This window comes from Paraburkholderia sp. 22098 (assembly GCF_052045935.1).
Taxonomy (GTDB): Bacteria; Pseudomonadota; Gammaproteobacteria; order Burkholderiales; family Burkholderiaceae; genus Paraburkholderia; species Paraburkholderia caledonica.
Genome location: NZ_JBQEPV010000004.1, coordinates 57,325 through 172,667, shown reverse-complemented (window position 1 = coordinate 172,667; position 115,343 = coordinate 57,325). Strand labels below are relative to the sequence as shown.

General features: G+C 62.7%; 99 protein-coding genes and 1 tRNA gene (2 of these 100 only partly in view). 70 read left to right on the top strand and 30 right to left on the bottom strand.

Translation table 11 applies throughout. The features are described 5' to 3' along the window. The 3 genes from glnL to ACTJLB_RS10075 form a co-directional block, all read left to right on the top strand. Positions 1-680, top strand: the 3' portion of a protein-coding gene (gene glnL, locus ACTJLB_RS10085) for a nitrogen regulation protein NR(II) (protein ID WP_020065478.1). The gene continues 463 nt to the left of window position 1, outside the view; 680 of the gene's 1,143 nt are visible here — the last part of the coding sequence; its start codon lies off the left edge, out of view; the stop codon is at positions 678-680. Between the two features lie 48 nt (positions 681-728). Next, positions 729-2,246, top strand: coding sequence for a nitrogen regulation protein NR(I) (gene ntrC / locus ACTJLB_RS10080; RefSeq protein ID WP_288823540.1), 1,518 nt, complete (start codon positions 729-731; stop codon positions 2,244-2,246). Positions 2,247-2,427: 181 nt separating this feature from the next. Next, positions 2,428-4,626: a prolyl oligopeptidase family serine peptidase gene (locus tag ACTJLB_RS10075; RefSeq protein WP_440783159.1), complete on the top strand. Its 2,199-nt coding sequence runs from the start codon at positions 2,428-2,430 to the stop codon at positions 4,624-4,626. 86 nt (positions 4,627-4,712) lie between these two features. Here ACTJLB_RS10075 and xth read toward each other — a convergent pair whose 3' ends face one another. Next, positions 4,713-5,489: an exodeoxyribonuclease III gene (xth, locus tag ACTJLB_RS10070; RefSeq protein ID WP_020065481.1), complete on the bottom strand. Its 777-nt coding sequence runs from the start codon at positions 5,487-5,489 to the stop codon at positions 4,713-4,715. Between the two features lie 191 nt (positions 5,490-5,680). Here xth and ACTJLB_RS10065 point away from each other — a divergent pair, with 191 nt between their 5' ends. Both ACTJLB_RS10065 and ACTJLB_RS10060 read left to right on the top strand, forming a co-directional pair. Then, complete coding sequence (locus ACTJLB_RS10065; RefSeq protein ID WP_020065482.1) at positions 5,681-5,968, top strand: hypothetical protein; 288 nt, start codon at positions 5,681-5,683, stop codon at positions 5,966-5,968. Between the two features lie 113 nt (positions 5,969-6,081). Continuing rightward, a tRNA-Met gene (locus tag ACTJLB_RS10060) sits at positions 6,082-6,158 on the top strand. A gap of 106 nt (positions 6,159-6,264) precedes the next feature. Here the strand turns inward: ACTJLB_RS10060 and ACTJLB_RS10055 are convergent. Next, the gene (locus ACTJLB_RS10055) at positions 6,265-6,963 is read right to left on the bottom strand and encodes an aspartate/glutamate racemase family protein (protein WP_440783157.1); all 699 of its coding nucleotides are present in this window, start codon (positions 6,961-6,963) and stop codon (positions 6,265-6,267) included. Between the two features lie 232 nt (positions 6,964-7,195). Between ACTJLB_RS10055 and ACTJLB_RS10050 the strand changes: the two genes are divergently transcribed. Further along, positions 7,196-8,488, top strand: a complete 1,293-nt coding sequence (locus tag ACTJLB_RS10050; protein WP_087754042.1) for an amidohydrolase family protein — start codon at positions 7,196-7,198, stop codon at positions 8,486-8,488. A gap of 114 nt (positions 8,489-8,602) precedes the next feature. On the opposite strand, the gene ACTJLB_RS10045 is transcribed toward ACTJLB_RS10050, so the two are convergent. Continuing rightward, positions 8,603-10,711: a M3 family metallopeptidase gene (locus ACTJLB_RS10045; RefSeq protein WP_440783156.1), complete on the bottom strand. Its 2,109-nt coding sequence runs from the start codon at positions 10,709-10,711 to the stop codon at positions 8,603-8,605. A gap of 268 nt (positions 10,712-10,979) precedes the next feature. Here ACTJLB_RS10045 and ACTJLB_RS10040 point away from each other — a divergent pair, with 268 nt between their 5' ends. Continuing rightward, positions 10,980-12,122 carry an acyltransferase family protein gene (locus ACTJLB_RS10040; RefSeq protein WP_440783155.1) on the top strand — a complete coding sequence of 381 codons (1,143 nt, stop codon included), beginning with the start codon at positions 10,980-10,982 and terminating at the stop codon, positions 12,120-12,122. A gap of 324 nt (positions 12,123-12,446) precedes the next feature. Here the strand turns inward: ACTJLB_RS10040 and folD are convergent, their stop codons facing one another. The 3 genes from folD to fixL all read right to left on the bottom strand — a co-directional run bounded on the left by folD (position 12,447) and on the right by fixL (position 16,823). Then, positions 12,447-13,307, bottom strand: a complete 861-nt coding sequence (gene folD / locus ACTJLB_RS10035; RefSeq protein ID WP_440783154.1) for a bifunctional methylenetetrahydrofolate dehydrogenase/methenyltetrahydrofolate cyclohydrolase FolD — start codon at positions 13,305-13,307, stop codon at positions 12,447-12,449. A gap of 355 nt (positions 13,308-13,662) precedes the next feature. Next, positions 13,663-14,310, bottom strand: coding sequence for an oxygen response regulator transcription factor FixJ (fixJ, locus tag ACTJLB_RS10030; protein ID WP_020065489.1), 648 nt, complete (start codon positions 14,308-14,310; stop codon positions 13,663-13,665). After that, positions 14,307-16,823 carry an oxygen sensor histidine kinase FixL gene (gene fixL, locus ACTJLB_RS10025; protein WP_033379390.1) on the bottom strand — a complete coding sequence of 839 codons (2,517 nt, stop codon included), beginning with the start codon at positions 16,821-16,823 and terminating at the stop codon, positions 14,307-14,309. The genes fixJ and fixL overlap by 4 nt, the downstream gene beginning before the upstream one ends. A 275-nt stretch (positions 16,824-17,098) precedes the next feature. On the opposite strand from fixL, the gene aceE reads away from it, so the two are divergent. From aceE to lpdA, 3 genes are all read left to right on the top strand, one after another. Then, on the top strand, positions 17,099-19,807 hold the full coding sequence (gene aceE, locus ACTJLB_RS10020; RefSeq protein WP_408197190.1) for a pyruvate dehydrogenase (acetyl-transferring), homodimeric type: 2,709 nt from the start codon (positions 17,099-17,101) through the stop codon (positions 19,805-19,807). A gap of 85 nt (positions 19,808-19,892) precedes the next feature. After that, on the top strand, positions 19,893-21,563 hold the full coding sequence (aceF, locus tag ACTJLB_RS10015) for a dihydrolipoyllysine-residue acetyltransferase (protein ID WP_310065470.1): 1,671 nt from the start codon (positions 19,893-19,895) through the stop codon (positions 21,561-21,563). A gap of 208 nt (positions 21,564-21,771) precedes the next feature. Next, entirely contained in the window at positions 21,772-23,565 is a 1,794-nt protein-coding gene (gene lpdA / locus ACTJLB_RS10010; RefSeq protein ID WP_440783153.1) for a dihydrolipoyl dehydrogenase, read from the top strand. 339 nt (positions 23,566-23,904) lie between these two features. Here lpdA and ACTJLB_RS10005 read toward each other — a convergent pair whose 3' ends face one another. Continuing rightward, positions 23,905-24,477, bottom strand: a complete 573-nt coding sequence (locus ACTJLB_RS10005) for a phasin family protein (protein WP_020065495.1) — start codon at positions 24,475-24,477, stop codon at positions 23,905-23,907. Positions 24,478-25,247: 770 nt separating this feature from the next. On the opposite strand from ACTJLB_RS10005, the gene pbpG reads away from it, so the two are divergent. Further along, entirely contained in the window at positions 25,248-26,429 is a 1,182-nt protein-coding gene (gene pbpG, locus ACTJLB_RS10000; protein ID WP_020065497.1) for a D-alanyl-D-alanine endopeptidase, read from the top strand. Positions 26,430-26,525: 96 nt separating this feature from the next. Here the strand turns inward: pbpG and ACTJLB_RS09995 are convergent, their stop codons facing one another. After that, positions 26,526-27,338, bottom strand: coding sequence for an IclR family transcriptional regulator (locus ACTJLB_RS09995; protein ID WP_027775436.1), 813 nt, complete (start codon positions 27,336-27,338; stop codon positions 26,526-26,528). A 179-nt stretch (positions 27,339-27,517) separates the two neighbouring features. On the opposite strand from ACTJLB_RS09995, the gene ACTJLB_RS09990 reads away from it, so the two are divergent. Next, complete coding sequence (locus tag ACTJLB_RS09990; RefSeq protein WP_440783333.1) at positions 27,518-28,240, top strand: (Fe-S)-binding protein; 723 nt, start codon at positions 27,518-27,520, stop codon at positions 28,238-28,240. A gap of 10 nt (positions 28,241-28,250) precedes the next feature. Beyond that, the gene (locus ACTJLB_RS09985) at positions 28,251-29,666 is read left to right on the top strand and encodes a LutB/LldF family L-lactate oxidation iron-sulfur protein (protein ID WP_440783152.1); all 1,416 of its coding nucleotides are present in this window, start codon (positions 28,251-28,253) and stop codon (positions 29,664-29,666) included. Positions 29,667-29,888: 222 nt separating this feature from the next. On the opposite strand, the gene ACTJLB_RS09980 is transcribed toward ACTJLB_RS09985, so the two are convergent. Then, a complete protein-coding gene (locus tag ACTJLB_RS09980) occupies positions 29,889-30,428 on the bottom strand; it encodes a hypothetical protein (RefSeq protein ID WP_440783151.1) in 540 nt (179 codons plus the stop codon). A 267-nt stretch (positions 30,429-30,695) separates the two neighbouring features. Between ACTJLB_RS09980 and ACTJLB_RS09975 the strand changes: the two genes are divergently transcribed. The 10 genes from ACTJLB_RS09975 to iscX all read left to right on the top strand — a co-directional run bounded on the left by ACTJLB_RS09975 (position 30,696) and on the right by iscX (position 37,886). After that, positions 30,696-30,935 carry a hypothetical protein gene (locus ACTJLB_RS09975; RefSeq protein ID WP_087754032.1) on the top strand — a complete coding sequence of 80 codons (240 nt, stop codon included), beginning with the start codon at positions 30,696-30,698 and terminating at the stop codon, positions 30,933-30,935. A 192-nt stretch (positions 30,936-31,127) separates the two neighbouring features. Then, positions 31,128-31,625 (top strand): low molecular weight protein-tyrosine-phosphatase, encoded by a 498-nt coding sequence (locus tag ACTJLB_RS09970; protein WP_440783149.1) that lies wholly within the window; start codon positions 31,128-31,130, stop codon positions 31,623-31,625. Between the two features lie 131 nt (positions 31,626-31,756). Next, the gene (iscR, locus tag ACTJLB_RS09965; protein ID WP_006051269.1) at positions 31,757-32,287 is read left to right on the top strand and encodes a Fe-S cluster assembly transcriptional regulator IscR; all 531 of its coding nucleotides are present in this window, start codon (positions 31,757-31,759) and stop codon (positions 32,285-32,287) included. 72 nt (positions 32,288-32,359) lie between these two features. After that, positions 32,360-33,583 (top strand): IscS subfamily cysteine desulfurase, encoded by a 1,224-nt coding sequence (locus tag ACTJLB_RS09960; protein ID WP_020065504.1) that lies wholly within the window; start codon positions 32,360-32,362, stop codon positions 33,581-33,583. A gap of 71 nt (positions 33,584-33,654) precedes the next feature. Further along, positions 33,655-34,068, top strand: a complete 414-nt coding sequence (gene iscU / locus ACTJLB_RS09955) for a Fe-S cluster assembly scaffold IscU (RefSeq protein WP_020065505.1) — start codon at positions 33,655-33,657, stop codon at positions 34,066-34,068. Between the two features lie 130 nt (positions 34,069-34,198). Beyond that, positions 34,199-34,522, top strand: a complete 324-nt coding sequence (gene iscA, locus ACTJLB_RS09950) for an iron-sulfur cluster assembly protein IscA (RefSeq protein WP_020065506.1) — start codon at positions 34,199-34,201, stop codon at positions 34,520-34,522. A 149-nt stretch (positions 34,523-34,671) separates the two neighbouring features. Next, positions 34,672-35,211 carry a Fe-S protein assembly co-chaperone HscB gene (hscB, locus tag ACTJLB_RS09945; protein WP_440783148.1) on the top strand — a complete coding sequence of 180 codons (540 nt, stop codon included), beginning with the start codon at positions 34,672-34,674 and terminating at the stop codon, positions 35,209-35,211. Positions 35,212-35,310: 99 nt separating this feature from the next. Then, on the top strand, positions 35,311-37,182 hold the full coding sequence (gene hscA / locus ACTJLB_RS09940) for a Fe-S protein assembly chaperone HscA (RefSeq protein WP_440783147.1): 1,872 nt from the start codon (positions 35,311-35,313) through the stop codon (positions 37,180-37,182). Positions 37,183-37,331: 149 nt separating this feature from the next. Beyond that, positions 37,332-37,673, top strand: coding sequence for an ISC system 2Fe-2S type ferredoxin (fdx, locus tag ACTJLB_RS09935; RefSeq protein ID WP_006051275.1), 342 nt, complete (start codon positions 37,332-37,334; stop codon positions 37,671-37,673). A gap of 15 nt (positions 37,674-37,688) precedes the next feature. After that, complete coding sequence (iscX, locus tag ACTJLB_RS09930; protein WP_013588918.1) at positions 37,689-37,886, top strand: Fe-S cluster assembly protein IscX; 198 nt, start codon at positions 37,689-37,691, stop codon at positions 37,884-37,886. A 97-nt stretch (positions 37,887-37,983) separates the two neighbouring features. Here the strand turns inward: iscX and ACTJLB_RS09925 are convergent, their stop codons facing one another. The 5 genes from ACTJLB_RS09925 to ACTJLB_RS09905 all read right to left on the bottom strand — a co-directional run bounded on the left by ACTJLB_RS09925 (position 37,984) and on the right by ACTJLB_RS09905 (position 44,885). Continuing rightward, the gene (locus ACTJLB_RS09925; RefSeq protein WP_440783146.1) at positions 37,984-38,748 is read right to left on the bottom strand and encodes a glycine zipper 2TM domain-containing protein; all 765 of its coding nucleotides are present in this window, start codon (positions 38,746-38,748) and stop codon (positions 37,984-37,986) included. A 235-nt stretch (positions 38,749-38,983) separates the two neighbouring features. Further along, positions 38,984-40,540, bottom strand: a complete 1,557-nt coding sequence (gene lysS, locus ACTJLB_RS09920; RefSeq protein ID WP_440783144.1) for a lysine--tRNA ligase — start codon at positions 40,538-40,540, stop codon at positions 38,984-38,986. Between the two features lie 157 nt (positions 40,541-40,697). After that, positions 40,698-41,802 (bottom strand): peptide chain release factor 2 gene (gene prfB, locus ACTJLB_RS09915; protein WP_123282627.1). Its coding sequence is split into 2 segments (ribosomal slippage): positions 40,698-41,720 and positions 41,722-41,802, totalling 1,104 coding nucleotides; the frame shifts between segments, so codons are not numbered across the junction. A gap of 154 nt (positions 41,803-41,956) precedes the next feature. Further along, complete coding sequence (gene recJ / locus ACTJLB_RS09910; RefSeq protein WP_440783143.1) at positions 41,957-43,663, bottom strand: single-stranded-DNA-specific exonuclease RecJ; 1,707 nt, start codon at positions 43,661-43,663, stop codon at positions 41,957-41,959. A gap of 37 nt (positions 43,664-43,700) precedes the next feature. Continuing rightward, positions 43,701-44,885 (bottom strand): regulator, encoded by a 1,185-nt coding sequence (locus ACTJLB_RS09905; protein ID WP_440783142.1) that lies wholly within the window; start codon positions 44,883-44,885, stop codon positions 43,701-43,703. A gap of 454 nt (positions 44,886-45,339) precedes the next feature. Here ACTJLB_RS09905 and ACTJLB_RS09900 point away from each other — a divergent pair, with 454 nt between their 5' ends. The 10 genes from ACTJLB_RS09900 (at position 45,340) to ftsB (ending at position 56,908) form a co-directional block, all read left to right on the top strand. Continuing rightward, entirely contained in the window at positions 45,340-46,593 is a 1,254-nt protein-coding gene (locus ACTJLB_RS09900) for a lipoprotein-releasing ABC transporter permease subunit (RefSeq protein WP_020065514.1), read from the top strand. Then, a complete protein-coding gene (gene lolD, locus ACTJLB_RS09895; protein WP_027804231.1) occupies positions 46,586-47,329 on the top strand; it encodes a lipoprotein-releasing ABC transporter ATP-binding protein LolD in 744 nt (247 codons plus the stop codon). The genes ACTJLB_RS09900 and lolD overlap by 8 nt, the downstream gene beginning before the upstream one ends. A gap of 93 nt (positions 47,330-47,422) precedes the next feature. Continuing rightward, positions 47,423-48,211, top strand: a complete 789-nt coding sequence (locus ACTJLB_RS09890; protein WP_087754025.1) for a TatD family hydrolase — start codon at positions 47,423-47,425, stop codon at positions 48,209-48,211. 124 nt (positions 48,212-48,335) lie between these two features. Beyond that, positions 48,336-48,869: a DUF4131 domain-containing protein gene (locus ACTJLB_RS09885; RefSeq protein WP_440783141.1), complete on the top strand. Its 534-nt coding sequence runs from the start codon at positions 48,336-48,338 to the stop codon at positions 48,867-48,869. Continuing rightward, positions 48,866-51,121 carry a DNA internalization-related competence protein ComEC/Rec2 gene (locus ACTJLB_RS09880; protein ID WP_440783140.1) on the top strand — a complete coding sequence of 752 codons (2,256 nt, stop codon included), beginning with the start codon at positions 48,866-48,868 and terminating at the stop codon, positions 51,119-51,121. Before ACTJLB_RS09885 ends, ACTJLB_RS09880 begins: the two co-directional genes overlap by 4 nt. Positions 51,122-51,358: 237 nt before the next feature. Then, a complete protein-coding gene (locus ACTJLB_RS09875) occupies positions 51,359-52,162 on the top strand; it encodes an alpha/beta fold hydrolase (RefSeq protein WP_087754024.1) in 804 nt (267 codons plus the stop codon). A gap of 121 nt (positions 52,163-52,283) precedes the next feature. Then, positions 52,284-53,957: a CTP synthase gene (locus ACTJLB_RS09870; RefSeq protein WP_020065519.1), complete on the top strand. Its 1,674-nt coding sequence runs from the start codon at positions 52,284-52,286 to the stop codon at positions 53,955-53,957. Beyond that, positions 53,954-54,808: a 3-deoxy-8-phosphooctulonate synthase gene (kdsA, locus tag ACTJLB_RS09865; RefSeq protein ID WP_020065520.1), complete on the top strand. Its 855-nt coding sequence runs from the start codon at positions 53,954-53,956 to the stop codon at positions 54,806-54,808. Before ACTJLB_RS09870 ends, kdsA begins: the two co-directional genes overlap by 4 nt. A 267-nt stretch (positions 54,809-55,075) precedes the next feature. Beyond that, the gene (gene eno, locus ACTJLB_RS09860) at positions 55,076-56,359 is read left to right on the top strand and encodes a phosphopyruvate hydratase (protein ID WP_020065521.1); all 1,284 of its coding nucleotides are present in this window, start codon (positions 55,076-55,078) and stop codon (positions 56,357-56,359) included. Positions 56,360-56,476: 117 nt separating this feature from the next. Continuing rightward, positions 56,477-56,908, top strand: a complete 432-nt coding sequence (ftsB, locus tag ACTJLB_RS09855) for a cell division protein FtsB (RefSeq protein ID WP_027775415.1) — start codon at positions 56,477-56,479, stop codon at positions 56,906-56,908. Positions 56,909-57,061: 153 nt separating this feature from the next. Here the strand turns inward: ftsB and ACTJLB_RS09850 are convergent, their stop codons facing one another. The 3 genes from ACTJLB_RS09850 to ACTJLB_RS09840 all read right to left on the bottom strand — a co-directional run bounded on the left by ACTJLB_RS09850 (position 57,062) and on the right by ACTJLB_RS09840 (position 59,207). Next, positions 57,062-57,445: a hypothetical protein gene (locus ACTJLB_RS09850; protein ID WP_440783138.1), complete on the bottom strand. Its 384-nt coding sequence runs from the start codon at positions 57,443-57,445 to the stop codon at positions 57,062-57,064. Positions 57,446-57,660: 215 nt separating this feature from the next. Next, positions 57,661-58,608 carry an Hsp33 family molecular chaperone HslO gene (gene hslO / locus ACTJLB_RS09845; RefSeq protein ID WP_408418837.1) on the bottom strand — a complete coding sequence of 316 codons (948 nt, stop codon included), beginning with the start codon at positions 58,606-58,608 and terminating at the stop codon, positions 57,661-57,663. A 74-nt stretch (positions 58,609-58,682) separates the two neighbouring features. After that, positions 58,683-59,207, bottom strand: a complete 525-nt coding sequence (locus ACTJLB_RS09840) for a gamma carbonic anhydrase family protein (RefSeq protein WP_020065525.1) — start codon at positions 59,205-59,207, stop codon at positions 58,683-58,685. Between the two features lie 220 nt (positions 59,208-59,427). Between ACTJLB_RS09840 and ACTJLB_RS09835 the strand changes: the two genes are divergently transcribed. The 10 genes from ACTJLB_RS09835 to ACTJLB_RS09790 all read left to right on the top strand — a co-directional run bounded on the left by ACTJLB_RS09835 (position 59,428) and on the right by ACTJLB_RS09790 (position 68,556). Further along, positions 59,428-60,351 carry a ferritin-like domain-containing protein gene (locus tag ACTJLB_RS09835; RefSeq protein WP_440783137.1) on the top strand — a complete coding sequence of 308 codons (924 nt, stop codon included), beginning with the start codon at positions 59,428-59,430 and terminating at the stop codon, positions 60,349-60,351. Positions 60,352-60,433: 82 nt separating this feature from the next. Then, positions 60,434-61,318: an alpha/beta fold hydrolase gene (locus ACTJLB_RS09830; protein ID WP_204520544.1), complete on the top strand. Its 885-nt coding sequence runs from the start codon at positions 60,434-60,436 to the stop codon at positions 61,316-61,318. 115 nt (positions 61,319-61,433) lie between these two features. Beyond that, positions 61,434-62,264: a 3',5'-nucleoside bisphosphate phosphatase gene (locus ACTJLB_RS09825; RefSeq protein WP_408197159.1), complete on the top strand. Its 831-nt coding sequence runs from the start codon at positions 61,434-61,436 to the stop codon at positions 62,262-62,264. A gap of 109 nt (positions 62,265-62,373) precedes the next feature. Then, on the top strand, positions 62,374-63,009 hold the full coding sequence (locus tag ACTJLB_RS09820; protein WP_020065529.1) for an L-threonylcarbamoyladenylate synthase: 636 nt from the start codon (positions 62,374-62,376) through the stop codon (positions 63,007-63,009). Positions 63,010-63,056: 47 nt separating this feature from the next. Next, a complete protein-coding gene (locus ACTJLB_RS09815) occupies positions 63,057-63,719 on the top strand; it encodes a site-2 protease family protein (protein ID WP_020065530.1) in 663 nt (220 codons plus the stop codon). A gap of 6 nt (positions 63,720-63,725) precedes the next feature. Continuing rightward, complete coding sequence (locus ACTJLB_RS09810; protein WP_027775408.1) at positions 63,726-64,928, top strand: tryptophan--tRNA ligase; 1,203 nt, start codon at positions 63,726-63,728, stop codon at positions 64,926-64,928. 17 nt (positions 64,929-64,945) lie between these two features. Next, positions 64,946-65,542: a class I SAM-dependent methyltransferase gene (locus tag ACTJLB_RS09805; protein ID WP_440783136.1), complete on the top strand. Its 597-nt coding sequence runs from the start codon at positions 64,946-64,948 to the stop codon at positions 65,540-65,542. Positions 65,543-65,585: 43 nt separating this feature from the next. After that, entirely contained in the window at positions 65,586-66,512 is a 927-nt protein-coding gene (gene dapA, locus ACTJLB_RS09800; RefSeq protein WP_440783135.1) for a 4-hydroxy-tetrahydrodipicolinate synthase, read from the top strand. A 124-nt stretch (positions 66,513-66,636) separates the two neighbouring features. After that, positions 66,637-67,776, top strand: a complete 1,140-nt coding sequence (gene bamC / locus ACTJLB_RS09795) for an outer membrane protein assembly factor BamC (RefSeq protein ID WP_440783134.1) — start codon at positions 66,637-66,639, stop codon at positions 67,774-67,776. Between the two features lie 6 nt (positions 67,777-67,782). Next, the gene (locus ACTJLB_RS09790) at positions 67,783-68,556 is read left to right on the top strand and encodes an MBL fold metallo-hydrolase (RefSeq protein WP_020065535.1); all 774 of its coding nucleotides are present in this window, start codon (positions 67,783-67,785) and stop codon (positions 68,554-68,556) included. Positions 68,557-68,674: 118 nt separating this feature from the next. Here the strand turns inward: ACTJLB_RS09790 and ACTJLB_RS09785 are convergent, their stop codons facing one another. Then, a complete protein-coding gene (locus ACTJLB_RS09785; protein WP_440783132.1) occupies positions 68,675-69,373 on the bottom strand; it encodes a Bax inhibitor-1/YccA family protein in 699 nt (232 codons plus the stop codon). Positions 69,374-69,694: 321 nt separating this feature from the next. Between ACTJLB_RS09785 and ndk the strand changes: the two genes are divergently transcribed. The 7 genes from ndk (at position 69,695) to bamB (ending at position 77,427) form a co-directional block, all read left to right on the top strand. Beyond that, the gene (ndk, locus tag ACTJLB_RS09780) at positions 69,695-70,120 is read left to right on the top strand and encodes a nucleoside-diphosphate kinase (RefSeq protein WP_020065537.1); all 426 of its coding nucleotides are present in this window, start codon (positions 69,695-69,697) and stop codon (positions 70,118-70,120) included. Positions 70,121-70,280: 160 nt separating this feature from the next. Continuing rightward, complete coding sequence (rlmN, locus tag ACTJLB_RS09775; protein WP_088174746.1) at positions 70,281-71,432, top strand: 23S rRNA (adenine(2503)-C(2))-methyltransferase RlmN; 1,152 nt, start codon at positions 70,281-70,283, stop codon at positions 71,430-71,432. 216 nt (positions 71,433-71,648) lie between these two features. Beyond that, on the top strand, positions 71,649-72,734 hold the full coding sequence (locus tag ACTJLB_RS09770) for a helix-turn-helix domain-containing protein (RefSeq protein WP_440783131.1): 1,086 nt from the start codon (positions 71,649-71,651) through the stop codon (positions 72,732-72,734). An 85-nt stretch (positions 72,735-72,819) separates the two neighbouring features. Next, positions 72,820-74,136: a flavodoxin-dependent (E)-4-hydroxy-3-methylbut-2-enyl-diphosphate synthase gene (ispG, locus tag ACTJLB_RS09765; protein WP_027775402.1), complete on the top strand. Its 1,317-nt coding sequence runs from the start codon at positions 72,820-72,822 to the stop codon at positions 74,134-74,136. Positions 74,137-74,156: 20 nt separating this feature from the next. Next, positions 74,157-75,497 (top strand): histidine--tRNA ligase, encoded by a 1,341-nt coding sequence (gene hisS / locus ACTJLB_RS09760; RefSeq protein ID WP_087752281.1) that lies wholly within the window; start codon positions 74,157-74,159, stop codon positions 75,495-75,497. 78 nt (positions 75,498-75,575) lie between these two features. Continuing rightward, positions 75,576-76,205 (top strand): YfgM family protein, encoded by a 630-nt coding sequence (locus tag ACTJLB_RS09755; RefSeq protein WP_020065542.1) that lies wholly within the window; start codon positions 75,576-75,578, stop codon positions 76,203-76,205. Positions 76,206-76,281: 76 nt separating this feature from the next. Continuing rightward, positions 76,282-77,427, top strand: a complete 1,146-nt coding sequence (gene bamB, locus ACTJLB_RS09750) for an outer membrane protein assembly factor BamB (protein ID WP_027775399.1) — start codon at positions 76,282-76,284, stop codon at positions 77,425-77,427. Here bamB and ACTJLB_RS09745 read toward each other — a convergent pair. Further along, positions 77,412-77,885 (bottom strand): hypothetical protein, encoded by a 474-nt coding sequence (locus ACTJLB_RS09745; RefSeq protein WP_440783130.1) that lies wholly within the window; start codon positions 77,883-77,885, stop codon positions 77,412-77,414. The two genes, bamB and ACTJLB_RS09745, sit on opposite strands and share 16 nt — an antisense overlap. A gap of 262 nt (positions 77,886-78,147) precedes the next feature. Between ACTJLB_RS09745 and der the strand changes: the two genes are divergently transcribed. The 10 genes from der to ACTJLB_RS09695 all read left to right on the top strand — a co-directional run bounded on the left by der (position 78,148) and on the right by ACTJLB_RS09695 (position 89,339). Next, on the top strand, positions 78,148-79,485 hold the full coding sequence (gene der / locus ACTJLB_RS09740; RefSeq protein WP_027775398.1) for a ribosome biogenesis GTPase Der: 1,338 nt from the start codon (positions 78,148-78,150) through the stop codon (positions 79,483-79,485). 143 nt (positions 79,486-79,628) lie between these two features. After that, the gene (gene hfq / locus ACTJLB_RS09735) at positions 79,629-79,865 is read left to right on the top strand and encodes an RNA chaperone Hfq (protein ID WP_006051315.1); all 237 of its coding nucleotides are present in this window, start codon (positions 79,629-79,631) and stop codon (positions 79,863-79,865) included. A gap of 73 nt (positions 79,866-79,938) precedes the next feature. Then, complete coding sequence (gene hflX, locus ACTJLB_RS09730) at positions 79,939-81,111, top strand: GTPase HflX (protein WP_033379419.1); 1,173 nt, start codon at positions 79,939-79,941, stop codon at positions 81,109-81,111. 47 nt (positions 81,112-81,158) lie between these two features. After that, entirely contained in the window at positions 81,159-82,553 is a 1,395-nt protein-coding gene (gene hflK, locus ACTJLB_RS09725) for an FtsH protease activity modulator HflK (protein ID WP_288823502.1), read from the top strand. Between the two features lie 12 nt (positions 82,554-82,565). Beyond that, a complete protein-coding gene (gene hflC, locus ACTJLB_RS09720; protein WP_408410112.1) occupies positions 82,566-83,468 on the top strand; it encodes a protease modulator HflC in 903 nt (300 codons plus the stop codon). Positions 83,469-83,514: 46 nt separating this feature from the next. Next, on the top strand, positions 83,515-83,706 hold the full coding sequence (locus ACTJLB_RS09715) for a DUF2065 domain-containing protein (RefSeq protein WP_020065549.1): 192 nt from the start codon (positions 83,515-83,517) through the stop codon (positions 83,704-83,706). A gap of 225 nt (positions 83,707-83,931) precedes the next feature. Continuing rightward, on the top strand, positions 83,932-85,083 hold the full coding sequence (locus ACTJLB_RS09710) for an ATP phosphoribosyltransferase regulatory subunit (protein ID WP_020065550.1): 1,152 nt from the start codon (positions 83,932-83,934) through the stop codon (positions 85,081-85,083). Positions 85,084-85,216: 133 nt separating this feature from the next. Then, positions 85,217-86,563, top strand: coding sequence for an adenylosuccinate synthase (locus tag ACTJLB_RS09705; protein ID WP_020065551.1), 1,347 nt, complete (start codon positions 85,217-85,219; stop codon positions 86,561-86,563). Between the two features lie 3 nt (positions 86,564-86,566). Next, on the top strand, positions 86,567-87,157 hold the full coding sequence (locus ACTJLB_RS09700) for a phosphoribosyltransferase (protein ID WP_020065552.1): 591 nt from the start codon (positions 86,567-86,569) through the stop codon (positions 87,155-87,157). A 295-nt stretch (positions 87,158-87,452) separates the two neighbouring features. Beyond that, positions 87,453-89,339, top strand: coding sequence for a potassium transporter Kup (locus ACTJLB_RS09695; protein WP_027804236.1), 1,887 nt, complete (start codon positions 87,453-87,455; stop codon positions 89,337-89,339). Between the two features lie 154 nt (positions 89,340-89,493). Here the strand turns inward: ACTJLB_RS09695 and ACTJLB_RS09690 are convergent, their stop codons facing one another. Beyond that, a complete protein-coding gene (locus ACTJLB_RS09690) occupies positions 89,494-91,842 on the bottom strand; it encodes a Tex family protein (protein WP_204520551.1) in 2,349 nt (782 codons plus the stop codon). A 162-nt stretch (positions 91,843-92,004) separates the two neighbouring features. On the opposite strand from ACTJLB_RS09690, the gene ACTJLB_RS09685 reads away from it, so the two are divergent. The 3 genes from ACTJLB_RS09685 (at position 92,005) to ACTJLB_RS09675 (ending at position 95,845) form a co-directional block, all read left to right on the top strand. Then, entirely contained in the window at positions 92,005-93,126 is a 1,122-nt protein-coding gene (locus ACTJLB_RS09685; protein ID WP_440783129.1) for a hypothetical protein, read from the top strand. 171 nt (positions 93,127-93,297) lie between these two features. Next, positions 93,298-93,516 carry a DUF465 domain-containing protein gene (locus tag ACTJLB_RS09680; protein WP_020065556.1) on the top strand — a complete coding sequence of 73 codons (219 nt, stop codon included), beginning with the start codon at positions 93,298-93,300 and terminating at the stop codon, positions 93,514-93,516. Positions 93,517-93,580: 64 nt separating this feature from the next. Further along, entirely contained in the window at positions 93,581-95,845 is a 2,265-nt protein-coding gene (locus ACTJLB_RS09675; RefSeq protein WP_410799890.1) for a helicase C-terminal domain-containing protein, read from the top strand. Between the two features lie 198 nt (positions 95,846-96,043). Here ACTJLB_RS09675 and ACTJLB_RS09670 read toward each other — a convergent pair whose 3' ends face one another. Then, the gene (locus ACTJLB_RS09670; protein WP_084166713.1) at positions 96,044-96,307 is read right to left on the bottom strand and encodes a hypothetical protein; all 264 of its coding nucleotides are present in this window, start codon (positions 96,305-96,307) and stop codon (positions 96,044-96,046) included. A gap of 233 nt (positions 96,308-96,540) precedes the next feature. Further along, positions 96,541-97,791 carry a JmjC domain-containing protein gene (locus ACTJLB_RS09665; protein WP_440783128.1) on the bottom strand — a complete coding sequence of 417 codons (1,251 nt, stop codon included), beginning with the start codon at positions 97,789-97,791 and terminating at the stop codon, positions 96,541-96,543. A 32-nt stretch (positions 97,792-97,823) separates the two neighbouring features. Between ACTJLB_RS09665 and ACTJLB_RS09660 the strand changes: the two genes are divergently transcribed. Continuing rightward, complete coding sequence (locus ACTJLB_RS09660; RefSeq protein ID WP_020065559.1) at positions 97,824-98,369, top strand: FKBP-type peptidyl-prolyl cis-trans isomerase; 546 nt, start codon at positions 97,824-97,826, stop codon at positions 98,367-98,369. On the opposite strand, the gene ACTJLB_RS09655 is transcribed toward ACTJLB_RS09660, so the two are convergent. The 4 genes from ACTJLB_RS09655 to ACTJLB_RS09640 all read right to left on the bottom strand — a co-directional run bounded on the left by ACTJLB_RS09655 (position 98,349) and on the right by ACTJLB_RS09640 (position 105,091). After that, entirely contained in the window at positions 98,349-99,764 is a 1,416-nt protein-coding gene (locus ACTJLB_RS09655; RefSeq protein WP_440783127.1) for a hypothetical protein, read from the bottom strand. The two genes, ACTJLB_RS09660 and ACTJLB_RS09655, sit on opposite strands and share 21 nt — an antisense overlap. After that, positions 99,751-102,435 (bottom strand): DNA mismatch repair protein MutS, encoded by a 2,685-nt coding sequence (gene mutS, locus ACTJLB_RS09650; protein WP_440783126.1) that lies wholly within the window; start codon positions 102,433-102,435, stop codon positions 99,751-99,753. The genes ACTJLB_RS09655 and mutS overlap by 14 nt, the downstream gene beginning before the upstream one ends. 228 nt (positions 102,436-102,663) lie before the next feature. After that, positions 102,664-103,962, bottom strand: coding sequence for a lysophospholipid transporter LplT (lplT, locus tag ACTJLB_RS09645; RefSeq protein WP_027804239.1), 1,299 nt, complete (start codon positions 103,960-103,962; stop codon positions 102,664-102,666). A 325-nt stretch (positions 103,963-104,287) separates the two neighbouring features. Further along, complete coding sequence (locus ACTJLB_RS09640) at positions 104,288-105,091, bottom strand: inositol monophosphatase family protein (RefSeq protein ID WP_020065563.1); 804 nt, start codon at positions 105,089-105,091, stop codon at positions 104,288-104,290. Positions 105,092-105,529: 438 nt separating this feature from the next. Here ACTJLB_RS09640 and ACTJLB_RS09635 point away from each other — a divergent pair, with 438 nt between their 5' ends. Then, the gene (locus tag ACTJLB_RS09635; protein ID WP_027804240.1) at positions 105,530-106,369 is read left to right on the top strand and encodes an RNA methyltransferase; all 840 of its coding nucleotides are present in this window, start codon (positions 105,530-105,532) and stop codon (positions 106,367-106,369) included. A gap of 211 nt (positions 106,370-106,580) precedes the next feature. After that, positions 106,581-107,549 (top strand): serine O-acetyltransferase, encoded by a 969-nt coding sequence (gene cysE, locus ACTJLB_RS09630; RefSeq protein ID WP_440783124.1) that lies wholly within the window; start codon positions 106,581-106,583, stop codon positions 107,547-107,549. Positions 107,550-107,618: 69 nt separating this feature from the next. Here cysE and ACTJLB_RS09625 read toward each other — a convergent pair whose 3' ends face one another. From ACTJLB_RS09625 to ACTJLB_RS09610, 4 genes are all read right to left on the bottom strand, one after another. Continuing rightward, on the bottom strand, positions 107,619-108,416 hold the full coding sequence (locus tag ACTJLB_RS09625) for a UDP-2,3-diacylglucosamine diphosphatase (protein WP_087751088.1): 798 nt from the start codon (positions 108,414-108,416) through the stop codon (positions 107,619-107,621). Positions 108,417-108,468: 52 nt separating this feature from the next. Continuing rightward, positions 108,469-108,963, bottom strand: a complete 495-nt coding sequence (locus ACTJLB_RS09620) for a peptidylprolyl isomerase (protein ID WP_020065568.1) — start codon at positions 108,961-108,963, stop codon at positions 108,469-108,471. Positions 108,964-109,146: 183 nt separating this feature from the next. Next, entirely contained in the window at positions 109,147-109,731 is a 585-nt protein-coding gene (locus ACTJLB_RS09615; RefSeq protein ID WP_027775382.1) for a peptidylprolyl isomerase, read from the bottom strand. 48 nt (positions 109,732-109,779) lie between these two features. Next, complete coding sequence (locus ACTJLB_RS09610; protein ID WP_020065570.1) at positions 109,780-110,592, bottom strand: tetratricopeptide repeat protein; 813 nt, start codon at positions 110,590-110,592, stop codon at positions 109,780-109,782. Between the two features lie 342 nt (positions 110,593-110,934). On the opposite strand from ACTJLB_RS09610, the gene cysS reads away from it, so the two are divergent. The 4 genes from cysS to tilS form a co-directional block, all read left to right on the top strand. Further along, on the top strand, positions 110,935-112,332 hold the full coding sequence (gene cysS / locus ACTJLB_RS09605) for a cysteine--tRNA ligase (protein WP_204520561.1): 1,398 nt from the start codon (positions 110,935-110,937) through the stop codon (positions 112,330-112,332). 47 nt (positions 112,333-112,379) lie between these two features. Then, the gene (locus tag ACTJLB_RS09600) at positions 112,380-113,459 is read left to right on the top strand and encodes a DNA-3-methyladenine glycosylase family protein (RefSeq protein WP_408164117.1); all 1,080 of its coding nucleotides are present in this window, start codon (positions 112,380-112,382) and stop codon (positions 113,457-113,459) included. 123 nt (positions 113,460-113,582) lie between these two features. Next, positions 113,583-114,554, top strand: a complete 972-nt coding sequence (locus ACTJLB_RS09595) for an acetyl-CoA carboxylase carboxyltransferase subunit alpha (RefSeq protein ID WP_020065573.1) — start codon at positions 113,583-113,585, stop codon at positions 114,552-114,554. Between the two features lie 59 nt (positions 114,555-114,613). Next, a protein-coding gene (tilS, locus tag ACTJLB_RS09590; RefSeq protein ID WP_440783123.1) for a tRNA lysidine(34) synthetase TilS crosses the window boundary here: on the top strand, positions 114,614-115,343 show its 5' portion. It continues 719 nt past the right edge of the window; the window shows 730 of its 1,449 coding nt (coding positions 1-730); it begins with the start codon at positions 114,614-114,616; its stop codon lies beyond the right edge, outside the window.

Here is a 115,343-nt window from a genome sequence, read left to right as displayed (position 1 = left end):
AGCTGATCCGCAATCTCGCGCACGAAATCAAGAATCCGCTCGGCGGCATTCGCGGCGCGGCGCAATTGCTCGAATTCGAACTCGGCGAGCGTCAACGCGACGAGTTGCGCGAATACACGCAGGTCATCATCAAGGAATCGGACCGCTTGCAGACGCTCGTGGACCGGTTGCTCGAGCCGCACCGTCATCCGCATATCGTCGGCGACGTGAATATTCACGAAGTGTGCGAGCGCGTGCGTCAGGTGATTCTCGCGGAGTTTCCGCGCGGCCTTACGATCGAGCGCGACTACGACGTGAGCGTGCCGGACCTGCGCGGCGACAAGGAGCAATTGATCCAGGCGCTGCTGAACATCGTGCGTAACGCGGCCGAAGCTTTGCGCGAACGCATTTCGCAAGGCGACGCGCGCATCGAATTGCGCACGCGCATCGCACGCAAGATTACGGTGTCGAAACGCTTATGTAAGCTGGCACTGGACTTGCATATCATCGACAACGGCCCCGGCATTCCCGAGGAAATCCGTGACCGCATCTTCTATCCGCTCGTATCGGGGCGCGAGGATGGCAGCGGTCTCGGCCTGACGCTCGCGCAGACGTTCGTGCAACAACACGACGGTTTGATCGAAGTGGAAAGCCGGCCTGGCCACACCGAGTTTCAGATTCTGCTGCCGCTCGACTGCTAACACCGCATCTGCACACTGCAGGCATCTCAAGACTTCTGACAGACCTATATGAAGCCGATCTGGATAGTAGACGACGATCAATCGATTCGCTGGGTGCTCGAAAAAGCCCTCGCTCGCGAAAACTTCGCGACTCGCAGCTTCGCGAATGTGCGCGAGGCCTCGGCGGCGCTCGATCACGACAGCCCGCAGGTGCTGGTGTCGGACATCAGGATGCCCGGAGGCTCCGGCCTCGAATTGCTGCAAACCGTGCGTGACAAGGTGCCGGGCTTGCCCGTCATCATCATGACGGCGTTCTCGGACCTCGACAGCGCGGTGGCCGCATTCCAGGGCGGCGCGTTCGAATATCTCGCAAAGCCGTTCGACGTCGACAAGGCTGTCGAACTGATCCGCCGCGCCGTGGACGAGAGCATGCGCGGCGAACAGACGTGGGACGAGCGCGTTGCCGATGCACCGGAAATGCTCGGCCAGGCACCGGCAATGCAAGACATGTTTCGCGCGATCGGACGTTTGTCCCATTCCGCGGCAACCGTGCTCATTACCGGCGAATCGGGCACCGGAAAGGAACTGGTCGCGCGTGCGCTGCACCGACATAGCCCACGCGCGAACGGTCCCTTCATTGCGCTCAACACCGCCGCGATTCCGAAGGATCTGTTGGAATCCGAACTATTCGGCCATGAACGCGGCGCGTTCACCGGCGCGCAGGCAATGCGCCAGGGCCGCTTCGAACAGGCCGAGAACGGCACGCTCTTCCTGGACGAAATCGGCGATATGCCATTCGATTTGCAGACGCGTCTGTTGCGCGTGCTGTCGGATGGTCAGTTCTACCGTGTCGGCGGACACAACCCGCTGCGCGCCAATGTGCGCGTGATCGCGGCGACGCACCAGAATCTGGAATCGCGCGTGCGTCAGGGCTTGTTCCGCGAGGATCTGTATCACCGTCTCAACGTGATCCGCTTGCGTTTGCCGGCATTGCGCGAGCGCAGCGAAGACATTCCTTTGCTCACGCGGCACTTCCTGCAAAAAAGCGCGCGCGATCTTGGCGTCGAGTCCAAGCGGGTGTCGGAAGAGGCGCTCGCGTATCTGGCGTCGCTGCCGTTTCCCGGCAACGTGCGGCAGTTGGAAAACCTCGCCAACTGGTTGACGGTGATGGCGCCCGCGCAGACCATCGAGATCAAAGACTTGCCGCCCGATCTCGGTCCCGCGCAGGCCGGTGCAACCGACCTTGCCGGCGGTGGCGGCGCCGCGCTCGGCACGTCGGACGCGAGCCTGGCGGGTACTGCGCCGATCAACGGCATGAATCCGGTCACGCATTCCGCGGCGGCTGGCAGCATGCCGGTCGCCACGCCCGTCAGCGCTTGGGAAGGCGGCCTGCGCACGGAAGTCGCACGCCTCTTGCGCGAGAACTCCGCCGATGTGATGGACGAACTCGCGCGCCGCTTCGAAGCTGCAGTGATCCGCGAGGCGCTCGACTTCACGCGCGGACGCAAGGTCGAGGCGGCGGAGCGTCTGGGCATCGGGCGCAATACCATTACGCGCAAGATTCAGGAACTCAATCTCGAGCCTTGACGCGCGTTCATTCCCACTAACCGGAACGCGGCGGCTCAGGGTATGGCGCGCACGGCGCCCGCCCTGGCCGATCGCGCGATGTTGCGCCCGGCAACCCCGCATCGCGAGTCGCGGAAGCCTTTGAAGCGGGCTTCCGCGGTCGCAAGGCATAATCAACGCTGTTTTCCTTCGACAGCCGACGATGCCTTCTGCTTCTTCCGTTTCTCCCAATTTTCCCGGTTCCCCCGGTTCCCCTGGTTCCCCCGGGTCCTTATCCTGGCCGCTTTCTCCCGATCCGTTTCTCTGGCTCGAGGCGCTCGACGCCCCTGAAGCGCTCGCGTGGGTCGAGAGGCAAAATGCCCGCACGCGCGCCGCATGGTGCAGCGGCGTGCCATTCGAAACGCTCAGGCAACGTCTCGCCGACGCCTATTTGCCGCGCGAACGTCCGGTGATTCCCGATCGTTGGAAGGAGTGGGCGTACGACCTGTGGCAGGACGAGCGCAATCCCAAAGGCATCTGGCGGCGCGCGACCTGGGCCGCATGGCGCGGCGGCAAGCCCGAATGGGAGAATCTGATCGACTTCGATGCACTCGGCGAAGCAGAAGGAACCCCGTGGGTGTGCTCGGAGTTCGACATCCTCTATCCCGACGGCGATCGCGCGCTGATCACGATGTCGCCGGGCGGCTCGGACGCGCTGGTGGTTCGCGAATTCGACATCGACACGCGGCGTTTTGTCGACGACGGATTCGCGATCCCGAAGGCCGGCAAGCACACCGCATCCTGGATCGACCGCAACACGCTTTACGTGGGTTGGGACAATGGTCGCAAGAGCCTGACGCGCTCCGGCTATCCGCGCGAAGTGCGGCGCTGGACGCGCGGCACGGCGCTCGCCGATGCGCCCGTCGTGTTCAAGGGTGCGTTTAGCAATATCGGCGTGGAAGGGCATTACGATCCGGTGGAAAAGCGGCACACGGTGGTGAGCAGCGTCGATTTCTTCGACTCGCACACGTACTACCTGGACGACGCGGGCGGCGTAGATGGCGCTTCCGCTCCCGCTGACGCCTGGCGTCTTTATGATGTGCCGTCGCACGTGGCAGTGAGCGGCTGGCAGGGCTGGCTGTTGCTCGAACCGCGCCTCGACTGGCACTGCAATGGCGTCGTCTATCCGGGCGGCGCGTTGCTGGCGATTCGCGAAGCCGCGTTCCTGCGCGGCGAGCGTGACGTGACACCGCTCTTCATGACGACTGCGCAGACCTCCGCGTGCGAATGGACGCATACGCGCAACCAGCTCATCGTCTCGTATCTGGAAGACGTGCAGAACAAGACCTTGTTGTTCACCACGTCGCAAGCCGCCGATCAGACATGGCAGTGGCAGCGGCGCGTCTTTCCATCGCACCCGGACGCGCAAGCCGACGTCTCGCCGGTGGAGTCGACGCTGAACGACGAGGTGTTCGTCGATACCGACGACTATCTGCAGCCTCCCGCGTACTGGCTCGCCGATCTTGCCCGTGACGATCTCAACGAGTGGGAGCTGCTCGAGCGCTGGCCGACGCAATTCGACGCGACGCGCTTCATGGTGACGCGCGGGCATGCTGTCTCCGCGGACGGCACGCGGATACCGTACACAGTGGTCGGACCGCGGACCGCGCGGGATCAGCAATGCAACGACCCGGCAGGAGAGCAGGCGGCCTCGCAATCGTCGCGGCCCTGCCTGCTGACCGGCTACGGCGGCTTCGCGATTCCATTGCTGCCGAGTTATCTGACGGGGCAGGGCATCGGCTGGCTGGAGCGTGGCGGCGTGTACGTGGTCGCGCACATTCGCGGCGGCGGCGAGTTTGGTACTCGCTGGCACACGGCGGCGCAAGGCGAAGAACGGCAGCGTGCGTTCGACGACTTCATTGCGGTGGCGCAAGCGCTCGTCGCGAGCGGCGTGACGAGCGCCGCGCAACTCGGCATTCAGGGCGGCAGCAACGGAGGCCTGCTGGTGGCAGCGTGCATGGTCCAGCGCCCCGAACTCTTCGGCGCGGTGATCTGCGAAGTGCCGCTGCTCGACATGAGCCGCTATCACCTGCTGCATGCGGGCGCGTCATGGATCGACGAATACGGCGATCCCGACGACCCCGACGACGCGCGCGCACTCGCCGCGTACTCCCCTTATCACAACGTGTCGGCCGGCGTGAAGTACCCGCCGGTCCTGTTCACGACATCCACCGCCGACGATCGCGTGCATCCCGGCCACGCGCGAAAGATGGCCGCGCGCATGCAGGCGCTAGGCGTCGACACCGTGTGGTACCGCGAAAACACGGATGGAGGACACGGTGGCTCCGATGAACTGGAGCAGGCCGAGCACGATGCGATGGTTTTCGAATTTTTATGGCGAACGCTGAGCGCTTCCGCTTGAGGCTTTGGGAGAGGCTTCGTGAGAGCCTTTGCGTCTCCCAGCCGGGTTAGGCATCGCCAGATCCGGCCGGATCTTGCCGGTGTTCGTCAGCCGATCTGCGCGACGACCGGTGCATGGTCCGACGGCTGGTCCCACTTGCGCGGCACCTTGTCCACTTCGCATGACGTGCAGGCTTCAGAAAGCGGCTTTGAAAGCAGGATATGGTCGATGCGCAGGCCCGCGTTGCGGCGAAACGCCATCATCCGGTAGTCCCACCACGAATAGATTTTTTCGGGCTGTTCGAATTGACGGAATGCGTCGACGAGACCCAGTTCGATCAGCCGCACGAACTCGGCGCGCTCTTCCGGCGAAACGAGGTTCTGGCCTTCCCACGCCTTGGGATCGTGCACGTCGCGGTCGTCCGGTGCGATGTTGTAGTCGCCGAGCAGCGCGAGCTTCGGATACAGCGCCATTTCGCTTGCGATCCAGTTGTGCAGCGCGGCGAGCCAGCGGAGCTTGTACGCGAATTTGTCGGTGCCGGGCGCCTGGCCGTTCGGAAAGTACGCAGAAATAATGCGCACGCCCTCCACGGTCGCCGCGACCACGCGCTGCTGCAAGTCCTCAAAGCCGGGAATATTTCGCACGATGCTGCTTTCGTCCACATTCAGACCCTGGCGCACGAGAATGCCGACCCCGTTGTACGTCTTCTGGCCCGCGAACCAGCTGCGGTAGCCTTTCTCTTCGAGTTCGGCGCGCGGGAACTTCTCGTCGGGTAGCTTCAGTTCCTGAAGGCACAGCACGTCGGTGCCGCTGGTTTCCAGCCAGTCGATCACATGCTGTTGGCGGACTTTGAGGGAGTTGACGTTCCAGGTGGCGATTTTCACGGGAGATTCTCAAGCTGAATGGCGCAGGAGCCGTAGCTTACCAGCGCATACGGGGCAAAACGATTTTCGCGCGGCTCGAACCACGCGCAGCGAACCAAAATAAAAAGCCGATGCGCGACGCGCGCGGCGTATAGTGGGGATCACACTCACAGTTTGACTTACTCAGGCACTGGCGTGCAGCGGAGGGCATCATGGCTCAACTTTATCCTGATCTTTATAAGGACTTCGAAGTGCATCCGCTGGTTTTCTCGCGGGCGTTCGACAAGTTCGACGGTCACAAGCGGCACGCGGAAGGCTATGACGTCGCGGTGCGCGTGTGTCGTCCCGGCGCAATCAGCGGGTCGAAGGCGAGCCGCGTGTTTCGTCTCGTGCTGCCTGCAACGTTCTCCGATTTCGGCGTGGCCAAACGCAGCGCGAGCCAGTACGGCGCGGATATCATCGACGGCAAGATCGAGGGCGCGACTGTGCTGGATCTGTGAGCCACAGATGCTCCTTCTGCGCTTTCGTTCGTGCTTCGCTCTAATGAATCATGCGATTGTTGCGGGATCGTTTGACGTATAGCTAACATCTCTATACAATCCTTTTTCTCTGACGCGGGGTGGAGCAGTCTGGCAGCTCGTCGGGCTCATAACCCGAAGGTCACAGGTTCAAATCCTGTCCCCGCAACCAAGCATTGTTGAAAGCCCGCTGGCGCAAACCAGCGGGCTTTTTAACTTGTAGCGCCGCAATTGTGGCGCTGCGATTGCGATGAAATGCAATCGCGCGTCGTCCGTCACTACTGCGTTCCAATCGCCCACTCAACCGCCGCTTGCGCATGCAACGCCGTGGTATCGAAAACGGGCAGAACAGAATCTTCCGGCTTGATCAGCAACGTGATTTCGGTGCAACCGAGAATCACCGCTTGCGCACCGCGCGAAGCCAGCGATTCGATCACGTTTTGATACACCGCACGCGATTCGCTGTTCACGTTGCCGTGACATAACTCGTCGTAAATGATGCGGTGTATGTCCGCGCGTTCTGCTTCTTCGGGCACCAAAGTCTCGAGTCCATAGCGCTCGTGCAGTCGGCCTGTGTAAAACGTCTGCTCCATCGTATAGCGCGTGCCGAGCAAGCCGACGCACGCGACGCCCGCCGCGCGCAACGCGGCCCCGGTCGGATCGGCGATATGCAGAAACGGTACGTTGATCGCCTGCTCGATCGATTCATACACGCGATGCATCGTATTGGTGGCGAGCATCACCAGCTCGGCGCCGCCGCGTTCCAGTTGACGCGCCGCGTCGGCCATCCGCTCGCCGAGCGCGCCCCAGTCGCCCGCGCGCTGGTCTGCTTCGATCGGCGCGAAGTCCACGGTCAGCATCAGGCTGCGTGCGTTGTGATGACCGCCCAGGCGCGCCTTCGCGTGACGGTTGAGCAGCCTGTAATACTCGGCGGACGACTCCCAGCTCATTCCGCCAATCACACCTATCGTCTTCATCTGCATGCTCCCGATCATTGCGTCTTGATGACTGAGCTGAGTATAGGTGCGCCGCGGTGCACGCAGCCGGTACGGATTTCGCGGCACTCGCCGGTACGGCAAGCCGATTAAACGCCGAATAAACGCAGATGAGACGCTAGATAAGACGCCAGATACAACCTGCGCATACTTTCTGGCGCCGATAGAATCGTCATCAGCCACAGCGCACGGACATACAGACAAGGAGGGAGAGATGGATCTGATCATCCGCCACGCGATGCTGCCGAAAAGCATCGCGCCGCAAGCCGGGCAGCCGCTCGACATCGGCATTGAAGCGGGGCGCATCGTTGCCGTGGAACCGAATCTCGCCGCCGCCGCGCGCGAGGAAATCGACGCTGCCGGCTCGCTCGTCACGCCGCCGTTCGTCGATCCGCATTTCCATATGGACGCGACGCTCTCGTATGGTTTGCCGCGCGTGAACGCGTCGGGCACGCTTCTCGAAGGTATTGCGTTGTGGGGCGAACTCAAGCCGCAACTTACGCAGGACGCGTTGATCGAACGCGCGATGCAGTACTGCGACTGGGCGGTCGCGCGCGGGCTGCTCGCAATCCGCAGTCACGTCGATGTGTGCGATCCGCGTCTTCTCGCTGTCGAGGCGCTTGTCGAAGTGAAGCGCCGCGTCGCGCCTTATCTCGATCTGCAACTGGTGGCGTTTCCCCAGGACGGCGTGCTGCGCAGCCCAGGCGCTTTCGAGAACCTGAAGCGGTCGATCGCAATGGGCGTCGACGTGGTCGGCGGCATTCCGCATTTCGAACGCACCATGGCCGACGGCGCGCAGTCGGTGCGCATGCTGTGCGAGTATGCGGCGGAGCAGGGCCTGCGCGTGGACATGCATTGCGATGAATCGGACGACCCCATGTCGCGCCACATCGAAACGCTCGCGGCCGAGACGCAGCGTCTCGGCTTACATGGGCGCGTCACCGGCTCGCATCTGACGTCGATGCATTCAATGGACAACTACTACGTGAGCAAGCTCTTGCCGCTCATGCGCGAATCGGGCGTGGCGGCCATCGCGAATCCGCTCATCAACATCACGTTACAGGGACGCAGCGACACGTATCCCAAGCGGCGCGGCATGACGCGCGTGCCGGAGATGATGGCGGCGGGTATCAACGTCGCCTTCGGCCACGATTGCGTGATGGATCCGTGGTACAGCCTGGGCTCGGGCGACATGCTCGAAGTCGCGCACATGGGCTTGCACGTCGCGCAGATGACAGGCGTCGAAGGCATGCACGCGTGTTTCGACGCGGTCACGGTGAACGCAGCGCGCATTCTCGGTCTGGAAGGCTATGGCGTCGCGCCTGGCTGCGCGGCCAATCTCGTGCTGCTCGACGCGCGCGACCCCGTCGAAGCGATCCGTTTGCGCGCGGCGCGGCTGGCGGTAATAAGCCGCGGCAAGGTGGTGAGCCGTGCACCGGCTGCGCGCGCGGCGCTGTCGCTCGAAGGGCGTCCCGCAGAGGTGGATTTCAAGCTGCATCGCGGTTGAGCGCGGCAGGTTTTAGCTAAAGAAAAACCGGTGTCCGCTCGCGCGGAACACCGGCTTCTTTACATCGGCACTGATCGATGCGCCGAGGGTTTCCTCCGCGCATCGTGCGGCGTTTCAATGCGCCGCGGCGGGCGTCATGCCGTTGTGTCGCAACAAGGCGTCGATGTTCGGCTCACGTCCGCGGAACGCCTTGAACGATTCCATCGCCGGACGGCTGCCGCCGACTTCGAGAATCTCCTTGCGGTAACGCATGCCGGTTGTCTGGTCGAGCACGCTGCCGCTCGCTGCCTGCGCCGCTTCCTCGAATGCCGCGTAGGCGTCGGCGGAGAGCACTTCAGCCCACTTGTAGCTGTAGTAGCCGGCCGCATAACCGCCGGCAAAAATATGGCTGAACGTGTTCGGCCAGCGCGAGAACGGCGCCTGCGGCACGACATGGAAGCGCTCGTTGATCTCGCTTGCAAGTTCGGTCGCGTTCTTCATGCCTGCTGCGTCGAAGCCGGTATGCAACTGCATGTCGAACATGGAAAACACGATCTGGCGCAACGTGCCGAGACCGCTCTGGAAGTTCTTCGCGGCCAGCATCTTGTCGAACAGTTCGCGCGGCAGCGGCTGAGCGGTTTCGACGTGCGACGTCATGTCCGAGAGGACATCCCACTCCCAGCAGAAGTTCTCCATGAATTGCGACGGCAGTTCGACCGCGTCCCATTCCACGCCGTTGATGCCCGAAACGCCGAGCTCGTCCACACGCGTGAGCATGTGATGCAGGCCATGCCCAAATTCGTGGAAAAGCGTGATGACTTCGTCGTGCGTGAAGCAGGCCGGCTTGCCGCCGACCGGCGCAGAAAAGTTGCAGGTCAGATAAGCAACCGGCGTTTGCACGCCGCCATGCGTATGTTTGTGACGGCCGCGCGCGTCGTCCATCCAGGCGCCGCCGCGTTTGCCTTCGCGTGCATACAGGTCAAGATAGAACTGCGCGACGAGGCCGCCGTCCTGGTTTTCGACGCGGAAAAAGCGCACGTCCGGATGCCAGACGGCTGCTTCGTCGCGGCGGATGCGCACGCCGAAGAGCGTTTCCGTCACCTTGAACAGGCCTTTGAACACGGCGTCTTCAGGGAAATACTGTTTGACCTCGTTCTCTGAGAACGAGTAGCGCTTCTGACGCAGACGTTCCGCGGCGAACGTCATGTCCCACGGTTGCAGATCGCTCAAGCCGAGTTCGCTCGAAGCGAATTCGCGCAACTCCTTCCAGTCCTGTTCCGCATGCGGTCGCGCGCGCGTGGCGAGGTCTTCGAGAAAAGCCATGACCTGTTCCGGCGATTCGGCCATTTTGGGCGCGAGCGATACCTCGGCGAAATTCTTGTAGCCGAGCATATGCGCTTCTTCGGCACGCAGCTTCAACTGGTCGGCGAGCACCGACGTGTTGTCCCATTCGGGCTTGCCCTTGCCGTATTGCGGGCCCAGTTCGGATGCGCGCGTCACATATGCGCGGTACATCGCTTCGCGCATCGGACGGTTTTCCGAGTACTGCATGACCGGGAAGTACGACGGGAAATGCAGCGTGAACTTGTAGCCGGTCTTGCCTTCGCGCTCGGCTGCTTCCTTCGCGGCCTCGATCACGTCTTCCGGCAGGCCGGCCAGTTCCGCCTCGTTGCCGGCTTCGACGAAATACGCGTAGGCGTTGGTCGCATCGAGCACGTGGTCCGAAAACGCTTTCGACAACGCTGCCTGACGTTCCTGCAACTCGGCGAAATGCGGCTTCTGGTCTTCAGGCAATTCCGCGCCGGACAAACGGAAGTCGCGCAGCGCGTTGCCAAGAATTTTCTTGCGTTCGCTCGTCAGCGAGGCGAATTCATCGCTCGCGTTCAGCGTCTTGTACTTCTCGTAGAGCGCGAGATTCTGACCGACGCTCGACCAGAACTCGGTCACGCGCGGCAGATTTTCGCCATACACGGCGCGCAACTCGGGCGTGTCGGCGACGGCGTTCAGATGGCCCACGACGCTCCAGGCGCGCGACAGCGGTTCGGTCGCGCGCTCGACGGGCTCGACGACATCGGCCCACGAAGCGGGCGTGATCGGCTGGGCGGCGCGTTCGACGGCGGCGGCCGCATCGGCGAGCAGCACGTCGAGTGCGGGCGTGACATGTTCGGGGCGGATGTCGCCAAAGCGCGGCAGGTCGGAGAAATCGAGGAGCGGATTGTCGTGATTCGAGACGGTAGTGGACATGAGGCTTCCTGTCTGACGCGGGTGAACGGGTAATCGGTACTTTAATCGGTGCTTGAGCCGCGTGCGCGCTGCGGCGGCTCGTGGCGGTTATTACACCGCACATCAGCATTATTGGGGCGGGGCGCGCCGATTCCAATCGCCGGCACACAAATTAGCAGATGTGGCCGCCCGTAGCGCTTTTGTGCGAAAACGAACGGTGCCAAATGGTGCCGCGCCGCATTCTGACGTGTCTATCGCGTTGCGACGCTTTTCAGCAGGAGAGGTACCGATGACCCCGCTTTCGCACGCTTTATCGCGCAAAGGCAACAATTTCGACCTCGTGCGGCTGCTGGCCGCCGTGGCCGTGGTGTATGGCCATTCGTATCTGCTGCAGTCACCTGACGGCACGACCGATTGGGTCGAAAACGCGCTCGGTTTCGACGGTTTCGGCGCGCTCGGTGTGTACGCGTTTTTTTTGCTGAGCGGCATGCTGGTGACCGCCAGCTTCGACCGCCAACGCTCTGTGCCGCGCTTCGCCGTGCTGCGGATTGCCCGCCTGTGGCCGGCCGTGGCGCTTGGATCGCTCGTTACGGTTTTCATCGTCGGACCGCTTTTCACGACGCTGCCGCTGCGTGAGTACTTCAGTTCGGGCATGACGTGGGCGAATCTGGACAACTTCTCGACCATCGTGATGAAAACCGGCTGGGCGCTGCCGGGCGTGTTCGAACACAACCGCTTTCCCGTCGACGTGTGCGGACCGTTGTGGACGCTGCCGCTCGAAGTACGCTGCTACCTGATCGTGCTCGCAACCGGCTTGCTCGGGTTGCTGTCGAGCGCGCGCGGCGTCGCGCTCGCGGCGGCGCTCGGCATTGCCGCTTTCGTACTGCGCGTGCATTTACCGCCGCATCTGACGCCGCATTCGCTGCCGCTCGTACAGATTGGCCTGCGCGACTTCACCGAGACGCCCGGCGGCTATTCGTTCTGGCCGGAGCCGTTTTTCATGCTTGGCATGCTGCTCTATGGCTTGCGGGAGCGGATCAGTATCGACGGTCTGACCGCGCTCGCATTCACCATGGTGTTCCTCGTCTTCCGCGACACGGCCGGCGCGCAGCCGCTGTTCTATCTGGCTTTTGTGTACGGCGTACTGTGGATCGGGACGACGCCGCTGTTGCGGCGGTTCGTGCCACGCCATGACTACTCGTACGGAATTTATCTGTATGGCTTCATGGTGCAGCAATGCGTCGCGAATATGGCTCCGCAGTTGAGCCATGTGACGGCAGTGCTGATCGCCGCCCCGTTTATCCTGCTCTGCGCGGCTTTGTCGTGGCACTGCGTCGAGCGGCCGGTGCTGATGTGGTGCCGTGGGCGCCTCGCGCGCCGGCGGGCGCCGCGTCCCGACGGCGTGCCGGTGAGCGAGCAGGCCGTGCGCTAGAGCGTGTGGTGAACGTGTTGGGCGGTCGATCGAGGCTTGGAGTGACGGGTTGTGTCTTCTGCGACGGCAACGCCGTGAGACGCGATGCGTGTGAGACAGATATTCGAGATGAGCGGGGCGGGGAGCAGGGCGAGGAGATGACGAGACGTCGGCTGGAAGCGACGCGAGGGTGGTCTTGAAGTGTGGCAGTAAGTGAGTCTGAAAGCGAGGCAGGAAGCGAAGCGGGAGGTCGGCTCGAACTGATGCGAGAGCCGACCTCCGAGTAGGGTGCGAAGCGAGTTGAAAGCGCGGGGCAGGGCAACGCTCAGCGCTTTCTTTTTTATCTCAAGCGTGCCGCGCGGCCTCACGTTCCGCGGCTTCGATCGTGTTGACGAGCAACATCGTAATTGTCATCGGGCCGACGCCGCCCGGCACCGGCGTGATGTAGCCGGCCACTTCCTTGACGCCTGCAAAATCCACGTCACCGCACAGCTTGCCGGCTTCGTCGCGATTCATGCCGACGTCGATCACGGCCGCGCCCGGCTTCACCATGTCGGCGGTGAGAATGTTGCGCAGGCCGGTGGCGGCCACCACGATGTCGGCGTTGCGCGTATGCGCGGCCAGATCGCGCGTTTTGCTGTGACAGATCGTGACCGTGGCGCCCGCTTCGAGCAGCAACAGCGCCATGGGCTTGCCGACAATGTTCGAGCGTCCTATCACCACCGCGTTCGCGCCGTGAAGCGGAATGTCGTAAGCCGCAAACATCTTCATTACGCCGTACGGCGTGCACGGGCGAAACAGCGGCTGGCCGGTCAGCAATGCGCCGGCATTGGCGACGTGGAAACCGTCCACGTCTTTCTCGGGCGCGATCGCCTCGATCACCTTGTGGCTATCGATATGCGGCGGCAGCGGAAGCTGCACGAGAATGCCGTGAATGCGCGGATCGCGGTTCAGTTCGTCAATACGTTCGAGCAGTTCGGCTTCCGGCAGATCGGCCGGATAGCGGTCGAGCGATGAGCCGAGACCGTTGTCGTGGCACGCCTTGACCTTGTTGCGCACATAGACTTCGCTTGCCGGATTGTCGCCGACCAGCACGACGGCAAGCCCCGGCTGATGGCCGCGAGCGGTGAGTGCGGCGGCGCGCGCGGCCACGTCGGCGCGCAGGGTCTTGGAAAGGGCGAGGCCGTCGATCAGTTTGGCAGTCATGGTCGGTCGAGAGGGACAGTATGGAAAGCGGAGCAGCGCGCGTGCCGCGCACCGTGGCGTTTTTCAGCGGGAACGGGTCGGCGCAAGAAAAGCACGTGACGCCAATCGGAGCTAGGCGCCGCTGCAAAGTCCGTCATTATACCGGCGTGCGCGGTCATGCCGATGACGTCCGATCGACGCGAGCGCTTGCCTTGACGAAGAAGTAGCGAGGAAGAACCGGCGAAAGGCCGGACTGGGTAGTCCGGCCGCTTGGGGGCCGTGTGGACCGACCGCGCCGACCGGGCCGCCGGGGGCGACGGCCTTTCAGTTCGCGTTAAGCGCGGCAGCAGGCGCGCCTGAAGCAGGCCGCCCGCGCTTATTGTGCCGCTTGCTGCGGTTTGTTCGACAACGCGAGTCGCAACAGGTCGGCGACCGTGTTGACGTTCAGCTTTTCCATGATGTTCGCGCGGTGCGCTTCGACCGTCTTGATGCTGATGCCGAGGTCGTCGGCGATCTGCTTGTTCAGGCGGCCGGCAATGATCCGCTCCAGCACCTGATGTTCGCGGGCGGTGAGCTTGCCGAGACGCTCGGCGGCCGCGCGCTGCTGCTGCACGCTCGTGCTTTCGCTGCGCGCCTTGTCGAGCATGCGCTCGACGAGCTTGCGCAACTCGGCTTCGTCGAACGGCTTTTCGATGAAGTCCATCGCGCCTTTTTTCATCGTGGACACTGCCATCGGCACATCGCCATGACCTGTCACGAAGATGATCGGCAGCGACGCATTGTCGGCGATCAGACGCTCCTGCAGTTCCAGTCCGCTCATGCCGGACATCCGCACATCGAGAATCAGGCAGGCTATCTGGCCCGGATGCTGATGCGGCTGCCATGCGTCGATGAATTGCTCGGCGCTCGAAAAGCACTGCACGCGGTAGCCGTTTGCCTCCAGCAGCCAGCGCAGCGAATCTCGCACGGCCTCGTCGTCGTCGACGACAAAGACAGTTTCCTGTGTGGTGACTGGGCTGTTCATAGCTCTCCCGTAACGGTTTGTGGTGTCGGCGCCTCTGACCCGCCGTTGCTCGGGCCGTCGGGCTCTCCAATAGGCAGACTGCAATGGAACGTGGCGCCCGTGATGTGGCCGTCTGACTCGACGTTGTTGACCACCCACAGACGGCCGCGGTGCGATTCGATAATCGAACGGCAAATGTTCAGCCCCATGCCCATACCATCGGACTTGGTGCTGTAAAACGGTTCGAACAGCCGCTCGGCCGTTGCTTCGTCGACACCCGGACCCTGGTCGACGACGCTGATGCAGACAAAGCCGCTTTCCAGCCGCACGACCACGCGGATCACCGGATCGACCGCATTGGGCCGCGCTTCGGCCATCGCCTCGGCGCCGTTCTTGAGCAGGTTGACCAGCACCTGCTCGATCAGCACCGGGTCGACGTAAATGACGGGCAACCGCGAGCGCATGTCGGTGACGATGCGAATGCGCCGCTTGCGCACCTCGATCTCCGCGAGGCCCACCGCGTCTGCGACGATGTCCGCCACGCGCGTAGCTTGACGCTTGGGCTCGCTGCGTTTCACGAACTCGCGAATCCGCTTGATGATCATGCCGGCGCGCACCGCCTGCTGGGCGGTCTTTTCGAGCACGGGCAGGAGGTTGTCAGGCGTCGTCCGACCGGATTTAACCAGTGCAACGGTTCCCGAGCAATAGTTATTGATCGCGGCGAGCGGCTGATTCAGTTCGTGCGCGAGCGACGAGGCCATTTCGCCCATGGTCATCAGCCGGCTCGTGAACTGCAGCTTTTCGTCTTGCTGGCGCGACAGTTCCTGCGCCTGCTTGCGCGTGGTGATGTCGGTTGCGATCTGCATCTGCGCAAGGTGGCCGTCCACCCATTGAATGTACTGGCGGCGCACTTCAAACCATTTCTGGATGCTTTGCACATAGATTTCCTGCGCGTCGGCCGTGCTCTCCGTCAACGCGGCGGCAGGCAGTCCGGCGTAGGTATCCACCATATCGATCGAATCCGACGACGCCTGTGCGCTATCGAACCCGCCGCCCGCCAATTCCAGGTGGCCGTCCGGGCGGATTCCGAACAGGTGCCGGTAGTAGCGGTTGGCGAACAGCAGTTCGGCTTCATCGGCGGCGAGCACCGAGACGGCGGCGTCGAGGCTCTCCAGCACGGTCGTGAAGCGCTCATGTGCGGCGGCGAGTTCTTCACGCGCGCGCTTGGGTTCGGTGATGTCGGTCATCGACGACATCCAGCCGGTCTGACGGCCCGAACTGTCGATGAGCGGCGATACGTAGAGGCGCGCGTGGAACGTGGAGCCGTCTTTGCGGCGCACGCGCAATTCGAAGCCCGAAGAGGGCGCCTTGCCGCGCAGCGTCATGTCGAGCTGACGCTGCATCTCCGGATAAGCGTCGCGCGGCCAGTAGGCGAACGGTGCGGTCTTGCCCACCAGGTCGCTTTCGTCCCAGCCGGTCATCCGGCAAAACGCCGGATTCACGTGTGTGATGCGGCCGTGCATGTCGAGCACCCGCATGCCGATCAGCACGGAATTTTCCATCGCGCGACGGAAAAACGCTTCTGCGTAAAGCGCCTGTTGCGCCTCGAAACGCTGCCGCGTGTGTTTCCACAAACTCCACAGACTCCACAGCACGAAACACGATAGACCCGCCACCAGCCACACGAGTGTGTTGTTGGTGAAATTGGTCATTTGCGGGAACGCATAGACGCGCACCGAGACACCCTGGCCCGGCGGGTCGAGCGGCAGGTCGTAGAACATGTCGCGCGGCAGGCGCGGGCGCGTGGACGTGGTGGTCAGCTCGCGGTTGTTCGCGTCGATGATCGAAATCTTGTACTTGGCCGACAGCTCGGGCGGGATGTCGTGCTTCAGAATGCCTTCGACCGAAAACACGGCGGCAATCGAGCCGAGAAATTCGCGGTCGCGATAGACCGGTGTTTGCAACGTGATGTAGCCGTTGCCGAGGTCGTCGTAGATGAGCGGCGAGTAGACCTGGCGGCGCGTGCTGCGCGCCTCGGTAAAGGCGGCTTTCACTGCCTCGTCCATCTGGGTGTCGTTAGGCTTCGCGAGCCGCTGTCCGAATACCGGAAGCGCCGTGCTGGGCCAGCGCGGCTGCTGCTGGCTCGTGTACCAGTTCATGTAGAGGATCTCGGGATGCCCCTGCATGATGTCCGTGGTGGACACCTGGAACGACTGCGGATCGGCGTGGCCCGCCACGAGGTCGCGGGCGAGAGCCTGGATCTGTTCTTGCGCGCCCGTCATGGACAGGCGGATCTGCTGCTGGGCCCATGCGACGTTACGGTAGAGCGTGTCTTCCTGTTGCTGCTGCTCGCGCCGGTTCAGGCTCCACAGAATCAGGCTCATGACGACCAGGAAAACCAGGATCGACAGGAGCGGCGTCAGCAAATAGGAATTCGACCACCATGGTCCATGGTGCCAGCGGGAGGACGGCGTCGAATCCGTCGGCGAACCGGCGGTGCGCGCCGAGCGAGCGAAAAGCCGTTCGGTCAACATGCGTGGCATTGTAGCGCAGCGCGTACTTCCCAAATGGCGCAAAAAATCACGGAAAGTGCCGTTAATCGGCGCACACTAGCTCGCGTATCCGTCAAAAGGCAGTCAAATCAGGTTGCGCCGCAACAATTTTCCGCATTATGAGAACCGATCTCGTAATTCGAAAATTTTGTTGCGTGGACGTCGGGACCCTTATTACAATCGGCCGAAGCTGCCGCGGCCGTGCTTCGTCCGCGTCGTCTGTCCAAAGAGCGTTCCTCTATATCCAGGAGACGAGCATGTCCGCTGTACCCGACGAAGTCATGAAATATGTCGCCGCTGAGAAAGACGACGATCCCCAGGAAACCGGCGAATGGCTCGAAGCGCTGGATGGCGTGATTTCTGCTGTTGGCCCCGACCGTGCCCACTACCTGATCGAGAAGCAGATCGAGTTTGCCCGCGTGCATGGCGAACATCTGCCGTTCTCCGCCAACACCCCGTACATCAACACGATTCCGGTCACGCGTCAGGCGAAGATTCCCGGCGACCAGGACATCGAACACCGCATCCGTTCGTACACGCGCTGGAACGCCATTGCCATGGTGCTGCGCGCCGGCAAGGACACCAATGTCGGCGGCCACATCGCGTCGTTCGCGTCGGCGGCCACGCTGTATGACGTCGGCTTCAACCACTTCTGGCACGCGCCGTCGCCCGAACACGGCGGCGATCTCGTGTTCGTGCAGGGCCACTCGTCGCCGGGTGTGTACTCGCGCGCGTTCCTGCTCGGCCGTCTGACCGAACAGCAGCTCGACAACTTCCGCCAGGAGGTGGGCGGCGAGGGCATCTCGTCGTATCCGCACCCGTGGCTGATGCCCGACTTCTGGCAATTCCCGACCGTTTCGATGGGCCTTGGCCCGATCATGGCGATCTACCAGGCGCGCTTCATGAAGTACATGCAGGCGCGCGGCATCGCTAAGACCGAAGGCCGCAAGGTGTGGGCTTTCCTCGGCGACGGCGAAACGGACGAACCGGAATCGCTTGGCGCGATCGGCATGGCCGGCCGCGAACGGCTCGACAACCTCGTGTTCGTGATCAACTGCAACCTGCAGCGCCTCGACGGTCCGGTGCGCGGTAACGGCAAGATCATCCAGGAACTGGAAAGCGAATTCCGCGGCGCGGGCTGGAACGTCATCAAGGTCGTGTGGGGCAGCCGTTGGGACGCACTGTTCCAGCGCGACAAGTCGGGCGCGCTGATGCGCCGCATGATGGAAGTCGTGGACGGCGAATATCAGACGTACAAGTCGGAGTCGGGCGCGTTCGTTCGGGAGCACTTCTTCAATACGCCGGAACTGAAGGCGCTGGTCGCCGACTGGTCGGACGAAGACGTGTGGAATCTGAACCGCGGCGGCCATGACCCGCACAAGATTTACGCGGCGTTTTCCGAAGCCACCCAGACCAAGGGCCAGCCGACCGTCATTCTTGCGAAGACGATCAAGGGCTACGGCATGGGCGAAGCCGGCCAGGCCATGAACATCACCCACCAGCAGAAGAAAATGCAGGTGGAGCAACTGAAGAAATTCCGCGACCAGTTCCGTCTGCCGATCGCCGACGAAGACCTGGTGAACGTTCCGTACCTCAAGTTCGAAGAAGGTTCGAAGGAACTCGAGTACATGCGTGCCCGCCGTCAGGAACTCGGCGGTTATCTGCCGGCGCGCCGTCAGAAGGCCGAATCGCTGCCGGTGCCGGACCTGTCGGCGTTCGAACCGCTGCTGAAGGGCACGGGCGAAGGCCGCGAGATTTCCACGACGATGGCGTTCGTGCGCATTCTCAACATCCTGCTGAAGGACAAGGCGCTCGGCAAACGCATCGTGCCGATCGTGCCCGACGAGTCGCGTACGTTCGGTATGGAAGGCCTGTTCCGTCAGATCGGTATCTGGAATCAGGATGGCCAGAAGTACATTCCGGAAGATTCCGACCAGCTGATGTTCTACCGCGAGTCGGAAACCGGTCAGATTCTGCAGGAAGGTATCAACGAAGCCGGCGGCATGTCGGACTGGATCGCAGCCGCGACGTCGTACTCGACGCACGGCGAGATCATGATCCCGTTCTACATCTTCTATTCGATGTTCGGCTTCCAGCGCATCGGCGACCTCGCATGGGCCGCTGGCGACATGCGCTCGCGCGGCTTCCTGCTAGGCGGAACCGCGGGCCGCACGACGCTGAACGGCGAAGGTCTGCAACACGAAGACGGCCACTCGCTGCTGTGGGCCGCTTCGGTGCCGAACTGCATCAGCTACGACCCGACGTTCGGTTACGAACTGGCGGTCATCATGCAGGACGGCCTGCGCCGCATGGTCGCTGATCAGGAAGACGTGTACTACTACATCACGGTGATGAACGAGAACTACGAGCACCCGGCGATCCCGCAGGGCGAGAGCGTAGCGGCTGACATCATCAAGGGCATGTACGCGTTCCGCAAGGCCGATGCCGACAGCGGGTTCGACAAGAGCGCGCCGCGCGTGCAGCTGATGGGCGCGGGCACGATCTTCAACGAAGTGATCGCCGCCGCCGACCTGCTGAAGAACGACTGGGGCGTCGCCGCCGATCTGTGGAGCGTCCCGAGCTTCACCGAACTCGCGCGCGAAGGTCACGAAGTACAGCGCTGGAACCTGCTGCATCCGACCGAAGAGAAGAAAGTCTCGCACGTCGAGAAGCTCCTGAAGGACGCGCCTGGTCCGGTGATTGCCTCCACCGACTACGTGCGCGCGCTGACCGAGCAGATTCGCGCATTCGTGCCGCAACGTTTCGTCGTGCTGGGCACGGACGGTTACGGCCGTTCGGACACGCGCGAAAAGCTGCGCCACTTCTTCGAAGTCGACCGCTACTGGGTCACGGTGGCCGCGTTGAACGCACTGGCAGACGAGGGCACGATCGAACGTAAGGTCGTCGCCGAGGCGCTCAAGAAATACAACCTTGATCCCGCCAAACCCAACCCGATGACCGTCTAAGGCATCATTCCCCGTGTGCCACGGCGTGCGCGCCTGTTCCTGATCGTCAGGGGCAGGTGCGTGCGCGGCCCAGGAGACACTAACAATGAGTCAAGCGATCGAAGTCAAGGTGCCGGACATCGGCGATTACAAGGACATTCCTGTGATCGAGGTGCTGGTCAAGGCGGGTGATACCGTCGAAAAAGAGCAATCGCTCGTCACGCTGGAGTCCGACAAGGCGACCATGGATGTGCCGAGTTCGGCAGCCGGCGTCGTCAAGGAAGTGAAGGTCAAGGTCGGCGACAACGTGTCGGAAGGTTCGCTGATCGTCGTGCTGGACGGCGCCGAAGGCGGCGCGGCTGCTCCGGCGCCCGCTGCCGCTCCTGCCCCTGCTGCTGCCCCCGCTGCTGCTCCTGCGCCCGCACCTGCACCGGCCGCAGCGCCCGCTGCAACCGGCGGCGGCCTGCAGGATGTCAAGGTGCCGGATATCGGCGACTACAAAGACATTCCCGTGATCGAAGTCGCGGTGAAGGTCGGCGATCGCGTCGAGAAAGAGCAGTCGCTCGTCACGCTCGAATCCGACAAGGCGACGATGGACGTGCCCAGCTCGGCCGCCGGCGTCGTAAAGGAAGTGAAGGTCAAGGTCGGCGATACCGTCTCCGAAGGCTCGGTCATTGTCGTGGTGGAAGCCGAAGGCGCCGCCGCGGCACCCGCTCCGGCACCCGCAGCAGCACCGAAGCAGCAAACCGAAAAGCCGTCGGACGCGCCGGTTACGCCGTCGCCCGCTCCGGCTTCGCCGTCCGCACTTGCGCAAGCGCCGGTGATTCCGGCCGGCGAGGGCGGCGCACGGCATCCGAGCCACGCTTCGCCGTCGGTGCGCAAGTTCGCGCGCGAACTCGGTGTGGATGTGACGCAGGTGCAGGGCACGGGTCCGAAAGGCCGCATTACGCAAGCTGACGTGACCGCGTTCATCAAGGGCGTCATGACGGGCCAGCGCGCAGCGCCGGCCGGTGCAGCCGCGCCCGCGGCTGCCGGCGGCGGCGAGCTGAATCTGCTGCCGTGGCCGAAGGTCGACTTCACGAAGTTCGGTCCGGTCGACCCGAAGCCGCTCTCGCGCATCAAGAAGATTTCCGGTGCGAACCTGCATCGCAACTGGGTCATGATTCCGCACGTCACGAACAACGACGAAGCGGACATCACCGAACTGGAAGCGCTGCGCGTGCAGTTGAACAAGGAAAACGAAAAGGCCGGCGTGAAGATCACGATGCTGGCGTTCGTGATCAAGGCCGTTGTGTCGGCCCTGAAGAAATTCCCGACGTTCAACGCGAGCCTCGACGGCGACAACCTCGTGTTCAAGCAGTATTACCACGTGGGTTTTGCCGCCGACACGCCGAACGGTCTCGTGGTTCCGGTGATTCGCGACGCGGACAAGAAGGGTCTCGTCGAAATCGCAAAGGAAATGACCGACCTGTCGAAAGCGGCGCGCGAAGGCAAGCTGAAGCCGGACCAGATGCAAGGCGGATGCTTCTCGATCTCGTCGCTGGGCGGTATTGGCGGCACGAACTTCACGCCGATCATCAATGCGCCCGAAGTTGCGATTCTCGGCTTGTCGCGTGGCGCGATGAAGCCGGTGTGGGACGGCAAGCAGTTCGTACCTAAGCTGATGCTGCCGCTGTCGCTGTCTTACGACCACCGCGTGATCGATGGGGCCGAAGCTGCGCGCTTCAATGCGTATCTTGGGGCGCTTCTTGCCGATTTCCGGCGTGTGATTCTTTGATTGTGATGTTGCGCGAGGCGCTGGTCTTTTCTTTGATCCGCGTCTCCCTGTAGAACCTGCTTTCGCGTCGGTGCATTAGCGTCGCCCTTGTGCAGGGCGTCGCCTGCTTTCCTCCGTATTCCAGAGAAAAGCAGCCAGACGAATGGCGCGTTTTCGCCTGACGGCGCAGGTTCCTCGTTCATCACAGTCAATAAGAGAAGGGGACACTATGAGTCTCGTCGAAGTAAAAGTGCCGGATATCGGTGACTTCAAAGACGTCGATGTCATCGAAGTCAACATCAAACCGGGCGACGTCATCGAGAACGAACAGGCGCTGATGACGCTCGAGTCCGACAAGGCTTCCATTGAAGTGCCGAGCGACACAGCCGGTACCGTCAAGGAAGTCCGCGTCAAGGCTGGCGACAAAGTTTCGCAAGGCACGATCATCGCGCTCGTCGAAACGTCGGCGGACGCGGCGCCCGCGAAAGATGCGCCCAAGGCTCCGGCGAAGGAACCCGAAAAAGCGCCGGCTGAAGCGAAACCTCAGGCCGCCGCGGCGAAGCCTCAAGCCGCCGCGCCCGCGCCGCAAGCCGGTAGCTTCTCCGGCAGCGCGGACATCGAATGCGACATGCTCGTGCTCGGCTCGGGCCCTGGCGGCTATTCCGCCGCGTTCCGGTCGGCCGACCTCGGCATGAAGACAGTGCTGGTCGAGCGCTACGCTACGCTTGGCGGCGTTTGTCTGAACGTCGGCTGTATTCCGTCCAAAGCGCTGCTGCACACCGCGCTCGTGATCGACGAAGCGGAAGCGCTCGGCGCTCATGGCATCACGTTCGCAAAGCCGCAGATCGATCTGGACAAGCTGCGCGACTTCAAGTCGGGCGTCGTCAAAAAGTTGACGGGCGGCCTCGCTGGCATGGCCAAGATGCGCAAGGTCGAAGTCGTGACCGGGACCGGCTCTTTTGTCGATCCGAATCACATGGAAGTGCAGACCGAAGGCGGCAAGAAGGTTGTGAAGTTCAAGCAGGCGATCATCGCTGCGGGCTCGGAAGCGGTGAAGCTGCCGTTTATTCCGGAAGATCCGCGCGTGGTGGATTCGACCGGCGCGCTCGAACTGCGCCAGATTCCGCAGCGGATGCTGGTGATCGGCGGCGGCATTATCGGCCTGGAAATGGCGACCGTGTACGCCACGCTCGGCGCGAAGATCGACGTCGTCGAAATGCTCGACGGTCTGATGGCAGGCGCCGACCGCGATCTCGTCAAGGTCTGGGAGAAGTACAACAGCAAGCGTTTCGCGAACGTCATGCTGAAGACCAAGACCACCGCGGCAGAGGCCAAAGACGACGGCATCTACGTGTCGTTCGAAGGCGAGAAGGCTCCGGCCGAGGCCCAGCGCTACGACCTGGTGCTGGTGGCAGTCGGCCGCTCGCCGAATGGCAAGAAGATCGGCGCGGACAAGGCGGGCGTGACGGTAACGGACCGCGGTTTCATCGACGTGGACAAGCAGATGCGCACGAATGTGCCGCACATCTTCGCGATCGGCGATATCGTCGGCCAGCCGATGCTCGCGCATAAAGCCGTGCACGAAGGCCACGTTGCTGCCGAAGCGGCTCATGGCGAGAAGGCGTACTTCGACGCGCTGCAGATTCCTTCGGTGGCATACACCGACCCGGAAGTCGCTTGGGCCGGCAAGACGGAAGACCAGTTGAAGGCCGAAGGCGTCAAGTACGGCAAGGCAGTATTCCCGTGGGCCGCTTCGGGCCGCGCGATTGCCAACGGACGCGACGAGGGCTTCACGAAGCTGCTGTTCGACGAGGAAACGCATCGCGTGATCGGCGGCGGAATTGTCGGTCTGAATGCAGGCGACCTGATCAGCGAGGTGTGTCTCGCGATCGAAATGGGCGCGGATGCCACCGACATTGGCAAGACGATTCACCCGCATCCCACGCTCGGCGAATCGATCGGCATGGCCGCCGAACTCTACGAAGGCGTGTGTACGGACTTGCCGCCGCAGAAAAAGAAGTAGTGTGCACGGTACATCCGCATTCGTGCGGATCGTGCCAACGAAAAACGGCGCGCCCTTTGCGGGGCGCGCCGTTTTCATTTGGGACAGCGAGCGGGATAGGTTTGCTGCCGGATCGTCCCCCAGCGGGGTGGTGACGCCGCGCAAAAAAATCCCGGCGCTTCGCCGGGCAAACGATACGTCAGTCAACGTATCGGAGCGTTCGGCCAATTGAAACCGTGTGAGCGGCAACGGCACGACGCTGTTGCTTGCAGAAGCGCCGGCGCAGCGGTGAGCTGGGCCGGCGCAAATAACGCCTTCAAGTCACGCTCCCGGGCAAGCCCGAGGAGCGAGGCCCGAACGTTAGACCGGCTTCTTGGCCGAGCGCGATGCTTGCGCTGCGGCTTGCGAAGCTGCCTTCGACGCGGCCGTAGCGGCTGCGTTGAAGTTGCTTTCGGCGATTTCAACAGCCTGCTTCGTGGCCTTGTGAACCGTCTCGTACGTGGTGTTGGCGGCGGTGATGGCCGATTTGATCACGGCGACGGCGGTTTCCGAACCGGCCGGTGCATTGCGCGCGACGTTTTCGACGAGCGACTGAACCTTGCGGTTCTGCTCTTCGAATTGCGCTTCGGCTACGCGGGCGAACTCGCCTTGCGTTGCCGAGACGATTTCGTACACGTGACGGCCATACGACAGCGCCTTTTCAGCGACCGGCTGTGCGAGGCTTGCTTGCAGTGCCAGCAGTTCTTGCGCGTCTTTGACGGACAGCGCGCGTTGGGCATTTTCCTGGCTTTCCGCGAGCGTCGATTTCACGACTTGCAGGTTCAGTTCAACCAGCTTTTCGACGCCTTCGAATGCCTTGGTCGTCAGGCCGAACAGCGTTTCGAAATTAGCTTTCTGGGCTGCAGCGAATTGCTCGGGGGTCAGCAAAGTCATGGTTTACGCTCCTGGATCGCGGCCCATCTTTGCAGACCGCATTGGGTGGTGGCGAGACGCAGATTCGTCTGCCCGGACCGCGATGAATTGTGCATCGCAGCAATGGATCCTATTTTAAGATGCCGCCAGCGAATGTCAAGCGGTTTTTGTGCATTGCACAATTTTAAGAAACCACTTAGAAAACAATAGCTTATGCGCTAGGCATGACAAGCGCGTGACGCGGTCGAATTGACCGTTGCACTGAGCTGGTGCGGCGATTTTTCGGTAGTTAGTTCCGGAAAATGCCCGCTTTTACGTGATAGTTGTGCGTCGCAAAGCGGGTGGAGCGCAGGGTTGTCATTTAACAAAATATCGCCGCGCAAGCGAATCGATGTAAACCATAAAGTGTCACGGAACGTTAATCGCTGATGCTGGTCGAATGCGCGTCCTTCGATTTGCAGCGGACACTTAACATCGCGCAGGCGCCGCGCATTCAAAGCGTCGCGCGAGGCGTTGCGGTGCTGGTTGTGCGGCGCTCGTGTTTCCCCTCATCAAGGTTGTCTCGAAATTGCCGTTATGCTTGAAGGATCACGCCCTTTTTGAGCGGAACGGCGATGGCGGGGCTCGGCGTCCCGATCGTTTTTTTCGATCGAGGCGCGGCACTTATTTGTATTTTTGCGATCGGAGCTTATAAGCCGGTTTAAGGAGCGCCCATAAGTGCTTCAAATTGCTAAATTTTCGTTGTTTTACTACACTTGCGGAAATCTCTCGCCGCTCCTCATAGAACACCCATGAAAACCGACATGTTTTCGTCGCTAAAAGTGATCCACGGCGCGGCGCGCAGCACCGCGCTGTCGGTGGCTGCCTCCATGGTCCTCGCGGCCGCGCTTGGCGCCCCGGTGAGCACTTTTGCCGCTACGCCAGCTGCATCTGCAAAAACCTCGAAACACGCGAAAGCCGCGACCAAGCCGGCTGCCACCGCCAAGGTGTCCAGCAAGTCGGCTAAAGCGGGCAAAGCCGCGGTGGCGAAGACCGCAGCCGTCGACGACGACGCGCCCCGCGCGAGCGTCAAGCGCAAGCGTGTGACTTATACGTCGAACGGACGTCATCGCTCCGTAGTGCGGCGCGTCGCATATGAGCCGCGGCAGCCGACCGTTGGCCAGGCATTCGGGCTGCACGAAACGCCGGACGCGCTGATGCTGCGCTCGAGCGTCGCGTACGTGGTCGATCAGAACACGGGCGAGCCGCTCTTCGACAAGAATTCGCGCGCCGTGGTGCCGATTGCGTCCATCACCAAGCTGATGACGGCCATGGTCGTGCTCGATTCGAAAGAACCGATGACCGATCAGCTCGAAGTCACGGACGAAGACCGCGATTACGAGAAGAACACTGGCTCGCGCCTGTCCGTGGGCTCGGTGCTCTCGCGTGAAGACATGCTGCACATTGCGCTGATGGCGTCGGAAAACCGCGCGGCTGCAGCGCTTTCGCGCTACTTCCCCGGTGGCCGCCCGGCGTTTCTCGCGGCCATGAACGCAAAGGCGCGGCAACTCGGCATGACCGACACGCACTTCGAGAATCCAACGGGTTTGACGAGCCAGAACGTGTCGAGCGCGCGCGATCTCGTGAAGATGGTCAACGCGGCCTATCAATATCCGCTGATCCGCAGGTTCTCAACGGATCACAGTTATGAGGTCTACACCGGCAAGCGCACGCTGGCCTACAACAGCACTAACGCACTCGTGCGTAACCCGACCTGGGACATCGGTCTCCAGAAGACGGGTTTCATCAACGAAGCGGGCGAATGCCTCGTGATGCAAGCCAACATTCATGGCCGTCCGATGGTGCTGGTGCTGCTCGATTCGTCGGGCAAGTATTCGCGTTTCGCCGATGCGACGCGGCTGCGCACGTGGCTCGACAACGGCGGCGACCAGGCGCGTATCACGAGCGCCGACGCCGGCGGTCCCGGAACCTGAGCTGTTCGCGCACGGCCGGCTTGCCGGCCAGCCGCTTGAAGTTAAAAAGCCCCGCACTTCTGCGGGGCTTTTTTCATTCGACGGACGGTTTTCGCGTTACGCGTGCGAGCCCGGATGGTGGTTATGACCTTGTGAAGCTTGCGGCCGATACCCGAGCGCCTCGGAAATCACGAGCGCGGTCTGGCTGAGTTGGCCGAGCCAGGAGTCTTGCAGGCGATCGGCCGGCGCGGACAACGACAAGCCGGCGACCAGCTTGCCCGTATCGTCGTAGATACCCGCGGCGATGCAGCGCACGCCGAGTTCGAGTTCTTCGTTATCGCGCGCGCAAGCCTGCTGGCGTACGTGCGACAGTTCGCGCTCCAGCTTGGCGAGATCGGTGATGCTGTTCTGCGTGTGACCGGACAGGCCCGTGCGTGTCGCGTAGGCGCGCACGCGCGTCGATTCGTCGGCGGCGAGAAAAAGTTTGCCCACGGAGGTGAGATGCAGCGGCGCGCGTCCGCCAATGGCCCGCACCACCTGCATACCCGAACGCTCCGAATACGCGCGTTCGATGTAGACGATCTCGTCGCCCTGACGCACCGACAGGTTCACCGTCTGGCCGGTCTCGCGATGCAGTTCGCGCATCGGCGTGAGCGCCGCGTCGCGCACCGACAGGCGCGCTTTCACCAGGTTGCCGAGTTCGAGCAGGCGCATGCCGAGCCGGTAAGTGCCGGGATCGGACCGATCGACCAGCCGGCACATCACCATGTCGTTCAGGATGCGATGCGCGGTGGACGGATGCAGCTGCGTGCGGATGGCGAGTTCTTTCAGGCTGACCGGGTCGCTATGCGCGGCGAGTGCGTCGAGCAGGCGCATCATGCGTTCGATCACCTGGATCGAAGTTTTGGGATCCGGGTTCGTGTCGCTCATAAGAAGAATCAGTTGACGCGTCAAACAGCGGAAATTGATTGTATCTCGTATCGTGAAAAAAGCGAACGCACTTGGAAGAGCTCTTCGAATTCGGCGAGGCCTTCGTCCTACACCTTCCGAGCGTTGGTATTGTCCGCCAAACAGCGGATAATCAGGGACGTTTTCCCGGAGGAGGGCTCATGCGAGTCGGATTGTTCGTCACCTGCCTCATCGACCTGATGCGGCCCGAAATCGGTTTTTCGGTCATCAAGCTGATCGAGGACGCTGGTTTTGAAGTCGTAGTCCCACCGGCGCAGACATGCTGCGGGCAGCCCGCGTACAACTCGGGCGAGCGCCGTATCGCCCGCGATCTCGCCGAGAAGACCCTGCGGGAGTTTGAACAGTTCGATTACGTGGTGGTGCCCTCGGGCTCGTGTGGCGGCATGATCCGCACGCATTACGGCGACCTCTTCGCTGACGATCCCGAACTGATGAACCGCTTCGGCCGGCTGCGGGCCAAGGTCTTCGAACTCACCGATTTCCTCGTGAATGTCGCCCACGTGCAATTGCAGCCGGGCGAGTTCGGAGGGCCGGTTACTTATCACGACTCGTGCTCCGGGCTGCGCGAGCTTGGCGTCAAGGCGCAGCCGCGCGAGCTCCTCGCACAAGTGGGCGTGGCGGTGACGGAAATGAAGGGCTGCGAGCACTGCTGCGGCTTCGGCGGCACGTTTGCGGTCAAGTACGGCGACATTTCCACTGCGATCGTCGACGAAAAATGCGGGAATATCCGCGACAGCGGTGCAGGCACGGTCGTGCTAGGCGACCTGGGCTGCATGCTCAATATTGAAGGGCGTTTAAGGCGTACCGGCGATACCGCGACGCGCGTGCTGCACATCGCGCAAGTGCTGGCCGGGGACGTTTAAGGGGATCGCCATGCAAATCCAGTCCATGCAGTTCAAGGCGCGCGCCGGTCAGAAACTCGCGGACCAGCGGTTGCAGCAGAACCTGACTAAGCTGTCCACCAAGTTTGTTTCCGCTCGCGCCGTCGCGATGACGGCAATCGACTTCGCCGCCACGCGCGCGGCGCTCAAGGAACGTCGCAATCGCGCGCTCGAAAACCTCGACGTGTGGCTGGAAACCTTCGAGCGCGAGGCGACCCGGCGCGGCGTCACGGTGCTTTTCGCGGAGACCACTCAGGAGGCGGCGAGGCTCGTCGGTGACATTGCACGCCGGCACGATGTGAAGAAGGTGATCAAGACGAAGTCGATGGTCACCGAAGAAATGCGCCTGAACGAAGTGCTCGGGCAAATGGGCGTACAGTCCATTGAAACCGATCTCGGCGAATACATTCTGCAGATCAACGGCAACGAGCCACCGAGCCACATCATCGCGCCGGTTGTGCATAAGGATAAAGACGAGATCGCCGACCTCTTCGCCAAAACACATGGCCGGCCGCGCCTCACCGAAATTCCCGACATGACGCTCGAAGCGCGGCAGGTGCTGCGGCCGCACTTCTTGAGCGCGGACATGGGCGTGACGGGCGGCAATTTCGTGATCGCGGAAACCGGCTCGGTCGTGCTCGTCACGAACGAGGGCAACGAAGGCATGTGCACCGTCATGCCGCGCGTGCATGTGGCCGTAACCGGCATCGAAAAGGTATTGCCTACGCTCGAAGACCTCGCCACGGCCATGCGTCTGCTGCCGCGCTCGGCGACCGGCCAGACCACGTCGAATTACTTTTCGCTCCTGACTGGACCGCGAGGCGAGGGCGATCAGGACGGGCCGGAGCACATGTATGTAGTGCTCGTCGACGGAGGGCGCACGGGGCTGATCGGCGGCGATTTTCAGGAGATGCTTCGCTGCATTCGCTGCGGCGCGTGCATGAACCATTGTCCCGTGTATCAGAAGGTGGGCGGACATGCGTATGGCTGGGTGTATCCCGGACCTATGGGCTCGGTGCTGACGCCGAGCTACGTCGGCCTCGAAAAGGCGCTGGATCTGCCGCAGGCCGCCACGCTATGTGGCGAGTGCAATAGCGTGTGCCCGGTTGGGATTCCGTTGTCCGATCTGTTGCGAAAGCTGCGCGAGAAGCAGGTGGAGCGACGACTGCGTCCGTGGAAGGAACGCGCCGGCCTGGCTGTGTGGGGCTTTATGGCGCTGCATCCGGGGATGTATGCGCTTGTCACGAAGCTCGCCGTGCGCGTGCTGGAGCGCCTCGGCGGAAGCAATCGGTCGATCGCCAAGTTGCCGTTAGCCGGCGCTGGCTGGACCGACACCCGCGACATGCCCGCACCGGTGGGGCGCACATTCCGGGAGTTGTACGCCGCGCAGCGCAGTCATATCGGCTAGTTGTGGTGAGCGCGCTTCGCGTCCCGCTGTAACGCGGGTAACGGGGCGCAGCCATCGTGGCCGTAGTCACTGGGTCAGTGAGTCAGTGAGTCACTGACTCAGCGAGGCGCCCGTTCCCGCAGGCCTGCGTCAACTGCGCTACAGCGAATCAGCGTGCACCGAGGTCCCTGCCAGGTACGCTGTACGTGCTTCTTGCAGATCGCCGAGGCGCTCAAACGCCATTTAGTGCTCTGTCATCCCGCTCGACCGGTGACTCGGAACTCCTCCCTCGCCCGCTCGGCCGCCGTTGCCATGGCCGCCTCCACCTCCGCCTCCTCCCCCTGCCTGTTGCGCCGGTGCCGGCGGCGGAGGCGCGGCGGCCGGGCGCGGCGCATTCGACCCACTCGGTCCACGCGGACCGGCGGCCGCCCCTTGCGGCGGCGATGCGCCGCCGGGCTGGCCGTGCCATCCACCGTTGCCGCCGTGATTGCCATTGCCGCCGTGATTGCCGTTGTCGCCGTCGTGATATGGACGTCCCGGATAGCCGCGATATCCCGGTCCAGGTCCGTAGTAGCGCCCGGGGCCGTCGTAATAACCGGGGCCGTAGTAGTTGCTGTAACCCATGTAGACGTTGGTCTGTGGCGGGACAGGCGCGCCGTAGCCATCGTAACCGTCGTAGGTGCTGTAGCCGTTGCTGTACATCGGAGTGCCGTCCGGATACACGGCGCAGCCGCCCAGAACGGCGGCAACGGCGACAGCGCCGAGGGGTGCAAAGCGTTTCATTTCAAGCCCGAGCTAAGAGGTTTCATGTCTATGAGACCGCAATTATGACCGTCTGTCTCGCCAGCTTTGTATGCTTTTGTAAGGAGTTAAGTTCCGTGCCAGGCGCGACGGCGTATGGCGCTGCCAGTAGTCACGTCGTTGCACTGTTCCATTACACGCAACGCTGTATCGCGCGACGGCGGGTTTTTCTCGATTGCCTCTTTCTATAGGATTCGTGATGGGCATAGTGAGCATTGAACTCGCGAGCCACTTCGGAAGAACGACATCATGAAAAAGACAATAGCGGTGTATTGGCCTCTCGCACTCGTCCTCGCGCTGGCGGGGTTGGCATATATGCAAATCTGCGGTGACATGGCTTCGCGTGCCTCGCAGGCGCCTCTTGCCGCTGACCAGTTGACTGCGGAACTCGCGCGCGCCGTCTCGTACGGCATGATCGATGACACATCTTCGTTGCCGGCCAAGCCGTTGCGCGCCGTCACGGCGTCGCCGCTGCCGCAAGCCTCCTGAACTGGCGAGCAACCGGCCGGATCAGGCGTTAGGCTGCGGGCGAGATTCGGCGGGGCTTTGTATAATCGCGGCACCGTGCGGTAGCCGCTGCGTTTCATCTGCTGAGCCCGCGTGGACGACGTTTTGCGGGTCGGCGCCGTTGCCGCGGAGTTGTACTACTAGTGCGCTGTGAAGCGTCAGAAGAAGCCGCTGATGAAAACTGTGTCTATCTGCTTTGTCTGCCTCGGCAACATCTGTCGTTCTCCCACGGCGGAAGGCGTGATGCGCCGTCTCGTCGAAGAAGCGAAGCTTGGCGAGCGCATCCTGATCGACTCGGCAGGAACAGGCGATTGGCACATCGGCCAGCCACCGGACGAGCGCGCGCAGCACGCGGCGCGAGGTCGGGGCTACGATCTCGCGGCGTTGCGCGGCCGGCAGATCGCCGGAATCGACTTCGATCGCTTCGATCTTCTGATCGCAATGGACGACAAGAACGTGGCCGCGCTGCGCCAGGTGTGCCCGCCGGATCAGCGGGACAAGATTCGCCTGCTGATGGAGTTCGTGCCTGAAACCGACGCGCGCTGGGGCGGCGCACGTGAAGTCGTCGATCCGTACTTCGGCGGCGCAGAAGGCTTCGACCAGGTTCTCGATCAATGCGAGGCAGCGTGCCGAGGCCTTATCGCGGCGCTGCGTCCCCAATTGATCGGCTAGATCCGCCGGCGGTCGGCTGCGAGGCGCTGACAATTAAGCGAATGACCCAAATTGCGATAGGGATACTTGACTAAATCGCTCATGTATTTATACTTGACAAAACTTGTCGAGAATAGCGGTTCCCCATACATATGAGACTCACCACGAAAGGCCGTTTCGCCGTCACGGCGATGATTGACCTGGCGTTGCGCCAGGAGCAGGGCCCGGTGACGCTTGCGGGTATCAGCCAGCGCCAGCATATCTCCCTGTCATACCTCGAGCAGCTTTTTGGCAAGCTGCGTCGCCATGAAATCGTCGAGTCCGTGCGCGGACCGGGCGGCGGCTATAACCTTGCCCGCCGTGCTGAAGACGTGACCGTGGCCGACATCATCATCGCGGTGGACGAGCCGCTCGACGCCACCCAATGCGGCGGCAAGGGCTCGTGCGAGGGCACGAAACAGCACGACGGTCACTGCATGACCCACGAGCTGTGGTCCACGCTGAACCAGAAAATGGTCGAGTACCTGGATTCGGTCTCCCTGAAAGATCTGGTCGATCAGCAGCGTTCGCGCGAAGGCGCCCCGGCTGTCCTGCGCGACAGGCGCAGCGAGGCGCCGGCGGTCGAGCCGGTGCGCGTGGCGCCAAAAGGGCCCAATTCCGTTTTCAACATGGCCGGTTCCTGAGGCGCGGCACGACATCACCGCAGCCCATAGCGAATTCAGAAGCCAGAGCACACGACGTCCCCGGAGCGATAGATGAACAACGACATTCCCCACCTGCCCATTTACATGGACTACAGCGCCACGACCCCGGTCGACCCGCGCGTGGTGGACAAGATGATTCCGTATCTGCGCGAGCAGTTCGGTAACCCCGCATCGCGCAGCCACTCGTATGGCTGGACGGCGGAGCGTGCAGTCGAAGAAGCGCGCGAGAACGTCGCGGCGCTCGTCAACGCCGACCCGCGCGAAATCATCTGGACCTCGGGCGCAACCGAGTCGGACAACCTCGCGATCAAGGGTGCAGCGCACTTCTACAAGAGCAAAGGCAAGCACATCATCACGGTGAAGACCGAGCACAAGGCCGTGCTCGACACCTGCCGCGAACTCGAGCGCGAAGGCTTCGAAGTCACGTATCTGGATGTGAAGGACGACGGTCTGATCGACCTCGAAAAGTTCAAGGCGGCGATTCGCCCGGACACGATTCTCGTGTCGATCATGTCCGTGAACAACGAGATCGGCGTGATTCAGGACATCGAGGCGATCGGCGAGATCACCCGTGAAAAAGGCATCATTTTTCACGTGGACGCGGCGCAAGCCACCGGCAAGATCGAGATCGATCTGCAAAAGCTGAAGGTCGACCTCATGTCGTTCTCGGCGCACAAGACTTATGGCCCGAAGGGCATCGGCGCGTTGTACGTGCGCCGGAAACCGCGTGTGCGTATCGAGGCGCAAATGCACGGCGGCGGTCACGAGCGCGGCATGCGTTCGGGCACGCTGGCAACGCACCAGATCGTCGGCATGGGCGAAGCATTCCGGCTTGCGCGGGAAGAAATGGCAACGGAGAACGAGCGCATTCGCATGCTGCGCGACCGCTTGCTGCGCGGCCTGTCGGAAATCGAAGAAGTGTATGTGAACGGCGACATGGAAAAGCGTGTGCCGCACAACCTGAACATCAGCTTCAATTTCGTCGAAGGCGAATCGCTGATCATGGCGGTGAAGGACGTGGCGGTGTCGTCGGGCTCGGCGTGTACGTCGGCTTCGCTGGAACCGTCGTATGTGCTGCGCGCGCTCGGCCGTAACGACGAACTCGCGCACAGCTCGATCCGCTTCACGGTGGGCCGCTTCACGACCGAGCAGGACGTCGACTACGTGATCAATCTGCTGAAGACGAAGATTTCGAAGCTGCGCGATCTGTCGCCGCTGTGGGAAATGCATCAGGACGGCATCGACATTTCAACCATCCAGTGGGCGGCGCACTGACGCGCCGGCTGGTCGAAATTGATCGCGCTGTTATCCGATTGGCAGATTGAAACGAATTAAGGAGTGTAATCATGGCTTATAGCGACAAGGTTCTGGATCACTACGAAAACCCGCGCAACGTCGGCTCGTTTGCGAAAGACGACGACACGGTCGGCACCGGCATGGTCGGCGCGCCTGCTTGCGGCGACGTCATGAAGCTGCAGATCCGCGTGGGCGCAGACGGCATCATCGAAGACGCGAAGTTCAAGACGTACGGCTGCGGTTCGGCGATCGCATCGAGCTCGCTCGTCACCGAATGGGTGAAGGGCAAGACGCTGGATCAGGCTATGTCGATCAAGAACACGCAGATCGCGGAAGAACTCGCGTTGCCGCCGGTAAAGATCCACTGCTCGATTCTCGCGGAAGACGCGATCAAGGCTGCGGTCGCCGACTACAAGCAACGTCACGGCGCAGCGGTCGAAGAAAGCGACAAGCAGCACGCTTGAAGCTTCTGGTTCGGGAACGACCGGGTGAAAGGAAGCGGGCGGCGCGACAACACGCGCCGTCAGGCATGAGCGACATTTGATGCAGGCAGGGTAGCGGTGTGTCGGCACGCACCGCGCAATGAGAAACGCTATGGCAATTACGTTGACCCAGAAGGCAGCACAGCACGTCCAGAAGTATCTGACCCGTCGCGGTAAAGGCGTGGGCCTGCGTCTCGGCGTGCGCACCACCGGCTGCTCCGGCTTGGCTTACAAGCTCGAGTATGTGGACGAACTCGCGCCCGAAGACGAGGTGTTCGAGTGCAATGGCGTGAAGATCATTGTCGACCCGAAAAGCCTTGCCTATATCGACGGAACCGAACTCGATTTCGCGCGCGAAGGGCTGAACGAAGGCTTCAAGTTCAATAACCCGAATGTGAAAGACGAGTGCGGCTGCGGCGAGTCGTTCCGCGTGTAACTCGAAAACTTCCGCGTGCAGCGGACCAAAGGCGGCGCGGGCCGCCTTTTTAGTTTGCTCCGCGATTTCGCGTGAGGCAGCCCGGTTGAGCGGGCTATGCGCCCGACCTCCGCTCCAATGCACTTTTCTCGACGGAATTTTTTGATTCGATGGTCCCGCTGAACGTCTCGCTGAACGATAGCCACTTCGACCTGTTTGGTCTTCCTGCGCAATTCGCGCTCGATCCGGCTGCGCTCGATCACGCGTATCGCACGGTGCAGGCGCAAGTGCATCCGGACCGCTTCGCGGCGGCCGGCGACGCACAGAAGCGCATCGCGATGCAATGGGCCACGCGCACGAACGAGGCTTATCAAACGCTTCGCGATCCGTTAAAGCGCGCGACCTACCTGTTGCATCTGCGTGGCATCGACGTCGGCGCGCATGACAACACCGCCATGGAGCCGGCGTTTCTGATGCAGCAGATGGAGTGGCGCGAAGGCATTGAAGACGCCGCCGCGGCAAAGAACGTCGACGCGCTCGACGCGTTGCTCACGGAATTGCGCGACGAGGAACGCATCCGTTTCGAGAAGCTCGGCGCATTGCTCGACAGCGGCGCAAATCAGGCGGCGGGCGAGGCGGTGCGGCAGTTGATGTTCATCGAACGGGTGGCCGCGGAAATCGGCACGCAGATCGAGCGGCTCGAGGATTAGACGGCTCGTTTGCAGCATCGCAGCGATGCAAAGCGGCATTGGCATTACATCCAGCAACGCAATTTCAGGACGGAGCCTGACGGCTCCGAGAAGATCCAGATGGCCTTACTGCAAATCTCCGAACCCGGCATGGCGCCGGCGCCCCATCAGCGGCGTCTGGCGGTCGGTATCGACCTCGGCACGACCAATTCCCTCGTCGCCGCCGTGCGCAGCGGCGTGCCCGATGTGCTGCCCGACGAAGACGGCCACGTGCTGCTGCCCTCAGTCGTGCGCTACCTGGAAAAGGGCGGCCGCCGCATCGGCCGCGCGGCCAAGGCCGAGGCGGCGACCGATCCGCGCAACACGATCGTCTCCGTCAAGCGTTTCATGGGACGCGGCAAGGCGGAAGTGGAAGGTGCCGAAAACGCGCCCTACGATTTCATCGACGCGCCCGGCATGGTGCAGATCCGTACCGTCGACGGTGTGAAAAGCCCGGTCGAGGTATCGGCGGAGATTCTCGCGACGCTGCGCCAGCGCGCCGAAGACACGCTTGGCGACGAACTGGTCGGCGCAGTGATCACGGTGCCCGCTTACTTCGACGAAGCCCAACGCCAGGCGACCAAGGACGCCGCGCGTCTGGCGGGTCTGAACGTGCTGCGCCTGCTGAACGAGCCGACCGCGGCCGCGATTGCCTACGGCCTCGACAACGGCTCGGAAGGCTTGTATGCCGTCTACGATCTCGGCGGCGGCACCTTCGACCTGTCGATTCTCAAGCTCACGAAAGGCGTATTCGAAGTGCTCGCGGCGGGCGGCGACTCGGCGCTCGGCGGCGACGATTTCGACCACGCGCTGTACCGCCACGTACTGAAGCAGGCCGGCATCGAGCCGAAAGCGCTCGCGCCCGAAGACGTGCGGCTGCTGCTCGACAGCGTTCGCACGACCAAGGAGGCGTTGTCGGACGCGCCTGAGGCAACCCTCGCCGTGACGCTTTCCAACGGCACCAGGATCGATCTGACGATCGACGAGGCCACTTTCGAGGCCATCACTCAGGCGCTCGTGCAACGCACGCTCGGCCCGACCAAGAAAGCGTTGCGCGACGCCAAGGTTACGACCAAAGAGATCAAGGGCGTCGTCCTGGTGGGCGGTGCGACGCGCATGCCGGTGATTCGCCGCGCGGTTGAATCGTTCTTCGGCCAGCCGCCGCTCACCAATCTCGATCCCGACCAGGTCGTCGCGCTGGGCGCCGCAATCCAGGCTGACCTGCTCGCCGGCAACCGCGGCGCGGACGGCGACGAATGGCTGTTGCTCGACGTGATTCCGCTGTCGCTCGGCGTCGAGACAATGGGCGGTCTGACCGAGAAGATCATCCCGCGTAATTCGACGATTCCGGTCGCGCGCGCGCAGGATTTCACCACGTTCAAGGACGGCCAGACGGCAATGGCGATCCACGTCGTGCAAGGCGAGCGCGAGCTCGTCAGCGACTGCCGCTCGCTTGCCCGTTTTGAGCTGCGCGGCATTCCGCCGATGGCGGCCGGCGCGGCGCGTATCCGCGTGACGTATCAGGTGGACGCGGACGGCCTGTTGTCCGTGTTTGCACGCGAACTGGGCTCGGGCGTGGAGGCGTCGGTGGTCGTGAAGCCGTCCTACGGTCTCGCCGACAACGACATCGCGAGAATGCTCGAAGACAGCTTCTCCACCGCTGAAGTCGACATGCGCGCCCGCGCGCTGCGCGAGGCGCAGGTCGAAGCGCGGCGTCTCGTCGAAGCGACCGACGCGGCGCTCGCCGCCGACGCCGAATTGCTCGACGACGGCGAGCGCGCGGAACTCGATGCGCTGCTGACCGGCTTGCGCAATGTCGCCGGGAGCGACGACGTGGACGCGATCGAAGCAGCCACCAAAAAGCTTGCCGAGGGCACCGATGAATTCGCTGCCCGTCGCATGAACAAGGGCATTCGTCGCGCGCTGGCCGGCCGCAAGCTGGACGAGATCTGAAGCCAGCGTCGGCAAGCGGCGGTAAGCGCCGGCAAGCGGCGTCGCCGCAAGAACTGAAGCGCGTCGCGCGGACTTAAAAACTTCGCGTGTCGCCAGTAAAATGGCGCGGACCTGGTTGAGGCCGCGCCTCAGACCCAAACGGAAAATGTATGCCTCAAATCGTTGTGCTGCCTCACGTCGAACTGTGCCCGGAAGGCGCGGTGATCGAAGCCGTGCCCGGCAAGAGCATTTGCGACAACCTGCTCGATAACGGAATCGAAATCGAGCATGCCTGCGAGAAGTCGTGCGCGTGCACGACCTGTCACGTGATCGTGCGTGAGGGTTTCGCCGCCTTGACGCCGTCCGAGGAAGACGAGGACGATCTGTTGGACAAGGCGTGGGGGCTCGAGCCGGCTTCGCGTCTGTCGTGCCAGGCGATTGTGCCGGCCGAGCAGGACCTGGTCGTCGAAATCCCGCGTTACTCGATCAATCACGCGAAGGAAAATCACTAACAGGAGGACGCAGCCATGAAGTGGACCGATACGCAAGACATCGCGATGGCCCTGACCGACAAGCATCAGGACGTCGATCCGCAGCAAGTGCGCTTCACCGACCTGCACCGCTGGGTCACCGAACTGGAAGGATTCGACGACGATCCCAACCGGTCGAACGAAAAGATCCTCGAGGCGATCCAGGCTGCATGGATTGAAGACGCGGATTACTGAGTTTGCGAAGCGGCTTGCGCTGATGCGGCTGCGGTAAAGAAAAAGGCGATTCCATTGGAATCGCCTTTTTTATGCACGTTAGATCCGATGCGCGGCGTCAGTCCGCCACCAGCGTGCCGTTCTGCACGCGAACGCGTTGTCCCTGCTGGAACGGCGGCGCTTCGTGATACGTGAAGTAGCGCGTCTTGCCGTTTTCCATTCGCACCCGCACCGAATAGGACGTCGTGCTGCGAATATGTTTTTCGACTGAATTGCCCGCAAGGCCGCCGCCGAGCGCGCCGAGCAGTGTCATCGCGGTGCGCCCGTTGCCGCTGCCGAACTGATTGCCGACCACTCCGCCCGCCACCGCGCCGCCGACGGCGCCAATGCCGGTTCCATGACCTTCCTGACGCGCTTCGGAAATGGCCACGACCGTGCCGCAACTTGCGCAGTAGGCCGGTTGCGTCGGCTGCTGCTGAGCATATTGCGGCGCGGGCTGTGCCTGTTGCTGTTGTGCGTACTGTTGCTGCGAGGGAGCAGGTGCCGGCGCGCGTTGCGGCTGCGGTACGGGTTGCTGCTGCGCGGCTTGCTGGGCGATCTGACCGGAACTCTGCTGCGCCGACGGGCTAGCCGGTGCCGCAGAATCGACCACGGCTGGCTGGCCGTTTTGCGGCAAGACCTGCGCCGCTTGCGTCTGGCTGGTGGGCTCGCCGGTGCTGGACGCCTTGGGGAACATGCCCGTCATCGCCGCCGTCGCGACGAGGCTCGCGATAATCACAGCGCCCGCAGCGGTCGCGACGAGCGGATGGAGCCGCCGCTGGGATGTCGGCGGTGCCGAGTTCTGCGTGACTGGTGTAGCGGGTTGCGTGTTGGGTCTTTCCATTTTCGCCTCCGTCTTTGGCAGAGTGACTTGTAGTGAGACCAAGTCTCCGCGAAATCGATCCACCTGACGTTTCCAATTGTAACGATTTGACCAAAATCGCGCTTTCGCCCGCGTACGCAAGGGCGCTTTTACCAATGGTTACACGCCCGAATGGCCCACCTAGTGTTCGGCGCCCCGTACAAAACAAAACGCCCGGCATCGGAGCCGGGCGTTTTCAAGGCAAAGCGGGTAATGCTCAGTCTTCGCGCCGCAAGTGCGGGAACAGAATCACGTCGCGGATGCTTGGGCTGTCAGTGAGCATCATGACCAGACGGTCAATGCCGATACCGCAGCCACCAGCTGGCGGCATGCCGTATTCGAGCGCGCGGATATAGTCGGCGTCGTAGAACATGGCTTCTTCGTCGCCGGCGTCTTTCTGGTCGACCTGCTTCTTGAAGCGCGCCGCCTGGTCTTCCGGATCGTTCAATTCCGAAAAGCCATTGGCGATCTCGCGACCGGTAATGAACAGCTCGAAACGCTCGGTGATGCCTTCCACCTTGTCCGAAGCGCGCGCGAGCGGCGACACCTCGATCGGATAGTCGATGATGTACGTCGGCTCCCACAGTTGCGACTCGGCGGTCTCTTCGAACAGCGCGAGTTGCAGCGAGCCCACGCCCGCATTCAGGAACTGCGGCTGCGACGCGTCCACGCCGAACTTCTTCAGTTCCGTACGCAGGAACGCGCTGTCGGCTAGCTGCTCGTTCGTGTATTGCGGTGCGTACTTCTGGATAGCCTGAGTGATCGTCAAACGGTGGAACGGCTTCGCCAGATCGAGTTCGCGCCCTTGATACGTGATCGTCGCGGTGCCCAATGCGCCGATCGCGGCCTGGCGGATCAACTGCTCGGTGAAGTCCATCAGCCACTTGTAATCGGTGTACGCCGCGTAGAACTCGATCATCGTGAATTCCGGGTTGTGGCGCACGGAGACGCCCTCATTGCGGAAGTTACGGTTGATCTCGAACACGCGCTCGAAGCCGCCCACCACCAGCCGCTTCAGATACAGCTCAGGCGCGATGCGCAGGAACATCTGCATGTCGAGCGCGTTGTGGTGCGTGGTGAACGGCTTGGCCGCCGCGCCGCCGGGAATAGGGTGGAGCATGGGCGTTTCGACTTCCATGAAGTCGGCGTCGGCCATAAATTTGCGGATCGACGAGATTGCCTTCGTACGCGCGACGAACGTCTTGCGCGTTTCCGGCGTGACGATCAGATCGACGTAGCGCTGGCGATACTTCATCTCCTGGTCCGACAAGCCGTGGAACTTGTCCGGCAGCGGACGCAGCGACTTCGACAGCAGGCGCAGTTCCGTACAGCGCACGGAAAGCTCACCCTTGTTGGTGCGAAACAGCACGCCGCGCGCCGCGACGATGTCGCCCATGTCCCACTTCTTGAAGGCGTCGTACGTTTGCTGACCGACGTCGGCCGGTGTGATGAAGAACTGGATCTGCCCCGAGCCGTCGCGCACGGTCGCGAAGCTTGCCTTGCCCATCACGCGCTTGAGCATCATGCGGCCGGCAATTGCGACTTCGAGCGGGTTTGTCTCGAGCGCTTCCTTGTCGGTGTGCTCGAACTGCGATTGCAGATCTTCCGCATGATGCGTGGGACGGAAATCGTTCGGATAGGCGATACCTTGCTCACGCACCTCGCGCAGCTTTTCACGGCGTTCGGCGATGATCTTGTTGTCGTCCACCTCGGGCACGACGCTCGGCTGGGCCACATCGGGCTGGGCCGTATTAGGCTGGATCGGTTCGTTCATGATGGTTTGGTATTCGTGGTCCGCAATCGGTGGTCCGGATTCGGTGGTCCGCAATCGGTGGTCCGCATTCGGCGGCCGGCTTGCGGACAGCCAGTTGGTGACAGACCTCAGGCGGTAAAAAGATACGGCGCGGCGTTGCATGCCGCGCCGGTCGTACTCAGACGCCCTGTTTCAGGCTCGCGCTGATGAACGGATCGAGATCGCCGTCGAGCACGCTCTTCGTATTGCTGATTTCGACGTTGGTGCGCAGGTCCTTGATACGGCTGTTGTCCAGCACGTATGAGCGGATCTGGTGACCCCAACCCACGTCCGTCTTGCCCGCTTCGAGCTTGTCCTGCTCGGCCTGACGCTTGCGGATTTCCGCTTCGTACAGGCGCGATTTCAGCATGGCCATTGCTTCAGCACGGTTGCGGTGCTGCGAGCGGTCGTTCTGACACTGCACGACGATACCCGACGGAATGTGCGTGATACGCACCGCGGAGTCGGTCTTGTTGATGTGCTGACCGCCCGCACCGGACGCGCGGTACGTGTCGATCCGCAGATCGGCCGGGTTGATGTCGACTTCGATCGAATCGTCGACTTCCGGATACACGAACACCGAAGAAAACGACGTATGACGTCCGCCCGACGAGTCGAACGGCGACTTGCGCACGAGGCGGTGCACGCCGGTTTCGGTGCGCAGGAAGCCGTAAGCGTATTCGCCTTCGATCTTGATCGTGGCGTTCTTGATGCCTGCGACGTCGCCGTCCGTCTGCTCCAGCACTTCGGTCTTGAAGCCCTTGCGTTCGCAGTAGCGCAGGTACTGACGCAGCAGCATGGACGCCCAGTCGCACGCCTCGGTGCCGCCCGCGCCGGCCTGGATATCCAGGAACGCGTTGTTCGGGTCGGCCGGATTCGCGAACATGCGGCGAAATTCCATGTCGGCGACGCGCTGTTCGAGCGCTTGCGCGTCGGTTTCGCAGGCGATCAGCGTTTCGTCGTCGCCTTCTTCACGCGCCATGTCGAACAGGTCTTGCGCGTCGCGCAAGTCGTTGTCGAGCGACGTGAGTTTGCCGACGGTGTCGTCGAGCAGTTTCTTCTCCCGGCCGAGGGCCTGGGCGTGTTTCGAGTCGTTCCAGACGTCCGGGTCTTCGAGTTCCCGGTTGACTTCGATTAGACGCAGTGCTTTGTCGTCGTAGTCAAAGATACCCCCGTAGGTCGGCCGCGCGCTTGCGCAGGTCCGCCAGAGAGGCTTCGATCGCGTTGAGACGTTCCGCTTCCATGTCGATCTTTTATAGCTTCGTAAAAAGGGGAAATTATAGCCGATCGGCGCCGCGCGCCGGAGTCGATCGAGCGATCCGGCGCGGGTTTGGGATTGATTTTGCGGAGATTTTCGGCGCCGCGGCAGCTTCGCGCGGCGGCGCCGGTGAAGGCGCTCTAGCCCGCCGCGTGCTCGACGATCAACTGCACGCGCGAGACGCCGTTCCACGTGTCGCTCGCCAGCCGGTACGCGACCGTGGTGCGTGCGGGCAGCGTGTCGGTGTGATTGAACCAGATTGCGTTGAAGCGCTGGCGGCCGCGCATCAGTTGCAGCTTCAGGTGCTTGTCCTTCACGAGCGCCTGCGACGCGACGTCGAATTCGCCCGAAAACACCGGCGCCGGGAAACCTTGGCCCCAGACAGCGGCGTCGAGCATTTCGACGAACTGCGGCGTGAAATACGCATCTTCCAGTTCGCCGTCGGTTTCGACGGTGCGCGAAAGCGCTTCTTCGGTGAGCCACTCGCGGCCGACCGCTTCGAACGCGGCGGTGAAGCGCGGCACGTCGGCGGCGGCGAGCGTCAGGCCTGCCGCCATCGCGTGGCCGCCGAATTTGACGATCATGCCAGGCTCGCGCTTTGAAATCAGGTCGAGCGCGTCGCGCAGATGGAAGCCCGCGATCGAGCGGCCCGAGCCTTTGACGAGCTGGCCGCTGTCGTCGGCGAGTGCGAACGTGAACGAAGGCCGGTGAAACTTCTCCTTTAGCCGTCCGGCCACGATGCCGATCACGCCCTGGTGCCAGGCTGGATTGAACAGCGTGATGGTGGCCGCGCCGTCGGGATCGATCGACGAGAGGTCGTCGAGCGCCTGTTGCTGCATGCCCGCTTCGATTTCGCGGCGCTCGCGGTTCATCGCATCGAGTTGTTGCGCGAGTTCCCACGCGCGGCCGACGTCGTCGGTCGTCAGGCATTCGATACCGAGCGACATATCCGACAGCCGTCCCGCCGCATTCAGCCGCGGACCGAGCGCGAAGCCGAGGTCGAAGCCCGACGCACTGCGGGCGTCGCGCGCGGCGGCGCGAAAGAGGGCGGCAATGCCCGGCTGCATCTTGCCCTTGCGGATGCGTTGCAAACCTTGCGCGACCAGCACGCGGTTGTTGCCGTCGAGTTTCACGACGTCCGCGACGGTGCCGAGCGCGACCAGATCCAGCAGGCCGTCCAGGCGCGGCTCCGGGAAATCGTCGCCGAACGCGCCGCGGCGGCGCAATTCGGCGCGTAACGCGAGCAGCACGTAAAACATCACGCCGACGCCCGCGATGCACTTGCTGGGAAACTCGCAGCCCGGCTGGTTCGGATTGACGATCGCGCGGGCGGCGGGCAACTGGTCGCCGGGCAGGTGGTGATCGGTGACGAGCACGTCGATGCCAAGAGCGTTGGCCGCCTCGACGCCGTCCACGCTCGCGATGCCGTTGTCGACCGTAAGCAGAAGGTCCGGTTTGCCCGAAGCGTTGCGCGCGGCCAGCGCGACGATTTCGGGCGTGAGGCCATAGCCGTATTCGAAGCGGTTCGGCACGAGATAATCGATCTGGGCGCCGAACATGCGCAGCCCGCGCACCGCGACCGCGCAGGCGGTGGCGCCGTCGCAATCGTAGTCGGCCACGACCAGCATGCGGCGCTTTTGCCCGATCGCGTCGGCGAGCAGCACAGCGGCGTCTTCGCAACCTTTCAGCGCGGCGGGCGGCACGAGGCGCGCGAGTCCGGTTTCGATTTCATCGGGCAGGCACACGCCGCGCGCCGCATACAGACGCGCGAGTACCGGATGCAGGCCGTGGCGCACGAGAATTTCAGCGTCAACGGGGGAACAGGCGCGCGTAACGATTCGGGTCATTCTGAAAGGCCGTCTGTAGGGTCGGTCATGCAATCGATCATTCGATGAAAAGCGAGGCGAGCAGGCGCCGTCGCCAGAACTTGCGCAGATCGCCGCGCGTGATGCTGAGCGTGACGGACCCCGTGTCGCCGCACAAGGTCAGGCCGAGTTCGGCAAGTGCACCCGATTGCAACGCTTCGAGCGCCGGTTCGAACCAGTCGCCCTGGAGCGCCGCGAAGGCCGCGTTCCAGCGTGCCCAGTCCTGTTCGATGTACGGCGCCGAGAACGGGTCCAGCTCCACAAGAGTGGTGTTTCGCGCGTGTGCTGCGGTGTGCACATCGTTCGCCGCGCTCGAACGGGTTGCCTGGTCGCCTGCATTGGTGCCGCCGCGTTCCTCCAGCGAAGACAGCGCCGCGAACGAAGCGGGCGGAGCGCCAACGGGCACGCCGGCTGTGAGTGCGAGACCGCGCGTCGCCGCGGCGTCTGAAAAGACGCGTGAGAACGGGCTGCGCACAGGCCGCACCGCACCTTGCGCGTGAAACCAGATCGAATTGACGGCGGGCAGGCCGCGCGCCTCGCGGGCTTCGTTCACGGGGTGCTCGAACCAGGCCATCTGCACTTCGTTCTGCAGCTTCATCCACGCACGCGAACGCTCGCCGGAATGCGCTTCGTGCGGCAACCAGATTTCGATGTTACGGCCGCTCGCGCGCAACGGCGATGCACCGGCCAGCGTGCCGAAGCCGTCGCCCGACAGGTACCAGCGCGCGGGCTTCGGCGCCTCGATGCGCACGCCAAGTTCCTCGATCAGAGGCCGGGCCACCTCGAGCAGCGCGCTCGCTTCGTCATCGGAAAGATCGAGCGACGCCGGGTCGATCAGCACCAGATGGTCATGCGCGATGCGCACGTGCACCGGCTGCACGCAGGCCCACGTCGCGTCGCCCGGCTCGCCGCCGTCAGCGCGCAGCATGTAGGGCGCGAGCGGGGCTTCGTCGGCGGCCGCCGCGCCCGTCGAGGCGGTGGAGGCGTTGGATAGCGCGCCGAACTGACGCGCGATCCACCGTTCATGCGGCAGCGTGCGCTGGAAATCCTCGCCGATCACACGCTCGACGAGCGTCGCGCGCGCGACCAGCCGGTCGAGTGCAGGGCTGCTGATGTCGTGTAGGGCGGTGGAGGCGTCGGCTGCGGCGGGCAGCGCGAAAGGAAGCAGAAGATGGAGGCGGTCGGCGTGCATGATGCTGCGCATTGTAGGGCAAAGCGCGCTGCGGTTTCGATAGGCTCGGCGGGTTTGCGCGGGCCGACGCGGGCCGGCGCCGGTCGGCCATGGGTCGCCGTCGCGTCGGCGGTTGCGTCGGCAGTTGCGTCGAGCTATCTACGCAGCGCTCCCGCAGCGGGCTGTCCGGCAGTCCCACCAGCCGCTCTACCGGCAGTCCCTTTATGCGGCGGCGCGGCATTGTATGGCAAACTTCGCGCTTGGTTGACGGTGGCGGCATCGGCAATGCGGGGCGGGTTTGCGCCGCGACGTCGGCAGGAACCATCCGGATTGCCGCGACACCAATGATCAGGACACTCGGGCCGGACTCGCGACGCGAAGGCAGATGCAACAGCGGGCTTATCCGCGGACGCATCGCCAGACGTATCGCCAGCCGCAAGACGCCGCACGCAGCCCGGGTAGCCGAAGAACGCAGAAAAGGACTCGCTTGAAATTTCCCTACGAATGGCAGATCGGCTGGCGCTATACCCGCGCCGGCAAACGCACGACCGGCAACGGCTTTATCTCCTTCATCGCACTGGTTTCGATGTCGGGCATCGCGCTTGGCGTCGCCGCGCTGATCGTGGTCTTGTCGGTCATGAACGGCTTCCAGAAGGAAGTGCGCGACCGCATGCTGTCGGTGCTTGCGCACGTCGAAATCTTTTCGCCGACCGGCTCGATGCCTAACTGGCAACTCACGGCCGACGAAGCGCGCCGGAACAAGGAAGTGATCGGCGCCGCGCCTTATGTGGAAGCGCAGGCGCTGCTCACGCGCCAGGATGCGGTCAGCGGCGTCGCGTTGCGCGGCGTCGAGCCGACGCTCGAGCCGCAGGTATCCGACATCGGCAAAGAGATGAAAGGCGGCAAGCTCACCGATCTCGTGCCTGGCGACTTCGGCATCGTGCTGGGTGCGGACCTCGCGACCAATCTCGGCGTGACCGTCAACGACAAGATCACGCTGGTCGCGCCCGAAGGCACCATTACGCCGGCCGGCATGCTGCCGCGTCTGAAGCAGTTCACGGTGGTGGGCATCTTCGAGTCGGGGCATTACGAGTACGACAGCACGCTCGCGCTGATCAATATCAAGGACGCTCAGGCGCTGTTCCGGCTACCCGCGCCGACCGGCGTGCGGTTGCGACTCACCGACATGCAGCGCGCGCCGGAAGTCGCACATCAGCTTGCGCGCAGCCTCTCCGGCGACCTGTATATCCGCGACTGGACGCAGCAGAACAAGACCTGGTTCTCGGCGGTGCAGATCGAAAAACGCATGATGTTCATCATCCTAACGCTGATCATTGCGGTTGCGGCGTTCAATCTCGTGTCGTCGCTCGTGATGACGGTGACCAACAAGCAGGCCGATATCGCGATTCTGCGCACGCTCGGCGCGCAGCCCGGTTCGATCATGAAGATTTTCGTCGTGCAGGGCGTGACGATTGGCTTTATCGGCACGGCAACCGGCGTTGCGCTGGGCTGCCTGATCGCGTGGAGTATTCCATGGCTCGTGCCGATGATCGAACATATGATCGGCGTGCAGTTCCTGCCGCCGTCGGTGTATTTCATCAGCGAACTGCCGTCTGAGCTGATTCCTGCGGACGTCGCGCGAATCGGCATCATTGCGTTCCTGATGTCGGCGGTGGCGACGCTTTACCCGAGCTGGCGCGGTGCCAAAGTCCGTCCCGCGGAGGCGCTGCGCTATGAATGACCGTTCCGCAACTCTACCCATGGCCGCTCAGGAACTGACGCCGCATCCGTACGTGCTGGAAGCAACCGGCATTTCGAAGTCGTTCGTGCAGGGCGGCCTGAATGTGCAGGTGCTCAACAACGCCGAACTGAACGTGCGGCGCGGCGAGAAGCTCGCGATTGTCGGCGCGTCCGGTTCGGGCAAGAGCACGCTGCTGCATGTGCTTGGCGGCCTTGACGATCCGAGTGCGGGCCACGTCTCGGTGATGGGCAAGCCGTTCACGAAGCTCTCCGAACGCGAACGCAACGACTTGCGCAATCGCGCACTCGGTTTCGTGTACCAGTTCCATCATCTGCTGCCCGAGTTTTCCGCGCTCGATAACGTCGCCATGCCGCTGCGGATTCGCCGCATGACGACCGAAGCCTCGCGTCGTGAAGCGCTCGCGGTGCTGGAGCGCGTCGGCATGGCGCATCGCGCGAAACATCGGCCGGGCGAACTGTCGGGCGGCGAGCGTCAGCGTGTGGCGATTGCGCGGGCGCTGGTCACGAGGCCGGCGTGCGTGCTCGCCGACGAGCCAACCGGCAATCTGGACGGCGGCACTGCGGACACGGTCTTCAATCTGATGCTCGAACTGTCCCGAACGCTCGAAACGAGTTTCGTGATCGTCACGCACGACCCTGAACTGGCCGGGCGGTGCGACCGCATCATGCGGTTGCGCGACGGGATCTTGCATGAGGAGCCGCCGGTTCCGGTGTAAGCGTGGCGAGGCGGCACAGAGCTGGAAATGGCTCGACGCACCGGCCGCCTGATCTGCTTAATCCACTCAGTCCACTTGTCAGCGAGGCAACCCATGTGGATCGATACGCACTGCCATCTCGACGCCTCCGAATTCGACGCCGACCGCGAGCACGTCGCTGCGGCGGCGAAGAGTGCGGGCGTGGGGCGTATCGTCATTCCAGCCATCGGCCGGCAGAACTTTGCGGCCGTGCGCGAGCTGGCGCATCGCTTCGACGGCGGCGCATATGCGCTCGGCATTCACCCGCTCTTCACGCCATCCGCGCAGGAACACGATCTTGACCTGCTGCGCGCGGAAATCGAGGCGAGCCTCGACGACCCGCGCTTCATCGGCATCGGCGAGATCGGGCTGGATTATTTCGTCGACGGTCTCGACGACGCCCGGCAGCAATTCTTCTACAACGGTCAACTACAGATCGCGCGGGAATTCGATCTGCCGGTGATCTGCCATGTGCGCAAATCGCAGGATCAGGTAATCAAAGGCTTGCGCAGGCATCAGATTCATCGCGGCATCGCGCATGCATTCAACGGCAGCTTCCAGCAGGCGCAGGCGTATATCGACCAGGGTATGCATCTCGGCTTCGGCGGCAATCTGACGTTCGAGCGCGCGCGGCAGATTCGCCGCCTTGCCGAGCAGTTGCCGTTCGACGCGCTCGTGGTCGAGACCGACGCGCCGGACATCGCGCCTTCGTGGATTTACAAGCAGCGCAACTCCCCCGAACAGATTCCGGCCATCGGCGCCGGACTCGCGCAGTTGCGTGGCATGGCGGTGGACGAAGCCGCCCTAGGCACAACGGCTAACGCGCTCGCCGCGCTGCCGCGGCTCGCGCTTTCCTCTGCATAATTTGTCCGGTTGATTCTCGAGTGGTTTGCGCCGGGCGCGACACACGTCCGGCGGCATGCTTGCGCGTTGCGCCGTGCGTTGCGTCGTCTCGTCCCGGGTACAGCCAGTGGCGGGCGGAGGGCGCATGCGTGCATGGTGGTGTGGATTCGGGTTGGGCGTCGTCTGGCTTCAGCGGCAAGCGGCGTTGCCCGGTTGGGGCGGTTGGTGTGCGCTGGTGTTGTTCGGCTGCGCGGCGTCGGCCGCCGCAGTGTGGGCGTTGCATGGGGGTTCGCACATCGCGGATCGCGAGCAGAGGGCGCCTTCCAGTTGGACGCTTCGACGTGTGCGCTCATTGGCCGGCTGGGGCGCCCTCTCATGCGCGGCATGGTGCGTTGGCTTCGGCTACGCGGCGTGGCGGGCGGAAGCACGGCTTGCGACGAGCCTGCCGCTTGCGTGGGAAGGCCGCGACATCGAGCTGACCGGCAACATCAAAGGATTGCCCGCGCGCGACGATAAAGGCGTTCGTTTTCTTTTCGACGTGGAGTCGGTCGACGCGCCTGCCGTTGAATCGGCGCCGGGCGAACCGGTCAGGTTTCCGCGCGTCGTCCAACTGTCCTGGATCGCCGACGAAGCGCCGCCGCCGCCGCTTGAGCCCGGTGAACGCTGGCGTCTGCTGTGAGGCTGAAACGGCCACATGGCAATGCGAACTTCGGCGTGCGTGACGCGGAAGCCGGCTTGCTTGCGCGGAACGTGCGGGCCACCGGTTACGTGAGCGCGGCAACGCAGGCCGTGCGGTTGCGCCCGGATGCGCACGGCGTGAGCGTGACGGTGGACCGCTGGCGCGCGGCGCTGCGTGCGCGCATCGACGCGGTGCTGGCGGACTCGCCGCATTGCGGCATCGTCGTCGCGCTGGCGATCGGCGCACAGGACGAAGTCAGCGCCGCCGACTGGCAGTTGATGCGCGCCACCGGCACCAGTCATCTGGTGGCGATCTCGGGATTGCATATCGGCTTTGCCGCGGGTCTCGCGGCATGGCTTTGCGGCGCGTGCTGGCGACGCTCGGGATTGATCGGCCGCAACTGGCCGCTGCACGTTCCCGCGCAGTTCGTCGCGGTGACTGGCGGCGCGTTCTTCGCCGCGTTGCATGCAGCGTTGGCCGGCTTCAACGTGCCCGTGCAGCGCGCGCTGTGGATGGCCGGCGTCGTGGCGCTCGCGTATCTGAGCGGGCGCAATGTACCGCGCTCGGCCGTGCTCGCGTCTGCGCTCGGGCTCGTGTTGCTGATCGATCCGTGGGCGGTTGTCTCGGCGGGATTCTGGTTGTCGTTCTGCGCAGTGGCGGCGATTCTCTTCGCCACGTCGGGGCGGCCTCGCGTGGAGAATCACGAACAGCGCACGCGCGAGACGGACGAACAGGGCGGCGCGCCCGGCCGATTGTTGCGCCTGCGTGCTGCCGCCGCGCGCCGCGTTCAGGCTTTCGGTGAACGGCTGCGCGGCGCCGCGCATGTTCAGCTTGCTGTCACCGTCGCGCTCGCGCCGTTGACCGTCTACTGGTTCGCTCAGATTCCGTTGATCGGGCCGCTCGCGAACTCGTTTGCGATTCCGTGGGTAAGCCTGCTGGTGACGCCTTCGGTGCTGGCAGGTGTCGTGTTGCCCGCTCCGCTCGATGCCTACGCGTTTCGTACGGCGCACGCGTTGCTCGAGCTGATGATTGCCGGATTGCATTGGCTTTCCGGACCCAGGTGGGCGCTGTGGTGGCTGCCGCAGCCGGACGCGTGGACGCCCGCTGCCGCCGCGGCCGGCGTGCTGTGGTGTCTCGCACCGCGCGGCTGGCCGCTGCGCTGGGCGGCGCCGCTCGCGTGGCTGCCGTTACTCGCGCCGGCGCCGTCCGGGCCGCCCCACGGCAGCTTCCGGCTGACCGCGCTGGACGTTGGGCAGGGCACGGCGGTGCTGGTCGAGACGGCGCACCACGTGCTGCTGTTCGACACGGGGCCGGGCCCGGAATCGACCTACGCCGGTGAGCGAGTCGTTGTGCCGTATCTTCAGGCACATGGCGTCAACGTCCTCGACACGCTGATTGTTAGCCACGCGGATTCGGACCACTCGGGAGGCGCGCCGGCCGTGCTGGATGCGATCGAGGTACGTCAGATGGTCGCCGCTCTCGCACCGGCCAATGCGCTATGGGCGAATGCGAGGCAACGGGGCGCGCAGACGTTGCCCTGCGCGGCGGGACAGCGCTGGCAGTGGGACGGCGTCGAATTCTCGATGCTCTGGCCCGACGCCGGGCCGCTACAGGGCAAGCCGAACGCGCATTGCTGTGTGCTGCGGGTGAGCACGTCGCCGGGTGCACTTGCGAGCCCGGGAGAGGGAAGTGCAGAAGCTTCGCTTGCGGAGGGTACGGCAGGTGGCGTGAAGGATGGTGGAGCCGCCAGCGCGGCGGAGCATGCGCCGGGCAGCAGATTGCATCGTGCGCTGAAGAGTACAACGGAAAGCGCGGCGAATCGCCCGTCGGCTGACGCGCCGGACGCGCACGCGCAAGCCGCGAGCCTTGCAGCGCTGCTGACCGCCGACATCGAGGCCCCTGCCGAACGCGTGCTGTTGTCGCGCGATCGCGAGATGCTGCGTGCTCAGGTGCTGGTGGTCCCACACCACGGCAGCAAGACGTCGTCGACTGAGCCGTTCCTCGATTCTATCGACCCGCTCGTCGCGCTATTTCAGGTAGGCTATCGCAACCGGTTTCATCATCCCAGTGCGGGCGTGCTGGCGCGCTATTCGGCGCGGCATATCGAACTTGGACGCAGCGATGCGGATGGCGCGGTGCGCGTCCTGATCGACCCGGATTTCGCCACGCGGCGAGGTGCGCATGCAAGCGATACCGCGCTGACCATCGAGCGTTATCGCGACACACGCCGGCGTTACTGGATGGATCGCTGAACCGATCGCCGGCTGACGCTACGCAAGTGGAAGAGCCGCAAAAGAAGTGCGCTGAAGGCAACTCGTAGAGCGCCGTAGAAGAGAGGCAATGAGCGGGCGGCAAAGCGAAGCCGCTCAATGGGAATCGTACTCAAGCTTCACAGCGGAGCACCGTCACAGTCACACCGCAACATTCAGCACCGCGAGACACCGCCAGGCTTCACCCGCCGCGAATAAACAGAACGGAGATAGCCGCAGTTGAAAAACATCATTCACTTCTCGCACGCAAACGGTTTTCCAGCGTCGATTTACCGGACGATTTTTGCGGAACTCGCCGACGACTACGAAGTGCGGCACATCGAACGCATCGGACACGATCCGCGGTATCCGGTGACTCAGGACTGGCCGCATCTCGTCGAGCAGTTGCTCGATGACATCGGGCGGACCTACGAGCAGCCGGTGTGGCTCGTCGGACATTCGCTCGGAGGCTATGTGTCGCTGATGGCGGCCTTGAAGAAACCGCAGTGGGTGAGGGGCGTCGTGATGCTCGATTCTCCGGTGGTGGCAGGCTGGCGCAGCAGCATTTTGCGCGTGTCGCAATGGACCGGGCTCGACGAGCGGCTTTCGCCCGCAGCGGCCACGCGCAAGCGCCGCACTCACTGGGCAAGCCGCGAAGAGGCATGGCGTCATTTCCATTCGAAGCCAGCGTTCGCGCGTTGGGACGAGCGGATGCTGTCCGACTACATCGAGTTCGGCATTCCGCAGGTTTCGCACGACGGCTCGCGCAGCCTCGCGTTCGATCGCCGTATCGAATATCAGATCTACCGGACCTTGCCGCATACGCTCGGCGCGCGGCTCGCGCGCGGCGCACCGGTGCCGGTCGGATTCATTGCCGGCACCCGGTCGCGAGAAATCCGTCAGGTCGGCTTGCGCGCCACGCGCCGTGCTACCGGCGGCCATGTGGAATGGATCGAGGGCAGCCACCTCTTTCCGATGGAAAAGCCGATCGAAACCGCCCGTGCCGTGCAGCGGATGTTGCGCGAACTGGAGCAGCGCGGCTGACGCTGCGCGCGCCGGTCACCGGTGGTTTGCGCGGCGCGCATGCGTGCCCGGGCCGCTCGCATTTTGCTGGGTTGAGACCCTGCTTTACGGTATAATCCGTTTTTCCCGCGAGCATCCAGCGATGACCAAATATGTTTTCGTCACCGGCGGCGTAGTATCTTCCCTCGGCAAGGGTATTGCCGCCGCTTCCCTCGCCGCGATCCTCGAATCGCGCGGTCTTAAAGTCACCCTTCTCAAGCTCGATCCCTACATCAACGTCGACCCCGGCACGATGAGCCCGTTCCAACACGGTGAAGTGTTCGTGACGGAAGACGGAGCGGAGACCGACCTCGACCTCGGCCACTACGAGCGCTTCATCAGCACGAAGATGCGCAAGGCCAATAACTTCACCACGGGCCAGATCTACGAATCGGTAATCCGCAAGGAACGCCGCGGCGATTATCTCGGCAAGACGGTGCAGGTTATTCCGCACATCACGAATGAAATCCAGGCGTTCATCGAGCGTGGCGCGGCGTCGGCCACCTGCGGCGAGCCGGACGTCGCTATCGTCGAAGTGGGCGGCACGGTAGGCGACATCGAATCGCTGCCGTTCCTCGAAGCCGCGCGTCAAATGAGCCTGCGCATGGGCCGCAACAGCGCGTGCTTCGTGCACCTCACGCTGGTGCCTTGGGTCGCCACGGCCGGCGAACTGAAAACCAAGCCCACGCAGCACAGCGTGCAGAAGCTGCGCGAAATCGGTATTTCGCCGCACGTGCTGCTGTGCCGCGCCGACCGCCGCATTCCGGACGACGAGCGCGCGAAAATTTCCATGTTCTCCAACGTCCCGGAAGACGCCGTGATCTCGGTGTGGGACGCGGACAGCATCTACAAGATTCCGCAGATGCTGCACGATCAGGGTCTCGACGCGATCATCTGCGAAGAGTTGAAGCTCACGCCGAAGCCCGCCGATCTGTCCATGTGGGCGGACCTGGTTGAGAAGCTGCAGAACCCGGAACACGAGGTCACCATCGGCATGGTCGGCAAATATGTCGATCTGACCGAATCGTACAAGTCGCTGATCGAAGCACTGCGCCACGCGTCCATGCATACGGCGACGCGCGTGAACATCGAGTACATCGATTCTGAAGAGATCGAGACGCAGGGCGTCGAAAGTCTCAAGCATCTCGACGCGGTGCTCGTGCCTGGCGGCTTCGGCCGTCGCGGTACCGAAGGCAAGATCGCGGCGATCCGCTATGCACGGGAAGCGAAGGTGCCGTATCTCGGCATCTGCCTCGGCATGCAACTGGCCGTGATCGAGTTTGCGCGCGACGTGGTCGGGCTGAAGAACGCGAACAGCACCGAGTTCGATCAGGAAACCGAAAACCGCGTGGTCGCGCTGATCACCGAGTGGTACGACCGCGAAGGCCGCGTCGAAAAGCGCACTGAAGAATCGGATCTCGGCGGCACCATGCGCCTCGGTTCACAGCGTTGCCCGATCAAGCCCGGCACCATGGCCGAAGAGATCTACGGCAAGGACGTGAACGAGCGTCACCGTCACCGTTATGAAGTCAATAACCGTTTCGTGCCCCAACTCGAAGCCGGCGGTCTTATCATCAGCGCCCGTACTCCGAGCGAAGATCTGCCGGAAATGATGGAACTGCCGCGCAGCATGCACCCGTGGTTCGTCGGCGTGCAGTTTCACCCGGAATTCACGTCCACACCGCGTGACGGCCATCCGCTTTTCAAGTCGTTCGTCGAGGCTGCGCTCGCGCGTCAGCAGTCGCGCGTCACGAACGAAGTCGGGGAGAAAGCATGAAACTGGGCGATTTCGAAATCGGGCTCGACAAGCCGTTTTTCCTGATCGCGGGCACCTGTGTCGTTGAATCGGAGCAAATGACGATCGACACGGCGGGCCGGCTGAAGGAAATCTGCGCGAAGCTGAACATTCCGTTCATCTACAAATCGTCGTACGACAAAGCCAACCGCAGTAGTGGCAAATCGTTTCGCGGTCTGGGCATGGACGAGGGGCTGCGCATCCTGTCGGAAGTGAAGCGTCAGCTCGGCCTGCCGGTGCTGACCGACGTTCACGCGGAGCACGAGATCGAACAGGTCGCCTCAGTGGTCGATGTTCTGCAAACGCCGGCTTTCCTGTGCCGTCAAACCGACTTTATTCACGCGTGCGCACGGTCGGGCAAACCGGTCAATATCAAGAAGGGCCAGTTTCTCGCGCCGCACGACATGAAAAACGTGATCGACAAGGCTCGCGACGCGGCACGCGAGGCTGGTCTGTCGGAAGACCGCTTCATGGCGTGCGAGCGCGGCGTGTCGTTCGGCTATAACAACCTCGTGTCCGACATGCGTTCGCTTGCCATCATGCGTGAAACGAATGCGCCGGTTGTTTTCGACGCCACGCATTCGGTGCAGTTGCCAGGCGGGCAGGGCACGAGCTCGGGCGGGCAGCGTGAATTCGTGCCGGTGCTCGCGCGTGCCGCGGTCGCGGTCGGCGTCGCGGGTCTTTTCATGGAGACGCACCCGAATCCGGCGCAGGCCAAATCGGACGGTCCGAACGCGGTGCCGCTCAACCGCATGGCCGATCTGCTCGAGACGCTTGTCACGCTCGATCAGGCCGTCAAGCGCGCGCCGTTCCTCGAAAGCGATTTCAACTGATTCAGTCGTTCGCCGCATGCTGGCTCGCGTGTTGAGCCGCCCATTCAAGTGGGAGTGCGTGGCGAACGTGCACAATGGTGGTCGAACGTATCGTCGCGTAGCTTGTCTGTCGGGAGGCCATGCTCCGCATGGACCGGAACGAGCGCTGAAGGCCAGCTCCGCATTCGTGTGCTCTGTAGACGGGGTGAGCGCTAAACCGCTAACTCCGATCGACCTGCGAGATACAGTGTCACAGTAAAGAATTTATCGTCATTTCTTGAGGAAACCATGAGTGCTATCGTAGATATCATCGGTCGAGAGATTCTCGATTCGCGAGGCAACCCCACCGTCGAATGCGACGTGCTGCTCGAGTCGGGCACCATGGGCCGCGCCGCAGTGCCGTCGGGCGCATCCACCGGTTCGCGGGAAGCGATCGAGTTGCGCGACGGCGAAACTGGCCGCTACGGCGGCAAGGGTGTGCTGAAGGCAGTCGAACACATCAACACCGAAATCTCCGAAGCGATCATGGGCCTCGACGCTTCCGAGCAGGCTTTCCTCGACAAGACCCTTCTCGAACTCGACGGCACGGATAACAAGTCGCGCCTCGGCGCGAACGCGATGCTGGCCGTGTCCATGGCCGTCGCGAAGGCCGCCGCCGAAGAAGCCGGCCTGCCGCTCTACCGTTACTTCGGCGGCTCGGGCGCGATGCAATTGCCGGTGCCGATGATGAACATCGTCAACGGCGGCGCGCACGCGAACAATAGCCTGGACATCCAGGAATTCATGATCGTGCCGGTCAGCCAGCCGACCTTCCGCGAAGCACTGCGCTGCGGCGCTGAAGTGTTCCACGCGCTGAAGAAGATTCTGTCGGACCGCGGCATGAGCACGGCGGTGGGCGACGAAGGCGGCTTCGCGCCGAACTTCGGCAGCAACGACGAATGCCTGTCGACCATCCTGCAAGCGATCGAAAAAGCCGGCTATCGTGCCGGTGAAGACGTGCTGCTCGCGCTCGACTGCGCGGCCAGCGAGTTCTACCACGACGGCAAGTACCAGTTGGCGGGCGAAGGCCTGCAACTGTCGTCGGCGGAATTCACCGACTACCTCGCTACGCTCGCTGACAAGTTCCCGATCGTCTCGATCGAAGACGGTATGCACGAAAGCGACTGGGAAGGCTGGAAGCTCCTGACCGACAAGCTCGGCAAGAAAATCCAGCTGGTTGGCGACGACCTGTTCGTGACCAACACGCGCATCCTGAAAGAAGGCATCGAGAAAGGCATCGCGAACTCGATCCTCATCAAGATCAACCAGATCGGCACGCTGACGGAAACCTTCGCCGCGATCGAGATGGCGAAGCGGGCTGGCTACACGGCTGTGATCTCGCATCGTTCGGGCGAAACGGAAGATTCGACGATTGCGGACATCGCCGTGGGCCTGAACGCCGGCCAGATCAAGACGGGTTCGCTGTCGCGTTCGGACCGCATCTCGAAATACAACCAGTTGCTGCGCATCGAGGAAGACCTCGGTGATATCGCCAGCTATCCGGGCAAGTCGGCGTTCTACAATCTGCGCTAATTCGTTGTGATTGGACTGTTTCTAGCGCTGACCGATGAGCCGGTTTTTCTTCGTGTCTGATTGACCTCGCCGCCCTGCGTTTAGCGCAGGGCGGCGCGTATTTATTGTGCTTACTTCATGCGGCTCGTCACTGCTGTACTGATCGTTCTGCTGGCGTTGATCCAGTATCCGCTTTGGTGGGGCCATGGCGGCTGGTTGCGCGTGCACGAACTGCAGCAGCAGCTCGCGCAGCAGATGCAAAAGAATACCGACGCGAAACTGCGTAACGAGCGGATTCAGGGCGAGGTGCAGGACTTGCAGAACGGCACCGCTGCCGTCGAAGAACGCGCCCGCTACGAAATGGGCATGGTCAAAGACGGCGAAGTGTTCGTGCAATTCGTTTCGCCGAATGCACCTTTGCCGACGGCCAACGCGCCTTCGGCTTCCACCTCGACTCGCGGCGAAGTGTCGTCGGCACCGTTGCATGTCGTGCCGAATCCGGAGTCGCGCGCTAAGCCAGAGCGCAAGCACGGCGGCAAGCCAGCGAAAGACAAAAAGCCCGCGCACTGAGCGCTGACGGCGCTTAGTTGGGAAGGCGAAAAAAAGGCGCGGTGTCGATTGACCCGCGCCTTTTTTACATCAATGAGCATTTAACAGTCGAAACCGGCGGCCGGAATGCTTTGATCGCCGGCGCTTCCAGCGCTACTTAGCGTGCTCTGTTGATCACCAGCCCCAAGGGCCGTAGCCGATGCCCACGCCGGTGCCCCAGCCATGCCCCCATCCACCGCCGTAGTAGCTACCGTAAACGCTCACCGGCACTGGCGGACTGTAATAGCGCGACCACGCCTGCGCGGCGTTTTCGGCAGCGATTGCCTGGTTTTGCTCGGCCATGACCTGCTGATCGATTGCGTTGTAACGCTCGCGCTCAGCGGGCGTGAGCGGTTGCGCGGTGCTGGCCACGCCCGACTGGTCGGCGGGCAGCCGGCTGTAAATGGGCGAGGGCCCCGGCGGGTCCATCATGCAACCGGCTAACGCAGTGACGCCCGCCAGCGCCGTCAAGGTGGCGAGCGTGCGCGCGGGACGTAGCAGCGAGAAAGAAATGCTCATGTTCGGTCTCGATCAGTCGGATACCTAAGTAAAACATGTACAGCCAGATCTACAGCGGCACCAAGCAGTGCAGCCCCACAATGTCAAAGATACTCCGCCGCCTGTGCCTGTAAAACCGCCCCGGGCGGGGCGCGCATTCAATGGCAATGAAAAGCGTGCTCAGTTCAACCGGGACGCCGCCGCGAGCGCGCAAAGCGCTCGCCTGGCCAGCCGCTTCAGTGCCGTTGCCCGGCAGCCGGCGTCACACCTTGTGAGAGTGCGTTCACGAGAAAAAGTTGCGCCACGTCGACCGGGTCGAACTCGTACCGCTGGTTGCAGAACTCACAATGAATTTCGACGTGGCCGCGCTCTTCGAGCACGCCGTCCACCTCTTCCCGGCCGAGCATTTTCAGCATCGAGCCGACTTTTTCGCGCGAGCAGGTGCACTCGAAACGCGCGGCGGCGGGCTCGAAATGCTGAACGTTTTCCTGCCAGAAGAGCCGCCGGAACACCGTTTCCGGTTCTTCCTTCAGCAGCTCGTCTTGCGAGAGCGTGCCGCCCAACGTGCAGACGCGCTCCCAGGTGTCCGCGTCCAGTTCGCCCGGATGCGGGACGATGCCGCCGTCGCCTGGCAGCTTTTGCAGCAGCATGCCGACCGCACGCTCGGAATTCGCCGCGAGCCACAGGCGCGTGTCGAGCTGCTCGGAGTGATGCATGTAGTGCTCGAGCACTTCGGCCATAGAATTGAGCGGACCGTCGACGCCCGACAGCGGCACGATGCTCTGATACGGCTGCTGGCCAGGCTTCTTGTCGCGCGGGTCGAGCGTGATCACGCAGCGACCGTGGCCGCTTGCGTTGAGCAGCTCCACCAGCGAGGCGCTGTCGCCGATCGTGCCTTCGTCGCCGGAAAGCTTGGCGGTGGCGCGCATCGACAGATCCGAGCTGCATTGAACCACCAGCATCTTGGCCGGGCCGTCGCCGAAAATCTGCATGATCAGCGTCCCGTCGAACTTCAGATTCGCCGACAGCAGCGCGCACGCAGCCATCATCTCGCCGAGAATGGTCCGCACCGGCGCCGGGTACTCGCGGCGCGTCAGCACTTCCTGCCACGTATTGCGCAGCGAAACGATTTCGCCGCGCACCGGCGCCGCGCTGAACATGAATTTTTGCAACTGGTCGCTCACAACTTTTCCTCAGTCGAATGGCGCGCCACGACGATATGCCGTGCCGGCGCCGTGCGCGCTGCGCGCCCGGCCGGTCAGCCGATGCGTACGAGCTGCGCCTTGAAATACTCGCGGCGCTCGGCATAGCTTGCCGCGCCGCGCTGCATGTTGGCGATATCCGTCTCGGACAATTCGCGCACCACCTTGGCGGGCGCGCCGAGAATCAGCGAATTATCGGGAAATACCTTGCCTTCGGTCACGATGGCGCCCGCTCCGACCAGACAGTTGCGGCCGATTACCGCTCCATTCAAGACCACCGCCTGAATTCCGATCAGCGAGCCTTCCTTGATCGTGCAGCCGTGCAACATCACCTGGTGGCCGATCGTGACGTTCGGCTCGATTGTCAGCGGAAAGCCGGGGTCGGTATGCAGGACCGCGTTTTCCTGAACGTTGCTGCCCGCGCCCAACGTGATCGGCTCGTTGTCGCCGCGTAGCGTTGCGCCGAACCAGACGCTCGAATTTTCCGCGAGCGTTACATTGCCGATGATGGTCGCGGAGTCCGCGACGAATACGCTTTCGTGGATGGTCGGTGCGGCGTCGCCAAGCTTGTAAATGGTCACGTTGTCTCCTCGTGGATCGGTCGCCGGACGCCGGCGGCGAAAAGGGGCGGCGCCCATGCGTGGCTGGTGGCTCTTCGTCGTTGCGGCTGGCGCTCGCGATTGTCGAATCGAGTATTGTAAACGGTTGTGTGGTTGTCACGCTTACGCCTCGCGAGGCCGTTCCGCGCTGGCTGAATCACGTCTTCGTCGCCATTCCCATTTCTTCACCGATTCACATCTGATGATTTCCTCCGTCCCGCCAGCTTCCTTTGCGCCGCCCAGTTCGGTGGACGAGCGCGCGCCCGGCTCGATCAGCCTGCCGCTGTGTGCGCGCAGCGCCGCGCTCGCCGCGCTGCGCGAAGCCGATCCGGTCACCAAGGCGGCCGCGGCGCGCGCGTTGTATGCAGCGGTGATCGACGGCAGCGCGCCATGCCCTGCGGAACTCGAACTGGACGAACCGCCCGAACTTCCGGGCCGGCCGGTCCGGCCTGAACTTGTCGAGCCGCGCAAGCTCGGGCGGCGCAGCATGCAATCGCCGCAAGGGCGAGCGGTGCTGTTGCACGCGCTCGCGCACATCGAATTCAACGCGATCAACCTGGCGCTCGACGCCGTCTGGCGCTTCGCCGGCATGCCCGCCGCTTTCTACACAGACTGGCTCAAGGTCGCAGCCGAAGAGGCGTATCACTTCTCGCTGCTCACGGCGCGGCTCGCCGAGTACGGCCATGCCTATGGCGACTTTCCCGCGCACGACGGCCTTTGGGACATGTGCGAGCGCACCCGTGGCGACGTGCTCGCGCGCATGGCGCTGGTTCCTCGCACGCTCGAAGCCCGTGGGCTCGACGCCTCGCCGCCTATCCGCGCGCGCTTGCAGCAGGCGGGCGATCACGCGTCGGCGTCGATCCTGGACGTGATACTGCGCGACGAAATTGGTCATGTGCTGATCGGCAACCGGTGGTTTCGTTATCTCTGCGACAAGAGCGGTCTCGATCCGCACGCCACTTACACGCGCCTCGCCCAGCAGTATCACGCGCCGAAATTGCGCGGCCCGTTCAATTTCGAGGCGCGCCGCGACGCGGGTTTCGACGACACCGAGCTCGCCGACCTGGCCGCATTGGCGGGCATCGACGCAGGCGGCGCGCAGACCGATCAGGGAACCCCGGACTGAGGTTTGTCTCGACCCGGGCTCAGGTCCGCCGTACGGTTATCTCGTTATAATCGAACGATCATTCTTTTTCGTGTGACCGATCATGAACACTTCCCGCTCCGAGTTCGTCGCCGTGCGAGGCGTCCGTCTGCATGTGCGGCGTTGGGGCAACCCCGACGCGCCGGCGCTATTCATGCTGCACGGCTGGATGGACGTGGCGGCGTCATTTCAGTTCGTCGTCGATGCAATGGGCGGCGACTGGCAGGTCATTGCGCCGGACATGCGCGGCTTCGGCCTGTCGGACTGGCCGGTGGCGCAAAGCGGCGGCGGTCACTACTGGTTCCACGATTACCTTGCCGATCTCGACGCATTGCTCGATCACTATGCGCCGACCGGCCAGGTCAATCTGGTCGGGCATAGCCTCGGCGCGAATATCGTCTGCCTGTACGCAGGCGTGCGGCCGGAGCGGGTGCGTCGCGTGGTCGACCTCGAGGGCTTTGGACTTGCGCCGTCGCATGCGGCGCAGGCGCCGAAACGTCTGCAAAACTGGCTCGACGAGTTGCGCGATCCGCCGCAGCTCAAGCGCTATGCGTCGCTCGACGAAGTAGCCGGCCGCCTCGTCAAGACCAATCCGCGTCTGGCCGCCGCGCGTGCGCAGTTTCTTGCAAAGCATTGGTCGAAGCCCGACGGTGAAGGGCGTTTCATGCTGCTTGCCGACCCGGCGCACAAGCTGCGCGGCCCGACGCTGTACCGGCTCGACGAGGTCATGGCCGTCTGGCGCAAGGTGAGCGCTAAAGTACTGCACGTCGAAGCCGCCCATTCGCCGACGCTCGCCGCGATTGCCGGCGAAATTCCGCTTGATGAATTCAAGGCGCGCTTCCAGGCGTTTCCGGACTGGCGCGAAAAGATCATCGACGAGGCGGGGCACATGGTGCATCACGACCAGCCGGAGCAGGTGGCGGCGCTGATCGAGGGATTCTGCGCGTAGCGCGCAAGCAAACCGGGGCGCGCGGCAAGTCAGCGGAAAGCGGCGACGAGAGATTGCCCTGCGTCCACTTACTGCGTTGCAGTAAAATGGACTGCAGAACCTTCTCCAGACGATGATGAACGCCGACCTCCACTGTCACTCCACCGTTTCCGACGGCCAGTTTGCGCCGGCCGATGTCGCGCGCCGTGCGCATGCGGGGGGCGTGACCTTGTGGGCGCTGACCGATCACGACGAACTCGCCGGCCAGCGCGAAGCGCGTGAAGCCGCCGTGGAACTCGGCATGAGCTATGTCAGCGGCGTGGAAATTTCGGTGACCTGGGCGGCGCGTACGGTGCACATCGTCGGGCTCGGCATCGATCCCACGAGTTCCGTGCTGATCGACGGCCTCGCTCGCACACGCAACGGGCGGGCCGCCCGAGCGGAAGCCATCGGCGAGCAACTGGCCACGCTCGGCATTCCCGACGCTTACCAGGGCGCGCTCAAATACGTGTCGAACCCCGACATGATCTCGCGCACGCATTTCGCGCGCTTCATGGTCGAGAGCGGCTACGCCAGTTCCACGCAAGACGTGTTCAACCGCTATCTCGGCGACGGCAAGCCCGGCTATGTATCGCACCGCTGGGCGAAGCTCGCGGACGCGGTCGGTTGGATCAAGGCCGCGGGCGGCGAGGCGATCATCGCGCATCCGGGCCGTTACGCGTACTCGCCGGTCGAATTCGACGCGTTTTTCGCCGAATTCATCGACTTGGGCGGCAAGGCGATCGAGGTCGTGACGGGCAGCCACACGCCCGATCAGTACCGCGAATACGCCGACGTGGCCCGCCGCTTCGGCTTCGAGGCGTCGCGAGGTTCGGACTTCCACGCGCCCGGTGAGGGCCGCGTCGAACTCGGCACGTTGCCGCCGCTTCCTTCCGATCTCAAACCCGTCTGGGAACGCTGGCTGTGAACGCGCGCCGTGCCCATGCGGCACGTCGCGTGCGGGAGCCGGCCGTCTGCGCGCGCGTCCCGCCGATTCGCCATAATTTGCCGTCGATCCTCAGCCATCGTTAGCCGCCATGTCCCAATACTTTCGGCTTCATCCAGACAATCCGCAGCCGCGCCTCGTCAAACAGGCGGTGCAAATCATCAACGACGGCGGCGTCGTCGCGTTGCCGACCGATTCCAGTTACGCGCTTGCCTGTCATCTCGACGACAAGGACGCGGTTGAACGCCTGCGCCGGATTCGCGGGCTGGATGAAAAGCAGTTGCTCTCGCTCCTCGTGCGCGATCTGTCGGAACTGGCGAACTTCGCGATGGTGGACAACCGCCAATACCGGCTGATCAAATCGGTGACGCCGGGGCCCTACGTTTTCGTGCTGCAGGCGACCAAGGAAGTGCCGCGGCGCCTGTCGCATCCGTCGCGCAAGACGATCGGCCTGCGCGTACCGGACCATGCGATCACGCTCGCGATTCTCGGAGAGCTCGGCCAGCCGCTGCTCGGCTCCACGCTGATAATGCCGGGGGAATCCGCGCCGCTGAACGATCCCGAGGAAATCCGCGAGCGGCTGGAAAAGCAACTGGATCTCGTGATCGACGGCGGCGCCTGCGTGTGCGAGCCGTCCACGGTGATCGATCTGACCGGCGCCGAGCCGGTGCTGGTACGGGCAGGGCGCGGTTCTCTCGCGCCATTCGGTCTCGAAGAGACGGCATGAGCGAAAGCGGACAGACGCACGCAATCGCATTGTTACAATAGCGAGTTATGGATTCTTCCCTGATACAAACCATCGCGGTCTACGCGTTGCCGGTGATTTTCGCGATCACGCTGCACGAGGCCGCGCATGGGTACGTCGCGCGATGGCTCGGCGACAACACGGCCTATGTGCTCGGCCGTGTTTCCATCAATCCGATGCGGCACATCGATCCGCTCGGCACGATTGCGATTCCGTTGCTGCTTTACTTCGCGACGAGCGGCGCGTTCATGTTCGGCTACGCGAAGCCGGTACCCGTTGCGTTCGGCAACCTGCGCAATCCGCGCTGGGGGAGCCTCTGGGTCGCCGCTGCCGGTCCCGCGTGCAACTTCGTGCAGGCGCTCATCTGGGGCCTCTTCGGCGTAGCGCTCGCGGTGATGGCCGTCGACGAACCGTTTTTCACGCGCATGGCGGGCGCCGGCGTCGGCGTCAATCTCGTGCTCGGTGTGCTCAACCTGTTTCCGCTGCCGCCGCTCGACGGCGGTCGCGTGCTGATGGCGTTATTGCCGCCGCGCCAGGCCATCACGTTGTCGCGACTCGAGCCGTATGGCTTTTTCATCGTCATGGCGCTGGTCATGACGGGCACGCTGACGCGATACTGGCTCGGCCCGCTCGTTACCCTCGGTTATAGCGCGATCACCGCAATCCTGACTCCACTTGTTTCGCTTTTCTAAATAACCATGTTCCCAGACCGTATCTTCTCCGGCATGCGGCCCACCGGGTCGCTGCACCTCGGCCACTATCACGGCGTGCTGAAAAACTGGGTGCGGCTGCAGTCCGAGTACCCGTGCTTCTTCTGTGTGGTCGACTGGCACGCGCTGACGACTCACTACGAAACGCCCGAGGTGATCGAAAAGAACGTGTGGGACGTACTGATCGACTGGCTCGCTTCGGGCATCGATCCGGCGCAGGCCACGCTGTTCATCCAGAGCAAGGTGCCGGAGCATGCAGAGCTTGCGCTGCTGCTCGGCATGAGCACGCCGCTCGGTTGGCTCGAACGCGTGCCGACCTACAAGGAGCAGCAGGAAAAGCTGAAGGACAAGGATTTGTCCACGTACGGCTTCCTCGGCTATCCGGTGTTGATGGCGGCCGACATTCTGCTGTATCGCGGCTCGCTCGTGCCGGTGGGCGAAGATCAGGTGCCGCACGTCGAAATGACGCGCGAAATCGCGCGTCGTTTCAATTACCTGTACGGCCGTGAACCGGGCTTCGAAGAGAAGGCCAACGAAGCTGCGAAGAAGCTCGGCGGCAAGCGCGCGAAGCTCTATCACGAACTGCGCAACGCGTATCAGCAGGACGGCGACGACGAAGCGCTCGAACAGGCGCGCGCGATGTTGCAGGAATCGCAGAGCCTGTCGATGAACGACCGCGAGCGTCTGTTCGGCTACCTGGAAGGTTCGCGCAAGATCATCCTGGTCGAGCCGCAGGCCATGCTGACCGAAGCGTCGCGTATGCCTGGCCTCGACGGTCAGAAGATGTCGAAATCGTACGGCAACACGATCGGTCTGCGCGAAGATGCCGAGACCATCACGAAGAAGGTGCGCACCATGCCGACCGATCCGGCTCGCGTGCGCCGCACCGATCCGGGCGATCCGGACAAGTGCCCGGTGTGGCAACTGCATCAGGTCTATACCGACGAAGCCACGCACGAGTGGGTTCAGAAAGGTTGCCGCTCGGCGGGCATTGGCTGTCTCGAATGCAAGCAGCCGGTGATCGAAGGCATCCTGCGCGAACAGCAGCCGATGCTCGAACGCGCGCAGAAGTACATGGACGATCCGTCGCTGCTGCGCGCGATCGTCGCCGACGGCTGTGACAAGGCCCGCCGCTTCGCCACGGAAACGATGCGCGACGTGCGCGAGGCCATGGGCCTGTCGTACAACTGAACGACTGCGCCAAAGCGATGAGCACGACCGCTGTCTTGCATGGATTGGGCGAGCCGTCGCGCTGGGTGCGTCAGTGGGCGCATCTGGTCGCGGCGCACGGTGCGGTGCTCGACGTCGCTTCTGGCGCGGGACGGCACGCGCGCTTTTTTGCGTCGCTCGGCTATCCGGTGACTGCAATCGACCGCGACGCGGCCGCGCTGAACGCGCTGGCCGACGAGCCGCTCGTCACGACGGTCATGGCCGACATCGAAAACGCGCCTTGGCCTTTGGCAGCGGACGCACAGTTCGCCGCAGTGGTTGTCACTAACTATCTGCACCGGCCGCTTTTTCCCCAGTTGATTCGCTCACTCGCGCCCGGCGGCGTACTGGTTTACGAGACGTTCGCGCAAGGAAACGAAAGGGTGGGCAAGCCCTCTAATCCGGCGTTCCTGCTCGCGCCTGGCGAGCTGCTCGACGTGGTGCGCGCCCGGTTGCGAGTGGTGGCCTTTCAGGACGGTTTTGTCGCGCAGCCACGCCCGGCTTACGTCCAGCGCATCTGCGCAATTCTGGAGGCGGATTGCTCAGACGACTCCGCACAGGCGGCGCCCCCGCCTTGTTACGAGTTGCCCGGCTAATCCGCTACAATCGCGGTTTACCTGATCAAATTCATGGCGTTTCATGACTAACGGCAATCAATCCGGCAACCCGCGCGGCAACGACGGCGTTCAGATTCGCGGCAGCATTCCTGCCATCATCACCCCGATGCTCGAAGACGGCAGCCTCGATCTGCCGGCATTTCGCAAACTGATCGACTGGCACGTCGCGGAAGGCACGAATGCGCTGGTCGTCGTCGGCACGAGCGGCGAGTCGGCTACGTTGTCGGTCGAAGAACACGTGCTCATGGTCAAGACTGCGGTGGAGCACACGGCGGGCCGGATTCCGGTGATCGCGGGCTCGGGCGGCAACTCGACTGCTGAAGCTATCGAACTCACGCGCCAGGCGAAGGAAGTGGGGGCCGACGCCACGCTACAGGTCGTGCCGTACTACAACAAGCCGACGCAGGAAGGCATCTATCGCCATTTCGCAAAAATCGCCGAAACGGTAGACCTTCCGGTGATTTTGTATAACGTGCCCGGCCGCACGGTCGCGGACATGAGCAACGAGACTATTCTGCGTTGCGCGCAGGTGCCGAGCATCATCGGTGTGAAAGAAGCGACGGGCAATATCGATCGGGCCGCGCATCTGATCAAGTCGGCACCGGCTCACTTCGGCATCTACAGCGGCGACGACCCCACGGCAATCGCGTTGATGCTGCTCGGCGGTCACGGCAATATCTCGGTTACCGCAAACGTCGCGCCGCGCGCCATGAGCGAACTGTGCAAGGCCGCGCTGGCTGCGGACGCAAAGACCGCCCGCGAGATTCATCTGAAGCTCCTGTCGCTGCATAAGAACCTGTTCATTGAATCGAATCCGATTCCCGCGAAATGGGCACTGCAGCAATTGGGTCGTGTGCAGGGCGGAATCCGCCTGCCGCTTACGCCGCTCGACGCGCAATACCATGAAGTGGTGCGCGGCGCGCTGCGCGAAGCGGGCCTGCTCGGTTAGGCGGCCCGTCCGCGTACCCTCGGCGCTCACCCAGTCCACTGGCATTCCCTTAACCGACGTCGATCCAGCCCACGTTCCCGGCACACAGAACCAGGCACCGCGTTCCAGCATCACGAAGGACCTCATGAAACGTTCCGCACTTTCCCTCCACGCAACCCGCATGGCGGCGCTGACGCTTGCCCTGGTGACGCTCGCCGGCTGTGACACCCTGAACGACTGGTTTGCCTCCGATCGCGTGAATTACAAAGGCGCGGGCAGTGCGCCGCCGCTCGCCGTGCCCGGCGATCTGACCACCACGCCGACCGATCAGCGCTACGTCGCACCTCCGGCTAATCTGGCGCTGGGCGGCGCCACGCAGCGCGCGGTTACGGCGGCCGGCAATTCCACGGAAGGCCAGCCGACCGCGCAGGACCCGTATGGCATGCACATCGAGCGCGACGGCGACCGCCGCTGGCTGGTGGTCGACGGCCGTTCGCCGGAACAACTGTGGCCGCAGTTGCAGGAATTCTGGCAGGAGAACGGCTTCGCGCTGAAAACCGACGCGCCGGCCACCGGCATCATGGTGACCGACTGGGCTGAAAACCGCGCCAACATTCCCGACGACTGGTTTCGCCGTACGGTGGGCAAGGTGATCGACTTCGCTTATTCGTCGGGCACCCGCGACAGTTTCCGCACGCTCGTGTCGCGTGGTCCGTCAGAGACCACCGACATTTCCGTCACGCATAGCGCGATGGAAGAGGTGTTGACGGGGCAGGACAAGACATCGTCGCGTTGGGAAGAGCGTCCGCGCGATCCGGCGCTGGAAGCGCTGTTTCTGACCAAGCTGATGCAGAAATTCGGCCTGACCGAAGCGCAGTCGAAGCAGCTGCTGACGGAGGCGCACCCGGCCACCGCGCCGGCTACGCTCGACAAGAGCGCGGGCACTTCCACGCTGGATCTTCAGGAATCGTTCGACCGTGCATGGCTGCGCGTCGGCCTCGCGCTCGACCGCACGAATTTCACCGTGGACAACCGGGATCGCGCGAAGGGCATTTACTACGTGCGCTACGCCGATTCGATGCAGGAACTGAAGAAAGAAGGCCTCCTCGGCAAGCTGTTCTACAGCGGCAATTCGTCGAAGAAACCGGGACAGGAGTTCCTCGTCAACGTGCGCCCTAAGGGTGACACGGTGACGCAAGTGGCAGTGCTCGACGCGAACGGGCAGATCGACAATTCATCCGACGCGCAGCGCATCGTGACGCTCCTGCACGCGCAACTGAACTAACGGGCTGTGCGATTCGCAAGTCTTGGCAGTGGCAGTGAGGGCAACGCACTGTTGGTGGAAGCGCAAAGCGGCGCGACCACCACGCGCGTGCTGCTCGACTGCGGCTTTTCCGCCAAGGAAGTCGAACGGCGTCTGACGCGGCTCGGTTGTAGCGCCGAAGGTCTCGACGCCATCCTGATCACTCACGAACACAGCGACCACATCGGGAGCGCGCTGACACTGGCGCGCAAGTGGTCGATTCCGCTGTACATGAGTTGGGGCACCGCCCGCGCAGTGGGCGCCGACGAGGCCAATGTCGACCTGCAAGTGCTGTGGGGCGACGAGGCTGTGGCGATCGGCGACCTGAGCGTTCTTCCGTACACGGTTCCTCACGACGCCCGCGAGCCGCTGCAATACGTGTTCTCAAATGGCGCGAGCCGCCTTGGCGTATTGACGGATGTGGGCACTTCCACGCCGCATATCAGTTCCGTGTTGAGTGGTTGCGACGCGCTGGTGCTCGAATGCAATCACGACGTGCGAATGCTTGCCGGCAGCCGCTATCCGCAATCGCTGAAGGCGCGCATCGGCGGCAATCATGGGCATTTGAACAACGACGCCGCAGCCGAAATTCTGGCCTCGCTCGATCGCTCCAAGCTGCGCCATCTGGTGGCCGCACACTTAAGTCAGCAGAACAATCTGCCGGAACTGGCGCGGGCTGCCATGGCAAGCGTGCTGGGCGCGGCGCCGACTGACGTCGTAGTGGCGTCGCAGGCCGAAGGGTTTGAATGGCTCGATTTGTGAGCGTTGCGGTGTTGCTCAACGAAAAAAGCCCATAACGAGCATTCGTTATGGGCTTTTTTCTACGGCGCGGCGGCTGGTGGAACCGAGCAATGCCGCGCCTGAGTTCGGCGCATAGAATTTAGTTGCGGTTGCCGCCGAAGATGCCGAGCAGCGCAAGCAGGTTCACGAACACGTTGTACAGGTCGAGATAGATCGCGAGCGCTGCCGTGATGTAGTTCGTCTCACCGCCGTTCACGACGCGTTGGACGTCGAACAGCATGTACGCCGAGAAAATCACGATGGCCATGACGGAAACCGTGAGCATCAAAGCCGGCAGGTGCAGGAACACGTTCGCGACGGACGCCAGCAGCAGCACGATCACGCCCATGAAGAGCCACTTGCCGAGACCGGAGAAGTCGCGCTTGCTGACGGTCGCAATGGTTGCCATCGACGCGAAAATCACACCGGTGCCACCGAAGGCGAGCATGATCAGCGACGGGCCGTTGGAGAATCCCAGCACGAAGCCAAGAATGCGCGACAGCATCAAGCCCATGAAGAACGTGAAGCCGAGCAGCACGAATACGCCGACAGCGCTTTCCTTCGTTTTCTCGATCGCGAACATGAAGCCGAAGGCGATCGCGAAGAACGCCAGCATGCTCATGGCAGGACTTGTGGCGGCGAACAGCGAGAACCCGGTGGCCAAGCCTACCCACGCGCCGAGCACTGTCGGAATCATGGACAGTGCGAGCAGCCAGTAGGTGTTTCGTAGCACGCGGTTACGCGTTTCCACCGTGCTGACCGCGCCAGTGCGGCCAAAGCTATACGGATGATCGTTCATGGTCTCTCCTTACGTCAGAAGCGTGTTGCGTGGTGGTATCAGCGGTTTATCCAGCGCTCTTGCAGTGGGCCGTGCCGGAAGCTTTTCGCCCCGGTCGCGGACTACTCGTTTCTAAGATCGGTGCGGCGGCAGGGAGTTTCAATGCCGTCAACCAACTTAAAGTGCATTAAAAAGTGCTCACGAGGCCTACGCTACCAGTATTCAGAAACTCCTGCTTTGAGCCTTTCAATGCTGTAAGGGTTCAATCGCAATCATACACGGGAACATGCTACAATAGCGGATTCATTTGAATCTGTAACCTCTTAATTTTTTGGAGTTTTTATGGCGATCGAACGCACCCTGTCGATTATCAAGCCGGACGCAGTGGCCAAGAACGTGATCGGCCAGATCTACAGCCGTTTCGAAAACGCTGGCCTGAAGATCGTGGCTTCGCGCATGGTTCATCTCTCGCGTGCCGACGCTGAGAAGTTCTACGCGGTGCACGCTGCACGTCCGTTCTTCAAGGACCTGGTCGAATTCATGATTTCGGGCCCGGTGGCCGTTCAGGTACTGGAAGGCGAAAACGCTATCCTGAAGCACCGTGACCTGATGGGTGCAACGGACCCGAAGAAGGCGGAAAAGGGCACGATCCGCGCCGACTTCGCTGACAGCATCGACGCAAACGCAGTGCACGGCTCCGACGCCGCTGAAACGGCTGCAGTTGAAATTGCATTTTTCTTCCCGCAAGTGAACGTCTACTCGCGCTAATGCTGGATTGCCCCGGCGGTTGTGCAGCCGGTTTCGTTTAGTCACACGAATCGCTGGGCAAAGTAGTAAGGTAAAAGCAGCAGGGATGGGCGCGAACGGCTTTGCGTTCATGCAGCTTGTTGCATGAACGCAGTCTCGCACTGAAATGGCAGGATTCGATATGACGAGCAGTTCCACCGTCAACCTTCTCGACCTCGACGCCCAAGGGCTCGTCGCCTATTGCGACAGCCTGGGTGAGAAGCCGTTTCGCGCCAAGCAATTGCAGCGCTGGATCCACCAGTACAACGCTGCAGACTTCGACGGCATGACCGATCTCGCGAAGTCCTTGCGCGAAAAGCTGAAAGGCCGCGCTACGATTTCGATGCCGGGCATCGTCAGCGACCATATTTCGACCGACGGCACACGTAAGTGGCTGATCGACGTCGGCAACAGCAACGCAGTCGAAACCGTTTTCATCCCCGAAGAAACGCGCGGCACGCTATGCGTGTCGTCGCAAGCGGGGTGCGCGGTGAACTGCCGCTTCTGTTCAACCGGCAAGCAGGGTTTCTCCCGCAATCTCACGACTGGCGAGATCATCGGCCAGTTGCGCATGGCCGAGTTCGCGCTGCGGGCGTCGCGCGGGGTGGACGGTGGTCGCGCCTCGGGTGGCGACGGCAAAGGTGAGCGCGTCGTCACGAATGTCGTAATGATGGGTATGGGCGAGCCGCTCTTGAACTACGACGCGGTCGTGCCTGCCATGCGCCTGATGCTCGACGACAACGCGTACGGCTTGTCGCGCCGGCGCGTGACGCTGTCGACCTCGGGCGTCGTGCCCATGATGGACCGGCTTGGCGCCGATCTGCCCGTTGCGCTGGCTGTCTCGCTGCATGCGCCGAGCGATCCGTTGCGCGACATGCTGGTGCCGCTCAACAAAAAATATCCGCTGCGCGAATTGATGGCGGCTTGCCAGCGCTATCTGAAAGTCGCGCCGCGCGATTTCATTACTTTCGAATATTGCATGCTCGACGGCGTGAACGACAGCGAAGCGCAAGCGCGCGAGTTGCTGGCGCTCACACGCGACGTGCCATGCAAGTTCAACCTTATTCCGTTCAATCCGTTCCCCGAGTCGGGCCTCGTGCGCTCGAAACAGGAACAGATCAAGCGGTTTGCACAAGTGTTGATGGACGCGGGCGTCGTCACCACGGTGCGTAAAACACGCGGCGATGATATCGACGCTGCCTGCGGTCAGTTGGCCGGTGCGGTGAAAGACCGCACGCGCCTTGCTGAGCGCACCGGGAAGGCAGCGAAGATCATTGAAGTTCGTGCCGTGTAGGTCGCAAGGGCGGCGCCTTCGGGTATTAGGGCGCGAAACGCCCGTCAATACTTTAAAGCGTCAGGCATGCCGGCGATTGAAAAGAAAGTTTGCAGAATCGATCGGAAGCGGCACATGAGGCCGCGCATTTTGTTATAAACGGTCTGCGATTCGGACATGAAGTTTGGACCGGTCCGGTCGCACGAGTGAAAAAGAATCGACGCGAAAGGATTTGGGATGAGTGAGCCGCAGCACCCGCAGCCGCAGGACACAGACACGAACGAGAGCCACCCGGCATCTGCCTCGCGGGCGGCGCTGCAGCCTGTCGTACAGCCTGTTGGTCAGCCGGGCCTCGACTCGCTTGCGGCGGTTGGCGCGCGCTTGACGCAATTGCGCGAGTCCAAGGGCTGGTCGATCGAAGACGTGTCGGCCCGGCTGAAAGTTGCGCCCGCCAAGTTGCGCGCGCTCGAATCGGGCGACATCAGCCACTTGCCGGACACCACTTTCGCTCTCGGTGTGGTGCGCAGCTACGCCAAGATGCTCGGCGCCGATCCTGCTCCGTTCACGCAGGCATTGCGCCGCGAGAAGGGTGTGGCGGCGCCGGACCTGTCAATGCCCGCATCCTCAGGCAAGGACTTGCCGCGCGGCCGGGTGTCGCTGTCGCTTGGCGGCGGTGCACAAAAAAGCCGCTCGTGGTTGTGGGGCGTGGCGGCGGTGATCGTCGCGGTGATTTCGCTCGCCATGTGGCACACCAATGGGGGCGATTCAACAGCATGGCTCGCGCGCCTGAAGGCGAGCGCGAATGGTGGGGCCGGTGGCGCCACGGGCGCGTCGGGCACTGTCGCGCAAGGTCCGGCAGCGGGTTCCGAAGCAATTTCGCAAGAGGCCGCGTCCGAGTCCGAGGCGCAGGCTGCCGGCCAGAGCGGAGCGTCGGCTACGCCGATGCCCGTGCCGCTTGCGGCCGGGACCGCGCCGGCTTCCGCGCCGCCCGTCACGGCGGCGCCTGCTGCTAGCGCTCCGGCGGTTGTCGCCGGTGACTCGACGAAGGCGGCGGCAGCATCGGCGCCGGTCGCGGGGTCCGCAATCATTGCGCTGCGCGTGACGAAAGACAGCTGGTTTAGTGTGCGCGGCAAGGACGGCAAAGAAGTGTTCTCCGGCCTCGTGCATGCTGGCGATACAAAGGAAGTGACGGGCGAGGCGCCTTTCAAGGTCACGGTTGGCAACAAGGCCGGTCTTGAGTCGTTGACGCTGGACGGTCAGCCGGTCGACCCGTCGAAATATGCGGCGGCGAAAGGCAATGTGGCGCGCTTTGCGCTGCCTTGATACAGACGGTGTGCGCCGCGGCCAACCGGACCGCGGCGCTTTTTCAATTGAGGCGTCGCATCTTTGTGTGACGCGCGTGGCGTAAATGGGTTTTTCGATGCAATCCGAAGCTCAATCCCAATCCAGTAGCAAGATCGTGTCAAACGAGCCGGTGTTCGGCGGACAGGCTGCGCGGCGCAAGTCGCACGCGGTCGACGTTCGCTGGGGCGGCCAGCTCGTCACCATCGGGGGCGATGCGCCCGTGCGCGTCCAGTCGATGACGAATACGGACACCGCCGACGCGATTGGCACGGCCATCCAGATCAAGGAGCTGGCGCAAGCCGGCTCGGAACTGGTGCGTATCACGGTCAATACGCCGGAGGCGGCCGCGGCCGTGCCGGCGGTGCGCGAGCAGCTCGACCGCATGGGCGTGTCGGTGCCGCTCGTCGGCGATTTCCACTACAACGGCCACCTGCTGCTGCGTGATTACCCCGCGTGCGCGGAGTCGTTGTCCAAATACCGGATCAATCCTGGCAACGTTGGGCACGGCGCGAAACGCGACACCCAGTTCGCGCAGATGATCGAAGCGGCGGTGAAGTACGACAAGCCGGTACGCATCGGCGTCAACTGGGGCAGTCTGGACCAGGATCTGCTCGCGAAAATGATGGACGAAAACGCAGCCCGCGCGACGCCGTGGGAAGCGCAAAGCGTCATGTACGAAGCGCTGATCCAGTCGGCCATCGGCTCGGCCGAGCGCGCGGTTGAACTCGGCCTTTCACGCAACAAGATCATTCTGTCGTGCAAGGTGAGCGGCGTGCAGGACCTGATCGCGGTGTACCGCGAACTCGCGCGCCGTTGCGATTTCGCGCTGCACCTGGGCTTGACGGAAGCGGGTATGGGCTCCAAGGGCATCGTCGCGTCCACGGCGGCGCTGTCGGTGCTGCTGCAGCAAGGCATCGGTGACACGATCCGTATCTCGCTGACCCCGGAGCCGGGCGCGTCGCGTACCGGTGAGGTGATCGTCGGCCAGGAAATTCTGCAGACCATGGGCCTGCGCTCATTCACGCCGATGGTGATCGCGTGCCCCGGCTGTGGCCGCACGACGAGCACGCTGTTCCAGGAACTCGCGTCGCAAATCCAGACGTATCTGCGCACGCAGATGCCGGTGTGGCGCGATCAGTATCCTGGCGTCGAAAAAATGCACGTCGCGGTGATGGGCTGCATCGTCAACGGTCCGGGCGAGTCGAAGCAGGCGAACATCGGTATCAGCCTGCCTGGTTCGGGCGAGAACCCGGCGGCGCCGGTGTTCATCGACGGCGAGAAGGTAAAGACGCTGCGCGGCGAAAACATTGCGCAAGAATTCCAGCAAATCGTGAGTGACTACGTCGAGCGCCGGTACGGCCGCGCCGAGGCGCTCAACTAAACATCGGCTATCGGATACAGATGACTGAACAGAAGAAAAAGCTCGAAAAGCTGTCGGGTGTGAAGGGCATGAACGACATCCTTCCGCAGGACGCCGGGCTGTGGGAATTTTTCGAAACCACCGTCAAGTCGATGTTGCGTTCGTACGGATACCAGAATATTCGTACGCCGATCGTCGAACATACGCAGCTGTTCACGCGCGGTATCGGCGAAGTGACCGACATCGTCGAGAAAGAGATGTACAGCTTCACCGACGCGTTGAACGGTGAAAATCTGACTATGCGCCCGGAAAATACGGCGGCGGTGGTGCGCGCGGCGATCGAGCACAACATGTTGTACGACGGCCCGAAGCGCCTGTGGTACATCGGCCCGATGTTCCGTCACGAGCGTCCGCAACGCGGCCGCTATCGTCAGTTCCATCAGGTCGGCGTGGAAGCGTTGGGCTTTGCCGGTCCGGACGCGGACGCTGAAATCATCATGATGTGCCAGCGCTTGTGGGACGACCTGGGCTTGACTGGCATCAAGCTCGAAATCAATTCGCTCGGTCTCGCGGAAGAACGCGCGGCGCATCGCGTGGAACTGATCGCTTACCTCGAAAAGCACATGGACGTGCTCGACGAAGACGCGAAGCGCCGTCTCTACACGAACCCGCTGCGCGTGCTCGACACGAAGAATCCGGCGCTGCAGGAGGTCGCGCAGAACGCGCCGAAGCTGATCGATTTCCTGGGCGAGGAGTCGCGCGCGCACTTCGAAGGTTTGCAGCGCATTCTCAAAGCGAACAACATTCCGTTCAAGATCAATCCGCGTCTCGTGCGCGGTCTCGATTACTACAATCTGACCGTGTTCGAATGGGTGACGGACAAGCTGGGCGCGCAGGGCACCGTCGCGGCGGGCGGCCGTTACGATCCGCTGATCGAGCAGCTAGGCGGCAAGCCCACGGCGGCTTGCGGCTGGGCAATGGGCATCGAGCGAATTCTCGAGTTGCTGAAGGAAGATAAGCTCGTGCCTGAAGACGAAGGTTGCGACGTCTATGTAGTCCATCAAGGCGACGCCGCGCGCGAGCAGGCTTTCATTATCGCCGAGCGGCTGCGCGACACCGGCCTTGATGTGATCCTGCATTGCAGCGCTGACGGCCAGTCGGCGAGCTTCAAATCGCAGATGAAGCGCGCCGACGCAAGCGGCGCCGCGTTCGCGGTGGTGCTCGGCGAAGATGAGATCGCGAACGGTACGGTCGGGGTCAAACCGCTGCGGGATACGCAGGCGAGCGGCGGTAAAAACGAGCAACAAAACGTGCCCGCCGAAGACTTGACCGAATTTCTAATCAATGCGATGGTTGCAACCGCCGAAGACGGCGACGACTGATCGCGATGTCGTCGAGCCGGTTGGTGATCGATCAGGCTCGACACGCACACGTAGCAAGAAAGAGGAAATCGCCGGGCAATGAGTTACCACGACGAACAAGAATCGATTGAAGGTCTGAAGACTTGGTGGGCGCAATGGGGTAATGCCACCACATGGATCGTGCTAGTGGCGCTGGTCGTCTCGGCAGGCTGGAACGGCTGGAATTTCTGGCAGCGGCGTCAGGCAGCGGAAGCCGCTGTGTTATATGACCAGGTGCAGCAGGCGGTGGCGTCGGGCGACAAGGCGAAGATCACGCGGGTCGCTGCAGACATGGAAGACAAGTTCAGCCGCACGGCCTACGCGCAAATGACCGCGCTTGGCGCCGCCAAGGCGCTCTATGCCGCAGGCGACGAAGCCGCGGCAAAAGCCCAGCTGCAATGGACCATCGATCACGCGAAGGACGACGAGTTCAAGCAGATCGCCAAGCTGCGGCTTGCTTCGCTGTTGCTCGACGAAAAGGCTTACGACCAGGGTCTCGCACTGCTCGCCGAGCCGCAGTCCGATGCGTTCAAAGGCATCGTCGCAAACGGCCGCGGCGATCTGCTCGCCGCTCAGGGCAAGCGTGACGACGCGCGCGCGGCCTACAAGCTCGCGCTCGAATCGCTGTCGAAGAATGACAGCTCCGCACGTCAGTTGATCCAGTTCAAGCTCGACGCGCTGGGCGGCTAAGCGCCGGGTGCGGTGCACCGCGTGCAACGACCAACCGGTCTTTCTTTAACCTATTTCCTGAATGCTTCGTCCACCGATGAATCTGCTGAAACGTTACGCTGTGCCCGTTGTCTGTGCGATGACCGTCCTCGCTCTCGCGGCATGCTCATCCACGAAAGACGAGCGCCGCGTGCCGACGCCGCTCACCGAGTTCAAACCCGTGCTCGACGTGCAGCAAGCCTGGAAGACGAGCGTCGGTAAGGCAGGTCGTTATCTGTTCTCGCCGGTTGCGGTCGGCGACGCCGTTTATGCGGCCGGCCAAAACGGCTCGGTCGCGAAGATCGACGCACAAACCGGCAAAGACATCTGGCGAGTCAAGCTGCACGACGACATTTCCGCAGGTGTCGGCAGCGACGGCACGCTGGCGGCGGTCGGCGGCCTGAAGGGCGACGTCTATGTGCTCGGCGCGGACGGCAAGCAATTGTGGACGGCCAAGGCACCGGGCGAAATCATTTCGCCGCCGCTCGTCGGCAACGGTCTGGTGGTCGTGCGTACGGTGGACGGACAGATCGTCGCATTCAATGCGCAAACCGGCGAGCAGAAGTGGAACTACCGCAACCGCGCGGTGCCGCTGAACCTGCGCGTGTCGTCGGGTATGACTTTCGCCGGCGACGCGGCTGTGCTGGCTGGGTTCCCCGGCGGTGCGTTTGCCGCGATCAATCTGCAGACGGGTGAGAACTACTGGCAAACGCCGGTTTCTTATCCGAAGGGCGTGACCGAAGTGGAGCGCATCAACGACGTGACCGGACCGCCCACGCTGGTCGGTTCGGAAACCTGTGCGGTGACGTTCCAAGGGCAGATCGGCTGTTTCGATGCGAACTCTGGCCGTGCGCTGTGGGAAAAGGCGTTCTCGAGCGCGAGCGGTCTCGCGCAGGACGACCGCGCGGTTGTCGCGGCGGACGACTGGTCGGTCGTATCCGCGTTCGACGTCACGAATGGCACGCAGTTGTGGAAGAACGACAAGCTTAAGAATCGCGAACTGGGCGTGCCGTTCATCCTCGGTCATGCGGCCGTGCTCGGCGACTACCAGGGTTACGTGCACTTCCTGTCGCGCGACGACGGAACGCTAGTCGCGCGCATGAAGACCGACGGCAGCGCGATTTCGGCGGCACCGGTGCTGGCCGGCGAGACGCTCGTCGTGCAAACGCGCGACGGCGACCTGTACGGTTATCGTCCGCGTTGATTTTGCGGGAACGCCGCCCAAGCGGGCAGGCCGGCTTTGCCGGCCGAACGCTGTTGGCGGTGGATGCAGGTGCCGTGTTCTTTGCGTTCGGCGGCGCACGTGTTGTCCCGGAAGGCGGCGTCGCAAGTCAGTAGGGAAATGGAATTCCGCCACACTGGCTGGGTCGGCGGGCCGACAAGAACGGCTGAGTGAAGTGGCCAATGAAAGTGGCCAATGAAAGCGGCCAATGAAAGCGGCCAATGAAAGCGGCCAACGGCAACGGCCGGCGAAAGCAGCCAACGAAAACGGCCAATGAAGCGGCTACAAGCAGCGGCTGAAAAACAGCGGCCGACCAACGCGGCCGAGAAACCCAGCTGCGAAAGCCACTCAGCGAAGGCGGCAAACAAAGCGGCGACCAACGGCAGCGTACAGCGGTGACGCACACGGGCCAACAGAAACGCCCAATGTGGCTTGTTCACCGCTCGCGGCGCCGTTCTTTGGCCGTTGCAAGACGGGCAGCGCAATTCGCGAGCGAACTGCCCGCAGCAAAACGAAGCCTCGTAGCCTCGCCGCGCTGCGCATACAGTCAAACCCCCGTCCGCCTCGGCGCGCATATGGACAGCGCAGCCGGGGCTGGCCGAATTCGTGATAATTTTCGTCAAACGCTGCCGTCTAGCGGCGCAATGGCGTCGCAACGCGGACGGTCGATTCCGATCCGCGTTTCACTGTGAACAACATCTGATGAAACCCGTTATTGCCCTCGTAGGGCGCCCCAATGTGGGGAAATCCACGCTCTTCAATCGTCTCACGCGTTCGCGTGATGCGCTCGTTGCCGATCTGCCTGGCCTCACACGCGATCGCCACTACGGCGAAGGGCGTACAGGCGAGCGGCCGTACCTGGTCGTCGATACCGGCGGTTTCGAGCCCGTCGCGAAAGACGGCATTCTCCATGAAATGGCGCGCCAGACGCGCCAGGCGGTGGAGGAATCGGACATCGTCGTGTTCATCGTCGACGGTCGCAATGGCCTTGCGCCGCAAGACAAGTCAATTGCCGACTACTTGCGCAAGACCGGCCGGCCGATCTTCCTCGTCGTCAACAAGGCCGAGGGGATGAAGTACAGCACGGTCGCCGCCGACTTCTACGAGCTCGGTCTCGGCGATCCGCGTGCAATTTCGGCTGCACACGGTGACGGCGTCACGGAGATGATCAATGAGGCGCTCGGCGTCGCTTACGCGGGCCAGCCCGAGGAAAGCGACGACGAGAAGGAAGCGCGCGGCGTCAAGATCGCGATTGTCGGCCGTCCGAACGTCGGCAAGTCGACGTTGATCAACGCACTGGTCGGCGAAGAGCGCGTCATCGCGTTCGATATGCCGGGCACTACGCGCGATTCGATCTACGTCGACTTTGAACGCCAGGGCAAGCCGTACACGCTGATCGATACGGCGGGCTTGCGCCGTCGCGGCAAGGTGTTCGAAGCGATCGAGAAGTTCTCGGTGGTGAAAACGCTGCAGTCGATTTCGGACGCGAATGTCGTGATTCTGCTGCTCGACGCGCGTCAAGACATTTCGGAACAGGACGCGCATATCGCCGGCTTCGTGGTGGAGCAAGGTCGTGCGCTGGTGGTCGGCGTAAACAAGTGGGACGGGCTCGATTCGCATGTGCGCGAGCGCACCAAAGCGGATCTCGAACGCAAACTAAAATTCCTCGACTTCGCCAAGTTCCATTTCATTTCTGCAGCGGAAAAAACAGGTATCGGTCCGCTGATGCGCTCGGTGGACGACGCGTACGCCGCGGCAATGGCGAAGCTGCCCACGCCGAAGCTCACGCGTGCGCTGATCGATGCAGTGGAGTTTCAGCAGCCGCGTCGCCGTGGTCCGGTGCGGCCGAAATTGCGTTACGCGCACCAGGGTGGACAGAATCCCCCGATCATTGTGATTCATGGCAACGCACTCGATGCGATCACCGAAACGTACAAACGCTACCTTGAAAACCGCTTCCGTGAAACTTTCAAGCTGACCGGGACTCCATTGCGAATAGAGTTCAGATCGTCGACCAACCCTTACGCGGACAAAGGCTGAAACCCGCATGTGCGTTGGGTTTGGCCGCTTGGGCAGGGTGCCCGCGCGAAAACGAAAATCGGCTATAGTGTAGCGGTTGACGGCGGATACCTTTTTCTTCTGTCGTCAATTTAGTCAACCTGCAAAAAAATACGGAGTTTGCTATGAGCAACAAAGGGCAATTGTTACAAGACCCGTTTTTGAACGCACTGCGTAAAGAGCATGTGCCGGTGTCGATCTACCTGGTCAACGGCATCAAGCTTCAAGGGAACATTGAATCGTTCGACCAGTACGTCGTGTTGCTCCGGAATACGGTCACCCAGATGGTCTACAAGCACGCAATCTCGACTGTCGTGCCAGCCCGTCCGGTGAATTTCCACCCGGATTCTGAACAGTCCTAAACCCCCGTCGCGGCCGGCGTAGCGTCGCCCGTTGGCGATCACCTCCGGCCGCCTCATTTTGATACCCTCCAATTTGATCAATGCAGCGCTTGTCGGCATCGACTTCGGTAAGATCGATTTCGAAGCCAGTCTCGAAGAACTCAGCCTGCTCGCGCAAAGCGCGGGCGCGAATCCTCTAGTCACCCTCACCGGGCGCCGGGCCAGTCCCGATGCGAAGATGTTCGTCGGCAGCGGCAAGGCCGAAGAACTGCGTCTCGCGTGTGAGGCGAACGACATCGAACTCGTTATTTTCAACCACGCTCTTGCGCCTGCCCAGCAGCGCAATCTGGAGCAAGCGCTTAATCGGCGCGTGGTCGACCGCACGAGTCTCATCCTCGATATTTTTGCGCAACGCGCCCGCAGCCATGAAGGCAAGCTGCAGGTGGAACTCGCGCAATTGCAGTATCTGTCGACGCGGCTAATCCGCGCATGGACCCACCTCGAGCGGCAAAAAGGCGGTATCGGCTTGCGCGGTCCAGGCGAAACGCAGCTCGAAACCGACCGCCGGCTGATCGGCGAGCGCATCAAGGCGCTGAAGACGCGGCTCGAAAAACTGCGCCGTCAGCATGGCACGCAGCGCCGCCAGCGCTCGCGCAATCAGACCATGTCGGTGTCGCTGGTCGGCTATACGAACGCGGGCAAGTCCACGCTCTTCAACGCGCTCACGAAGGCGCAGGCCTATGCGGCCGACCAGTTGTTTGCCACGCTCGACACGACCTCCCGCCGCGTTTATCTCGGCGACGAAGCAGGGCAGGTGGTGGTGTCCGACACGGTCGGCTTCATTCGCGAACTGCCCCACCAACTGGTTGCGGCGTTTCGCGCCACGCTCGAGGAAACAATTCACGCCGATCTGTTGCTGCATGTCGTCGACGCGTCGAGCGCGGTGCGACTCGACCAGATTGATCAGGTCAACGAGGTGTTGCACGCGATCGGTGCGGACACGATCCGGCAGGTGCTCGTGTTCAACAAGATCGACGCAGTGCCGGAGTTGGCGGCCCGCGGGGACGCGGTCGAGCGGGACGAGTATGGTAATATTTCGCGCGTCTTTTTGAGCGCGCGCACGGGGCAGGGGCTGGATACATTGCGCGCTGCCATCGCTGAGATCGCTACTGCGGAAGCTCTGTCCGACACGCCGCATGACTCCTCGGAAGAAGACCGGTCGGCGGCACCGCGCGACGAGCGCAAGGTCTCAGAACTCGGGCACTGACCCGTTCCAATTGCATACCCGCTGTCTACTCTGGTGAACGAACACAGGTGAACGATTACAACGAGCGGAGTATCTGGCTGCGCATGCGCGCCATGTTTTCACTGAACGATCCCCGCTGGGGCCGTGGCGACGGCAATGGCGAGCGTCAGCGGCCGGGTGAGCCCAAGCGTCCTCAGACCAAGGAAGGTGAAGGTCCCCCGGATCTCGACGAGATGTGGCGGGATTTCAACCGCCGTCTGAGCCGCATGTTCGGCCGCAAGGGCGGCGGTGTCGGCGGCGGGCGTCCCGACAACGGCCGTGGCGCGCGCATCGGCGTGGGCATCGTCATCGGCGTGCTGATCGCCATCTATCTCGGCAGTGGTGTGTTCGTCGTGCAAGACGGCCAGGCCGGCGTTGTGATGCAGTTCGGCAAATATCGCTACACGGCGGGGCAAGGCGTGCACTGGCGCCTGCCTTATCCGTTCGAAGCGCATGAACTCGTCAATATCGGCCAGGTTCGCCAGGTGGAAATCGGCCGCAATAACGTGGTGCGTCTCGCGAATGTGAAAGACGCGTCCATGCTCACGCACGACGCGGACATCGTCGACGTGCGCTTTGCGGTGCAGTACCAGATTCGCAAGCCGACCGATTACCTCTTCCGCAGCGTCGATCCCGATCAGGGCGTGATGCAGGCCGCGCAGGCGGCGGTGCGCGGCATCGTCGGCGCGCGCAGCACAGACGAAATTCTTGGTCAGGATCGCGAAGTAATTCGTCAGCAGTTAATGGCAGCGATCCAGCAATCGCTCGATGAGTATCAGTCCGGCCTCGCTGTCACCGGTGTGACGATCCAGGGCGTGCAGGTTCCCGACAGGGTGCAGGCCGCGTTTGACGACGCTGCCAAGGTCCGTCAGGAGAACGAGCGTGCGAAGCGCGACGCGCAGGCGTACGCCGCTGATCTGCTGCCGCGCGCGCAAGCCGATGTGGCGCGCCAGATCGACGACGCGAAAACCTACAGCGACAAAACGGTGGCTGAGGCGCAAGGCGACGCCGAACGCTTCAAGCAGGTCTATGCGCAGTACTCGAAAGCGCCCGCGGTCATTCGCGAGCGCATGTATCTGGAAACCATGCAGCAGATCTATTCGAATACGACGAAGGTTTTTGTGGACAGCAAGAGCGGCAACAATGTGCTGTATCTGCCGCTCGACAAGCTGGTCGAGCAGACTCGTCAACGGGTGGCCGATTCTGCTGCAGCCGCCACGGCGGCATCGGGCGGCGTGGCCGCCAGCGCGCCGCAGGTAGCGACTTCCAATGCGCCCGCCGCAGGCGGATCGACGGCGGCAGCGCCTGCAGTGTCTGCGTCTGCCTCAGCCGCCACACCCGCCAGCCGGGCGGCGGCCAGTAGCGACGCGCTGCGCTCACGCGATTCCTTCCGCAGCCGTACGCGTGAAGACGACGTTCAATAAGGGGCGCACATCATGAACAAGATCATTGCGCTCGTCATTGCCGTTGTCATCGTGCTGTTTGCTGCTTCGTCGATGGTATTCGTTGTCGACCAGCGTCATATGGCAGTGTTGTCCCCGCGTGGCGACGCCGCTCCCACCTTGCTCGGTCCAGGCTTGCACGTGAAGTTGCCGCCGCCGTTGCAAACGGTGACGCTTGTCGATAACCGCATCCAGTCGCTCGACGCGCCGGACGAAGATCGCTACGTCACTTCGGACAAGAACGATCTGCTCGCGAACCCTGTCGTCAAATATCGCGTGACCGATCCGCTGAAGCTGCTCGCCGAAACGAAGGGCGACGTGCAAAGCCTGCCGGACCGCATTGCCCTCGTTGCGCGCAGTGCGCTCGGCGACGCGTTCGGCAAGTACACGTTATCCGACGCATTGGCCAAACAGCAGGCACTCGCCGACGAAGCCCGGGCCGCGATGGCGAAGAGTGCGGCGTCGCTGGGCGTGTCGGTCGTGGACGTTCAGTTGACGCGGGTCGATGTTCCGGCCTCCATGGCTGACTCGGTCTACAAGCGGATGATCGCCGAACGCGAGCAGGCCGCGGCCGACGAGCGCGCGAAGGGTGCCGCCGAGGCCGACAAGATCCGGGCGGACGCGGTCGCGCAACAACAGGCGATTCTCGCGGACGGTTACCGTCAGGCGCAAACCATCAAGGGCGAGGGCGACGCAAACGCAGCCGAGATCGCCGCGCAAGCGTACGGCAGCGACCCGGAGTTCTATCAGTTCTACCAAAGCATGCAGGCGTACCGGAAGACCTTCAAGCCAGGCGACGTAATTGTGGTCGATCCGAGCAACGAGTTCTTCCGCTTCATGCGTAGTTCGACCGGCGGCCTCGCCCCGGACGCTTCCGCGGCTCCGCGCAAACACTAATAACCCGGAATGCCGCGGCATTCGCATCGCGGCCCCCTTCTTTAGCATGGATATAGTCGGCTCGTTACTGCTCGCGATCGCGTTGATGCTGATTATCGAGGGGATGTTCCCGTTCGTTTTTCCGAGCGCCTGGCGCGACACGTTCCGTAGAATAGCGGAACGACCGGCGCATCAGATTCGTGTCGGCGGGCTGATCGTGATGCTGCTCGGTCTGATTCTGCTGTTTTTCGTGACCTGAGGCAGCAGGCCGGTTAGCGCGATGCCGCGTGCGGCGCGACTTCGGGTGTGACCAAGGTCGCACATTTGCGCGGCGGCTCGCTGCGGAACCCGCGCTTTCGGTCCAACGCAATACGGGCCGCATCCGGAAAGCCGCCGAACTCGCCAGAATCGAGCCCTGGCCCGCCAAACACTCTCACTTACCGGCGCACTCAGCCGCCGTGTTCAACGTCGTAGGACTGTATCGATGTCGACCTGGTTACTTCCCGAGAATATTGCCGACGTGCTGCCGTCGGAAGCCCGCAAGATCGAAGAGTTGCGGCGCCATCTGCTGGACCGTTTCCGCTCGTACGGCTACGAGATGGTGATGCCGCCGATGCTCGAATACATCGAGTCGCTGCTGACGGGCGGCGGGCACGACCTCAATCTGCGCACGTTCAAGCTCGTCGATCAGTTGTCCGGACGCACGCTCGGCCTGCGCGCCGACATCACGCCGCAGGTCGCGCGTATCGACGCGCACCTGCTGAACCGCCAGGGCGTCACGCGTCTTTGCTATGCCGGAAATGTCGCGCACACGCGGCCGCGCGGCCTGCATGCGACGCGCGAGCAGATTCAGATCGGCGCCGAAATCTACGGTCATGCGGGGCTCGAGGCCGATCTCGAAATCCAGCAGCTAATGCTCGATGCGCTGCGTCTCGCGGGCCTCGCCAAGGTGCGTCTCGACCTGTGCCACGCGGGCGTGCTCGCCGCATTGATCGAAGCGGAACCGGCGGCGGCCGAGCTGGGACAATCGCTGTACGACGCGCTGGCGGGCAAGGACGTGCCGCGGCTAGTCGAATTGACCGCCAATCTCACGGCCGTGACACGCGATGCGTTGCGCTCGCTGCCCTCGCTTTACGGGGACGCCTCGGTGCTCGAGGAGGCACGCGCCCGCTTGCCGAATGCGCCGGCTATCGCGCGCGCGCTCGACGACCTCGCCTTCCTCGCGAGCCAGGTGGAAGGCGCCGAAGTCATGATCGACCTCGCCGATTTGCGTGGCTACGCGTATCACAGCGGCGTCATGTTCTCGGCCTACGTGGACGGCGTGCCGAATGCCGTCGCGCGCGGCGGCCGTTACGACCATGTCGGGCAGGCTTATGGGCGCGCACGGGCGGCGACCGGCTTTTCGCTCGATCTGCGCGAAGTGGCGCGCATCTCGCCTGTCGAAGCGCGCAGCAGCGCGATCCTCGCGCCGTGGCAGCACGACGACGCGCTGCGTGTGAGCGTCGCCGCGTTGCGCGATGCCGGCGAAGTGGTGATTCAGGCACTGCCTGGCCACGAGCACGACCTGGATGAATTCGCGTTCGACCGCGTGTTGGTCGAGCGCAACGGCGCATGGACGGTTGAACCGCGTTCCTGAGCGCGCTCCGATACGAGCCGCGCTTCTTCGCAATACCCACCATAACGTGCATACCGTTGAGCGGAAACGGAAAAATTCCGGATGCTTCCGCGAACCTAGGTAGAATACGTTTTTAACCAGCTTACGAAACAACATGTCTGCCAGCGCAGTGAATGTGAACCCCGGGCGTAACGTCGTCGTCGTGGGGACCCAGTGGGGTGATGAAGGCAAGGGCAAGATCGTCGACTGGCTGACGGACCACGCCCACGGCGTCGTTCGCTTCCAGGGCGGTCACAATGCCGGTCACACGCTTATCATCGGCGGCAAGAAAACCATCTTGCGTCTGATTCCGTCGGGCATCATGCACCCCGGCGTCGCGTGCTACATCGGCAATGGCGTCGTGTTGTCGCCGGAAGCGCTGTTCAAGGAAATTGGCGAGCTCGAAGCCGCCGGCGTCGACGTTCAGAAACGCCTGTTCATTTCCGAAGCCACCACGCTGATTCTGCCGTACCACATTGCTATCGACCAGGGCCGCGAAGCGCGCCGCGGTGCGAGCAAAATCGGCACGACCGGCCGCGGCATCGGCCCGGCGTACGAAGACAAGGTGGCGCGCCGCGGCTTGCGCGTTCAGGACCTCTTCGAGCCGGAGACTTTCGCCGAACGCCTGCGCGAAAATCTGGACTATCACAACTTCGTGCTGACGCAGTACCTGGGCGTCGCCGCTGTCGATTTCCAGCAAACGCTCGACACGATGCTGGGCTATGCCGACCGTCTGAAGCCAATGGTCACCGACGTGTCGCGCCGTTTGTACGACGCGAACGCCGCCGGCAGCAACCTGCTGTTCGAAGGCGCGCAAGGCACGCTGCTCGATATCGATCACGGTACCTATCCGTTTGTCACGTCGAGCAATTGCGTCGCGGGCGCAGCGACTGCGGGTGCGGGCGTCGGTCCGCAGAAGCTGAACTACATTCTCGGCATCACCAAAGCGTACTGCACACGCGTCGGTTCGGGCCCGTTCCCGAGCGAACTGTACGACGCGGACAACGCCGCGCGTCAGGAAGCGATCGGTCTGGAACTCGCCACCGTCGGCAAGGAATTTGGCTCGGTTACCGGCCGTCCGCGCCGCACCGGCTGGCTCGACGTTGCAGCACTGCGCCGCTCGATCCAGATCAATGGCGTGTCGGGCCTGTGCATGACCAAGCTCGACGTGCTCGACGGTCTCGAAGAAGTGAAGCTCTGCGTCGGCTACACGGTGGACGGCAAGAACGTCGATCTGCTGCCGCGCGGCGCGTCGGAAGTCGCGCGCTGCGAGCCGGTGTACGAAACCTTCGCGGGCTGGAAGGAAAGCACCGTCGGCATCAAGGAATGGGACAAGCTCCCGGCGAACGCACGTGCGTATCTGTCGCGCGTTCAGGAAGTGGCGGGCATTCCTATCGACATGGTGTCCACGGGTCCGGATCGCGACGAGACCATTCTGCTTCGTCATCCGTTCAAGGCTTAAGCGATGGTGCAAGGTCTCCCCATGATTGCGATGAAAGATCCGCGCAACGACGACAAGAACCTGTGGGTCGGCTGGGACGAATATCACCGGCTGATCGAATTGCTCGCCATGGCCGTGCATGAATCAGGCTGGAAGTTCGACAAGATCCTGTGCCTCGCGCGTGGCGGTTTGCGCGTGGGCGACCAGCTTTCGCGTATCTACGATCTGCCGCTGGCTATTCTCGCCACGAGTTCGTATCGTGAAGCGGCCGGCACGGAGCAGGGCGAACTGGACATCGCTCAATACATCACGATGACGCGCGGCGAACTGCACGGCAACGTGCTGCTCGTCGACGACCTCGTCGATTCGGGCGTCACGCTTGCACGGGTTCAGCAGCATCTGAAAGAGCGCTACCCGGCGATCACGGCAGTGCGTTCCGCAGTGCTCTGGTACAAAGGCTGCTCGAAAGTGAAGCCCGATTATCACGTGCAGTATCTGCCTACGAATCCGTGGATTCATCAGCCGTTCGAGGAGTGGGACACGGTTCGTCCGCATAACCTCGGCGCGTGGATCAAGCGCGGCGTCGCGCAAGCGCAGGAGTCCTCGGGAAACTGAGCAGGCACCGCAACGTTTAGCGGCACTCAGTGCTGCACCGTGCTATGCAACACATCCAAAAGCGGAGCCCGATTGGGCTCCGTTTTTTATGTGCGCGCAGTCACCGGCAACTACGCTTCGCAGCCTGCGATGACATCCGCCGCATAGCAATTCGTACAGCAGACGCGCACATACCGCAGTGCTACACTGCGCGGACCATCCACGTGGTGTATCCACAACAAGCCGGGCGGCTTCAGGCAGGCGGTTTAGAATAGCGGTCGTTTTTTCCGCCCTGGGAACGGATTTTCTCGCGTTTATGACAGATAACAATCACGTGCACAAACAGCCACTGCCTTCCCTCGCGGTCGCCGCGATCGGGGTGGTGTTCGGCGATATCGGCACGAGCCCGTTGTATGCGCTGAAAGAGGCCTTCAGCCCGTCGCATGGCATCCCGCTTACCGATCAATCCATCCTGGGCGTGATTTCGCTGCTGTTCTGGGCCATCGTGATCGTGGTGGGCATCAAGTACGTATTGTTCGTGATGCGCGCGGACAACAACGGTGAGGGTGGCGTGCTCGCGCTCATGGCGCTGGCGCTGCGTTCGCTCGACGAGAAATCGAAAATGGCCGGATTGCTGATGATGCTCGGCATCTTCGGTGCCTGCATGTTTTATGGCGACGCAGTCATTACGCCGGCCATTTCCGTGATTTCCGCAGTCGAGGGGCTGGAGATTGCGGCGCCTCATCTGTCGCATCTCGTATTGCCGCTGACCATGGTGATCCTTGTGCTGCTGTTCTGGATCCAGCGGCACGGCACGGCCACGGTTGGCCGGTTATTCGGCCCGATCATGCTGGTGTGGTTCGTGGTGCTTGCTGCGCTCGGGCTGTGGCATATCGTGCAATCGCCGAACGTGATCCGCGCGCTGAACCCGTATTACGCGTACACCTTCATGGCCGCACATGTGCTGCAAGCGTATGTCGTGCTTGGTTCAGTGGTGCTGGTGCTGACGGGCGCTGAGGCGCTCTACGCGGACATGGGCCACTTCGGGGCCAAGCCGATCCGCATGGGCTGGTACGTGCTGGTCATGCCGTCGCTGGTGCTGAACTATTTCGGCCAGGGCGCGTTGCTGATGCACGACGCGAAAGCGATCGAGAATCCATTCTTCCTGCTCGCGCCGCAATGGGCGTTGCTGCCGCTGGTCGTGCTGTCGACGGTCGCGACCGTGATCGCTTCGCAGGCGGTGATTTCAGGCGCGTATTCGCTGACGAGCCAGGCGATCCAACTCGGCTACGTGCCGCGTATGAAGATCCTGCACACATCCGAACTCGCAATCGGCCAGATCTATGTGCCGGTGGTGAACTGGATGCTGCTGTTCATCATTCTGTGCATCGTGATCGCGTTCAAAAGCTCGGACAATCTCGCGGCCGCGTACGGCATCGCGGTGACCGCGACCATGGTCATCACGACCATTCTGGCTTGTGTCGTGATGGTGAAGGTGTGGAACTGGAACAAGTTCCTCGTCGGGCTGATCATCGCTGTGTTCATTACGATCGACTTAGGCTTTTTCGGTGCGAACTTGCTGAAGGTGGAAGAGGGTGGCTGGCTGCCGCTCGGCATCGGCGCGCTGCTGTTCTTCCTGCTGATGACATGGTTCAAGGGCAGGATGATCGTGAAGGAGCGCACGGCCGCCGACGGTATTCCGTTGATGCCGTTCCTGCAGGGTCTGCTCGCGCATCCGCCGCATCGTGTGTCGGGTACGGCGATTTATCTGACGGGCAGCGATTCGCTGGTGCCGGTCAGCCTGCTGCACAATCTGAAGCACAACAAGGTGTTGCATGAGCGCACGATCTTCCTGACCTTCGTCACGCGCGACATTCCGTATGTGAACGACGCCGAGCGGGTGACGGTGAAGAACATCGACGGTGGTCTGTATCTGGTCAAGGCCGCATACGGGTTCAACGAAACCCCGGACGTGAAAGCAGTGCTCACCGAAATCGGCCGTACGCACGACATGACCTTCGAGTTGATGGATACGTCGTTTTTCCTCGCGCGCGAAACGGTGGTGCCGACACAATTGCCAGGCATGTCGGTGTGGCGCGAGCGTGTTTTTGCATGGATGCACCAGAACGCCGCCAAGCCGACGGACTTCTTTAGTATTCCGGCTAATCGCGTAGTGGAGTTGGGTACGAAGATCGAGATATGACGGCGCGGGGCGTGCCTTGCCCGTTTGCATCGCAGAATGCTTCTGCGGAAATAAAAAACCCACGCAAATGCGTGGGTTTTTTATTGGCTGACGTGTGGTAGAAGGCGCGTGTTCAGTGGTGCGCAAGCGCTTCGTCCACTGAACGCAGAGACTTTTACTTTTGCTTCAACTTCGCGAATGCCGCAGCCATTGCGCCGCCTGCTTCCGGTTCGCGTGAGCGCTGTTGCGACGCGCCGCGTCCATTGCCACCCGAGCGGCCAAAGTTGCCGCGATCCTGCTGCGCACCGCCGCCACTGCGCGCCGCCGCCGCGCCGAACTCGTCGTCGAGGCGCATGGTGAGCGCGATACGCTGACGCTTCACATCGACTTCGAGCACCTTGACCTTGACGATCTGTCCGGCCTTGACGACCTCGTGCGGGTCCTTGATGAACTTCGTCGACATTGCCGACACGTGTACGAGCCCATCCTGATGCACGCCGATGTCGACGAACGCACCGAACGCCGCGACGTTCGTGACGACGCCCTCGAGCACCATACCCGGCGTCAGATCGCTGACTTTTTCGACGCCTTCACGGAATGTAGCCGTCTTGAACTCCGGGCGCGGATCGCGGCCCGGCTTTTCGAGTTCGAGCAGAATGTCGCGCACGGTCGGCAGGCCGAAACGTTCGTCGACGAATTCGCCTGGCGACAAGCCGCGCAGCGCATCCCGATTGCCGAGCACTTCACCAACGTGCTTGTTGATCTTCGCGAGGATCCGTTCAACGACCGGGTACGCTTCCGGGTGCACCGACGAGCGGTCGAGCGGGTTTTCGCCGTTGTTGATGCGCAGAAAACCTGCAGCCTGTTCGAACGTCTTGTCACCCAGACGCGGCACCTTGCGCAGATGGTCGCGCGATGGGAACGGACCGTTTGCATCGCGATAATCGACGATGTTGCGAGCCAGCGTGGCGTTCAGCCCGGACACGCGCGCGAGCAGGGCGACCGACGCCGTGTTCGCGTCAACGCCCACGGCGTTCACGCAGTCTTCGACGACCGCGTCGAGCGAGCGCGCAAGCTCGCGCTGATTCACGTCGTGCTGATACTGCCCGACGCCGATTGCCTTCGGCTCGATCTTCACGAGTTCGGCGAGCGGGTCTTGCAGCCGCCGCGCGATCGACACCGCGCCGCGCAGCGATACGTCCATGTCGGGGAATTCCTTCGCGGCCAGTTCGGAAGCTGAGTACACCGACGCGCCGGCTTCGGACACGACGATTTTCTGCAGCTTGAACTCCGGATGGCGTGCAATGAGTTCGCTCGCGAGCTTGTCCGTTTCCCGCGACGCCGTGCCGTTGCCGATGCTGATCAGTTCGGCTTGCGTCTGCGCGCAGATGCGCGCGAGTTTCGCGATGGAGCCGTCCCAGTCGCGGCGCGGCTCGTGCGGATAGATCACGTCGGTGACGAGTACCTTGCCGGTTCGATCCACCACCGCGACCTTCACGCCGGTGCGCATGCCCGGATCGAGGCCGATCACGGCCTTCGGTCCCGCGGGTGCGGCCAGCAGCAGGTCCTTGAGATTGCGCGCGAACACGCGAATCGCTTCGTGCTCGGCTTCGTCGCGCAGGTTGGTCAGCAGTTCGTTTTCAATGTGCGGCTGAACCTTCACGCGCCAGCACCAGCGGCAAACGTCGGAAAGCCACTTGTCGGCCGGCCGGTTCTGATTGGCAATACCGAAGTGACGTGCGATCAGCGCTTCGCCCGGATGGGGCACCTGTGCGTCGAGTTCTTCGCCGAGACCCAGCTTGACCATCAGCACGCCCGCATTGCGGCCGCGGAAAAGCGCGAGCGCACGATGCGACGGCACCGTGCGAATCGTTTCCGCATAGTCGTAATAGTCGCGAAATTTTTCTTCTTCAGCGGTTTCCTTGCCTTCGACCACTTTCGACGACACTACGCCTTGATTGAACAGGTAATCGCGCAGTTTGCCGAGCAGATCAGCGGTTTCGCCAAATTGCTCGGAGAGGATGTCGCGGGCGCCGTCGAGTGCGGCCTTCACATCCGCGACGCCTTTCTCCGCGTCCACGTACGCGGCGGCTTCCGTTTGCGGGTCGAGCAGCGGATTGCCGAGCAGCGCGTCGGCGAGCGGCTGCAGGCCGGCTTCGCGGGCGATCTGCGCGCGAGTGCGGCGCTTCGGCTTATACGGCAGATACAGGTCTTCGAGCACCTGCTTGCTGTCGGCGCCTTCGATCGCGTTGCGCAGCTCGTCGGTGAGCTTGCCCTGTTCGTCGATGCTCGCGACGATCGCCGCGCGCCGGTCTTCCAGTTCGCGCAGATACAGCAGGCGTTCTTCGAGATTACGCAACTGCGTGTCGTCGAGATTGTCGGTCACTTCCTTACGGTAGCGGGCGATGAACGGAACAGTCGCTCCTTCGTCGAGGAGTTGCACCGCGGCCGCGACCTGGCGCGGCTGTACGGACAGTTCGGCGGCGATGCGCTGTACGATCTTGAGTGCTACGGTTTCCGTCATAAGCTCTTGGGTTTCCTGCGGACTCGGTCAAGGGCCGTGCGCCGGCGGCGCCTTGCGGCGCCGGGCACGCAGTGCGTGCGCGCTGCGACCAGGTTGCTAGAGCGGGGCATTTTGCCACAAATGCCAAAGGGCTCAACCGCCGGGGGTGATAGAATTTCGGGCATGTTCCGTTGCCCCTCTACGACGTTGCCAATCTCCTTTTCTTTCAACCGCCTGGGCTCGAACCCGGTCTCCCGTACGCCACATTCGCCGCTGTCCGCAGTGCGCTGGCCGTTCACGTTGCGTGGACGGGTGACGCGCGGCGTCGAAGCGAGCGCGCTGGTTTCGGGCAGAGCGTTCGCGGTGTCGTGTGCGGCGTGTGTGATGGCTGCCGCGCTCGCGTTATCGGCGCCTGCTTCGGCGCAATCGGTGGCGCCTGAAAGCGGCGCTAGTGCGCCTGCCGGAAAGCCCGCGGGCTCGGTGACCCGAGGCGCGGCGTCGGCGGATCAAGGCAATGGCGTCAGTGGCGAAGCGGATGGCTCAGTGAATGCCGGAGCTGATAGCACAGCGAGCGGTGACAGTGCCACATCTGGAGAGAGCGAGTTCGACGCGCGACAGAAGGTGCTTAACCAGCGCAGCGACGAAAACAACTACCGCTATGGCGTCGCCGAGCATAATTGCTACAGCACGTTCTTCGTCAATCACTGCTTGAACAAGGCACGCGATCAGATGCGCACGGTACAGGCGCAGATCCGCAAGGAACAGCTCGCGTTGGACGGCGAAGAGCGCGCGCAACGCGCCCGCAAACGTGACGAGCAGGCGGAGCTCAAGCGCGCGCAGGAGGAAGCTGGCGCGCCGCAGCGCGCCGCCGAAGACGCGCGCAACGCCCAGGCTTATGAAGAGAAACAGCGTCAACATCAGTTGAACGAGGCACAGCGCAATGCAGAGGCGCCGCAGCGCGCCGCGAACGCGCAGGCCTATGAGGAAAAGCAACGCCAGCACGCGATCGACCAGGCGAAGCGCGGCATCAGCCCGTCGAAGGCCGCGGCCAATCAGCAGGCTTACGATCAGAAGCAGGCCGACTTCCAACGCAAGCTCGACGAAGCTCGTCAGCAGGGCGCGCAGAAGGCTCAGGAACGCGTAGAGAAGCAGCAGAGCTTCGAGAAAAAGCAGGCCGAAGCGGCTCAGCACAAAGCCGACGTCGAGGCGCGTCAGAAGCAGGCAGCCGAAAAAGCGGAGCAGAAACGTCAGGACCAGTTGAAGCAGCAGAAGCAACTCGAAGAGCAGCAGAAGCAGCAACAGTAAGCCGCGCGCGACGTAGCGCTCGTGTGGCGGGCGCCTGCGCGGTTGTAGTATCGCAGTAGTGCACGCATCGGTGCAGGTAGTCGTAGCGCGTTTTAAGCCGGACAGCAACCTCAGGCAACGGGCTGAACATGGCGAACATGCAGCCCACGCAATAGTCGAGCGGAGGCGAGCATGCGCGATCAACATCACGTCATCAACGCGGACACACTTCGCGACCGGATTCTGCAACTGGAATCGGAGCACAGTGGGCTCGACCGTTTGATCGGCCGAATGTCGGATGAGCCCGGCATCGACGACTTCGAGTTGCAGCGCCTGAAAAAGCGCAAACTCAAGGTCAAGGACACTATCATCTTGCTGCAATTGCAGCTCGAACCGGACGTACGCGCCTGAGTTCGCGGCCTGGCAGGCGCCGGGCGCGCGCCGCGCGAGCCGGATTTTGCAGGAAACGCTTGCCTTGAATTCACCGCTTGAAACTTCCCGCCGCGCGTCGGCCGCCGACGAGGCATCACAAACCGGCACACCCGCGCCGCGTCCGGCCGCGTCCGCGCTGAGCGCATCGCTCAATCCACGCCGCGCCGCGGAGCTCAACGAGATCTTCGCCGATAACGGTTTATTGGCCAGGCAAATCGACGGCTATCGCTCGCGCGCGTCGCAGATCGAAATGTCGCGCGCCGTCGCGGCCGCGATGGAGGCATCGGGCCGCGCGATGCCCGAGCCCGCGATGTTCGAGGCGCAAAAGCGTCCGGCGCGGCGCCTGCAAACGGGCGCCGCCGAGACCGCAGCCGACACGGTAGAAGCCGACGAAGCGCAGGCCCTGGACGGCGGCGAGAACACGCTGATCGTCGAGGCGGGTACGGGTACCGGCAAAACCTATGCGTATCTTGTGCCGGCCATGTTGTGGGGCGGCAAGGTGATCGTTTCGACGGGCACCAAGCACCTGCAGGACCAGCTCTTTCAGCGCGATATTCCGACCGTGCGCGACGCGCTTGCGGTGCCGGTGTCGGTCGCCATGCTCAAAGGCCGCGCGAACTATCTGTGTCATTACTATCTGCAGCGCACAGCGGATAACGGCCGCTTGCCGTCGCGACAGGAAACGTCGTATCTGCAAGACATCGTCCGGTTTGCAAAGATCACGCGCACGGGCGATAAGGCCGAACTCGCGAGCGTGCCGGAAACCGCGGCGGTGTGGTCGATGGTCACGTCCACGCGCGATAACTGTCTCGGCCAGGAGTGTCCGCATTACAAGGACTGCTTCGTAATGCAGGCGCGCCGCGAAGCGCAGCAGGCCGACATCGTGGTGGTCAATCACCACCTCTTTTTCGCCGACATCATGTTGCGCGATACCGGCATGGCGGAACTGCTGCCTACGGCCAACACGGTCATCTTCGACGAAGCGCACCAGCTTCCCGAAACCGCCACGCTGTTTTTCGGCGAGACGCTTTCCACCGCGCAGTTTCTGGAACTTGCACGCGATTGCGTCGCCGAAGGTTTGGGTCATGCACGTGACGCGGTCGACTGGGTCAAGCTCGGCTCCACGGTGGAACGCGCCGCGCGTGACGTGCGGCTCGCGTTCAAGGAAGACTCGGTGCGTTTGTCGATCGGTCAGTTGCCGGACGATCATCCGTTGTTTGATGCGCTCGTAGCGCTCGAAACCGAACTTGACGCGCTGACTTCCGCGCTCGCAACGCAAGCCGAACGCGCGGAGTCGATCGGCGCGTGTCTGCGCCGCGCACGCGAGCTGCAGGGCGTGCTCGCCGGCTGGACGACGCCGCCTACCGAGCTCGAACGTCAGACGGTCGATGCGGCTCAGAACGGCTCCGCAGAAGGCAAGAGCGAGCGTGCCGATCCTAACGAGAAGGTGCGTTGGATCGAAGTGTTCGCGCATACCGTGCAGTTGCACGAAACGCCGCTCTCGGTCGCGCCGATCTTCGCCAAGCAGCGCGCAGGTGTGCCGCGCGCGTGGATCTTCACGTCGGCCACGTTGTCGGTGCGCGGCGATTTCACGCACTACGCCGCGCAAATGGGACTCAACGCCAAACGTTCTATGACGTTGCCGAGCCCGTTCGACTACCCGTCGCAAGGGCTTCTGTATGTGCCGCGCAATTTGCCGCAACCGTCGTCGCCCACATTCACCGACGCTGTGTTCGACGCAGCCTTGCCGGCGATCGAAGCGTCGGGTGGAGGCGTGTTCATGTTGTGTACGACGCTGCGCGCCGTGGACCGAATCTCCGCCAAGCTGCGAGATGTGATCGAAGCGCGCGGCTGGAACTATCCGCTGCTCGTGCAGGGCGACGCAAGCCGCACGGAATTGCTCGACCGCTTCCGTGCTTATGGCAACGCGATTCTGGTGGGTAGTCAGAGCTTCTGGGAAGGTGTCGACGTGCGTGGCGACGCGTTGTCGCTCGTCGTCATCGACAAGCTGCCGTTTGCGCCGCCTGACGATCCGGTTCTGTCGGCGCGCCTCGACGCGCTGACGAAGAAAGGTCTGAGCCCGTTTGCGGTTCATCAACTGCCCCAAGCTGTTATTACGCTGAAGCAGGGCGCCGGCCGACTGATCCGCGCGGAAACTGACCGTGGCGTCTTGATGATCTGCGACACGCGTCTTGTTGATAAACCTTATGGACGCCGAATCTGGCAGAGCTTGCCGCCGTTCAAGCGCACACGTGAAATCGAGGTGGTGCGTGAGTTTTTCGAGGAGAGCGGCCAGGCCGCTCAATAGCCGCGCTTCAATAGCTGCGCTTCAAAGCCGAATGTCGTTGCGATAAGCGGCTTCGATTGCGCTAATGCTTTAACGAAATCGGCGCCTGAATGACAAAACGCCACGGACGTGAGCCCGTGGCGTTTTGTTTTACTGCTCGGGAAACCGAGACGATTTCCCGATGCAGTTTTCGCCCTAAGGCGAACCCTACGCGACAGCTTACTGGCTTGCGCCCGAAGCCGGAGCAGCAGCCGAAGCAGCAGCGCCTGCGTCCGAAGCAGCGGTCGTAGCCGAAGCAGCAGCGTCGCTCGCAGCAGCAGCCGCACCCGAAGCAGCAGCAGCCGAATCCGAAGCTGCAGCAGCAGCCGGTGCCGAAGCGGCAGCTGCGTCGCTAGCCGGGGCAGCGGCTTGGTCGTTGCTCTTGTTGCATGCAGCCAGTGCCACAGCTGCCAACAGGGATGCTACGAGGAGGGATTTCTTCATGATCACGTCCTTTTATGGTTAAAGGTAAGCAACAGCGCAAAATAATACCGGTAATGTGCTCCAACACCGACCTGGGCCGCTGGTGGAGACGCTCTTTTGACGAGCAGGAATCTTCCCTACGGCTTGGGCGGAAATTATATGCACTTTCGTACTGACAATCCATAAATCCGGGGTCAATACGTTGTCTTTCTCATACAAAATTTCAATGTACTGTGTATAACAGACACGCGAGGCTAGGCAAGCTCGCCCATCCGTATCCAGCCCGCACAATACCACTCGTGTAGCCGTGCTGTCACCGACGAATCGTGTGAGAGTGTTACAAAGCGTTTCGCACTCAGACACCGGTGATCGGCGAGATCAAATAACCATTTTTTCGCGCCGTCGATCGACATTTTCTCTCCATTTACGAAGAAAAAACGGCGGTTGTACAACATATTCGTCTTGCGGTCGAGTCGCACACCTGAGCGCGACGCCTGGCTAATGAAACGTGCTTCGTTGAGCGGCCTTTGCGGCGGATCGAAGACGACACTCGGCTTGGGTTCGCTGAGGTACGTGCCAAGGAACGACGCAATGTCCTGCTCATTCCATTTGATGCCAGCAAGGATTGCGCCAACGCGTTCCACCAGCGCGGCAGGCAGTTCCGCCGGCCGGTCCACAGCAGGTTGCTGTGGGTCGCGGTAAAGCGCTCCCGTCTGACCGTTTTCTTCGCCGCGCTCGGCCAGATGGTAGAGAAACTGAGCAGTCAGCTCACCGGCTGACGGCGCGCGAAAGCCAATCGAGCACGTCATGCACTCGCCTTCGGCGACGCCGTCGTGCGCAATGTGCGGCGGCAGATACAGCATGTCGCCCGGCTCGAGCACCCACTCCTGTTCCGCTTCGAAGTTCTGTAAAACTTTCAACGGCAGTCCTGCCTGCAGCGTCAGATCTTTCTGCGAACTGATGCGCCAGCGCCGCTTGCCTTTTACTTGCAAAAGAAACACATCGTAGGAATCGAAGTGCGGGCCGACGCCGCCGCCATCGGTCGCATAAGAGATCATCAGATCGTCCAGACGCGCATCGGGGACGAAGCGGAAGCGGTCCAGCAGGGCCCGCGCGCGATCGTCGTAGAGATCGACGCCCTGCACGAGCAGAGTCCACGCGCGCTGCTTTAGCGACGGCAGTTCGTCCGGCGCGAAGGGTCCATGTTCAAGCTGCCACTTATTGCGAAAGTGCGTGATGAGGCGCGCTTCGACGTCGTCCTGGTCCGCCAGTTCGAAGAACTCGTCGCGCGAGAGCGGCGACTCGACATCGGGGATTGCCTGGCGGATCAATAGAGGCTTTTTCTGCCAGTACCGGCGCATGAATTGCGACGGCGATAGGTTGCCGAGCAATGGCGTGGGTGTGTCGGGTGAAGGCGGAAGAATCGCGGTAGCCGGCTTTTTAGCCGATGACGAATTGCGTGCCGAAGCTGCTTCGGCCGGGTGATCAGTGGGCCGCTTGGGCATCGTATAATGTGAGTTGTATTCTGGAGAATCGAATGAAAATCGCAAAGAACACCGTCGTGTCGGTCGCCTACAAGCTGTCGGATGCGCAGGGCAATCTGATTGAAGAGAGCGACGAGCCGATGGTCTATCTGCACGGCGGCTATGATGGCACGTTCCCCAAGATCGAGGAAGAGCTCGACGGCCACGAGGCTGGCTTCGAGACCCAGATCCAGCTCGAGCCGCAAGATGCATTCGGTGAGTACGATCCGGACCTCGTGAAGATCGAGCCGCGTAATCGCTTTCCGGAACCGCTCGAGGTCGGCATGCAGTTCGAAGGCACGCCGGAAGAGGGCGACGAAGACCTCGACTCGCTCGTCTACGTCGTGACCGACGTCGCGGAAGACAAAGTCGTGCTCGACGGCAACCATCCGCTAGCCGGCATGGCGCTGCGTTTTGCGTTGACGGTCAAAGACGTGCGTCCGGCGACCGAAGACGAAATCCAGCATGAACACGCGCATGGCGCCGACGGCCTCGAAGTTCTCGACGAAGACGACGAGGCAGACGACGAAGGCGGCAAGTCAGGGCCCACGCTGCACTGAGCTTGCGGGCGCGCCGGGAGTGCCGGGAGTACCTGAAGCACCCGGCGCCCCCGTAGCCCCCGGCATGCGTGGCTGCGCGGACGGCACCGTTTGTGCAGGCGGAACCGACGTAGCGGGTCCGTATCCGCCGCCGCCCTGATCGGCTGGAATGCGCGGCAACTGGTCGAGTTGCTGAAAGTCCGGTTGCGGCTGGCCGGGCGTTTGAATTAGCGGCGGCAAGTCCGAGGCCGGTCCAAGCGACGGCACGGCCGGCATCGAGGCGGCGGGCTCTTCCCGCAGCAACGGAGGCTGCGCCGTGGGCATCGGCATTTGCCGCGGTACATCGCGCACGGTCACGCGAAACGGCGGCTTTCTTCCCAAGACCGCTTCTATCTGAATCCACTGGTTGAGGCGATCATGCGGCGCAAGCGCGACACGCGTGAGGTTCGTCACCAGGTTCCCCTTGTCGTTGCGTAGCGGCTGATCGATCACGAAGCCCGCGCTTGCGCGTTCGTCGTCGGTGTGAATGACGAGCACCGGGCCGGGAAAGATCTGAGCGAGCTTCACGAGGCTGCGCTTGAACTCCAGAAATCCGTCGCGGCGCGGATTGTGCCCGAAGCGCAGCCAGGCGAAACGCTCGGGCCGTTCATAGCGCTCGGGATCGGGATCGCCCTGAATGAACACGACTATCGCGCGCGCGTCGCGTCGCTTCGCAAATTCGCCGGCATGTTCGAGCCAGAACGCATTGGCGATTACCCGGTCCTCGAACTCGCCGTTGCGACCGCCGGCGGTCAGATAGTGATTGTTCGGACTCGGCGCATTGAGCCCGACGAACACGGTGTCTCCTGCTTGCCAGCGCACGTTTTCCCGATACGGACGAAAGCGCGATACCTCGCTCTCGCGTGTCAATGCAATCGGGTTCTGACCCATCGAATTCGCGTCGCTAAATAGCGTCTGGCGAAGCTGGTCAAGCCGTTCGACCGGATCAAAACCGCCTGCCTGCGCACTCGCGCAATCGATCCAGTCGTGCTGACCCGGAATGAAAAATAGCGCGGGCCGCGAAGTTTCCAGCACTGCATGCCGCCGTTCATACAGCGCATCGCGGCAGGCTTCTTTCGGGCCCTTCAGATTGCCGTCATACACGATGAACGACAGGCCGCGCTCCCGACCGATTGCATCGATCAGCCGCTGGGTCGGCGCTTCGTCGGCGGGACTTTGCATGGTGTTCGCGATGACCGCGAAACTGTAGCTGGGCGCTGCCGCATACGCCCCCGATGCGGGCAACAAGACAGCAAAGACAGACGCGAAAACGGCGGCGAACCGCCGGTCGCACGCTCGCGTGAAGGCCGTGGCCAATTCCGCGCCGAGTCGGCGCGGACGTTGCGCAAGACAGCCGCGTGCGTCAGTGATCGGCATCCGGCGCTGCGGCCAGCTCGTGCAGTTCATACAGCAGATCGAGCGCTTCTCGTGGCCGCAGATCGTTCGGGTCGATGCCGCGCAGACGCTCGACGAGCGCTGTCATTGCAGGCGATTGCGAAGGCGCTTCGCTGCCAGCACGTTCGTCGTCCGCATCTTCGAGCAACATTGGCAACGGCGCGGCGAACAGATCGAGTTGCGGAGTGGGCTGGGCCGCCGACTGCTGTTCCAGGTGCGCGAGATGTTTGCGCGCCGCGCGAATCACCGCGTTCGGCACGCCGGCGAGCTGCGCGACCTGCAAGCCGTAGCTCTGGTTCGCCGGACCTTCGTTGACGGCGTGCAGGAACACGATGCCGTGTCCATGCTCGACCGCCGACAGGTGCACGTTGGCCGCTTGCGGAAATTCGGCGGGCAACTGTGTCAGCTCGAAATAATGTGTCGCGAAAAGCGTATGGCAGCCGTTGTGCGACAGCAAATGCCGCGCGATGGCCCATGCGAGCGCGAGACCGTCGAAGGTAGACGTGCCGCGGCCGATCTCATCCATCAACACGAGGCTTTGCGGCGTCGCGTCGTTCAGGATCGCGGCGGCTTCGGTCATTTCCACCATGAACGTCGAACGTCCGCCGGCGAGATCGTCCGCTGCGCCGATGCGCGTGAAAATGCGATCGATTGGGCCGAACGCCGCGCGCCGCGCGGGCACGTAGCTGCCCACATACGCGAGCAACGCGATCAGCGCCGTCTGACGCATGAAGGTCGATTTACCGCCCATGTTGGGGCCGGTGATCAGCAGCAGCTTGCGCTCGGGCGTAAGCGTGCAGTCGTTCGCGATGAATTGCTCGACCTGCGCTTCGACAACCGGGTGACGCCCCTGTTCGATGTCGATGCCTGCGTTCGGCGAGAAGCTCGGCGCAACCCAGTCGAGTGCGCGGGCACGTTCGGCAAAGGCAGTCAGCAAATCGAGCTCCGCGAGTGCCGACGCGACGCGCTGGCAATCCGGAATGAACGGCAGCAGCGTCTGCAACAGCGCGTCGTAAAGCGAACGCTCGCGGGCGAGTGCCCGTTCCTGCGCGGACAGCGCCTTGTCTTCAAACGTTTTCAGTTCCGGCGTGATGTAGCGCTCGGCGTTCTTTAGCGTCTGACGGCGGCGATAGTCGTCCGGCACCTTGTCGGTCTGGCCGCGCGTGACCTCGATATAGAAGCCGTGCACTTTGTTGTATTCGACGCGCAGATTGCCGATGCCAGTGCGCGCGCGTTCACGCGTTTCGAGATCGATCAGGAACTGCCCGCAGTTCTCCGAAATATCCCTGAGCTCGTCGAGCTCCGCATCGTATCCGCGCGCGATGACACCGCCGTCTCGCACCATGGCGGCCGGCTCCTGTGCAATAGCGCGCGTGAGCAACTCGACGCAAGCTTGCGGCGGTTCGAGCGACGCGTCGATGCGAGCGAGCGAATCCGCATTCGATGAAACAGCCGCCACCTTTGCGCGAAGCTCGGGCAGCGCGGCGAAGGTGTCGCGCAAGCTCGACAGATCGCGGGGCCGCGCGGAAAGCAGCGCAAGACGGCCGGTGATTCGCTCGATGTCCGAGATATGTCGCAGTGCGCTGCGCAGCGAGTCGACGTCCGCACCTGCGGGCGCCTCTAGCAACGCGCCGATAGCCTGCTGACGCGACTGCGCGACGAGCGGGTCGCGCGGCGGATGATGAAGCCAGTGCCGCAGCAAGCGGCTGCCCATGGTCGTGCAGCATGTGTCGAGCAATGAGCACAGCGTGGGCGACTCCGTGCCGCGCAGCGTCTGCGTAATTTCCAGGTTGCGCCGCGTGGCGGGGTCGAGGCCGATATATTCGGACTCGTATTCGACCTTCAGGCTGCGCACGTGCCGCAGTTGCTGACCTTGCGTGGCCGCCGCGTACAGCAGCAACGCGCCGGCCGCGCCGCATGCGCAAGTGAGTGAATGGGCGCCAAAACCGTCGAGGCCCGCTACTTCGAGTTGGTCGCACAGACGTTGCGTGCCTGAGGCGACATCGAAATGCCATGCGGGCACGCGAGTCAGTGCGCGCGCGCCGGTGGGCGGTGTCCAGCTCGCGGAATCCGCAGCGGTGTCGGCAACCAGAATTTCCGCAGGGCCGATCCGTTCGAGCGCCGCTGCCACCTGATCAGGTGCGACTTCCGCGAGCCGCAATGCGCCGCTCGCGAGATTCAGCCACGCGAGGCCGACGCCCGTCGCGACGCCGCGACGGTTGTGCGCGACGCACATGGCGAGCAGAAAGACGTCGCTTTTGTCCGACAGCAGCGCGGCGTCCGTTAGCGTGCCCGGCGTGACGACGCGCACTACCTTGCGTTCGACTGGACCTTTAGACGTGGCCGGGTCGCCGATCTGCTCACAAATAGCGACGGATTCGCCGAGCTTTACCAGCTTCGCCAGATACTGTTCGACCGCGTGATGCGGCACGCCCGCCATCTTGATCGGATTGCCTGCCGACGCGCCGCGCTGCGTAAGCGTGAGATCGAGCAGACGTGCGGCTTTTTCCGCGTCTTCGAAAAAGAGTTCGTAGAAGTCGCCCATCCGGTAGAACACCAGCGTGCCCGGATGCTCCGCCTTGATGCGCAGATACTGCTGCATCATTGGCGTGTGTTGTGCGACGTCGCTGGCCGCTGCGGTTTGAGTGCCCATCCTCGGTATCTTTTTGCGTTAGCTGTTCAGGGCGTGAGTTTAACCCGGCGACGCGACGAGCGGACCCTGGCCGGATGGCCAACCCACGCTGTCAAGCGGATTGCTCGGCGCGCAAGCACAGGCAAGCATATTTCGGGCAACCGCAGGCTCACACCAGCACACCCTGGCGCAGCAAACTCGCGCACACCCCCCGCGACATGCACAAATAACTTCCCGCTCGTGCAGACGTCACTCTTCGAGCAGCGCGCGCATATCGGCGGTGCGCTCGTTCGCCGCGCTGCGCCGCTTCGCGAGCCACATCATGAACGTGATGAACGCGCCGAACACGACGATGATCCATTGCGCGGGCATCTTCGCGGTGAGCAGCAGCGCGTACGCGCCGAGCATCAGCAGCACGGCCAGGTTCTGATTGAAGTTCTGCACCGCGATCGAATGGCCGGCAGACAGCAGCGTCGCGCCGCGATGCTGAAGAATCGCGTTCATCGGCACGATGAAAAAGCCGGACAGCGCGCCGAGCAGGATCATCAGCGGATAGGCGAGAAGGATATAGGCCGGTGCGACATATGATCCGATGTGGACGCCGGCGTCGGCGGGGAACAGGTTCTTGTTGTAGAACGCCATTGCAATCGCCACCGCGCCGGTGACGATGCCGACCGGCAGCACCTTGAGCGAACGGCGCAGCGGGATCAGCGCGGCCGCCGCTGCCGCGCCGACGGCAATGCCCAGACCGGTGACGCCCTGCATGACGGCCGCTTTCGAGAGCGACAAGCCGAGGTTCACATTGGCCCATTTCAGCACGAGCAATTGCAGCGTCACGGCTCCGCCCCACATGAGCGTCGTCACCCATAACGCGATCTGTGCGAGTTTGTCGGCCCACAGCACGTTGAAGCAATGATAGAAGTCGCCGACGAGCTTCGTCGGTTCTGACAGGCGGTTCGGATAACGTGCGCCGGTGTCGGGAATGAACACGTTGATGCCCGCGGCGATCGCGTAGGTGAGCATCACGGCGAACATCGCAAGATCGGCCGATGAGCGGATCAGCGGCAGATGAGCGTGTGCAACGAATTTATCGGCAAATGTGCTGATGAGCGCACCGCCCACCATCGTGCCGACGATCGTCGACAGCACGGTCGCCGATTCGAGCCATGCGTTTGCCTTGACGAGTTTCTCGGCCGGCAGCAGCTCGGTGAGAATGCCGTACTTCGCAGGCGAATAGGCGGCCGCGCCGAAGCCGACCACGCCATAGGCGATCATTGGATGCACGCCTACGATCATCATCAGACAGCCGCTCGCCTTCAGCGCGTTCGAGATGAACATCACGTGGCGCTTTTGCATGGAGTCCGCAAACGCGCCGACGAAGGGCGCGAGCAGCACGTACGAGACGGTGAAAAAAATCTGCAGCAACGGCGTGACCCACGCGGCAGAACGGATCACCGACAACAATGCGATGGCGGCGATCAGCAGGGCATTGTCCGCCAGCGACGAAATGAACTGCGCCGCGATAATTGTGTAGAAGCCTTTTTTCATGAAGCGGATGGGAAGCTGCGCGCTAGCCTTAGGCGCAGAGAAAGGCGCAAACGAGGCGCGCATGCGGGCGCAGCGTGGAACGCGAAATGCAGCCGGCGAGAGAGGTGCGCCGGCGCGGCTTCCCGCTTTGTAGCACGAACGCTCGCACGATGCAGGCGCGCCAACGAAAAAGCGGCCGAAGCCGCTTGTCGTGATTCTGCTCGCTGCGATTCCTGACTCGCCCGATTCTCTCCCTGCATTGACGCAGATTGAAAGGACCGGGCGAGCCGGTTGCAGTTCTCTGTATGTCGGGAAACTGACTACGACCGAGCCTCGCTACGCGCTGTTAAGCCGCTTGCTGACGCGTGCGGCTGTAGCGCGACAGGATCGGCACCATCTGCGCGTAGATCTTCGGATTGCCGGCGACAATTTCGCCAACGTGCAGGAATTCGGAGTCGCCGGTGTAATTGCCCACCAGACCGCCGGCTTCCGTAATCAGCAGGCTGCCCGCAGCGACGTCCCACGGGTTCAGGCCTTGCTCGAAGAAGCCGTCCATGCGGCCCGCGGCGACGTTCGCGAGATCGAGCGCGGCGGCGCCCGGACGGCGCAGGCCCGCGCACGCTTGCGTCATTTCCGCGAACTGGCGGCCATACGCTTCGAGGCCGTCGGTTTCGCGGAACGGAAAGCCGGTGCCGATCAGGCCGTCGGCCAGCCGGTCACGCTTGGCGACGCGAATGCGGCGGTCGTTCAGGAACGCGCCGCGGCCACGCGAAGCTGTGAAGAGGTCGTTGCGGGTCGGATCGTAGACCACGGCCTGCGTCACGATGCCTTTGTGAGCCAGCGCGATCGACACGCAGTAGTACGGGAAGCCGTGAATGAAGTTGGTGGTGCCGTCGAGCGGATCGATGATCCACTGGTACTCGGACTCGTTGTCCGACTTGCCGGATTCTTCGGCGAGGATCGCGTGATCGGGATAGGCGGTCTTCAGCGTGTCGATGATCGCAGCTTCAGACGCTTTGTCGATCTCCGTGACGAAATCGTTGTGCTGTTTCTTGCTGACCTGAATCAGATCGAGGTCGAGCGACGCGCGGTTGATGATCTGAGCTGCGCGGCGCGCGGCCTTGACAGCGATATTGAGCATGGGATGCATGGATTGATCCTTGTGCCGGGGCAGCACGGCTGCTTGCCGGTGAATGGCGCTACGCGCACACTAATTGGCGCCCTCGATGAGGCGCAGAAACAGCACGGAATGCTCGCCCGGCACGTGACCGGTACGCATTCCGCCAACGGAGACGAATTGAATAAGAACGAAGCGCCCGGTTTTGCTCATTGCATGCACTGACTGTGCCGGACGCGAATCGCGATATTTTACCTCAGTCCGCAGGTCGCGGCAGCGTTCGAGGCGGGCAGGGCCGTCGTGCGCATTCCAATGGGGAGCGGTGTGGGACGTGACAAGCGATGCGACGTGCCATATGACGGGCAACGCGGTGCGTGCCATCGCGTGCCATCGCGTGCAACATCGCAGGTATTTCGGTGTATCCCTTCGTTGGCGCTACCATACGCGTTCTTTCGCTAGCAGAATTTCACCGTGGACCACACCCACCATTCCTCCGATCCCGCCGTGGCCGACTTGCGCGGCGGCTTCACCTCCACGCGCTTCGTGCTCGTCGAACCGAGCCATCCGGGCAACGTCGGCGCCGCCGCTCGGGCGCTCAAAACCATGGGTTTTTCGCGGCTCGTGCTGGTCTCGCCACGTGTGCCGAATGTGCAGAGCGATCCCGAAGCCATCGCAATGGCAAGCGGCGCCGACGACGTGCTCGCCACGGCCCATGTCGTGCCGACGCTTGCCGATGCACTCTCCGGGGTGCATTGGTCGATCGCGCTGACCGCGCGGCAACGCGAATACGGTCCTCCACAATGGACGCCCCGCGCAGCCGCAAGTCTCGCGCGCGACGAGGCGTTGCACGGCGAGATCGCGCTCGTGTTCGGCAACGAGCGCACCGGCTTATCGAATGAAGACGTCGAGCGATGCAGCGCGCTTGCCCACATTCCCGCCAATCCCGCCTACAGTTCGCTCAACCTTGCACAAGCGGTGCAGGTGTTGGCGTACGAGTTGCGCATGATCTATCTGACGAGCGGCGCCGACACAACCGCGCCTGCCATGCGTGCGCCGCAAACGTCGGCCGCATCTGCAGAGCCGGCAGGCGCGCGTGCTGCGAGCAATGAAATTGAAAGCATGTTTGCGCACCTCGAAAGCGCGCTCGTCGCAATTGAGTTCCTCGATCCCGCGAATCCGAAGAAACTGATGTCGCGCTTGCGGCGGCTCTTTGCGCGCTCGGGCCTCGAGCGGGAGGAAGTCAATATCGTGCGAGGCATCGCCAAACACATCCTCCTGAAGACGGGCCACAAGGACGGTGGCTCGCAGTAGCGCGGCGCGCCAGCTGTACGAGCGGCAGGTTGGCGGCGCTCGACTAACACGACGACCTTTTGCGCTACATGGACTTCCGGCAGGTTTTCGGGAACCGTCCTACAATCCTCCAGACGTTCTAAGCAAAGCTGCCGCGCTGCTATGCGGCGCTCCTGCATGCGCAATGCGGTTAGCGCATGCGGTCTCTATCCCACACAACACAGTCCCTGCCATGTTCACGAGACTTCGCGAAGACATTGCCACGATCCGCGAGCGCGATCCCGCTGCCCGCAGTGCCTGGGAGGTGCTCACGTGTTATCCGGGCTTGCACGCGCTGGTGCTTCACAGGCTCGCGCACGCATGCTGGCAGGCGCGGCGCCGCTGGCTCGCGCGTTTCGTCTCGCAGATGGCGCGCTTCATGACCGGCATCGAAATTCATCCGGGGGCGACGGTCGGGCGTCGTGTGTTCATCGATCACGGCATGGGCGTGGTGATCGGCGAGACCGCACAGATCGGCGACGATTGCACGATCTATCAAGGCGTGACGCTCGGCGGCACATCGCTCACGCGCGGCGCAAAACGGCATCCCACGCTTGAGCGCGGCGTGATCGTAGGTGCGGGCGCGAAGGTTCTCGGAGGTTTTACGATCGGCGCGGACGCGAAGATCGGATCGAATGCAGTGGTGACCAAGCCCGTGCCGGCTGGCGGCACTGCTGTGGGCAATCCGGCGAGAGTCATCGTGCCGGCGGCGGCTTCAACTGCTGCCGCGGCCGCTGCTGCTTCGGTCGTCGCAAAAGCGGCCGCCAGTGTGGGGGGCAACGGGGTTGATAGTGCGGCTGTGAATGCGGCTGTCAATGCGCCTATCGACGGCGTCGCGAGTGCTGCTCTCGACCCTGCAACGAACGCACCCGCTTCCGCGAACGACACAATGCGTGAGAGCGGCAAGCTCGCTGTCGAGCGTAGCGGCTTCTGCGCATACGGGATCACGCCGAATGCCGACGATCCCGTGTCGCTTGCCATTCATGGGCTCATCGATCATGCGGCCACGCAAGCGAAACGCATCGACGAAATCGTCATGGCGCTCGAGCATCTCGGCACCAGTCTCGAAGGACTGCAAGGCGCCGACGCAGCACTGCTGGATTTGCGACGCCTGTCCGCGGCCATTGCGGGCAAGCTGGATGGAGCAGTGGTGGGGCGTTGATCCGATCGGTGACGGATCAGTAGTGACGCCGCTGTGCGCAATGCGCGGCGGCCTTACTTTGCATCGAGCTCAATCGAGCGGCAGCGCGCGAATTCCCTCGGCGTCGATACGCAGATAGCCGCCGCGCCGTTCGCCATGATCCAGATCCCAGTCCGGCAGTACCCAGCGTATTCCGCCGGGCTCGCGATGACGAGCGGGGCGGTGCGTGTGCCCGTGAATCATCGTTGCCGCTTTCGACCATTTGAATAACGACGCGACGCCTTTCGGCGTTACGTCGTATTTCAGCGAGACAGGCCGCGAGCGGCCATGCTCGCTCTTCGACCGCATGTTTTCCGCGAGTGCCTGACGCCACGAAAACGGCGACGCGAGAAACAGCATCTGCGCGAGACGATTGCGCGCGAAGCCACGGAAGATCTGATAACCGCGATCAGCGGTGCACAGGCGATCGCCGTGCGCGAGCGCGATGCGCGTGCCGAATGCGGTGATTACGAAAGGATCGGGTAGCCAGATTGCGCCGGCCGCTCGCATGAAGCGCTTGCCGAGCAGAAAATCGCGATTGCCATGCATGATGTAAAGCGCAATACCGCGCTCGGTCAGCGTGTGCAAAAGAGCGGCCATGCGCGCGACGAACGGCTCGACGAGCATGTCGTCGCCTATCCAGTATTCGAACAGATCGCCGAGAATGAAAACGGAATCCGCCTGGTCGGCTGTGACCCGAATGAAGTGTTCGAACGCGGCGACCGTGCGCGGAATCGCCTCGCTCAAATGAATGTCGGAGAGAAACAAAAACGGGCGTGCGGCGTGCGGGCGTTTGCCCTCGCCAGGCACGCCCGCGGCGACGCTTCGCAGCGGCGTTTCTTGCAGCATTGAAGGTGCCTGAGTCTGGTCTTTATAGTGTGAGCGCGCCTGCGACCGGCAATCAGTCGACGATCACGGCCTTTTCGATCACGACGTCGTCAACCGGCACGTCCTGATGAAAACCCTTCGAACCCGTCTTGACCTTCTTGATCTTCTCGACGATGTCCATGCCTTCGACCACCTTGCCGAACACGGCATAGCCCCAGCCTTGCGGTGTGGGCGACGAGTGGTTCAGGAAGTCGTTGTCGTTCACGTTGATGAAGAATTGCGCGGTTGCCGAATGCGGGTCGTTGGTGCGAGCCATCGCGACGGAGCCGTTCACGTTCTTCAGGCCGTTGTTCGCCTCGTTGTTGATCGGCTCGGCCGTCGGCTTCTGCTTCATGCCGGGTTCGAAGCCGCCGCCCTGAATCATGAAGCCGTCGATCACGCGGTGGAACACCGTGTTGTCATAGTGGCCGGCCTTCACGTAGTTGAGGAAGTTCTCAACCGACTTCGGCGCTTTCTCGGCGTCCAGTTCGAGCTTGATGACGCCGTGGTTCGTATGCAGTTCAACCATGATGGAATCCTTTGATGAACAGGGTGGGTGAAAGAGGCGCGGTGAGCCGCCGTGTGCATTCATGCGCTTGCGTGCGTTTTGCGTGCGCTTCATGCATTCGACTGCGGGCCGCGCCGGGGCGTGATCTGACGCTTGCGTGAGCGTACCGTGTTCCGTTAGTGCTGTTGTACTGTCGTTGTACTGCTATTTGCTGCTGACGACGCTAGCCGATTCGATTACCACCGGCTTCTGGGGTACGTCGCCCATTGGGCCGCGCGTGGTGGTCGGCGTGCCTTCGATCTTCTTCACGACCTCCATGCCGCTCGTGACCTTGCCGAACACTGCGTAGCCGTTGCCATCCGGATTCGGGTAGTCGAGGCCGGCGTTGTCCACCGTGTTGATGAAGAACTGCGCAGTGGCCGAATTCGGATCGCTGGTGCGCGCCATGGCCAGCGTGCCTGCCATGTTCTTCAGACCGTTGCGGCTTTCAAGCGGAATCGGCGCGCGCGTGGGCTTTTCAGCGAAACTTTGCGTATAACCGCCGCCCTGAATCATGAAGCCGCGAATGACACGATGAAAGATCGTACCGCTGTACTGACCGGACTTCACATAGTCGAGAAAGTTGGCGACTGTCTTGGGCGCTTTCTCAGGATACAACTCGACGCGAATATCGCCTTCCGACGTCTTGAGGAGGACGGACGGATGCGCGGCTTGCGAACCGGACTGCGCAGACGCCGGTGCGTTTGCGATCAGGGCGGCGCTGCCGAGCGCCAACATCAACCATTTCATGAAGATCCTCAGGGTTGGAAAAAACGTATGGCCGCGAAGGTGGCGGCTTTATTGCGAGGGCGCCATGTAAGGCGGCATGGCGAGCGAGCCGTTTGCGCCGCCGTACTGGAAGCTCGGCGTTTGCGTCATGTTCGCGGTGGCCCGTTCCGTGTAGTTCTCTTGCACTGCAGCGGCTCGTTTAGTCGACTTGCCCGTTTTGGGCGGCGACACGATCTTCTGGATGTCGGCGAGGCGCTGCGTGGTCGTGGCGCTTGCCTTGCCGAGGCTCTGCGCGCGCCGGTACGCTTCGTTGGCCATGCGCAGGTAGAGGTCGCCCAGGTTCTCATAAGCGAGGCCGTAGCCGGGGTTCACCTTGGTCGCAGTTTCGAGCGCCGCGCGTGCTTCCACATAACGGCCGTGCTTCGCGTACAGCGCGGCGAGATTGTTATACGGCTCGGGCAACTCGGGATACAACTGCGTGAGCTCGGTGAAGGCGGTGATCGCTTCTTCGTCGCGATTCAGATGCGCGAGCACCGTGGCGCGCTTGAACTTGGCCTGCGCGTCGCGCGGGTTCGTGGCGATGCGCGCGTCGAGCTGCGTCAGCGAGGCTTGCCAGTCTTTCTGTGCGATGGATGCGTCGATTTCCGGCGTGTTGTCGCGCACTGCGGGACCTTGCGACACGGTCGGCGTTTTCTGCGCGAAGGCAGCGGCGCCCGGCACGATGCCGAGGGCGACAGCCACGGTAAAGCGCAGCGTGACGGCGCGTGCAAGGCTGCGTGCAACGTCACGCGCAATGCCGCGGCGGGCGCTGCCCACGGGGCTCTCGAAGGCCGTCGCGGCAAGGGTCGCAGCGCTGCGCGCGCGGCCGCTGGAAGGTTTCATAGGCTCGGGTCTGGATGTTATACTCCGAGCCATTCTAACAAAAGGTCTGCGCGTTCCGTCGAACCGCCGGCTGTCTTTTCGCCACTCGTGGTCGTCTCCGCCTTGATAGCAGTCTGACCGCCGCACCAGGTGCACCGGTTTGCTGCTGTGCGTGTTTTAACAGTCGGGCGACAGCCGGACATAGCCAGACTCAGTCGGGTAATAGTCAAGCAGCAGTCAAGCAACAGCCCGGCTTGGAGTCAGGTAATAGTCAGGCAACAGTTCGTCCCGGCCGTCTTGTGTTTGCGGGACGGCACGCACGAAACACATTGCGGATTTCTTTCGGCCCACGCACCGTTCTCTATGGAATCACTGCGCATCTACAACACGCTCGCGCGTGACAAGCAAACTTTCGTGCCCCTGCAAGCAGGCGTCGTGCGGATGTACGTCTGCGGGATGACCGTGTACGACTATTGTCACATCGGTCATGCGCGCGTGATGGTCGTATTCGACATCGTGCAGCGGTGGTTGCGCACGCTCGGCTACGACGTAACGTACGTGCAAAATATCACGGACATCGACGACAAGATCATTCGCCGCGCCGTCGAAAACGGCGAGACGATCAAGTCGCTGACCGACCGCTTCATCCATGCATTGCATGAAGACGCGGACGCGCTCGGCATCGAGCGGCCCGACATCGAGCCTCGCGCCACCGACTTCATTCCTCAGATGCTCGGCATGATCGAGAAGCTCGAAGCGAACGGCTACGCGTATCAGGCGAGCGACGGCGACGTGAATTACGCGGTGCGCAAGTTTGCGGGCTACGGCAAGCTTTCCGGCAAGTCGCTGGAAGATTTGCGCGCGGGCGAGCGCGTTGCCGCAAACGACGCGAAAGAAGACCCGCTCGACTTCGTGTTGTGGAAGCAGTCGAAGGCCGGCGAACCCGCCGACACCGGCTGGGATTCGAAGTATGGCCGTGGCCGACCCGGTTGGCATATCGAATGCTCGGCTATGGGCTGCACGTTGCTTGGCGAGCGCTTCGACATTCATGGCGGCGGGCAGGACTTGCAGTTTCCGCACCACGAAAACGAAATCGCGCAAAGCGAAGCGGCTACCGGTCAGACCTTCGTGAATTACTGGATGCACAACGGCTACGTGCAGATCGACAATGAGAAGATGTCGAAGTCGTTGAATAATTTCTTTACGATTCGCGAAGTATTGGCGCAGTACGATGCCGAGGTCGTGCGTTTTTTCATCGCACGCGCGCATTACCGCTCGCCGTTGAATTACAGCGACGTGCATATCGACGACGCCCGCAACGCCCTCAGCCGTTTGTACACCGCGCTCAAGGACGTCACGCCGGACGGCGCCGCGCTCGACTGGAACGAAATGCATGCCCAACGTTTCCAGGCAGCAATGAACGACGACTTCAACACGCCGGTTGCAGTGTCGGTGTTGTTCGAGTTGGCAACTGAAGTAAATCGCACGCGCGACCCCGCGCTGGCCCGTCAATTGCGCTCGCTCGGCGCGGTGCTCGGGTTGCTCGGGCGCGAGCCGCGTGCGTACCTGCAGCAGGCAGCGGGCGCCGCGGTACAGGGCGCGCTGGAACCCGCCGCGATCGAAGCGAAGATCGCCGAGCGCGTGGCCGCCAAGCAGGCGAAAGACTATGCGGCAGCAGACCGGATCCGGGCCGAATTGCTCGAGGCCGGCGTTGCACTTGAAGACAAACCCGGCGGGTTGACCGAGTGGCGGCGCGTGTGAGCGCACCTCGTACTTCCCTCTGAACGACTCGCCAGGCAGGAGGCAGGATGGCAACGGCCACGAAGACGCCGGCTAAACGAGCCACGTCTCAAACAAACGCAGCAGCCGCACCGAAGTCGACTCGAACGTCGGCTCGCACGGCAAGCGGCGCGGTGAAAGCGGCATCGTCGAAAGGCGCGGGGGCGGCGGCGAAAACCGCGGCCGGTGCGTCGAAAAAGACCGCGGTCAAGCGTGCGCTCAACGGCACGTCTGCGCACGCGCCGGTTGCGAAACGCGGTAAAGCATCGTCCGGCAGAACGTCGCGCTCGAATAGCGGCAGCAGCAACGGCGCGTTGCCCGCAGAACTTGCAGGCGACGTGCAGGAAATCGCGCGCGTCGCGAAGGCGCAAGAGGGTGAGGGAGGCGAGATCGTGCGCAAGACGCGTGCGTCGTCCGCGGCGGGCGGCGAAGCGGCGAGCGCAAGTGAAGTCGCGGTGCCGGTGCAGATCGGCGGCCTCGCGCCCGAAGTGACGCGTCCCGACTACTGGGACAAGGCGTGCGCCGATCTCGTCAAGCGCGATCGCATTTTGAAGAAGCTGATTCCGAAGTTCGGGCCGGTGCATCTTCTGAGTCGGGGTGACCCGTTCGTCACGCTCGCGCGCTCGGTCGTCGGTCAGCAGATTTCGGTGGCGTCCGCACAGGCGGTGTGGGCGAAAGTCGCGGCCGCATGTCCGAAGCTCGTGCCGCAGCAGTTCATCAAGCTGGGGCAGGAAAAGCTGACCGCCTGCGGCTTGTCGAGACGCAAGGCGGAGTACGTGCTCGATCTCGCGCAGCACTTCGTTTCCGGTGCGTTGCACGTCGGCAAATGGAGGTCGATGGAAGACGAGGCGGTGATCGCCGAACTCACGCAGATTCGCGGCATCGGCCGCTGGACCGCGGAGATGTTCCTGATCTTCAACCTGTCGCGTCCGGACGTTCTGCCGCTCGACGACCTCGGTCTGATTCGCGCGATCAGCGTCAATTATTTTAGCGGCGAGCCCGTCACGCGCAGTGAAGCGCGCGAGGTCGCAGCGAACTGGGAGCCGTGGCGCACCGTCGCCACCTGGTACATGTGGCGTAGTCTTGACCCATTGCCGGTTGACTACTGAAACAATAGAAGCGATGCCGCTTTGCAGCTATCAATTGTTGGGTTTTGATAGTTGCGAAGTGGTTTAGACATCGGCGAGCGCGGTTAGAATACGCGCTGCCGGTAAGTCCAAGGATTAAAACCAATGAAGACCACCTTTCTGGATTTCGAACAGCCGATCGCTGAACTCGAAGCAAAGATCGAAGAATTGCGCTTCGTGCAGGACGATTCGGCCGTCGATATTTCGGAAGAGATCGAGCGGCTGTCCAAGAAGAGTCAGCAGCTCACCAAAGATCTGTACGCGAACCTCACGCCGTGGCAGGTTTCGCAAATCGCCCGACATCCGCAGCGCCCGTACACATTCGACTATGTGAACGAGCTCTTCACCGATTTCCACGAACTGCACGGCGACCGCCACTATGCGGACGACCTGTCGATCGTCGGCGGCCTCGCGCGTTTCAACGGCCAGGCCTGCATGGTGATCGGTCATCAGAAGGGTCGCGACACGAAAGAGCGCGCGCTGCGCAACTTCGGCATGCCGCGTCCTGAAGGCTATCGCAAGGCCGAGCGTCTGATGCGTCTCGCCGAAAAATTCAGCCTGCCGATCTTCACGTTCATCGATACGCCGGGCGCTTATCCTGGCATCGGTGCCGAGGAGCGCGGGCAGTCGGAAGCCATCGGCCGCAACCTGTATGTGATGGCAGAACTGAAAACGCCGCTGATCGCAACGATCATCGGCGAAGGCGGTTCGGGCGGCGCACTTGCTATCGCGGTCGGCGACAGCGTGCTGATGCTGCAATTCTCGACCTATTCGGTGATCTCGCCGGAAGGTTGCGCGTCGATTCTGTGGAAGAGCGCGGCGAAAGCGCCGGAAGCAGCGGAAGCGCTCGGCCTCACCGCGCATCGTCTGAAAGCGCTGGGCCTGATCGACAAGATCGTCAACGAGCCGCTCGGCGGCGCGCATCGCGATCCGAAGGGCATGGCTGCCATGCTGCGCCGCGCGCTTGCCGATTCGCTGCGCCAGTTCCAGGGCATGAGCATCAACGACCTGCGTCAACGCCGTTTCGAACGCCTGATGTCATACGGCAAGTTCAAGGAAACGACGCCGGGCGCCTGAGCCCGCGCGTTCTCTCTTCGTCCATCGGCGCATGACGCTTTAATACTGCGCTGAACGACGTGACTTCTCCCACCGAATCGCCCGCTGATCGCCTCGTTCTCGAGGCGATCAGCGTTGCGCTTTCCGCTTTGCCTTCTCATGCCCGGATTGCGGTCGCGTTCAGCGGCGGCGTCGATTCGAGCGTGCTGCTCGATGCAGCCGTGCGTGTCGCGGGGGCGTCGCGTTGCGTGGCGCTTCATGTGCATCACGGCTTGAGTGCTAACGCCGATGCGTGGCTCGCGCATTGTGATGCGTTCGCGCTGGAACGCGGCGTCGAGTTTGCGGCGCGGCACGTTGAGGTGTCGCGCGATGCAGGTGTCAGCGTGGAGGCCGCCGCGCGCGAGGCCCGCTATCGCGCGCTAGACGCGCTTTGCGCAGAGCATGACGTTCATTCGCTATGGCTCGCGCAGCACGCGGACGATCAGGCTGAAACCGTGCTGCTGCAACTGCTGCGCGGCGCCGGCCTCGCAGGTCTGGCGGCCATGGCGCGGGAGTCTTCGCCTTCGGGTTCAGCGGCGGTGCGTGTGCGGCCTTTGCTTCATCTGCTGCGCGCGCAACTCGAACAGTACGCGAGCGCACGCCATCTGCGCTGGATCGACGACGAATCGAACGCGGACACGCGCTATGCACGCAACGCGCTGCGCCACCACGTCACGCCTGCGTTGGCCGTGCACTTTCCCGGTTTCCGCGATGCGCTCGCCCGCACCGCGTCGCACGCCGCTGCAGCGCAACGCTTGCTGGACGAACTGG

Bases quoted from the DNA above. Each gene is read 5' to 3' on its own strand.
- ntrC (WP_288823540.1), top strand. From the start codon at position 729: ATGAAGCCGATCTGGATAGTAGACGACGATCAATCGATTCGCTGGGTG.
- ACTJLB_RS10075 (WP_440783159.1), top strand. From the start codon at position 2,428: ATGCCTTCTGCTTCTTCCGTTTCTCCCAATTTTCCCGGTTCCCCCGGT.
- ACTJLB_RS10065 (WP_020065482.1), top strand. From the start codon at position 5,681: ATGGCTCAACTTTATCCTGATCTTTATAAGGACTTCGAAGTGCATCCG.
- ACTJLB_RS10055 (WP_440783157.1), bottom strand. From the start codon at position 6,963: ATGAAGACGATAGGTGTGATTGGCGGAATGAGCTGGGAGTCGTCCGCC.
- ACTJLB_RS10050 (WP_087754042.1), top strand. From the start codon at position 7,196: ATGGATCTGATCATCCGCCACGCGATGCTGCCGAAAAGCATCGCGCCG.
- ACTJLB_RS10045 (WP_440783156.1), bottom strand. From the start codon at position 10,711: ATGTCCACTACCGTCTCGAATCACGACAATCCGCTCCTCGATTTCTCC.
- ACTJLB_RS10040 (WP_440783155.1), top strand. From the start codon at position 10,980: ATGACCCCGCTTTCGCACGCTTTATCGCGCAAAGGCAACAATTTCGAC.
- folD (WP_440783154.1), bottom strand. From the start codon at position 13,307: ATGACTGCCAAACTGATCGACGGCCTCGCCCTTTCCAAGACCCTGCGC.
- fixJ (WP_020065489.1), bottom strand. From the start codon at position 14,310: ATGAACAGCCCAGTCACCACACAGGAAACTGTCTTTGTCGTCGACGAC.
- fixL (WP_033379390.1), bottom strand. From the start codon at position 16,823: ATGTTGACCGAACGGCTTTTCGCTCGCTCGGCGCGCACCGCCGGTTCG.
- aceE (WP_408197190.1), top strand. From the start codon at position 17,099: ATGTCCGCTGTACCCGACGAAGTCATGAAATATGTCGCCGCTGAGAAA.
- aceF (WP_310065470.1), top strand. From the start codon at position 19,893: ATGAGTCAAGCGATCGAAGTCAAGGTGCCGGACATCGGCGATTACAAG.
- lpdA (WP_440783153.1), top strand. From the start codon at position 21,772: ATGAGTCTCGTCGAAGTAAAAGTGCCGGATATCGGTGACTTCAAAGAC.
- ACTJLB_RS10005 (WP_020065495.1), bottom strand. From the start codon at position 24,477: ATGACTTTGCTGACCCCCGAGCAATTCGCTGCAGCCCAGAAAGCTAAT.
- pbpG (WP_020065497.1), top strand. From the start codon at position 25,248: ATGAAAACCGACATGTTTTCGTCGCTAAAAGTGATCCACGGCGCGGCG.
- ACTJLB_RS09995 (WP_027775436.1), bottom strand. From the start codon at position 27,338: ATGAGCGACACGAACCCGGATCCCAAAACTTCGATCCAGGTGATCGAA.
- ACTJLB_RS09990 (WP_440783333.1), top strand. From the start codon at position 27,518: ATGCGAGTCGGATTGTTCGTCACCTGCCTCATCGACCTGATGCGGCCC.
- ACTJLB_RS09985 (WP_440783152.1), top strand. From the start codon at position 28,251: ATGCAAATCCAGTCCATGCAGTTCAAGGCGCGCGCCGGTCAGAAACTC.
- ACTJLB_RS09980 (WP_440783151.1), bottom strand. From the start codon at position 30,428: ATGAAACGCTTTGCACCCCTCGGCGCTGTCGCCGTTGCCGCCGTTCTG.
- ACTJLB_RS09975 (WP_087754032.1), top strand. From the start codon at position 30,696: ATGAAAAAGACAATAGCGGTGTATTGGCCTCTCGCACTCGTCCTCGCG.
- ACTJLB_RS09970 (WP_440783149.1), top strand. From the start codon at position 31,128: ATGAAAACTGTGTCTATCTGCTTTGTCTGCCTCGGCAACATCTGTCGT.
- iscR (WP_006051269.1), top strand. From the start codon at position 31,757: ATGAGACTCACCACGAAAGGCCGTTTCGCCGTCACGGCGATGATTGAC.
- ACTJLB_RS09960 (WP_020065504.1), top strand. From the start codon at position 32,360: ATGAACAACGACATTCCCCACCTGCCCATTTACATGGACTACAGCGCC.
- iscU (WP_020065505.1), top strand. From the start codon at position 33,655: ATGGCTTATAGCGACAAGGTTCTGGATCACTACGAAAACCCGCGCAAC.
- iscA (WP_020065506.1), top strand. From the start codon at position 34,199: ATGGCAATTACGTTGACCCAGAAGGCAGCACAGCACGTCCAGAAGTAT.
- hscB (WP_440783148.1), top strand. From the start codon at position 34,672: ATGGTCCCGCTGAACGTCTCGCTGAACGATAGCCACTTCGACCTGTTT.
- hscA (WP_440783147.1), top strand. From the start codon at position 35,311: ATGGCCTTACTGCAAATCTCCGAACCCGGCATGGCGCCGGCGCCCCAT.
- fdx (WP_006051275.1), top strand. From the start codon at position 37,332: ATGCCTCAAATCGTTGTGCTGCCTCACGTCGAACTGTGCCCGGAAGGC.
- iscX (WP_013588918.1), top strand. From the start codon at position 37,689: ATGAAGTGGACCGATACGCAAGACATCGCGATGGCCCTGACCGACAAG.
- ACTJLB_RS09925 (WP_440783146.1), bottom strand. From the start codon at position 38,748: ATGGAAAGACCCAACACGCAACCCGCTACACCAGTCACGCAGAACTCG.
- lysS (WP_440783144.1), bottom strand. From the start codon at position 40,540: ATGAACGAACCGATCCAGCCTAATACGGCCCAGCCCGATGTGGCCCAG.
- recJ (WP_440783143.1), bottom strand. From the start codon at position 43,663: ATGACCCGAATCGTTACGCGCGCCTGTTCCCCCGTTGACGCTGAAATT.
- ACTJLB_RS09905 (WP_440783142.1), bottom strand. From the start codon at position 44,885: ATGCGCAGCATCATGCACGCCGACCGCCTCCATCTTCTGCTTCCTTTC.
- lolD (WP_027804231.1), top strand. From the start codon at position 46,586: ATGAATGACCGTTCCGCAACTCTACCCATGGCCGCTCAGGAACTGACG.
- ACTJLB_RS09890 (WP_087754025.1), top strand. From the start codon at position 47,423: ATGTGGATCGATACGCACTGCCATCTCGACGCCTCCGAATTCGACGCC.
- ACTJLB_RS09885 (WP_440783141.1), top strand. From the start codon at position 48,336: ATGCGTGCATGGTGGTGTGGATTCGGGTTGGGCGTCGTCTGGCTTCAG.
- ACTJLB_RS09870 (WP_020065519.1), top strand. From the start codon at position 52,284: ATGACCAAATATGTTTTCGTCACCGGCGGCGTAGTATCTTCCCTCGGC.
- kdsA (WP_020065520.1), top strand. From the start codon at position 53,954: ATGAAACTGGGCGATTTCGAAATCGGGCTCGACAAGCCGTTTTTCCTG.
- eno (WP_020065521.1), top strand. From the start codon at position 55,076: ATGAGTGCTATCGTAGATATCATCGGTCGAGAGATTCTCGATTCGCGA.
- ftsB (WP_027775415.1), top strand. From the start codon at position 56,477: ATGCGGCTCGTCACTGCTGTACTGATCGTTCTGCTGGCGTTGATCCAG.
- ACTJLB_RS09850 (WP_440783138.1), bottom strand. From the start codon at position 57,445: ATGAGCATTTCTTTCTCGCTGCTACGTCCCGCGCGCACGCTCGCCACC.
- ACTJLB_RS09835 (WP_440783137.1), top strand. From the start codon at position 59,428: ATGATTTCCTCCGTCCCGCCAGCTTCCTTTGCGCCGCCCAGTTCGGTG.
- ACTJLB_RS09830 (WP_204520544.1), top strand. From the start codon at position 60,434: ATGAACACTTCCCGCTCCGAGTTCGTCGCCGTGCGAGGCGTCCGTCTG.
- ACTJLB_RS09825 (WP_408197159.1), top strand. From the start codon at position 61,434: ATGAACGCCGACCTCCACTGTCACTCCACCGTTTCCGACGGCCAGTTT.
- ACTJLB_RS09820 (WP_020065529.1), top strand. From the start codon at position 62,374: ATGTCCCAATACTTTCGGCTTCATCCAGACAATCCGCAGCCGCGCCTC.
- ACTJLB_RS09815 (WP_020065530.1), top strand. From the start codon at position 63,057: ATGGATTCTTCCCTGATACAAACCATCGCGGTCTACGCGTTGCCGGTG.
- ACTJLB_RS09810 (WP_027775408.1), top strand. From the start codon at position 63,726: ATGTTCCCAGACCGTATCTTCTCCGGCATGCGGCCCACCGGGTCGCTG.
- ACTJLB_RS09805 (WP_440783136.1), top strand. From the start codon at position 64,946: ATGAGCACGACCGCTGTCTTGCATGGATTGGGCGAGCCGTCGCGCTGG.
- dapA (WP_440783135.1), top strand. From the start codon at position 65,586: ATGACTAACGGCAATCAATCCGGCAACCCGCGCGGCAACGACGGCGTT.
- bamC (WP_440783134.1), top strand. From the start codon at position 66,637: ATGAAACGTTCCGCACTTTCCCTCCACGCAACCCGCATGGCGGCGCTG.
- ACTJLB_RS09785 (WP_440783132.1), bottom strand. From the start codon at position 69,373: ATGAACGATCATCCGTATAGCTTTGGCCGCACTGGCGCGGTCAGCACG.
- ndk (WP_020065537.1), top strand. From the start codon at position 69,695: ATGGCGATCGAACGCACCCTGTCGATTATCAAGCCGGACGCAGTGGCC.
- rlmN (WP_088174746.1), top strand. From the start codon at position 70,281: ATGACGAGCAGTTCCACCGTCAACCTTCTCGACCTCGACGCCCAAGGG.
- ACTJLB_RS09770 (WP_440783131.1), top strand. From the start codon at position 71,649: ATGAGTGAGCCGCAGCACCCGCAGCCGCAGGACACAGACACGAACGAG.
- ispG (WP_027775402.1), top strand. From the start codon at position 72,820: ATGGGTTTTTCGATGCAATCCGAAGCTCAATCCCAATCCAGTAGCAAG.
- hisS (WP_087752281.1), top strand. From the start codon at position 74,157: ATGACTGAACAGAAGAAAAAGCTCGAAAAGCTGTCGGGTGTGAAGGGC.
- ACTJLB_RS09755 (WP_020065542.1), top strand. From the start codon at position 75,576: ATGAGTTACCACGACGAACAAGAATCGATTGAAGGTCTGAAGACTTGG.
- bamB (WP_027775399.1), top strand. From the start codon at position 76,282: ATGAATCTGCTGAAACGTTACGCTGTGCCCGTTGTCTGTGCGATGACC.
- der (WP_027775398.1), top strand. From the start codon at position 78,148: ATGAAACCCGTTATTGCCCTCGTAGGGCGCCCCAATGTGGGGAAATCC.
- hfq (WP_006051315.1), top strand. From the start codon at position 79,629: ATGAGCAACAAAGGGCAATTGTTACAAGACCCGTTTTTGAACGCACTG.
- hflC (WP_408410112.1), top strand. From the start codon at position 82,566: ATGAACAAGATCATTGCGCTCGTCATTGCCGTTGTCATCGTGCTGTTT.
- ACTJLB_RS09715 (WP_020065549.1), top strand. From the start codon at position 83,515: ATGGATATAGTCGGCTCGTTACTGCTCGCGATCGCGTTGATGCTGATT.
- ACTJLB_RS09710 (WP_020065550.1), top strand. From the start codon at position 83,932: ATGTCGACCTGGTTACTTCCCGAGAATATTGCCGACGTGCTGCCGTCG.
- ACTJLB_RS09705 (WP_020065551.1), top strand. From the start codon at position 85,217: ATGTCTGCCAGCGCAGTGAATGTGAACCCCGGGCGTAACGTCGTCGTC.
- ACTJLB_RS09700 (WP_020065552.1), top strand. From the start codon at position 86,567: ATGGTGCAAGGTCTCCCCATGATTGCGATGAAAGATCCGCGCAACGAC.
- ACTJLB_RS09695 (WP_027804236.1), top strand. From the start codon at position 87,453: ATGACAGATAACAATCACGTGCACAAACAGCCACTGCCTTCCCTCGCG.
- ACTJLB_RS09690 (WP_204520551.1), bottom strand. From the start codon at position 91,842: ATGACGGAAACCGTAGCACTCAAGATCGTACAGCGCATCGCCGCCGAA.
- ACTJLB_RS09685 (WP_440783129.1), top strand. From the start codon at position 92,005: ATGTTCCGTTGCCCCTCTACGACGTTGCCAATCTCCTTTTCTTTCAAC.
- ACTJLB_RS09680 (WP_020065556.1), top strand. From the start codon at position 93,298: ATGCGCGATCAACATCACGTCATCAACGCGGACACACTTCGCGACCGG.
- ACTJLB_RS09670 (WP_084166713.1), bottom strand. From the start codon at position 96,307: ATGAAGAAATCCCTCCTCGTAGCATCCCTGTTGGCAGCTGTGGCACTG.
- ACTJLB_RS09665 (WP_440783128.1), bottom strand. From the start codon at position 97,791: ATGCCCAAGCGGCCCACTGATCACCCGGCCGAAGCAGCTTCGGCACGC.
- ACTJLB_RS09660 (WP_020065559.1), top strand. From the start codon at position 97,824: ATGAAAATCGCAAAGAACACCGTCGTGTCGGTCGCCTACAAGCTGTCG.
- ACTJLB_RS09655 (WP_440783127.1), bottom strand. From the start codon at position 99,764: ATGCCGATCACTGACGCACGCGGCTGTCTTGCGCAACGTCCGCGCCGA.
- mutS (WP_440783126.1), bottom strand. From the start codon at position 102,435: ATGGGCACTCAAACCGCAGCGGCCAGCGACGTCGCACAACACACGCCA.
- lplT (WP_027804239.1), bottom strand. From the start codon at position 103,962: ATGAAAAAAGGCTTCTACACAATTATCGCGGCGCAGTTCATTTCGTCG.
- ACTJLB_RS09640 (WP_020065563.1), bottom strand. From the start codon at position 105,091: ATGCATCCCATGCTCAATATCGCTGTCAAGGCCGCGCGCCGCGCAGCT.
- cysE (WP_440783124.1), top strand. From the start codon at position 106,581: ATGTTCACGAGACTTCGCGAAGACATTGCCACGATCCGCGAGCGCGAT.
- ACTJLB_RS09625 (WP_087751088.1), bottom strand. From the start codon at position 108,416: ATGCTGCAAGAAACGCCGCTGCGAAGCGTCGCCGCGGGCGTGCCTGGC.
- ACTJLB_RS09620 (WP_020065568.1), bottom strand. From the start codon at position 108,963: ATGGTTGAACTGCATACGAACCACGGCGTCATCAAGCTCGAACTGGAC.
- ACTJLB_RS09615 (WP_027775382.1), bottom strand. From the start codon at position 109,731: ATGAAATGGTTGATGTTGGCGCTCGGCAGCGCCGCCCTGATCGCAAAC.
- ACTJLB_RS09610 (WP_020065570.1), bottom strand. From the start codon at position 110,592: ATGAAACCTTCCAGCGGCCGCGCGCGCAGCGCTGCGACCCTTGCCGCG.
- cysS (WP_204520561.1), top strand. From the start codon at position 110,935: ATGGAATCACTGCGCATCTACAACACGCTCGCGCGTGACAAGCAAACT.
- ACTJLB_RS09600 (WP_408164117.1), top strand. From the start codon at position 112,380: ATGGCAACGGCCACGAAGACGCCGGCTAAACGAGCCACGTCTCAAACA.
- ACTJLB_RS09595 (WP_020065573.1), top strand. From the start codon at position 113,583: ATGAAGACCACCTTTCTGGATTTCGAACAGCCGATCGCTGAACTCGAA.